A 113139-nucleotide genomic window follows, 5' to 3' on the forward strand; every position below is an offset into this window, starting at 1 on the left:
TTTAATTTCATCGATAGTAACGTCAAAGTATAAGTGCACACCTTTTCAGAAAAAGCATAATAAATTTATTATCGACTGTCCACCTAACACCTAAGCCGTGGGCTGCTATAATTATATATCAACAAAGCCATAGCTCCTGAGCGACCCATTCGCGTCATCCCTACCAGCCAGATTAAAGCGAGTCTGGCTTCAATACTATATCCTCACCTTTTTCCATCCAAAAAAAAATCCAGCTCCGTATGAGCCAAGAAACTTCTTAACCAGAACTGTATTACTTTTCCGATGATAAAAACAAACCCTCCTATGCCAAAAAAACATATCTTTTTATCAAAAAAGTAATAGTTTTCAGATGGATGAGTGGATGTATATATAATCAACGCCACTATATTTTCAGATGACTATCTTTGAAATAAATCCATCACTTACTATTTGATCATTATCAAAAACAAAAATTTTTCAATCTACAATCTTGCGTTGCACTAGATATAAATTGCCTTCCAAAGATAGCCAGAGAGAAAAAAGCCCAGGCAATAAAAGGATGCTGAGCTTCAGGCTACTGGCTCGCATAATCTCTTTCATAGAGTGACCTACGAAAATACAGCTCCCCATTCGGGCTCATCGCCGTGTACTGATTCTGTAACCCAAACGGCAGGTAGCTGTCGCAGTGAACCAACACGCTCTGATAGAAAATGGTGCTGCCAAACACTGAACGCGCCAGATTGACTTCGCCCGGCGTTAACGCCCGCGTGATCCCTTCCTGTTGTGGCTCCATCCTGGAACTCCTTGACCCGAAAGGGTTCAATGAAACGCCATTTTAGCCTTTAAGGTCAATCAGATAGGACTTAGGAAAGCATCAGGAAGATCCGGTTTTTACTGAAATGGGAAATACGTCAATACAAAGTAAAGTGGGTAGGTAATTGCGGCAGGCAGATTCCAGGCACAAAAAAACCACCTCTCGGTGGCTTCTTGTTCGCGCGGTACTTAATGGTGCCGAAGGCCGGACTCGAACCGGCACGTATCTCTACGGTTGATTTTGAATCAACTGCGTCTACCGATTTCGCCACTTCGGCACTGAAGTAGTATGCGGAAAACGGGTGCATTATACCTTCCCGCGATCGTCACGCAACACTTATCCGTTGTTCAATGAGTTAAGTGTCGAAAAAAGCGCCGCAGCGCACGTTTACCTGCCCTTCTTCGCCGCTTTACCGCCCCGCCCGCTTCACAAACCTTGTGGCGCGTCACATTAATTATCACAACATGGTGTTGCACGAAAAAACGCCGAGAAAACCCAATAATAAGCAATTAATCATAAAGTTAAATAACAAAACCGCCCCAATCCCCACGCCGGCATTTGTGATAACTGTCGCTTACTTGTTAATCGCGATGGTTGAAGATGTTCCTTCATAACAAAAAATAACAGCTTCGCGGCGCCCCTGCCGCCGCCGGGGCCACAGGAGCGAACATGATCCCGTCTGAACGCCGCGATTACATCTATCGCTATGTGCATGAATACCAGCTGGCGAGCATCAGCGCGCTGTCGGAGCTGATGAGCGTCTCCCACATGACGGTGCGGCGCGATATCCGCGTGCTGGAAGAGCAAGGCAAGGTGGTCAGCGTCAGCGGCGGCGTGCGCCTGAGCGAGGCGCTGCGCCAGGAGCTGGCCTATTGCGAGAAGGCGCAGCTGCACCATCGCCACAAGCGCGAGATCGGCAAATACGCCGCCGGCTTGGTGGAAGACGGCCAGGTGGTCTATCTGGATGCCGGCACCACCACCTTCGAGATCGCCCGCAGCCTGGCGGAGCGTTTCAATCTGACGGTCGTCACCAACGATTTTTCCATCATCCAGCACCTGATGAATCGCCCGCAGCTCAGCCTGTTCCACACCGGCGGCCAGGTGGATCAGCGCAACTACTCCTGCGTCGGCAACAGCGCCGCCATGCTGTTGCGCACCCTGAATATCGACGTGGCCTTCATCAGCACCAGCTCGTGGGATCTGGAGCACGGCCTCTCCACGCCGCACGAGGAGAAGGTGCTGGTCAAGCAGGCGCTGCTGGAGGTCGCCCGCCGCCGGGTGCTGGTCTCCGACAGCAGCAAGTACGGCAAATACGGCATGTTCCGCGTCTGCCCGCTGGAGGCGCTGAGCGACATCATCTGCGACGCCGCGCTGCCGCCGGAGGCGCAGCAGCTGCTGCGCGAGCGCGGTCTGCAACTGCACAACGTCCAACTCTGATAACAACAACGCTAGGGAAAGGAGCACCATATGAATATCGTCATCACCGGCGGCGCCGGTTTTCTCGGCCAGCGGCTGGCGAAAGCGCTGCTGCACGGCAGTTGCCCGCTGGCCTTCGACACGCTGATCCTGGCGGACATCACCCCGCCGCCCGCCCCGCTGCCGGATGCGCGCCTGCAGTGTCTGGCGCTCGATCTGTCGCAGCCCGGCGCGGCGGAGCGGCTGATCGACGCCGACTGCGGCGTGCTGTTCCACCTGGCGGCCATCGTCAGCAGCCATGCGGAGAGCGATTTCGATCTCGGCATGCAGGTCAATTTCGATGCCACCCGCCAACTGCTGGAAGCGGCGCGCCACCGGGCGCCGGGCATGAAGTTCATCTTCACCAGTTCGCTGGCGGTGTTCGGCGGCGAGTTGCCGCCGGTGATCGACGATCGCTGCGCGGTCACCCCGCAATCCTCCTACGGCGCGCAGAAGGCGATGTGCGAGCTGCTGCTCAACGACTATGCGCGCAAAGGTTTCGTCGATGGCCGCGTGCTGCGCCTGCCCACCATCAGCGTGCGGCCGGGCAAGCCGAACAAGGCGGCCTCGTCGTTCGCCAGCGGCATCATCCGCGAGCCGCTGCACGGCGAGCCGGCGGTGTGCCCGGTAGACGCCGAGCTGGCGCTGTGGCTCTCCAGCCCGGCCGCGGTGGTGAGCAACTTCATCCACGCCGCTACGCTGCCCGCTTCGGCGTTCGGCGCGCTGCGCACGCTCAACCTGCCCGGCATCAGCGTGCGCGTGCGGGAGATGCTCGAAGCGCTGCGCGCGGTGGCCGGTGACGCCGTCGCCGCACGGGTGCGATTCGAGCCGGACACCGCCATCAACCGCATCGTCGCCGGTTGGCCGGGCGAGTTCGACACCCGGCGGGCGCAGCAGTTGGGCTTCACCGCCGATGAAAGCTTCGAGCAGGCTATCCGCGCCTTTATCCGCGACGACATGCCGCAAGGCGGGGGCTGATCATGGCGATGTATACCCCAATCATCGGGCTGGCGGTGGCGGTGTTTGCGCTGATTTTCCTGGTGCTGCGCACCCGCGTGCATGCGCTGATCGCCATGCTGATCGCCGCCTCCATCGCCGGCATTACCGGCGGCATGGGTGCCACGCAAACCGTCGACGCCATCACCAAGGGCTTCGGCTCCACGCTCGGCAGCATCGGCATCGTCATCGGGCTGGGGGTGATGATGGGCCGGGTGCTGGAGGTCTCCGGCGCCGCCGAGCAGATCGCTTACAGCTTTATCAAGTGGCTGGGCAAAAGGCGCGAGGAGTGGGCGCTGGCCATCACCGGCTATATCGTCAGCATCCCGATTTTCGTCGATTCGGCGTTCGTCATCCTTTATCCGCTGGTCAAGGCGCTGGCGAAAAAGGGCAAGCGCAACCTGCTGACGCTCGGCGTCGCGCTGGCCGGCGGGCTGATCCTCACCCACCACGCGGTGCCGCCGACGCCGGGGCCGCTGGGCGTGGCGGGCATCTTCGGCGTGGATATCGGCGCCATGATGCTGGCCGGGCTGGTGCTGGCCATTCCCTGCGTGATCGGCATCGTGCTGTATGCGCGCTGGCTGGGCGCGCGCTACCCGGACTTTATGCCGCAGGAAGAGGAAGCGCCGCAGGATCTGCGCGCCGCGCATCAGCAGTATCTGGCGGAGAAAGAGGGCAAGGCGCTGCCGAGCCTGATGTTGTCGCTGCTACCGATCCTGACGCCGATCGGGCTGATCTTCGTCAACGCGGTCAACAATATGCTGGCCAAGCGCGAGGGCATGGGCTGGCTGGCGGAGAGCCTGTGGGGCCAAAGCTTCGCGTTTCTCGGCTCGCCGATGATCGCGCTGGCGATCAGCGTGCTGCTGGCGGTGTACACCCTGATGCCGCACGCCAACAAGCACGACACGCTGGAGCGGCTGGAGGAAGGCCTGCAGACCGCCGGCATCATCCTGCTGGTTACCGGCGCAGGCGGCGCGTTGGGGGCGGTGCTGCGCGAGAGCGGCGCCGGCACGCAGCTGGCGGAACAGGTCGCCGGGTTGCCGATCTCGCCGGTGCTGATCCCGTTCGTCATCGCCACGCTGGTGCGGGTGATACAGGGCTCCGGCACGGTGGCGATGATCACCGCCGCCTCAATATCGGCGCCGATCGTCAGCCTGCTGCCCGGCGTCAATATGCTGGCGGCGGCGCAGGCGGCCACCCTGGGCGCGCTGTTCTTCAGCTACTTCAACGACAGCATGTTCTGGGTGGTCAACCGCATGATGGGCATCAAGGACGTGCGCCAACAGATGATGGTGTGGTCGGTACCCACCACTATCGCCTGGGCCATCAGCCTGTGCGGCGTGGTGTTGCTGGACTGGCTGCTGTAACGCTTCCCCCAACGTCAACCCCCAGGGCGCGATCTGTTAGATCGCGCCCTTTTTTTCTTCTCCCTTTCACGCCCCTCACCACAAAACCGCAGATCCGATCACAATTTCACCAAACGCTGATTTTAAAGCCATATGAAAGAGAATAAGGTGAACAAATAAAATCAAATGAAAATAAAAGAAGGATAAACGCAATGAATGAAACAACCAGACGCATGGCCAGGTTGATCGACCTGAGCGCGGTGCAGGCCACCAATACCGAGGAAGACGTGCGTCACTGCGCCGCGCTGGCCAGCCGCTATCGCATCATCTCGGTACACGTGCTGCCGTGCTGGACGCGTTTCCTCAGCACCCTGCTGCCGGAGCGCGGCCAGGCGGACGTGATGATTGGCGGGCCGGTCGGCTTTCCCGGCGGCGGGCAGACCACCGATCTCAAGGTGCAGGAGGTGCGCCAGCTGATCGCCGAGGGCGCGCGCGAGGTCGATATGGTGGTGAACATCGGTAAGGTGCTGTCGGGGGATTACGGCTACGTGCGCGAAGATCTGCGCCGGGTAGTCGAGGCCGCCGCGCCGGTGCCGGCCAAAGTCATTCTGGAGACGCACTATCTGAACGAGCAGCAGATCCGTCGGGTGTGCGATATCGCCGTCGAGGTCGGCATGGCCTGGGTGAAAACCTCTACCGGCTGGGCGCCGACCGGCGCCACGGTGGAGAAAGTGGCGATCATCGCCGATCAGTTGCGCGGCCGCATCCAGATCAAAGGGGCCGGCGGCATTCGCGATCTGGACACGGTGCGCGCATTGTATCGGCTGGGCGTACGCCGCTTTGGCATGAGCGCGGCGGCCACCCAGCGCGTGCTGGAGCAGCTCGAACAGGATCCAGGCCTGTTCCCGGAACTGAACGATAACTAAATCCTGCGCGATCCCAGCGCACGCTTCTTCGGGTGGCCCGCGCCATCCGCCACGGGAGTGATAACAATGAAAGATTTACTTCTTACCCTTGATATCGGCACCGGCAGCACCCGCGCCGGGCTGGTCACCAACACCGGGGAAATCCTTGGCTTCGCGCAGCGCGAGTACGAGCAGATCACGCCGCAGGCCGGTTGGTCGGAACAACCGCCTTCACTGTGGTGGCAGAGTGTCTGCCAATGTACGCAGGAGCTGTACGCGCGCTACGCCGAATACTGGCCGCGTATCGCCGCCGTCGGCGCCTGCGGGCAGATGCACGGCACGGTCTTGCTCGATACCGACGGCGAGCTGGTCGTCGATCGCGCCATGCTGTGGAACGACAAACGCGCGCAGCCGCAGGTGGCGCGCTTTAGCCACCAACAGCCGCCGCAGCCCTGGCTTGAACTGTTGAACAATCCCCCCACCGCCGCCTGGCCGGCATTCAAGTTGGCCTGGCTGCGCGAGCATCACCCATCGCAGTGGGAGCGCATCGCTACGGTGTTGATGCCGAAGGATTACGTCAATTTCCGGCTCTGCGGCGTACGCGCCACCGATTACAGCGAAGCCTCCTGCTATTACCTGATGGACAGCGCCACGCTGCAGTGGTCGCCAGAGGCGCTGCGGCAGTTCGGGCTGCGCGCCGATCAGCTGCCCGCCATCCATCTCTCCAGCGAGGTGATTGGCCACATTACGCCCGCAGCGGCACGTGTTACCGGTCTGCCGCCGGGTGTGCCGGTGGTGGCGGGCACGGCGGATATGGCCGCTACCCTGCTCGGCTCCGGCGTCTATCAGGCCGGCATTGCCTCCGACAGCACCGGCACCTCGACGCTGCTCACCGTGGTCTCGGAACACCCGCTGCTCTCCGCCGGCGTCAACAACCTGCACCTGGCCAACTCGGCCTGGGGCGGTTTTACCCTGCTCGATGCCGGTGGCGACGCCATGCGCTGGGCGCGTTCGGCGCTGAGCGCCGGCCAACTCAGCCATCAACAGATGCTTGATATGGCGGCCGAGGTGCCGCCGGGCGCCGAAGGGCTGCTGTTCCTGCCCTACCTGACCGGCGAGCGGCTGGCGGAACACACCAACTCGCGCGCGCAGTTCTTCGGCCTGCAGCGCAAGCATAGGCAGCCGCATCTCTACCGCGCGGTGCTGGAAGGCGTAGCGCTGGCCTCCCTGCGTAATCTGCAGCAGCTCAGGCGCCACGCACAGGAGCCGGAGGCAATGATCGCTTCGGGCGGCGGCGCACGCAGCCCGCTGTGGCTGCAGATCAAGGCCTCGGTCTACAACCTGCCGTTGCTGCAGACGCGCAATCAGGAGAACGGCACCACCGGCTGCGCGATCGTCGCCGGGGTCGGCGTCGGGCTGTTCAGCAGTTTCGCCCAGGGGGTGAGCCGCACCGTCAGCATCGAGCGCGAATTTACCCCCGATCCGCGCCAGCACGAACACTACCTGCGCTGCTTCGAGCTGTTCGAACAGCTCTACCGCCAGGCGCAACCCCTCTACGAACAGCTTGACGTTATTAGCTCGTTCTCTTTTTCTCCGGATGAAGGAACACCGCAATGAGCGACTCTCTGATTAACAAGGGCGACATCGCGCAGCACGCCGCGGCCGAAAGTATCGACCGCAGCGCTTATCTGCCCGCCACGCCCTGGCTGCAGCTGATGCTGGTCTGCTGCCTGTTCGCCCTGTGGGGCATGGCCGGCAACCTGAACGATATTCTGATCGCACAGTTCAAGAAGGGGTTCGATCTGTCGGATACCCAAACCGCGCTGGTGCAGTCGATCTTCTTCCTCGGCTACTTTGTGATGGCGCTGCCCGCCGCAGCGGTGATCAAACGCTACTCGTACAAGGTGGCGATCGTGATCGGCCTGTGCCTGTACGCACTCGGCTGTTTCCTGTTTATTCCTGCGGCGCAGATCATGACCTATGGCGCTTTCCTGGCCTGCCTGGGGGTGATCGCTACCGGGCTGTCGTTCTTGGAAACCTCCGCCAATACCTACTCCAGCCTGCTGGGGCCGCTGGAAACCTCCACCCAGCGCATCAACTTCTCGCAGATCTTCAACTCGCTGGGGATCATTTTTGGCGTCTTGATCGGCCAGCAGCTGGTGTTCGGCAAAAACGATCCCAGCCACGCCGAGCTGCTGCAAATGCCACCGGCTGTGGCCGAAGCGGCGCGCACCCAGATGGTGTCGCAGGTGGTCACGCCTTATCTGATCATCGGCAGCGTGCTGATCGTGTTGGCGCTGATCTTCGTGGCGGTGAAATTCCCCGCCTGCAAAACCCAACGTTCGCACCAGGGAGCGGGCAAGCCGCTGATGCAATCGCTGAAGATCCTGCTGGCGCTGCCGCGCTTCCGATTGGGGGTACTGTCGCAGTTCCTGTATGTCGGCGCGCAGGTAGGGCTGTGGAGTTTCACCATTCGTTTTGTGCAAATGATTGAACAGGGGGCAACCGAGCATTCGGCCACCTACTGGCTGCTGGCCACGCTGGTCTGTTACTCGGCCGGCAAGGTAGTCACCACCGCGCTGATGAAAAAGTTCAGCCCGGCGCGGTTGCTCGGCGTGTTCTGTTCGGTATGCGTGCTGCTGTTGCTGCTGGCCGTCAACATCCAAAGCCTGCTGGCGGTGGTGGCGATCATGGGCGTCAACTTCTGCATGGCGCTGTGCTGGCCAACCAACTTTGGACTGACGATCAAAGGGCTGGGCGAAGAAACTCAGGTGGCCGGTTCGATCGTGGTGATGTCGATCATCGGCGGCGCGGTGGTGCCGTTACTCATGGGCATCATCTCCGATCTCAACGGCGGCGATATGCAGATCGCCTTTGCAGTACCGCTGGTCTGTTTCGCCTACGTCGCCTTCTATGGCTTCTACTGCGCGCGCAAGGGGATTTGATATGGCACACCGGATTAACGGGTTGATGCACGTCGGTTTGCGCTGCGCGAATATCGAACGAGCCGCCGGCTTCTATCGCTCGCTCGGTTTCGAACCCCGACAAACGTTGGCGCTCGACGGCCCCGTCGCCGTACAGTTTTTGCAGTTGGGTGAGCTAACGCTGGAGTTATACCAGCTACCCGACGAAGGGCTGACTCGCCCCACCAACGCCTATGGCATCGACCATATCGCTTTGCGGGTCATCGATCTGGCGGCCACGCAGCGTTGGCTGGCGGAGCTGGGGTATCCGGTGATTGAAGGGCCGACGCTGCAGCCCAGCGGTGCCAACGGCGTGCGTTATCTGATGATCGCCGGGCCGGACGGCGAGCGGGTGGAATTCAGCCAGCCGCTGTAATGTTTCTTCCCACATAGCACAAGGCCCGATGGCTGTGATAAGCCATCGGGCCTCATTCGATTTTTTGTCAGCACACGAGCCTTTACCGCCATAGCCATGCGCCTTATCGGCCATCGCCCACATTCCCTCAAGCGCCCTACCAGGCTGCGCCAAATAATCCCCAACCGCAATGGCAACACTGCAAATAATTGCATATCCATGTGTCAGCCAATAAAGAATGAGTTTGCTTAACATTCCTAGAACACTATTTTTTCATTGGTAAAAATCAGGCGGGAAATAAAAAATCATAATAGCGTTCGCAAAGGCGAAAGAGTAATTCCATTAGATGAGTTTTATCTTAAATCACCATAAAAATAGCATACACACGTAACAAAATGGTGGTTTAACGCGTAAAAACCAGCAGAGAACACTTGCCTCTGCGGAGTTAATAGCTTTAAGATGATGTAAGAAAATTTTCCCTGGTGTTGGCCAATATTGGCAACCTGACCCTACGCGGTCAGGTTTTTTTTGTATTTTTTATTAAAACATTACACTAGGAAGTCTATCGCCTTGAAGGGTGTGAAACCAGTTAGACTAAAGTACAGTCCCTTACTAGACCTTTATCAGTTCATGCAGGTGATTATTTCATATCGCAGAGATAGGGGCAGGTACTCTATATTACGTCCTCAACGTGAACCGACACGCGACCAAATCAATACCGATTGACGCCCATCATTTCTTGAATCGAAAAACGCTGTTCGCCAGCCGATATTTTCTCCCTTCAGACGTATCCCGACTGATGATTTATGCGCAGCCGTGCCTCCGTATTCCACGGGTACGCTAGCCGCGGGCTAGCGAGCCAGTCACTCCACCGGTTTAATCAACCGAAGCTCCATCCCCAGGCGCACGGCATGTCGGGCATTCGTTACCCCCAACTTTTTGACGACGTTGGACATATGAAACTTGATGGTGCCGGTTTTTATGCCCAGGATCATCGCCGTTTCCTGGTAGGTTTTACCCACGCTGGCCCAATAAAGGATCTCGTTTTCCCTGTCGGTAAAGCGGGCATTTCTCTCCAGGGCTACGGCGTTTTTTTCTGAAAGTGGGGATAGTGCCAGATACGACTCATGGATTGAGGCCAGCAATACCGAGATTTCACCTTTACGATCGGTGAGCGCCTGGATGGCTTCCGCTCTCTGCTCAACGTTGAAGGCAAAGGAAAGCGTGACGAGATTGTCGCTGTAATCGTGCAGCACGAAGGTATAGCCGTGCGTTACGCCAAACTCGCGGGCCTGTTCGAACAACTCGGGAAAGTGCAGCCCTGCGTCAGCCATGATTTGCTCGTCCCAGGCGAACGGGGTCAGGCGGTTGCGGGCGGTAAGCACCACCGGATCAATATACTGCAACCCCTGCTCTTGATACTTTTTTACCCATTCACTCGGGTAGTTGGTGACGCCAAAGATGCAGGCAATGTCTTTTTTGGATAACACCACATACGCCCACAGGAGATCGCCCAACTCTCCCAACGCCGCCTCCAGTCGCTTGCCGATGATATTGCTGAGATTGTATTCGTCTTCCATTGGCTGCGTGCTCCCTCTGCCCAACCTACCGCTGAACTGACTATACCAAAAAGGATCGGTGCGCCGTAACCTTCGCATCTCGCGCGGATAATGCCCGCTGGAATATTGCCAGCGGCGGCCGGCAAGCGCTTTGCCTGCCGCCGATGCGCGGGGTATATTAGCCGCACGTCCATTGTGCCTGTCAGGAGTGAATGAGTGAGCATGTTCGCAGAAGAGCGCCAGGAAAAACTCCTCGCCATTCTCAAGGAGAAGCGCAAGCTCTCCGTGGGGGAAATGAGCTCGCGCTTTAACGTCTCCGGCGCCACCATCCGCACCGATCTGCGCATTCTGGAAGACGCCGGCATGCTGACGCGCACCCACGGCGGCGCCATTCTGCGCACCCGCGCCAGCTTCGAGGTCGGTTCCGATCAGCGTGAAGAGGTGAACCTCAGCGCCAAGGAGCAAATCGGTCAACTGGCCGCCGGCCTGGTGGAAGACGGCGACATCATCGTATTGGACACCGGCACCACCACCCTGCAGATCGCCCGCCATCTGCGCCAGCGCCGCAACCTGACCGTAGTCACCAACGATTTCATGATCGCCAAGAGTCTGGAAGACGTCGAATCGATCCAGATCATCCTGCTGGGCGGCATCGTCAAAAAGGGTTATCACTGCGCGGTCGCCATCAACGGCCGTTCGCTGCTGGATACGCTGAACATCGACAAGGCGTTTATGGGCGCCAACGCGCTATCGCTGAAACAGGGCGCCTGCGTGGCCGACATCATGCTGGCCGAAACCAAGCGCGCGATGGTGGAACATGCCAATCAGGTGATCGTGGTGTGCGATCACTCCAAGCTGAGCAACACCTCGCTGGCGCAGTTCGCCTCCCCTGCCCAGATCGACACCTTGGTGCTGGATCGCCTGCCGGAAGACGCGCAGGCCTATCAGGATGCCGGCATTGCGCTGCTGAGCGTCAGCTAATCCCCCCAACAAAAAAGGCGCGGCCCCGCGGCCACGCCTTTCTTCACTACCGATCGCCCCGCTACTTGCGTTTGAGCAGCATATACACGCTGATCAGCAGGAACAGCATGCTCGGCAGCAGCGCGCCCAGCACCGGCGGCATGCTGTACACCAGGCTCAGCGGGCCGAAGATCTGATCCAGCACGTAGAACAGGAAGCCGAAGCTGATGCCGGTCACCACGCGGATGCCCATCGGCACGCTGCGCAGCGGGCCGAAGATGAACGACAGCGCCATCAGCATCATCACCGCCACCGACAGCGGCGAGAAGATTTTGCTCCACATGTTGAGCTGGTAACGGCTGGCCTCCTGGCCGCTCTGCTTCAGGTACTTCACGTAGTTGTGCAGCCCGCTGATGGAGAGCGAATCCGGATCCAGCGCCACCACGCCCAGCTTGTCCGGGGTCAGGTTGGTTTTCCATTCGCCGGTCAGCGTCTGGGTGCCGGTCACCTGTTTCGGGTCGGTCAGATCCGAGGTATCCACCTGCGAAAGCTGCCACACCCCGTTCTCGAAGCTGGCGGTGGCGGCATAGCGCACCGTCTCCAGGCGACGCTGATCGTTGAAGTGGTAGATGTTCACGCCGGAGAGTTCTTTATCGCCGGAGACGCGCTCGATGTAGATGAAGTCGTTGCCGTCCTTCGCCCACAGCCCGCTCTTGGTGGAGAGCAGCGAGCCGCCGTACATCTGCTGGGCGCGGTAGTTACGCGCCATCTGCTCGCCCTGCGGCGCCACCCACTCGCCGATCGCCATGGTCAGCAGCACCAGCGGAATGGCGGTTTTCATCACCGAGCCGGCGATCTGCAGGCGGGTGAAGCCGGAAGCCTGCATCACCACCAGTTCGCTGCGCGTCGCCAGTTGGCCCAGGCCGAGCAGCGCACCGAGCAGCGCCGCCATCGGGAAGAAGATCTCGATGTCTTTCGGCACGCTCAGCAGGGTGTACATGCCGGCGCTCAACGCGGTGTATTCGCCCTGGCCGACCTTGCGCAGCTGATCGACGAACTTGATGATGCCGGACAGCGACACCAGCATGAACAGCGTCATGATGATGGTGTTGAAAATCGTTTTACCGATATACCGGTCTAATACGCCAAACATCAGGCCGCTCCTCTCAGGCGTGCGCGCAGCTTGCGCATCGGCACGGTATCCCACAGGTTCAGCGCCAGCGCGATCGCGAAGTAAACGCCGTTAACCAGCCACAGCCACAGCATCGGATCCAGCTTGCCCTTGCCGGCGTTGGAGCGCAGCGAGGTCTGCAGCAGGAAGAAGATCAGATACAGCAGGATGGCCGGCAGCATGCTCAGCACGCGGCCCTGGCGCGGGTTCACCACGCTGAGCGGCACCACCAGCAGCGCCATCAGAGCCACCGACACCACCAGCGTCAGGCGCCAGTGGAACTCGGCGCGCGCATCCGGATCGTCGGACTCCCACAGCGTCTGCATCGACATCTGTTCGGATTCGGTGTTGTCCGCCGCCACGGTGCGGTGGCCAATCACCGCCTTGTAGTCGTTGAAGTCGGTAATGCGGAAGTCGCGCAGCAGCGCGGTGCCTTCAAAGCGGGTGCCCTTGTCGAGCGTCACCACCTGCGAGCCGTCTTTCTGCTGCACGATATTGCCGTGCTCGGCCACCACCACCGACGGGCGTTGGTTGCCGTTCGGCCGCAGCTGCGCCAGGAACACGTCGTTGAAGGTGCTGCCCTTCACGTTGCCGATAAACAGCACCGCGTTGCCGTCCTGCGAGGGTTTGAACTGCCCTTCCGCCAGCCCGGCGATGCTCGGGTTGGCCTTGGCTTCGTTCACCACCACGTCCTGATAGCGCGAGGCCCAGGGGCCGGCCCAAAACACGTTCACCGCCGCGATCGCAGAGGTGAACAGCGCCAGGATCATGGCGGCGATAATCAGGGTGCGTTTGCCCAGCCCGCAGGCGTGCATAACGGTGATTTCGCTCTCGGTATACAACCGCCCAAGCGTCATCAGCAAGCCGAGAAACAGGCTCAACGGCAGGATGAGCTGCGCCATTTTCGGCACGCCCAGCGCCAGCAGGGAGAGGACTAAGTTTGTCGGGATATTGCCGTCCACCGCATCGCCCAACACCCTGACCAGGTTCTGACAAAAGAAGATCAGAAGCAGGATGAACAGGATGGCGATTTGGCTCTTGAGCGTTTCCCGTACCAGATATCTTATGATGATCACGCTTATTACGCCTGTGAAAACTTGTCTTTTTGCAGGAAAATCGATAATTTCATCGCTAATCCGCCATTTATTCTCATCATATGGCAACCTTCACAGCTAAAATAGTATTACAACATCAAGCCGTTTGGGTGTCCTATAGGAACTTGCTTATAGTCGCCAAAACAGAGCAATTTACGCCGTTCAGGTTAACATAATCCGTTAACTCAAATGGCGGGAGATCGTTACGGAGTCGGTTATTCTAGCCGTAGCGTCCGCCTTTGTCTTTAAGATTCAGGAGAGTGCATGGAGTTCAGTGTAAAAAGCGGTAGCCCGGAAAAACAGCGCAGTGCCTGTATTGTAGTCGGCGTTTTCGAACCGCGCCGCCTGTCCCCTATCGCAGAACAACTCGACAAAATCAGTGATGGTTATATCAGCGCATTGCTGCGCCGTGGCGAACTGGAAGGCAAGGTCGGGCAGACGCTGCTACTGCACCATGTGCCCAACATTCTCTCCGAGCGCATCCTGCTGATCGGCTGCGGCAAAGAGCGCGAGCTCGATGAGCGCCAATACAAGCAGGTGATCCAGAAAACCATCAATACCCTCAACGACACCGGCTCGATGGAAGCGGTCTGCTTCCTGACCGAGCTGCACGTGAAAGGCCGCAATACCTACTGGAAAGTGCGTCAGGCGGTGGAAACCGCCAAAGAGACGCTCTACACCTTCGATCAGCTGAAAAGCAACAAGGTGGAGCCGCGCCGTCCGCTGCGCAAAATGGTGTTCAACGTGCCGACCCGCCGTGAGCTCACCAGCGGCGAACGCGCTATCCAGCACGGCCTGGCGGTGGCTTCCGGCATCAAGGCGGCCAAAGATCTCGGCAACATGCCGCCGAACATCTGTAACGCCGGCTACCTGGCCTCGCAGGCCCGCCAGCTGGCGGACGCCTTCAGCACCCACATCACCACCCGCGTCATCGGCGAACAGCAGATGAAAGAGCTGGGCATGAACGCCTATCTGGCGGTCGGCGCCGGTTCGCAAAACGAGTCGTTGATGTCGGTGATGGAATATAAGGGCAACCCAAATCCGGACGCTAAGCCGATCGTGCTGGTAGGCAAAGGGCTGACCTTCGACTCCGGCGGCATCTCGATCAAACCGGCCGACGGCATGGACGAGATGAAATACGACATGTGCGGCGCGGCGACCGTGTACGGCGTGATGCGCGTGGTGGCGGAGCTGAACCTGCCGCTGAACGTGATCGGCGTGCTGGCCGGCTGTGAAAACATGCCGGGCGGCCGGGCTTACCGTCCGGGCGACGTGCTGACCACCATGTCCGGCCAGACCGTCGAGGTGCTGAACACCGACGCCGAAGGCCGTCTGGTGCTGTGCGACACCCTGACCTACGTCGAGCGCTTCGAACCGGAGCTGGTGATCGACATCGCCACCCTGACCGGCGCCTGCGTGATCGCCTTGGGCCACCACATCACCGGCCTGATGTCGAACCACAACCCGCTGGCGCACGAGCTGCTGGGCGCTTCCGAGCAGGCCGGCGACCGCGCCTGGCGCCTGCCGATGGCCGACGAGTACTACGAGCAGCTGGACTCCAACTTCGCCGACATGGCGAACATCGGTGGCCGCCCTGGCGGCGCCATCACCGCCGCCTGCTTCCTGTCGCGCTTCACCCGCAAGTACACCTGGGCGCACCTGGATATCGCCGGCACCGCCTGGCGTTCCGGTAAAGCCAAGGGCGCCACCGGCCGCCCGGTGGCGCTGCTGTCGCAGTTCTTGCTCAACCGCGCGGGCCTGAACGGCGACGATTAAATCTGAGCGGTAATTCAGGTATAATCCCAAGGGGCACAGCATGCTGTGCCCCTACATTTTTTTATCGGCAGCGGTGGATCCTTAATGAAACAGGCGACGTTTTATTTGCTCGACAACGCGGAACCGTCTGGTGCGCTCAGCGCCCATGAGGCCGTGGCCTGCGCCGTTGCCGCCAACGGCTTCCGTTCCGGCAAGCGGGTGCTGATCGCCTGCGAGAGCCAGGAGCAGGCCCAGCGGCTGGACGAAGCGCTGTGGCAGCGCGAGCCGCATGAATTCGTGCCGCACAACCTGGCCGGCGAAGGGCCGCACTATGGCGCGCCGGTGGAACTGTGCTGGCCCGGCAAGCGCGGCAACGCCCCGCGCGATCTGCTGATCGCCCTGCTGCCGCAGTTTGCCGATTTTGCTACCGCTTTCCATGAAGTGGTAGACTTCGTTCCTTACGAAGACACTCTGAAACAGTTGGCGCGCGACCGTTACAAGGCCTATCGCAGCGTCGGCTTCCATTTGACCACGGCTACGCCGCCAACTCACTGAATACGATAAAGAATGGAAAAGACAAACAGTCAGCTCGACACCGCATACGACCCAAAACAGATCGAACAGAAGCTGTACGATCACTGGGAGAATCAGGGTTACTTCAAGCCGAACGGCGACACCAGCCAGGAAAGCTTCTGCATCATGATCCCGCCGCCGAACGTCACCGGCAGCCTGCACATGGGCCACGCGTTCCAGCAGACCATCATGGACACCATGATTCGCTATCAGCGCATGCAGGGTAAAAACACCCTGTGGCAGGCGGGCACCGACCACGCCGGCATCGCCACCCAGATGGTGGTGGAGCGCAAGATCGCCGCGGAAGAAGGCAAAACCCGCCACGACTACGGCCGTGACGCGTTTATCGACAAGATCTGGCAGTGGAAGGCGGAGTCCGGCGGCACCATCACCCGCCAGATGCGCCGTCTGGGTAACTCCGTGGACTGGGAGCGCGAGCGCTTCACCATGGACGAAGGCCTGTCGAACGCGGTGCGCGAAGTGTTTGTCCGTCTGCACAAAGAAGACCTGATCTACCGCGGCAAGCGCCTGGTGAACTGGGATCCGAAGCTGCGCACCGCCATCTCCGATCTGGAAGTGGAAAACCGCGAATCCAAAGGTTCCATGTGGCACCTGCGCTACCCGCTGGCCGACGGCGCGAAAACCGCCGAGGGCAAAGACTACCTGGTGGTCGCCACCACCCGTCCGGAAACCGTGCTGGGCGATACCGGCGTGGCGGTCAACCCGGAAGATCCGCGCTATAAAGACCTGATCGGCAAAGAGATCATTCTGCCGCTGGTCGGCCGCCGCATCCGCATCGTCGGCGACGAACACGCCGATATGGAAAAAGGCACCGGCTGCGTGAAGATCACCCCGGCGCACGATTTCAACGACTACGAAGTCGGCAAACGCCACGGCCTGCCGATGATCAACATTCTGACCTTCGACGGCGACATCCGCCAGGAAGCGGAAGTGTTCAACACCCTGGGCGAAGTCTGCACCGACTACTGCAACGAGATCCCGGCCGAGTTCCGCGGCCTGGAGCGCTTCGCGGCGCGTAAAGCGGTGGTTGCCGCCTTCGAAAATCTGGGCCTGCTGGACGAGATCAAACCGCACGACCTGACGGTGCCTTACGGCGACCGCGGCGGCGTGGTGATCGAGCCGATGCTGACCGACCAATGGTACGTGCGCACCGCGCCGCTGGCCAAAGTGGCGGTGGAAGCGGTCGAACAGGGCGAAATCCAGTTCGTGCCGAAGCAGTACGAAAACATGTACTTCAGCTGGATGCGCGACATTCAGGACTGGTGCATCTCGCGTCAGCTGTGGTGGGGCCACCGTATCCCGGCCTGGTATGACGTGAACGGCAAAGTCTACGTGGGCCGCAGCGAAGAAGAAGTGCGCAGCGAGAACAACCTGGGCGCCGACGTGGTGCTGACCCAGGACGAAGACGTGCTGGACACCTGGTTCTCGTCCGGCCTGTGGACCTTCTCTACCCTGGGCTGGCCGGAGCAGACCGAGGCGCTGAAAACCTTCCACCCGACCAGCGTGATGGTCAGCGGCTTCGACATCATCTTCTTCTGGATCGCGCGCATGATCATGCTGACCATGCACTTCATCAAGGATGAAAACGGCAAGCCGCAGGTGCCGTTCAAGACCGTCTACATGACCGGTCTTATCCGCGACGACGAAGGCCAGAAGATGTCCAAGTCCAAAGGCAACGTGATCGATCCGCTGGACATGGTCGACGGCATCTCGCTGGAAGATCTGCTGGAAAAACGCACCGGCAACATGATGCAGCCGCAGCTGGCGGAGAAAATCCGCAAGCGCACCGAGAAGCAGTTCCCGAACGGCATCGAGCCGCACGGCACCGACGCCCTGCGCTTCACCCTGGCGGCGCTGGCCTCGACCGGCCGCGACATCAACTGGGACATGAAGCGCCTGGAAGGCTACCGCAACTTCTGTAACAAGCTGTGGAACGCCAGCCGCTTCGTGCTGATGAACACCGAAGCGCACGACTGCGGCTTCAACGGCGGCGAGAAAGTGCTGTCGCTGGCGGATCGCTGGATCCTGGCCGAATTCAACCGCACGGTGAAAGCCTACCGCGAAGCGCTGGACACCTACCGCTTCGATCTGGCGGCCAACATCCTGTACGAATTCACCTGGAACCAGTTCTGCGACTGGTATCTGGAGTTGACCAAGCCGGTGGTGAGCAACGGCAGCGAAGCGGAACAGCGCGGCACCCGCCACACGCTGATCACCGTGCTGGAAGCGCTGCTGCGCCTGGCGCACCCGATCATTCCGTTCATCACCGAAACCATCTGGCAGCGCGTGAAGCCGCTGACCGGCACGACTGCAGACACCATCATGCTGCAGCCGTTCCCGGCCTACGACGCCGCGCTGGAAGACGAGCAGGCGCTGAACGATCTGGAGTGGATCAAGCAAACCATCATCGCCGTGCGCAACATCCGCGCCGAGATGAACATCGCGCCAAGCAAAGCGCTCGACGTGCTGCTGCGCAACTGCAGCGCCGACGCCCAGCGCCGCGTGCAGGAGAACCAAAGCTTTATCGCCCGTCTGGCGCGCCTGGAATCCATCGCGCTGCTGCCGGCCGGTGAGAAAGGCCCGGTCTCCGTCACCAAGCTGGTGGACGGCGCCGAGCTGCTGATCCCGATGGCCGGTTTCATCGACAAGGACGCCGAGATCGCGCGTCTGGCGAAAGAGATGGGCAAACTGGATGCGGAAATCGCCGCGATCGAAGGCAAGCTGGCGAACGAAGGCTTCGTGGCGCGCGCGCCGGAAGCGGTGGTCGCCAAAGAACGCGATCGTCTGGCGGCCTGCAAAGAAGGCAAAGTGAAGCTGCAGGAACAGCAGGCGACCATCGCCGCGCTGTAATCCACCGGCTCACGCCAACGCCTGAAAAACAGCGGGTCTTCCCCGCTGTTTTTTTATCGCCGTTGCATCCGGGCCGGGTTAGGTGTTATTACAAGATATTACTGCTGCAGGGACGCCGCCGGGAAATAATCCCCGGCGCGTTTCGTGCTGCGATAAAAACGAAAAACGAACGTGGTCTCTTTCAATGGCGAGTATAAACATGACAACAGCAACCCCGGCGCGCCTGCTGGTGCGCCCCATCACGGCGGAAGACAATCCCGCCATTGCTCACGTCATTCGCGAAGTCTCCGCCGAGCACGGCCTGACGGCGGATAAAGGCTATACCGTCTCCGATCCCAATCTGGACGCCCTGTATCAGCTCTACAGCCTGCCGCGCAGCGCTTACTGGGTGATCGAGGTAGACGGCCAGGTCGCCGGCGGCGGCGGCATCGCGCCGCTGCAGGGCGGCGCAGACGATATATGCGAATTGCAGAAGATGTATTTCCTGCCGGTGTTGCGCGGCAAGGGATTGGCGAAACGCCTGGCGCTGCAGGCGCTGGATTTCGCCCGCCGGCACGGCTTCCGCTGTTGTTACCTCGAGACCACCGCCAGTCTGACGCAGGCCGTTGCGCTGTACGAACATCTGGGCTTCGAACACATCGACCACGCGATGGGCGCTACCGGCCACGTCGATTGCGAAGTCACCATGCTGAAAACGCTGTAATCGCCCCCGCCTTCCCATCAGGGCGCAGCTTGCTGCGCCTTTTTTATTAATATCGCAATCAATCAGTAAAACTCGCTATAACGCCGTATTTCAAGCAGATAAACTGACGTTAAAAACCACGATGTAAATTTAATGTGAAGTTCGTTAATAAATTAACGATCGCAAATTGACCGATTTTTCCCCCGCGTTACTCTGCCAGTATCCCAATCGCGCACGGAGAGCTGTCATGTCGGAAAATACCTTTGATTACATCATCGTCGGCGCCGGTTCCGCCGGCTGCGTGCTGGCGGCGCAACTGATCCGCCGCACCCAGGCGCGGGTGCTGCTGCTGGAAGCCGGCGGCGACGACAATAACCTGTTCATCAAGATGCCGGCCGGCGTGGCCAAGATCATCGCCAAAAAGAGCTGGCCCTACGAGACGGAGCCGGAACCGCACGCCAACAACCGCCGCATGCAGATCGCGCAGGGCAAGGTGCTGGGCGGCAGCAGTTCGGTCAACGGCATGATCTACCTGCGCGGCCAGCCGCAGGACTACGACGACTGGGCCGAGCGCTATGGCTGCGCCGGCTGGAGCTACCGGGAGGTGCTGCCCTATTTCAAACGCGCCGAGGCCAACGAAAGCCTGTCGGACGACTACCACGGCGCCGACGGGCTACTGCCGGTCAGCGAAAACCGCTACCGCCACCCGCTCAGCATGGCGTTTATCCGCGCCGGCCAGGAGCTGAACCTGCCCTATCGCAACGACTTCAACGGCGGCAGCCAGCACGGCGTCGGTTTCTACCAAACCACCACCCACAACGGCGAACGCGCCAGCACCGCCCGCACCTACCTGAAGGCGGTGCGCGACGAACGGCGGCTGGTGGTGAAACTGAACGCCCTGGCGCATCGGCTGACCTTCGAGGGCAACGTCGCCACCGGCGTGGTCTACAGCCAGAACGGCGGCGCGGAAGTGACCGCGCGCGCCACCAAAGAGGTGATCGTCAGCGCCGGCGCGGTCGGTTCGCCGAAGCTGCTGATGCTGTCCGGCATCGGCCCGCGCGACCACCTGCAGCAGCTGGGCATCGAGGTGCGGGCGGATCTGCCGGTGGGTAAAAACTTCCACGACCATCTGCACATGTCGATCAACGTCAGCACCCGCGAGCCGATCAGCCTGTTCGGCGCCGATCGCGGCCTGCAGGCGCTGAGCCACGGCGCGCAGTGGCTGGCGTTTCGCAGCGGCGTGCTCTCGTCCAACGTGCTGGAAGGCGCCGCCTTCACCGACAGCCAGGGCAACGGCCGGCCGGACGTGCAGATCCACTTCCTGCCGCTGCTGGACAGCTGGGACGACGTGCCCGGCGAGCCGCTGCCGAACATTCACGGCTTCACGCTCAAGGTCGGCTACCTGCAGCCGAAGGCGCGCGGCGAAGTGCTGCTGCGCAGCAGCAACCCGCACGATCCGGTCAAGCTGCACGCCAACTACCTCGGCCACCCGGACGATCTGGCCGGCAGCGTGCGCGCGGTGAAGTTCGGCCTGGGCTTCCTGCAAACCGCGGCGCTGAAGCCGCTGATCAAGGATCTGCTGATGCCGCAGCCGGAGTGGACGCGCGACGAAGCGCAGCTGGAAGAGTTCGTGCGCAACTTCTGCAAGACGGTGTATCACCCGGTGGGCAGCTGCCGCATGGGGCCGTCGCCGCAGGACGCGGTGACCGATCCGCAGCTGCGGGTGCACGGATTTGAGCAGTTGCGGGTGATCGACTGCTCGGTGATGCCGCAGCTCACCAGCGGCAACACCAATGCGCCGACCATCATGCTGGCGGAAAAGGCGGTGGATCTGTTGCTGGGCGCGCCGCAGTAAGGGCGCGCCTCAACGTCAGGCGGCGGCGGGCACGCCGCTGTGAAAGCGCAGCTCGCTGTCCGGCGACAGGATCAGTTCAGCTTCGAGGCGGCCGAAATGCGCCACCCGTTCGCTGATGTCGCCGCCGGCGATCTGTTCCGCCAGCGTCAGGTAGTCCTGATAATGGCGCGCTTCGGAGCGCAGCAGCGAGACGTAAAAGCGGTTCAGCTCGTCGTCCAGATGCGGGGCCAGTTTGGCGAAGCGTTCGCAGGATCGCGCTTCGATGTAAGCGCCGCAGATCAGTTTGTCGATCAGCGTCGCCGGATCGTGAGTGCGGATCTCGCGGATCATCCCCTTGGCGTAGCGGCTGGCGGTGATCTTGCGATACGGGATCCCGCGCGCCTGCATGATCTCCAGCACCTGCGAGAAGTGATGCAACTCTTCCTTGATCAACAGCACCATGCGATCCGCCAGATCCTGGCCGTAGGCCGAGCCGTTTTTCGGCAGGATCTTGCGGGTGAACTGGCCCTGGCGAAACAGCGTGTCCGGCGCGCCCTGCGCTTCGTGCAGAAACGCCTCGTAAGGGCGCAGCAGCGCCAACAGCGCGTCGCCGCTCTCTTTGTCCGCCACGTAGCGGCGGATCAGCCACATGCCGGTCTGCGCGGCTTTCAGCTCGCACACCAGGTGGTCGGTCAGCAACAGCTGCAGGTTTTCCGGACGGCGCGCGGCGTCGATCCAGGCGTCAGGAGTTTCACAGTGCAGGAAGCTTAAAATCGGGGCTAACAGGGATTGGTATGTCATGGCGTCATTGCCCTATGTATTTCAAGTTGCAGCTAGGCGGCCAGCTCACTCATCCCCAGGAGCTTACTCAGGTAAGTGACTGGGGTGAGAGAGTGCAGCCAACAACGCTGCAGCTTGAAAGACGACGGGGATATCAGGGGCCGGCGAAAGCCGGCCCACAGGTATTGATTGGAGAGGAATTAGTGGCGTTTACCGTCGTCGTCTTCGTCGATGTAGTCGCCGTCTTCGTCATCCTCACCGTCTTCACCGTTCGGATCTTCGAAGTAGGTGCCCCAGCCGTCGTAATTGACGCCGCAGCGTTCCGCCAGCGCCACCAGCTGTTCTACCTGAGCGTCGATCAGCTCTGCGTTCAGGCCGACTTCGCTGATCACGTCGCAGCACATCACCATCGAACCGTCTTCCACTTCCAGCTCTTCGGCGTCGGTCACTTCGTAGCCCAGCTTGAAGGCTTCAACGGCGGCCTGCTCCAGAACCTCAAATTTCTCGGCGGACAGATGGTGCTCGATGGTGTAGAGCGCGTCCGGATCGCTGCCGTCTTCCAGCAGTTCTTCGATGATCAGGCGGGTCTCTTCACGTTGTTCTTCCAGCAATTCGCGGTTTGCCATGCCTATATCCTCAAGTCAAATGGCCTTCATTCCTTCTATTTTCACACACCGCCGACATTGCTTCCACGATAAACGTGAAAGATTTCCTCGCCGGGGTTGAATTTGAATATTCATACATATAAAGTGAATTTTAATTCAATTAAGCAATCAGGGAATCGGACTATGAGCACCGGCAATGCGTTCTACCAACGTCACTTTCTGAGGTTAATGGATTTCACCCCCGCCGAGCTGCAGGCGCTGCTGAAACTGGCGGCCGATCTGAAGCAGGCCAAGAAGCAGGGGCAGGAACAGCGCCGGCTGCAGGGCAAAAACATTGCGCTCATCTTCGAAAAAGACTCGACCCGCACGCGATGCTCTTTCGAAGTTGCCGCATTCGATCAGGGCGCGCAGGTCACTTACCTCGGCCCGAGCGGCAGCCAGATCGGCCATAAGGAGTCGATGAAAGACACCGCCCGGGTGCTGGGCCGCCTGTACGACGGTATTCAGTATCGCGGCTACGGCCAGGCGCTGGTGGAAACCCTGGCGCAGCACGCCGGCGTGCCGGTGTGGAACGGCCTGACCGACGAGTTCCACCCCACCCAGCTGCTGGCGGATCTGCTCACCGTGCAGGAGCACCTGCCGGGCAAGGCGCTGAGTGAAGTGAAACTGGCGTACGTCGGCGACGCGCGCAACAACATGGGCAACACGCTGCTGGAAGCCGCCGCGCTGGCGGGCATGGATCTGCGGCTGGTGGCGCCGAAGGCCTGCTGGCCGCAGCCGGAGCTGGTGGCCGAGTGCCAGGCGCTGGCGCAGCAAACCGGCGCGAAACTCACCCTGACCGAAGACATCGCCGAAGGGGTGCAAGACGCCGACTTCCTCTACACCGACGTGTGGGTCTCGATGGGCGAACCAAAAGAGACCTGGCAGGAGCGTATCGCGCTGCTGCGGCCGTATCAGGTCAACATGGCGATGCTGAAGCTGACCGGCAACCCGAACGTGAAGTTCCTGCACTGCCTGCCGGCGTTCCACGACGATCAAACCACGCTCGGCAAGCAGATGGCGCAACAGTACGATCTGCACGGCGGCATGGAAGTGACCGACGAAGTGTTCGAGTCGGCGCACAGCGTGGTGTTCGATCAGGCGGAAAACCGGCTGCACACCATCAAGGCGGTGCTGGTCGCCACCCTGAGCGAAACCCTCTGACAGTCCTCCCCTCCGCCCTGACGCCCCCGGCCAGGGCGGCTAATATATTCCAGGAATATCAAATAGCGGATTGACCTTTGCTCACCGCCGGCAAAGGCTCTACCGTGACAGGCCGACGGCGCCCGCGCCGTAAAAACCAACGATAACAAACCGTTCTCAGCGCCGCCTGGCGGCGCCTTCAGGGGATACACACCGATGAAAGCCAAACTCTTGCCGCTGTTCCTGCTCGCCGCCCTGCCCGCCGCCGCGTTAGCCGCCACGCCGCCGAATACGCTGGTGGTGGTGCAATCGCTGGATGACATCGTCAGCCTCGATCCGGCGGAAGCCAACGAACTCTCCAGCATCCAGACGGTGCCCAGCCTGTATCAGCGGCTGGTGCAGGCGGATCGCGACGATCCGGCCAAGGTGGCGCCGGTGCTGGCGGAAAGCTGGCAGAGCGATGCGGCGGCCAAAACGCTGACGGTGAAACTGCGGCCGCAGGCGACGTTTGCCTCCGGCAACCCGCTGACCGCCGACGACGTGATCTTTTCCTACAGCCGCGCGGTCAAGATGAACAAGTCGCCGGCGTTCATCCTCAACGTGCTCGGCTGGCAGCCGGACAACATCGACGCGCAGCTGAAGAAGATCGACGAACATACCGTACAGTTGCGCTGGACGGCGGACGTCAGCCCGGCGGTGGCGCTGAATATTCTTTCGACGCCGATCGCCTCGATCGTCGACAGCAAGGCGGCGCTGGCCAACGTCAAAGACGGCGACTTCGGCAACGCGTGGCTGAAAATGCACTCCGCCGGCAGCGGCCCGTTCAAGATGCGCGTCTATCAGCCGCATCAGGCGATCGTGCTGGACGCCAACCCCACCACGCCGGGCGACAAGCCGCAGCTGAAAAACATCATCATTAAAAACGTGCCGGATCCGGCCACCCGCCGCCTGCTGATCCAGCAGGGCGACGCCGATATCGCCCGCGAACTGGGCGCCGATCAGACCGACACGCTGAAAAACCAACCGGGCGTCAAGGTGCTGGAGATCCCGTCCGCCGAACAAAACTACCTGGTGTTCAACACCGGCAACGGCGCCAATCCGCTGCTGAACAACCCGGCCTTCTGGGAAGCGGCGCGCTACCTGGTGGATTATCAGGGCATCACGAAGGATCTGCTGAAGGGCCAATACTTCGTGCACCAGAGCTTCCTGCCGGTCGGGCTGCCGGGCGCGCTGGAGACCAACCCGTTCAGCTACGATCCGGCCAAGGCGAAAGCCATCCTGGCCAAGGCGGGCATCACCCACGCCACCTTTACGCTGGACGTAGAGAACAAACCGCCGTTCATCACCATCGCGCAGGCGCTGCAGGGCAGCTTCGCCGCCGCCGGCGTGAAGGTCGAGCTGCTCCCGGCCGCGGGCAGCCAGGTATATTCCCGCGTGCGCGCCAGGCAGCATCAGGCGGCGATCCGCCTGTGGATCCCGGATTACTTCGACGCCCACTCCAACGCCAGCGCCTTCGCCTATAACGACGGCAAAAGCAGCACGGTGGCCGGGCTGAACGGCTGGCAGATCCCGCAGTTGAACCAGCAGACGCTGGCGGCGCTGGCCGAAGCCGATCCGGCCAAGCGCCGCGCGCTGTATACCGCCATGCAGCAGGAACTGCAGCGCAGTTCGCCGTACGTGTTTATCGATCAGGCCAAAACCGAAGTGGTGCTGCGCGACAACGTCAAAGACTACCAGCAGGGGCTGAACGCCGACATGGTCTACTACGATCGCGTCAGCAAATAGCCGGCGGGCGGCCATCGCCGGCCAATCGATTGCGGGGCGGCAAAAAACGGCGTTTTAACGCTTGCAGTGGCGAAAAGCGCGAGTATAATGCGCCACAATTTGCCAGGAGAAAGCATGAAAAACGACGTTTGTTTTGTTAGCCGCAATCGACAAAACCGACTGCCTATCGGCGGCCAGCTGCCGTTGTTTCTCCTGTTGCTAAACCGATCGTTTCAAGCCCCTCGTTGAGGGGCTTTTTTTTGCCTTGAGAATATCCCAAAGTCCCGCGCCACGGGCACGCGTCGAGGAGGAGTGAAAAATGGCCAACCCGCTGTATCACAAACACATCATCTCTATTAACGATCTCAGCCGCGAGGATCTGGAGCTGGTGCTGCGCACCGCCGCCGGTCTGAAAGCCAATCCGCAGCCGGAACTGTTGAAACACAAGGTGATCGCCAGCTGCTTCTTCGAAGCCTCGACCCGTACCCGCCTGTCGTTCGAAACCTCGATGCACCGCCTCGGCGCCTCGGTGGTGGGCTTCGCCGACGGCAGCAACACTTCGCTCGGCAAGAAAGGCGAAACCCTGGCCGACACTATCTCGGTGATCAGCACCTACGTGGACGCCATCGTGATGCGCCACCCGCAGGAAGGCGCGGCGCGCATGGCCGCTGAATTCTCCGGCAATGTGCCGGTGCTCAACGCCGGCGACGGCGCCAACCAGCACCCGACCCAAACCCTGCTGGATCTGTTCACCATCCAGGAAACCCAAGGGCGCCTGAGCAACCTCAGCATCGCCATGGTCGGCGACCTGAAGTACGGCCGCACCGTGCATTCGCTCACCCAGGCGCTGGCCAAGTTCGAAGGCAACCGTTTCTACTTCATCGCCCCGGACGCGCTGGCGATGCCGGCCTATATCCTGAAAATGCTGGAAGAGAAAGGCATCGAGTACAGCCTGCACAGCAGCATTGAAGAAGTGGTGCCGGAGCTGGATATTCTCTACATGACCCGGGTGCAGAAAGAGCGCCTCGATCCGTCCGAGTACGCCAACGTGAAGGCGCAGTTCGTGCTGCGCGCCGCGGATCTGGCCGGCGCGCGCGCCAACCTCAAGGTGCTGCACCCGCTGCCGCGCATCGACGAGATCGCCACCGACGTGGATAAAACGCCGCATGCCTACTACTTCCAGCAGGCGGGCAATGGCATCTTCGCCCGCCAGGCGCTGCTTGCGCTGGTGCTCAACGCAGATTTGGCTCTTTAAGGGGGAACCGCCATGACTCACGACAACAAACTGCAGGTCGAAGCGATCAAATGCGGCACGGTGATCGACCACATTCCGGCGCAGATCGGTTTCAAACTGCTGACGCTGTTCAAGCTGACCGCCACCGACCAGCGCATCACCATCGGCCTGAACCTGCCTTCCAACGCGCTGGGCCGCAAGGATCTGATCAAGATCGAGAACACCTTCCTGACCGAGCAGCAGGCCAACCAGCTGGCGATGTACGCGCCGAAGGCCACGGTAAACCGCATCGATAACTACGAAGTGGTGCGCAAGCTGACCCTCAGCCTGCCTGACCACATCGACGGTGTGCTGACCTGCCCGAACAGCAACTGCATCAGCCGCAGCGAGCCGGTGGCGTCAAGCTTCAGCGTGAAGCCGCGCGACGGCGAAGTGCACCTGAAGTGCCGCTATTGCGAGAAAGAGTTCGAGCATCAGGTGGTGTTGCAGGCCGACTGAATTCTGCCCTTTTAACGGGAGCGGCGCTGTTAATCTGCGCGTCACTCCCTATAATGGGTGCCTGAAAATAACTCTACCCACGTTGCTACCCACCGAATTTCAAGCTGCGGCCGACCGCGCGGCGGCGTGAAAGACAACGGGTCTATCAGGAGAAAACATGTCACGTAACATCAGCACTGAACTCGCCCCGGCAGCCATTGGTCCTTATGTGCAGGGCGTTGATCTGGGCAGCATGATCATCACTTCCGGCCAGATCCCGGTCGATCCGAAAACCGGCGCCGTCGCCGACGACGTGGCCGCTCAGGCACGCCAGTCGCTGGAAAACGTCAAAGCGATCGTCGAAGCCGCCGGCCTGAGCGTTGCCGACATCGTGAAAACCACCGTGTTCGTGAAAGATCTGAACGACTTCGCCACCGTTAACGCCGCGTACGAAACCTTCTTCACCGAGCACAGCGCGCCGTTCCCGGCCCGCTCCTGCGTGGAAGTGGCGCGTCTGCCGAAAGACGTGAAGATCGAAATCGAAGCCATCGCCGTGCGTCGTTAATCGACACGCACGCGAATGACGGTCAGCTTCGGCTGGCCGTTTTCATTGGTAAGAATTTTATTAATCCAATTAATTTATAGCGATAGCGTAATACCGCTCACATTTACAATCCCACAATAAAAACACGCCTATAATTATTTCTCACCCGGCCGGGTCATTGCTGTTTCATTTCGTTCACTCCGTGAATAATGACAGGAGATAACCATGGCACCTAGCGTATTGGATTATTTTATCCAACAAGCTTCCCGTTATCCGGAAAAAACCGCCGTCGTCGGCGATAATAAACATCTGACCTACCGTCAATTGGATGAAGCCAGCAGCGCACTGTGCACGCGCCTGAAACAGGAAGGGGTTCGGCCCGGCGATGCCGTGCCGCTGGTCGCGCAGCGCACGGTGGAATTACCGATCGGCATGATGGCGATCGCCAAGGCCGGAGCCTGCTATATTCCCATTGACGCCCGCTATCCCGAACGGCGCATTCGCAATATTATCGAACAAAGTGGCTCGCCGATAATCCTCTTCAGCAACCATGATGCTCGTGTAAATATCGACAACCTCCCGCGCAAAGTCCTTTCCATTGATAATATTTCCCTGACTAAAGTTTCCATAACTGTATTTTCCCCTCCGCCCTCCGATGCGCTTGCCTATATTATTTTCACCTCCGGCACCACCGGCGCGCCCAAAGGCGTCATGATCGAACACCGTTCGCTGTTAAACCTGCTCCTCTGGCATAACCAACGTTTCGCGATGGATGAACACAGCCGTTCCACGCTGATTGCCGGCGTCGGTTTTGACGTGGCGCAATGGGAAATCTGGGCGCCGCTGATCTGCGGCGGCACCCTGTATCTGCCGCACGAGGAGACCCGCCTGCAGCCGGACGCATTGCTGGCCTTCTTCGCCCGGCATCGCCTCACCCACGCCTTTGTCCCTACGGTATTGGTGCCGGAGGTCATCGGCGCGCCGCAGCCCGCCGGGCTGGCGCTGAAATACCTGTTCACCGCCGGTGAAAAGCTGAATCCGCTCGAGCTGCGCGGCATCGACTATGCAGTGGTGGATTACTACGGCCCGACGGAGGCCACCATCTTCGCCACCTGCAACCGCGTGCGCTGCGCGACGCAAAACCCGCCGTCCACGATTGGCCGGCCCATCGCCGATACGCAGGTATTCATCCTCGACGAGCGCCTGCGGCCGGTAACCGACGGCGAATCTGGCGAGCTCTGCATCAGCGGCCTCTGCCTGGCGCGCGGCTACCTGAACGCCCCGCAGCTGACCGCCGAGCGTTTTGTCACTTCGCCGCACGTCGGCGGCCAGCGCTTGTACCGCAGCGGCGATCGGGCGCGCCGCTTGCCTGACGGCCGCATTCAGTACCTGGGGCGACTCGACGCCCAGGTCAAAATCCGCGGCAATCGCGTGGAACTCGGTGAAATCGGCAGCCTGATGACGCAGGTCTCCGGCGTAAAAACCGCCATCGCCCTCGTCAATCAAACGGACAATCCGAGCGACAAGCGGATCCTGGCGTTTTTGACCGGTGAAGATCCCGGCGGCGATCTCATTGCACGGGTTAAACGGCAGCTTCAGGATCAGCTGCCCGCCTACTCTCTGCCCGCCGAGTACCGGCATCTGGCTCGGTTGCCGATCAACGCCAACGGTAAAATCGACCAGGCGGCGCTGTTGGCCCTGGCGCCCGAGGCTCAGCCGGCCCCTGCTGAACCGCTCGACGGCCACCAGCGGATCGTCGCCGATCTGTGGCGCAGGCTGCTGAAAATCGATCATATCCGCGCCGACGATGATTTCTTCGCGCTGGGCGGGCATTCGCTGCTGGCGGCAAACCTGGCAAACCAACTGGGTAAAGCGTTCGCGGTCAAAACCTATGTGCGTGATATCTATGCATACCCGAACCTGACGACGCTGGCGCAGGCGATGGCGCAACGCCAGGGACAAGAACAAACACCTGAACCTCAAGACGGCGAGCCGGCACGCGCCTTGCAGGATGACGTGTATTTGCCGTCGGATCTCGTCATCGATCCGACGTTCGATGCGCGGCAAATCAGCGCGCCGCGCGCCATTTTGCTGACCGGCGCCACCGGCTTCGTCGGCGCGCACCTGTTGGCCGATCTGCTGCGCACCACCGACGCCGAGCTGTACTGTCTGGTGCGCGACGGCGCCAAACTGCCGCCGAGACAGCGGCTGGAGGCGGTGCTGCAGCGCTACCGGATCGCGTTGAGCGCCGGGCAGCGCGCACGCCTCCATATCCTGCCCGGCGACGTGGCGGAACACCATTTCTCGCTGGCCCCGGCGGCTTACCGGGTATTAAGTCAGGATATCGATCTGATTTACCATTCGGCCAGCGCAGTGAATTTTATCCAGCCTTACGCCTACATGAAGCGCGACAACGTACAGGGCCTGCGGGAAATCATTCGTTTCGCGGCGCATAGCCGCACCAAGCCGCTGATGCTGCTGTCGACCATCTCCGTGTACAGCTGGGGGCATCTGCACACCGGTAAGCGGGTGATGCGGGAAAGCGACGATATCGATCAAAACCTGCCGGCGGTCAGCCGCGATATCGGCTACGTGCGCAGCAAATGGGTGATGGAGAAGATCGCCGATCTGGCGGCGAAGCAAGGCCTGCCGCTGATGACCTTCCGCCTGGGCTACGCCACCTGCCACAGCCGCACCGGCGTCAACGCCGATTACCAATGGTGGGGGCGGCTGGTGAGAACCTGCATCAGCAGCGGCACGGTGCCGGATTTACGGGATCTGCGCGAGGGGTTGACCACGGTGGATTACATGACCCGAGCCATCGCCCACGTCTCTCGCAACCCGCAGGCGCTGGGGCAGAAATTCAACCTGATCCATCAAGGTGACAATAATCTGACGCTGCGTGAGTTTTTCAGCCTGCTGGAGCGCGAGTTCGGTTATCGCTTTCATCCTCTGCCCTTCGCAAAGTGGCGAGCCCAATGGGAAAACGACAGCGACGCGCCGCTGTACCCGCTGCTCAGCCTGTTCAAGGATCCTATGGTGGACGAGCTATCGACGGTGGAGCTCTATCAAGACACCTATCGGTGGGACTGCAGCAACCTGCAACGCTTCCTGCAGGGCAGCGGCATCGATGAGCCGCGCTTCACCCGCCAGCTGCTGCTGAATTACCTGCAGCACGCCATCGGGTATGCGCCGCTGTCGCTTCGGGCGTAACGAGACCGGGGCTCAGCTGGCCGAGCCCCGTCACCCTCACTCCGTTTTAAGCCCCCGCAGCAGCGCCTCCAGCGGGTACACCGCCGCAATCACCACCTCGTCGCGCGTCTGCGCCGCCGCATCCAGCCGGCGCTGCGCTTGTTCGGCCTCGGCCCGGCTCAGCGGTTTGTCCTGCTGATGGCGATCCAGCAGCATTAAGCCCAGCGTGGCCAAGGCATCGACGTCCTGCGCCACCGGCGCCAGCTCTCGCAGCGTGCGGTTGCCCGCGATCGCCGTCTGCAGCGCCGCGCCGTTCGCCTGCCAGCGCTGCAGTCGTTCGCGCAGCGCCTGCGCCGCCGCCTTATCGCGCTTATCCTTCAACAAGGCTGCGACCTGTGCCTGCATGTCGCGCACCGCGCCGCTCTCCGGCGGCAGCGCATCGGCAAAGCGGTTCAGCGGTTCGAACTGGTGATAGTTGCCGGCCTGGAACTTCAGATGCTGGCGGGTGTAATACTGCGCCGGCTCCACCGCCTCGGCCAGGATCTGCAGCGGCACGATCTGCACGCTGTTGCTCAATCGGGTGAATTCGCGCGCCGTTTCCGCGTGCTGCTGCAGGCCGACCGACACCACCGACCAGGCGTCGATCGCCGCCAGCCGCCGGTACATGTTGTTTTCGTCGGTGACGTCCTGCGCCGACCACAGCCGCTCCGCCACCGCGAAGGCGCGCGGCCACAGCTTGAGATCGAGAAGCGGCGCGCGCACGTTTTCCGCCCACAGCGCCGCTTCACCGCCGAGAATGTTGGCCTGCCCCTTCTCGTCCGGCACCACCGGCATCTTGCCCGCCGGCACCGCCGCCAGCTTGTCGCCGCTGGTGGGGTAACGCACGTTGCCGACCAACGTATAGCCGCTGAGCTTGTCCTGCTGCAGCGTGAACACCGGCCGCGTGTCACCCATCCAGGTATCGACGCGGAACGTCACCTGCTGCGGCGTGCGCCAGACAATGTCGTGCACCGCGCGGCGCGATTTGCCGTTGAAATCGATAAAGCCGCGCCAGCCCTGCTTGCCCTCGATCAGCGTGAAGCTGCCCTCCACCGCGCTGCCCTTCAGACGCGGCATGCTGAAACGCCAGCTTTGCGCCTGCTCGCCGGGCTGCACCGCCGTCTCGACCCCCAGCGGCTGCGGCAGAATTTCATTGCGGTAGTGATAGGCGGTGCTTTGCGGCTGATCGAGGTAGAAACCGGTGGAGAGGATGCCCTGATAGCCGTCCTGCGCGCTGGCGCCCAGGGAATCTTGGCCCTGCCAGGACTGAATGACGATCGAGCGCGGCAGCGACGGATGGTAGATCTCGTCCCAGCCAACCATCTGCCGCTGGTGCTTCTCGAGGATCTTTTCCAGCTTCTGGTTGAAGTAGGCCTGCAGCGCATGGGTATCCGCCAGCCCGTTCTTCTGCATAAACGCCTGAATCGACGGCGACGCCCGCCACTGGCTGGCGTCCACCTCGTCGCCGCCGATATGCAGATAAGGATCGGGGAAGATCGCCGCCAGCTCGCCGACGATTGTGTCGACAAACTGATACACCTCGTCGCGGGTCGGATCGAGCGTCGGCTTATGCACGCCCCACTCGCGCTCCATCCGATACGGCCCCGGCGCGCTCATCAGGTCGGGATAGGCCACCGCAATGCTGGAGGCATGCCCCGGCATGTCGATCTCCGGCACCACGCGAATGCCGCGCGCCGTGGCGTAAGCCACCACCTGCCGCATCTGCTCGCGGGTGTAGAACTGGCCGTCGCTGGCCTGCTGTTGCAGCTTGGGATAATGCTCGGAGGCAAAGCGCCAGCCCTGATCGTCGGTCAGGTGCCAGTGGAACACGTTAAGCTTGGCCGCCGCCATGCCGTCGAGCTGGCGCAGAATGTCCGGCAGCGGCAGGAAATGACGCGCCGAATCCAGCAGCACGCCGCGCCACGGAAAGCGCGGCACGTCGCGGATATCCACCAGCGGCAGGAAGGTATTTTGCCCGTCGGTCTGCAGCAGCTGCAGCAGGGTCTCCATGCCGCGCAGCGCGCCGAAGCGGGTGTTGGCGGTCAGCGTGGCGCCCTGCGGCGTGACCGCCAGTCGGTAACTCTCGTCGCTGCCCGGCAGCGGCTGCGCCGCCACCCGGTCTTTAATCATCACCCTGATCGTCGCGCCGCCCTTCGCTTCACTCGCCGGCGCCAGCGTCCAGCCGGTCTGCAGTTCGATGCGCTGGCGCCAGCGCGGCAGCGCGTCGCCCAAGTCGTCACCCTGCAGCGTCAGAGACAAACGGTGATCCAGCACCAGCTTGCCCGCCGGTTGCGTCACTTCCACCTGCTGCGGCCAGGGCATCAGCGGCAGATCGCCCGCCGGCTGCGCCAGCGCGCCGCAGGAAAACCATAACGATGAAGCCAGTAGCGTATAACGGAAAGGTCTGTGCATCGGAAATTCCTCAGAGGAAAAAAACAAAATATCCCCAATGAATTTCAAACCACCGCTAGGCGATAAACAACAACGCGGTGGCTTGAAAGGCGCAGGGGAAAACAGCCAACGCTGTAGATAAAGACTCAGCCCAGAACAGATGTCCAACCGTTGCGGTGAAAAAGCGGACGGGATCACAGTTGCCCCCTCCCGGCCGGAGGGGGCGAGCGGGTTATTGCCAGCCGTAGCGGCGCACGAACCAGCCTTTCACGCACTGGGTCAGCACCATGTAACCGACGAGGATCAGCACCAGCCACGGGAAGTAGCCGAGCGGCAGCGCCTGCAGCTGCAGGAAGCCGGCCAGCGGCGAGAACACCAGGCCGATGCCGGTGGCGATCACCGCCAGCGTCATGATGCACAGCGGCCAGGACGGGCGGCTCTGGATAAACGGAATTTTGCGCGTGCGGATCATGTGGACGATCAGCGTTTGCGACAGCAGCCCTTCCACGAACCAGCCGGACTGGAACAGCGTCTGCATTTCCGGCGTATTGGCCTTGAATACCCACCACATCAGGCTGAAGGTCAGCACGTCGAAGATCGAGCTGATCGGCCCGAAGAACACCATAAACCGCCCCAGATCGGCGGAGTTCCAGCGCTGCGGCTGGGTGATCTGATCGTCGTCGACGTTATCGAACGGGATGGCGATCTGCGAGATGTCGTACATCAGGTTCTGAATCAGCAGGTGCAGCGGCAGCATCGGCAGAAACGGCAGGAAGGCGCTGGCGATCAGCACGCTGAACACGTTACCGAAGTTGGAGCTGGCGGTCATCTTGATGTATTTCAGCATGTTGGCGAAGGTACGGCGCCCTTCGATCACCCCCTGCTCCAGCACCATCAGGCTTTTTTCCAGCAGGATAATGTCCGCCGCCTCCTTGGCGATGTCCACCGCTGAATCGACGGAGATGCCGATATCGGCCGCGCGCAGCGCCGGCGCATCGTTGATGCCGTCGCCCATAAAGCCCACCACGTGCCCCTGGCGGCGCAGCAGTTTGACGATGCGCTCCTTGTGCAGCGGCGTCAGCTTGGCGAACACCGTGGTGCGCGCCGCCGCCTGCGCCAGCTGCTCGTCGTCCATCTGTTCGATCTCGCTGCCGCGCAGCAGACTATCGGCCTCCAGCCCGACGTCCCGGCACACTTTGGCGGCCACCAGCTCGTTGTCGCCGGTGAGGATCTTCACCGTGACGCCGTTCTGTTTCAGCGCCGCCAGCGCCGGCGCGGTGCTCTCCTTCGGCGGATCGAGGAAGGCAACGTAGCCTTCGAGGATCAGATCCGACTCATCCGCCACGCCGTATTCATGGGTTTGCGCCGGCAGGATCTTGTTGGCCACCGCCACCACCCGCAGCCCCTGCTGGTTGAGATCGTCGGTGATGCGGCGAATGCGCGCCAGCAGCGCCTCGCTCAGTGGGATCACCTCGTCTTCGTGGCGCACGTGGCTGCAAATCGCCAGCATCTCTTCCAGCGCGCCCTTGCACACCAGCTCGTGATACTCGTTGTCCTTGGCCACCACCACCGACATGCGGCGGCGTACGAAATCGAACGGGATCTCATCCACCTTGCGGTAGTTTTGCAACGCCGCCGGCTGCCGATTCTGCTCCGCGCAGCTCAGCACCGCCACGTCGAGCAGGTTTTTCAGCCCGGTCTGGTAGAAGCTGTTCAGCCAGGCGTAGCGCAGCACCCGCTCGCTGCCAGCGCCGAACGCATCGGTGTGGCGCTCCAGCACGATCTTGTCCTGAGTCAGGGTGCCGGTCTTGTCGGTACACAGAATGTCCATGGCGCCGAAGTTCTGGATGGCGTCCAGGCGTTTGACGATCACCTTCTGGCGCGACAGCTTCACCGCCCCTTTGGCCAGCGTCGAGGTGACGATCATCGGCAGCATTTCCGGCGTCAGCCCGACCGCCACCGACAGCGCGAACAGCGCCGCTTCCCACCAGTCGCCCTTGGTGTAGCCGTTGATCAGCAGCACGATCGGCGTCATCACCAGCATAAAGCGGATCAGCAGCCAGCTGACCTTGCTGATGCCGCTCTGGAAGGCGTTCGGCTGCTGCTCCTGGCTGGTGACGCGCTGCGCCAGCTGGCCGAAATAGGTGCCGCCGCCGGTGCCGATCACCATCGCCAGCGCGGTGCCGCTGACCACGTTGGTGCCCATGAAGCACAGGTTCTGGCAGTCGAGCGGATCGGCCGCCAGCGCCTGCGGCGCCGCGGATTTTTCCACCGGCAGCGATTCACCGGTCAGCGCCGCCTGACTGATGAACAGATCCTTGGCCGACAGCAGGCGCAGATCCGCCGGGATCATGTCCCCGGCCGCCAGCTTGACGATATCGCCCGGCACCAATTGCGCGATCGGCAGCTCCACGTGTTCGCTCTTGCCGGTGAGCGCATCGCTGCGGATCACCGTGGCGGTGTTGCTCACCATCGCTTTCAGCGCATCGGCCGCCCGGTTGGAGCGCGCCTCCTGGATGAAGTTCAGCAGCGTGGAGATCAGCACCATCAGCGCGATCACCAGCGCGCCGGTGAGATCCTCTGTGGCGTACGAGATCATGCCGAGCGCGGTCAGCAGCAGGTTGAACGGGTTGCGATAGCAGTGCCAGAGGTGTTGCCACCAGGCCTCTTTCTGCTGATCGTCGATGACGTTCTCGCCGCAGCGCCGGCGTACCTGCTCCGCCTCATGGGCGGTGATGCCTTCCGGGTGGCTGTGGAAACGCTCAAACAGCTGCATCGTCTCTGCGGCGGCGCATTCCAGCCGCTGTTGCGCCAGGCCGGCCGGCATATCGTGCGCAGCGCCGCCGACGCCGTCCAGCAGGCTGTCGCGGCGCACCAAACGGCGCGGAAGGCCGCGGGCGAACAGGCCCAGCAGCTGACGGGGGAGTTTTTTCAGTTTCATGGTTCGCACCTCGTCGCCCGGTGCCTCACGGCAGCGGGTAAACGGGGATCGTCATCGGCCGGGCGGATGGCGGGTGCGCCAAAAAGCCTCTGCCAACGCAGATCCTTATTCTTTTTTCAGCAGCAGGAGCGAACGACGAAGCGCGCGCCACCGGTTACCGTGATGTACTTCACCGGTAAAACAGCAGCGCCAGGCGGAAAGGTTTTACCGGTGAACCGAGTGAGTGTCTAAAGCGGTCGGGTCGGGGTCCATATGGGGAATCACCTCCGGTAAAGGGAAAAACAGAGCGGCAGGAGCGGCCGTTCAGCGCAGTGCAACAATCCCGTATTGCCTCAAGATCCGCGTGGGAAAATGAGCTATGCTGACGGGCATTGTTTTACAGGCCATTATGTTACGCCTGTCCACCTCAACGAAAAGTAAACCATGCAAAACCGGCTGACCATCAAGGACATCGCACGCCTGAGCGGCGTAGGCAAATCCACCGTCTCACGGGTGCTGAACAACGAAGGCAGCGTGAGCCCGCAGACCCGCGAACGGGTGGAAGCGGTGATCCGTCAGCAAGGGTTTACCCCCTCCAAGTCGGCGCGCGCCATGCGCGGCCAGAGCGACAAAGTGGTGGGCATCATCGTTTCCCGTCTCGATTCGCCGTCGGAAAACCAGGCGGTGCGCACCATGCTGCCGCTGCTGTATCAGCAGGGTTTCGATCCTATCGTGATGGAGAGCCAGTTCGAAACCCGCCTGGTGCAGGAGCACCTGCACGTGCTGCGCCAGCGCAACGTCGACGGCGTGATCCTGTTCGGCTTTACCGGGCTGACCGCGGCGATGCTCAAACCGTGGCAGGAAAAAATGGTGGTGATGGTGCGCGAATACGACGGCTTTTCATCCGTCTGCTACGACGACGCCGGCGCGGTGAACCTGCTGATGGATCGCCTGTATCGGCAAGGGCACCGGCACATCGGCTATCTGGGGGTGCAGCTCAGCGACGCCACCACCGGCCAGCGCCGCTACCAGGCCTATCTCGACGCCTGCGAGCGCCTCAAGCTCACGCCGCGCGCCACGCTGGGCGAGCTGAGCTACCAGAGCGGTTTCCAACACGCCGCCGAGGTGATCGACCCGCACACCAGCGCGCTGATCTGCGCCTCCGACAGCATCGCCCTGGGGGCAATCAAATACCTGCAGCAGCAGCCGACGCACGCCATCCAGGTGTGCGCCATCGGCAACACCCCGCTGCTCAGCTTTCTGTTCCCCGATACTCTGTCTGTGGAGTTCGGCTACGGCAGCGCCGGCCTGCTGGCGGCGCAACAGCTGCTGGCGCAGCTCAACGGTGAACAGGGGATCCGCCGCCTGGTGGTGCCCAGCAAACTTTCCTGATTAAAAGACGACCATTTTTTGTCATTTTGTGATCCTCGCCCCAAACCGGGAACGTTCCCATTCCATAAAAAAATCCGAGTGACTAAGCTTTGATCATTACTCAGCCAACACCTCTGCAGGTATCCCATAATGAGCAAAGTAAAACAGCAGGATATTGATCGCCTGATTGTTTTGGTCGGCGGCCGCGAAAACATCGCCACCGTCAGCCATTGCATTACCCGGTTGCGTTTCGTCCTCAACGACCCCAGCAAGGCCAGCCCCAAGGAAATCGAAGAGCTGCCGATGGTCAAAGGCTGCTTCACCAACGCCGGGCAGTTCCAGGTGGTGATCGGCACCGACGTCGGCGACTACTATCAGGCGCTGATCGCCAGCACCGGCGTCAACGAGGCCGACAAGGAGCAGGCCAAGGTGGCCGCGCGCCAGAACATGACCTGGACCGAGCGCACCATCTCCCACTTCGCCGAGATCTTCTTCCCGCTGCTGCCGGCGCTGATCAGCGGCGGTCTGATCCTCGGCTTCCGCAACGTGATCGGCGACATCCCGATGTCCGGCGGCCAAACGCTGGCGCAGATGCACCCGGCGTGGAAAACCATTTACGACTTCCTGTGGCTGCTCGGTGAAGCGATCTTCATGTTCCTGCCGGTGGCCATCTGCTGGTCGACGGTGAAAAAGATGGGCGGCACGCCGGTGCTCGGCATCGTGCTGGGCGTCACCCTGGTGTCGCCGCAGCTGATGAACTCCTACCTGCTCGGCCAGCAAACGCCGGAAGTGTGGAACTTCGGCTGGTTCGTGATCCAGAAAGTCGGCTATCAGGCGCAGGTGATCCCGTCGATCCTGGCGGGCATGGCGCTGGGCTGGATCGAAACCCGGCTGAAAAAGATCGTCCCCGACTATCTCTATCTGGTGGTGGTGCCGGTGGTTTCGCTGCTGCTGGCGGTGTTCCTGGCGCACGCGCTGATCGGGCCGTTCGGCCGCATGATCGGCGACGGGGTTGCCTGGGCGGTGAAAGCGGTGATGACCGGCAGCTTCGCCCCAGTGGGCGCCGCGCTGTTCGGCTTCCTGTATGCGCCGCTGGTGATCACCGGCGTGCACCAGACCACGCTGGCCATCGACATGCAGATGATCCAGAGCATGGGCGGCACCCCGGTGTGGCCGCTGATTGCGCTGTCCAACATCGCGCAGGCCTCGGCGGTGCTCGGCATCATCATCATCAGCCGCAAGGCCAACGAGCGTGAAATCTCGGTGCCGGCGGCGATCTCCGCCTACCTCGGCGTGACCGAACCGGCGATGTACGGCATCAACCTCAAATATCGCTTCCCGATGCTATGCGCGATGATCGGCTCCGCGATCGCGGGCCTGATCTGCGGCCTGGACGGCGTGATGGCCAACGGCATCGGCGTCGGCGGCCTGCCGGGCATCCTGTCTATCAAGCCGCAGTTCTGGCTGATTTACTCGCTGGCGATTCTGGTGGCGATCGTCATCCCGCTGGTGCTGACCATCATGGTCTACAAACGCAAGGCCGCCCGCGGCGAGCTGCCGGTTTGATTGACGCAAAATGAATGTAGGGGCCTGCTTACGCAGGCCCGTTGTCACGATTCAAAGGTATTGATCTATGAGCAACCCAACCCCCTGGTGGCAGAACGGCGTCATCTACCAAATTTATCCGAAGAGTTTTCAGGACAGCACCGGCAACGGCTACGGCGATTTGGCCGGCGTGACCCGGCGGCTGGACTATCTGCAGGAGCTGGGCGTCGACGCCATCTGGCTGACGCCGGTCTACGTGTCGCCGCAGGTGGACAACGGCTATGACGTGGCGGACTACTGCGCCATCGATCCGGCTTACGGCACCATGGCGGACTTCGAGCAGTTGGTCGCCGCCGCCCACCGGCGCGGCATCCGCATCGTGATGGACATGGTGTTCAACCACACCTCGACCGAGCACCCGTGGTTCAAGGCCGCGCAGGATCGCCACAGCCCGTATCGCCAGTTTTACGTCTGGCGCGACGGCGAGGGGGATACGCCGCCGAACAACTGGCGATCCAAGTTCGGCGGCAACGCCTGGCAGTGGCACGCCGACAGCGGCCAGTACTATCTGCACCTGTTCGCCACCGAGCAGGCGGATCTCAACTGGGAACACCCGCCGGTGCGCGAAGAGCTGAAGAAAGTGTGTCAGTTCTGGGCAGATAAAGGCGTCGACGGCCTGCGCCTCGACGTGATCAACCTGGTGTCCAAGCAGCAGGACTTCCCGTCCGACAGCCAGGGCGATGGCCGCCGCTTCTACACCGACGGCCCGCGCATTCACGAGTTCCTGCAGGAAATGAGCCGCGACGTGTTCCAGCCACGCGGCCTGATGACGGTGGGCGAGATGTCCTCCACCACGCTTGAGCATTGCCAGCAGTACGCGGCGCAGAGCGGCGAAGAGCTGTCGATGACCTTCAACTTCCACCACCTGAAGGTGGACTACGCCGGCGGTGAAAAATGGACGCGGGCGGCGCCGGATTATGTGGAGTTAAAGCAGATCTTCCGCCACTGGCAGCAAGGGATGCATAACCGCGCCTGGAACGCGCTGTTCTGGTGCAACCACGATCAGCCGCGCATCGTATCGCGCTTCGGCGATGAAGGCGCACTGCGGGTGCCGGCCGCCAAAATGCTGGCGATGGTGCTGCACGGCATGCAGGGCACGCCTTATATCTACCAGGGTGAAGAGATCGGCATGACCAACCCCGGCTTCCGCGCCATCGAGCAGTATCGCGACGTGGAAAGCCTGAACATGTACGCCGAGCTGAGCGCCCAGGGCCGCGGCGACGCCGAACTGCTGGCGATCCTGGCGGACAAATCGCGCGACAACGGCCGCACGCCGATGCAGTGGAGCGCCGCGCCGCACGCCGGTTTCACCACCGGCACGCCGTGGATCGGCTGCGCCGAGAACTACCTGCAGATCAACGCCGACGCGGCGCTGGCCGACCTCGACTCGGTGTTTTACGCCTACCGCCAGCTGATCACCCTGCGCAAGCAGTATCCGCTGCTGACCCACGGCGACTATCAGGATCTGGCGCCGGATCACCCGGCGCTATGGTGCTATCAGCGCAGCTGGAACGGCCAGCGCCTGCTGGTGGTGGCCAACCTGAGCCGCGAACCGCTGGCCTGGGCGGCGGAAGGCGTGGAAGCCTCCGCCCAATGGCGCCCGCTGATGAGCAACTACAGCGACTCGGAGGACCAGCCGCAGGCGCTGACGCTGCGGCCGTTCGAAGCGGTGTGGTGGCTGCTCGAAGACTGACCCCGCAGGGCGCAGCGATGAACTGCGCCCTACAATGTCCCCATCAGCGCCACCACCCCGGCGGCCTCTTGCGCCAACTGCTCATCGCTCATGTCGCTCACGCCCTGCACCAGATGCGGCGGCAGATAATCCATGCCGGTCAGGTTAGCCAGCGCGTGGAACGGCAGCAGCAGATCCTGCACCGGATAACGGTTGTATCCTTCCGCCGTATAAGCCTGCGCGTTACCGCCGGTGCTCACCACCAGCTGCAGCGGCTTGCCGTGCAGTTTGGTGCCCTCGCTGCCGTAGGCGAAACCATAGGTTAATACCGCGTCCTGCCATTCGCGCAGGATCGCCGGCGAGCTGTACCAGAAAAACGGGAACATCATTACCACCGCATCGTGGCTTGCCAGCAGTGCCTGTTCGCGCGCTACGTCGATGCGGTAATCCGGGTAAGCGCGGATCAGCTCGTGCACGGTCACGTTAGGCAGCGGGCGCACGGCCTCGATCAGCGCCTGGTTGATGCGCGACTCGTCGGGGGTGCGGTGGGCGGTTAACACTAAAATGCGTGACATAAATGATTCCTTGAACGTAAAGAAGATGAGGCATTTTTCCATTTCTGCCGCTTCGGGTGTAGGCTGTTCAAGGTCACTTCAATTTCAACCGAAAGTATCAACCACTATGTCGCTGCCCTTTGACGTGCACCGCCTGCTGCCGGCCTTCCTCGCCGCCGCGCAGGCGCAAAATTTCTCCGCCGCCGCCCGCCAGCTGGGCGTCACGCCGGCGGCGGTCAGCAAAAATATCCGCGCGCTGGAAGAGAAGCTGGCGCTGCGGCTGTTTCAGCGCAACACCCACAACGTGCTGCTGACCGACGAGGGCAAAGCGCTGCTGGCGCAGGTGGCGCCGCTGTGGCAGGCGTTGGCGGCGACGCTGGAAAGCGCCGGCGGCGAACGGCAGGCGCCGGCCGGGGTGGTGCGCGTCACGATGATCCCCGGCTTTGGCCGCCAGATGCTGATGCCGTTGATCCCGCAATTTCTGGCGCGCTACCCGCAGATCGATCTCGATCTGTCGCTGGATGCCCGGGTGGTGAATCTGGTGGGCGAAGGTTTCGACGTCGGCATCGGCAGCCGGGTCGATCCCGACAGCCGGCTGGTGGCCCGCCCGCTCTACCCGATGCACATGGTGCTGGCGGCGTCGCCCGACTATCTGGCGCGGCGCGGTGAACCGCAAACGCCGCACGACCTGCTGCGGCACGACTGCCTGCTGCACCGCAACCCCAGCAACGGCCGCCACGTCAAATGGCAGCTGCGCCATCAGGGCGAAACGCTGGCGCTGGATCTGAACGGCCGATTGGTGGTGAGCCGCCCGGAAATGTTGCTGGATGCGTCGCTGGCCGGGCTGGGCATCGTCAACCTGGCGCGCTGGTATCTCGACAAGCACTTCGAACAGGGCACGCTGCGGCCGGTGCTGGCGGAGTGCTGGCCGCGCCCGGTGCAGCTGTGGCTCTATTACGCCTCGGCGGATCTGCCGCCGCGGGTGCGCGTCTGGGTCGACTTTCTGCTGGCGCATTTTCGCGATCGGCCAGTGAGCGATTGACGACTGTTCAGCTTGCGCACGCTCTTCCGTTTTCCTTGTTCTACATCAAAAGAATCTCGCCAATATCTATATATAGTGCATTAAGAATTACGAACACCTATATATAGTAGTTATCCACAAAATCATCCACACGCCGCCACAGCCCTTACGCGCTGCGGCTTTGCCCTGTGGATAAGCGAAATTTGACGGTTGCTCGCCACGCCAGGCGGGTATGAACGCTCCCTCGGGGAACAAGGAGTACAACGTGAAACCAGTAGTGATTAAGCGGGACGGTTGCCAGGTACCTTTTGACGAAGCGCGCATCGCGCAGGCCATCGAGCGCGCCGCGCTGGCGGTGGGCGTGGTCGACGCCGACTACTGCGCCACCGTCGCCCGCGTGGTCGCTCAGCGCATGGAGCAGCAGCCGCGCGTCGATATCCACGAGATCCAGCAGGCGGTGGAAAACCAGCTGATGGCCGGCGAGTACAAACAGCTGGCGCGCGCCTATATCGAATACCGCCACGATCGCGATGTGGCGCGCGAGCTGCGCGGCCGCCTGAACCAGGAAATTCGCGGCCTGGTCGAGCAGAGCAACCGCGCGCTGCTGAACGAAAACGCCAACAAGGACAGCAAGGTGATCCCCACCCAGCGCGACCTGCTGGCGGGCATCGTCGCCAAACACTACGCCAAGCAGCACATCCTGCCGCGCGACGTGGTGCTGGCCCATGAACGCGGCGAAATTCACTACCACGATCTCGACTACTCGCCGTTCTTCCCGATGTTCAACTGCATGCTGATCGATCTGAAAGGCATGCTGACCAACGGCTTCAAGATGGGCAACGCCGAAATCGAGCCGCCGAAGTCGATCTCTACCGCCACCGCCGTGACCGCGCAGATCATTGCCCAGGTCGCCAGCCATATCTATGGCGGCACCACCATCAACCGCATCGATGAAATTCTGGCTCCGTTCGTCGACGAGAGCTTCCGCAAACACCTGCAGGTGGCGGAGGAATGGCAAATCCCGGACGCCAAAGGCTATGCCATGGCGCGCACCGAGAAAGAGTGTTACGACGCCTTCCAGTCGCTGGAGTACGAGGTCAACACCCTGCACACCGCCAACGGCCAGACGCCGTTCGTCACCTTCGGCTTCGGCCTCGGCACCAGCTGGGAATCGCGCCTGATCCAGCGCTCGATCCTGAAAAACCGCATCGCCGGGCTGGGCAAAAACCGCAAGACCGCCGTGTTCCCCAAACTGGTGTTCGCCATCCGCGACGGCCTCAACCACCAGTACGGCGATCCGAACTACGACATCAAGCAGTTGGCGCTGGAGTGCGCCAGCAAGCGCATGTACCCGGACATCCTCAACTACGATCAGGTGGTGAAGGTCACCGGCTCGTTCAAAACGCCGATGGGTTGCCGCAGCTTCCTCGGCACCTACGAGCAGGACGGCGAACTGGTGCACGACGGCCGCAACAACATCGGCGTCATCAGCCTCAACCTGCCGCGCATCGCGCTGGAGGCGATGGGCGATGAGTCGCGCTTCTGGGCGCTGCTGGATCAGCGCCTGCAGCTGGCGAAAAAGGCCCTGATGACGCGCATCGCCCGGCTGGAAGGCATCAAGGCGCGGGTGGCGCCAATCTTGTACATGGAAGGCGCCTGCGGCGTGCGGCTCAAGGCCGACGACAATATCGCCGATATCTTCAAGCACGGCCGCGCCTCGATTTCGCTGGGCTACATCGGCCTGCACGAGACCATCAACGCGCTGTTCGGCGGCAAAAACCACGTGTATGACGACGAGGCGCTGCGCGCCAAAGCGGTGGCGATCGTCGCGCGCCTGCGCGCCGCCGTCGACGCCTGGAAAGACGAGACCGGCTACGGCTTCAGCCTCTACAGCACGCCGAGCGAGAACCTGTGCGATCGCTTCTGCCGGCTGGACACCGCCGATTTCGGCGTGGTGCCGGGCGTCACCGATAAGGGCTATTACACCAACAGCTTCCACCTCGACGTGGAGAAGAAGGTCAATCCGTACGACAAGCTGGACTTCGAAGCGCCCTACCCGCCGTTGGCCAGCGGCGGCTTCATCTGCTACGGCGAATACCCGAACCTGCAGCACAATCTGAAGGCGCTGGAAGACGTGTGGGACTACAGCTACAGCCGGGTGCCTTACTACGGCACCAACACCCCGATCGACGAGTGCTACGAGTGCGGCTTCACCGGTGAATTTTCCTGCACCAGCAAGGGCTTCACCTGCCCGAAATGCGGCAACCACGACTCGGCCAAGGTCTCGGTCACCCGCCGGGTGTGCGGCTACCTCGGCAGCCCCGATGCCCGGCCGTTCAACGCCGGCAAGCAGGAAGAGGTGAAACGCCGGGTGAAACACCTCGGCAACGGGCAGCTCGGCTGAGAAACGCCGCGCAGCCTATGCAGAAGCCTGTTCATCAGGCGTGATTGTCGCAGCCAGTTTGCCTTCGGCCAGCGCGCACCAACCGCAGCGTACACGCAGTACGTAAGGATTGGGAGCACTGCCCGGAGGCAAAATGGCCAGTAAAATAGCCTGATGGGCAGGCCTCACATGAATTATCACCAGTATTACCCGATCGACGTGGTCAACGGCCCCGGCACCCGCTGCACGCTGTTTGTCGCCGGCTGCGTGCACCAGTGCCCCGGCTGCTACAACAAAAGCACCTGGCGGCTCAACTCCGGCCAGCCGTTTACCGCGGCGCTGGAAGACCGCATCATCGCCGATCTGAACGATACGCGCGTGCCGCGCCAGGGGCTGTCGCTCTCCGGCGGCGATCCGCTGCATCCGGCCAACGTGCCAAGCATCTTAAAGCTGGTGAAACGGGTGCGCGCCGAGTGCCCCGGCAAGGATATCTGGCTGTGGACCGGCTACCGGCTGGCGGAGCTGGACGCACAGCAAATGCAGGTGGTGGACAGGATCAACGTGCTGATCGACGGCAAGTTCGTGCAGGATTTGAAAGACCCGGCGCTGATTTGGCGCGGCAGCAGCAACCAGGTGGTGCATAGGTTGCGATGAGCTATCAACACACGTTTCAATAGGTATTCATCCAGATTCGATCTGACACATCTGCAGCATGGAGCCAATCTGACGGGCGTATTTGTGCCAGAAGCATATTTTGCTAATTCCCCGCTGTATCAATCACAGGGAAAAATTATTGGGTACTATTAGTCATTAATCGACAGTACTATGTTTAAAATATGTTTTATAAATCGAGTGATAGGTGTTTTGACATGGATATTAATGAGTTTCCACCGGGAGTTATGGAACATCTTGGTTGGTATGTATACCGATTGATTGATCCAAGGGATGGAAGTACTTTCTATGTGGGGAAGGGAAAAGGTAATCGTGTATTTGCTCATATGCGCGGTGAGGTCGCAATAGCTGATGATAATGAACTGCTTAGTAACAAACTCAAGCAACTTAGAGAGATAAGACTAGCAGGTCTCGAAGTCATCCATGTTATCCATCGGCACGGAATGGCTGATGAAAAGACTGCTTACGAGGTTGAAGCCGCACTTATAGACGCCTATCCTGGTTTAACTAACATCATGAACGGTGCTGGCAGCAATGAATATGGTGCTGCGCACATCAAAGAGTTAATCGCTACATACCAACCTGAAACAGTTGTGTTCCAGCATAAAGTTCTGATGATATCAGTTAATAGAAGTTCAAAGGATGTAGACCTCTATGATGCCGTACGTTTTAGCTGGCGTGTCAGCATTGAGCGTGCCTGTAAAGCTGAGGTCATACTTGCTACAGTGAGGGGGATCGTAAGAGGGGTTTATATCGCTGATGAGTGGCTCAAATCTACTCGTGAGAATTTTCCAGAGATGCCTTCATGGGATGCAGACGATGAGTTTGAATCTACTCAAAAATCCCGCTTTGGGTTCCGAGGAAGAGTCGCCCCCCCAGAGATAACGAAGATTTATCTTGGTAAAAAGATTCCGGATATTCTAAGAAAGAAAGGTGCTATGTCTCCTGTGAAATATTCTCCAGGTTTTTGATTTCGGAATGGTGAATAGCTACTAATTCTGTAATCACCTTTTGGGAAAAGTACCAACTTCCGCTCCTCGCTCAAAGCCGCCTGGCAGTTCTATCCGTAGACACTGCCAGCCCAGCTCTAAACGAATCCCCCTCAACACCCCCGCCGATAGCGCGCCATGATTTTTGCTTTAAATATAGCCATTCGTTTTTCTACCTCCGAATGGCTGAAATAAACCGCGGTGCCGTTTCTTAAGCGATCAAGGGCGGCATCTACCCTTTCACGCAACGCTTGCTCCAGCAACATCGCCTCTACGTCCATTTCAGGTTTATTCCGCTGTTCCATTTCCATCTCCTCCATCGAGATAGCGTCAAATCACGAATCCGTTACACCAACCCCATCCCCACCACGCCGGTCAGCACGCCGCACAGCGCCACCAGCGCCGCCGTCAGGCACAGTGCCCGGGAGGAGAAAGCTTTGTTGAGCATCAGCAGCGAAGGCAGGCTGACCGCCGGCAGGGTCATCAGTAGCGCCAGCGCCGGGCCGGCGCCCATGCCCGCCAGCATCATGGTCTGCACGATCGGGATCTCCGCCGCGGTGGGGATAACGAACAGGCAGCCGACGATCGCCAGCGCGATGATCCACAGCAGGCTATTGTCGACGGCGCCGTCGGCGTGTGGGAACAGCCAGACCCGCGCCGCCCCCAGCGCCAGCACCGCCAGCACGTAGATCGGGATGGTCGACCAAAACAGCGCCCACAGCGCTTTGCCCCAGCGGGCGAGGAACGGCCGCTCGTCGCTCTGCGCCGTCATCACCGGCGGCTGCGGCGCGGCGGGCTGTGGATCGTTGGCGGTCACGCGCTGCACCAGCCAGGCGATGCCCAGCACCATCACCACGCCCGCCACCAGGCGGATGGCGGCGAACGGCCAACCGAGCACAAACCCCATGAACACCAGCGTCGCCGGGTTCAATACCGGGTTGGCGAGCCAAAAGGCCAGCGCGGCGCCGCTGGATACCGACTGGCGGCGCATGCCGGCGGCAACCGGTGCGGCGCAGCAGGTGCACATCATGCCCGGCAGCGCGATCAGCGCCCCCAGCACGGTGCCGGAAAAACGCCGGTGGCCGAGCGTGCGCGCCAGCCAGTCGCGCGGGATCAGCACCTGCACCAGCGAACCTAACAGCACCCCGAGCAGCGCCGCCTTCCACACCGCGGTGAAGTAGACCAGCGCGTACTGCCAGGCCGCCAGCCAGGGGCTCGCGGCGCCGTCGGCCAGGATCGATTTGCCGATCGAGTGGCTGTCCGCCGCCACAAAGGCCTTGCCGTAGTAAGGCTGCCATTTGACGTAGTAGAGGCCGACGGCCACCACCAGCAGAAACAGGATCGGTTTCCACAGCGGCCAGGCGCGTGGGGCGTGTTCAGGGGCATTCAGAGGTTGCGGCATGGTCGCGGCCAGAGTCAGTCAACAGTGGCGCCAGCATAGCGCGCCCCCGCCGCCCGTGCACGCCCGGGCTGTCCTAAATAGTTCATCTGTTCGCCACCGCGGCGTAACGCGATTGTCATCTGCGCCCGGCACCATGATGCCAACTTGAAAACCACAGGGTAGACGCACGATGAAACGCACCGCTTCCGCCTTCATCGCACAGCCATCGGTATGACGAGGTTTTTATTATGATGGAGTTATCTAGACATCCGACCACTTACCCCACCCGCTATCAGCAGATCGCCGCGCAGCTGGAACAGGAGCTGCGCACGCAGTACCGCTGCGGCGACTACCTGCCTTCGGAACAGCAGCTGGCCGAGCGTTATCAGGTCAATCGCCACACCCTGCGCCGCGCGGTGGATCAGCTGGTGGAGCGCGGCTGGCTGCAGCGCCGCCACGGCGTCGGCATTCTGGTGCTGATGCGGCCTTACGACTACCCGCTGCACGCCAATACCCGCTTCAGCCAGAACCTGTTCGAGCAGGGCAGCCACCCCACCAGTGAGCGCTTACTCGCTGTCTTGCGCCCTTGCAATGGGCATGTCGCCAGCGCACTTTCGCGTGAAGAAGGCGAAATGGTGATCCACCTGCGCACCCTGCGCCGGGTCAACGGCGTGCCGATGAGCGTGATCGACCATTATCTGCCCGATCTGGACTGGTGGCCGGCGCTGCAGCAGTTCCACAGCGGTTCGCTGCACCAGTTTATCGAACAACACCTGCAGCAGCCGCTGACCCGCCGCCAGACGCGCATCAGCGCGCGCCGCGCGCAGGCCAAAGAGAGCCGGCTGCTGGAGATCGCCACCCACGCGCCGCTGCTGTGCGTGCGCACCCTTAACGTCCGCAGCGGCGGCGAAGACGTGGCGGAATACTCCGTCAGCCTGGCCCGCGCCGACATGATTGAACTGACGATGGAGCACTGAATGCAAGCCTTAGAGTCGAGACAACGCTGGATGTCGGTGCTGGCGCACAGCCGGCCCGAGCAGCTGCGCAGCCACTGGCAGGCGCTGAACCTCAGCCCGGCTTACCGCAGCATCCGCGCGCCGGAGATCGGCCTGGCCCAGCTGCAGGGGCGCATGGGCGCCACCGGCCGCCGCTTCGTGCTGGGGGACATGACGGTCACCCGCGCGGTGGTGCAGCTGGACAACGGCGGCTACGGCTACAGCTATATCGCCGGGCGCGACAAGGCGCACGCCGAGCTGTGCGCGCTGGCCGATGCGCTGCTGCAACAGCCGGAACACGGCGAACGCCTGCAACAACAGCTGATCGCGCCGCTGGCCGCGCTGCAACACGAACAGCGCCAGCTGCGCGCCCGGGCGATCGCCGCCAGCCGGGTGGATTTCTTTACGCTGGTGCGAGGGGATTAAGCCATGAGTTTATTGACCGGTTTTGAACAACCGATAGACCAATCGCAGCACACTTTCCGTTTGATTCTTAAAGCCTTGAGCGAACCGGGCCACCGGGTGACGCTGCCGAACGGCCCGGCCTGGGCGCCGCTGAACGCCGCCAGCACCGCCGCGCTGCTGACGCTGGCCGATCAGGAAACGCCGCTGCAGCTGTGCGCGGCGCTCAAAAGTGAGCAAGTGCTAACAAACATTCGTTTTCACAGCGGCGCGCCGCTGGCCGCCACGGCGCAGGAGGTCTGTTTTGCCCTGTTCGATGAGCACGTGCAGGCCGCCGATCTGCAGGCGTTGCCGCACGGCACGGAAATCTCGCCGGAGTTCGGCGCCACGGTCATCGTGCAGCTCGGCGAGCTGGAGAACAGCGCCGCGCTGCGCCTGACCGGCCCCGGCATCGAGAGCCAACGCCTGATTGCGCCGCGCCTGCCGCCGGCGCTGCTGGATTACCTGGTCAACCGCCCGCAGCGCTTCCCGCTGGGGCTGGATATTTTGCTGACCTGCGGCGATCGCCTGCTGGCGATCCCGCGGACCACCCGCGTGGAGGTGTGCTGATGTACGTAGCGGTAAAAGGGGGCGAAAAAGCCATTGAGGCCGCCCATCAGCTGCAGGAACAGCTGCGGCGCGGCGACGACGCGCTGCCGGCGATCGGCGCGGAACAAATCGAACAGCAGCTGGGGCTGGCGGTGGATCGGGTGATGACCGAAGGCGGCATCTACGATCGCGAGCTGGCGGCGCTGGCCATCAAACAGGCCAGCGGCGATCTGGTGGAGGCGATCTTCCTGCTGCGCGCCTATCGCACCACCCTGCCGCGCCTCGCGGTCAGCGAGCCGCTGGCCAGCGAAAACATGCGGCTGGAGCGGCGCATCTCGGCGGTTTACAAGGACTTGCCCGGCGGGCAGGTGCTGGGGCCAACCTACGACTACACCCACCGTCTGCTGGACTTCGCGCTGCTGGCGGAAGGCGAGGCGCCGCGTGCGCCGCAGGCCGACGAACCGCTACCGGATAACTGCAGCCACGTGTTCGATCTGTTGTGTCGCCAGCAGCTGGCGCGGGAGGAACAGGACGACGGCAGCACGCCGGACGACATTACCCGCAACCCGCCGGTTTACCCCTGCTCGCGCTCGGCGCGCCTGCAGCAGCTGGTGCGCGGCGATGAAGGTTTTCTGCTGGCGCTCGGTTACGCCACCCAGCGCGGCTACGGCCGCAACCACCCGTTCGCCGGCGAGATCCGCACCGGCCACGTTTCGGTGGAGATCGTGCCTGAAGAGCTCGGTTTCGCCATCGACATCGGCGAAATCCTGCTGACCGAGTGCGAAATGGTCAACGGCTTCGTCGATCCAAAGGACCACCCACCGCACTTCACCCGCGGTTACGGGCTGGTGTTCGGCCGCGCCGAACGCAAGGCGATGGCGATGGCGCTGGTGGACCGCGCATTGCAAAGCCCCGACTACGGCGAAGGCATCGCCGGCCCGGCGCAGGACGAAGAGTTCGTGCTGGCCCACGCCGACAACGTCGAGGCCGCCGGCTTCGTCTCCCATCTCAAGCTGCCGCACTACGTCGACTTCCAGGCCGAACTGGAGCTGCTCAAGCGGCTACGACAGGAATACAGCGAGCGTCAGGAGGCCCGCGATGAGTGAAGTATTGACCGGCTATAACCTCGGCTATCTGGACGAGCAGACCAAGCGCATGATCCGCCGCGCTATCCTCAAAGCGGTGGCGATCCCCGGCTATCAGGTGCCGTTCGGCGGCCGCGAGATGCCGATGCCCTACGGCTGGGGCACCGGCGGTATTCAGCTCACCGCCAGCGTCATCGGCCGCGCCGACGTGCTGAAGGTGATCGACCAGGGCGCCGACGACACCACCAACGCGGTGTCGATCCGCCGCTTCTTCCAGCGCGTCGCCGGGGTGGAAACCACCGAACGCACGCCGGAGGCCACGCTGATCCAAACCCGTCACCGCATTCCAGAAACCGCGCTGCGCGAAGACCAGATCCTGATCTATCAGGTGCCGATCCCCGAGCCGCTGCGCTTTATCGAGCCGCGCGAAACCGAGACCCGCAAGATGCACGCGCTGGAGGAGTACGGCGTGATGCAGGTGAAGCTGTATGAAGACATCGCGCGCTACGGCCATATCGCCACCACCTACGCCTACCCGGTGAAGGTCAACGATCGCTACGTGATGGACCCGTCGCCGATCCCGAAATTCGACAACCCGAAAATGCACATGATGCCGGCGCTGCAGCTGTTCGGCGCCGGGCGCGAGAAACGCATCTACGCCCTGCCGCCGTTCACCAAGGTGGAGAGCCTGGACTTCGACGACCATCCGTTCAGCGTGCAGCAGTGGGACGAACCCTGCGCGCTGTGCGGCTCGCGCCACAGCTACCTGGACGAGGTGGTGCTCGACGATCGGGGCAACCGCATGTTCGTCTGTTCGGACACCGACTACTGCCGGCAGCAGCTGGCGCAATCTTCGCAAGAGGCGCAGCACTGATGACTTCCACCCCTTTGAGCACCACTCCGCTGCTGTCGGTGAACCGGCTCACCCACCTGTACGCCCCCGGCAAGGGCTTCAGCGACGTGTCATTCGACATCTACCCCGGTGAAGTGCTGGGCATCGTCGGCGAATCCGGCTCCGGCAAAACCACGCTGCTGAAGTCGATCTCGGCGCGGCTGGCGCCGCAGCGCGGGCAGATCCTTTACCGCCCGCAGGCGGGCCAGGAACAGGATCTGTACGCCATGGCGGAGAGCGATCGCCGCCGCCTGCTGCGCACCGACTGGGGCGTGGTGCACCAGCACCCGCTCGACGGGCTACGGCCGCAGGTCTCCGCCGGCGGCAACATCGGCGAACGGCTGATGGCCATCGGCCAGCGCCACTATGGCGACATTCGCCGCCAGGCCGGCCAGTGGCTGGAAGACGTCGAAATCCCGCTGTCGCGCCTCGACGATCTGCCGACCACCTTCTCCGGCGGCATGCAGCAGCGGCTGCAGATCGCCCGCAACCTGGTCACCCACCCCAAGCTGGTGTTTATGGATGAGCCGACCGGCGGGCTGGACGTGTCGGTGCAGGCGCGCCTGCTCGATCTGCTGCGCAACCTGGTGGTGGAAATGCAGCTGGCGGCGGTGATCGTTACCCACGATCTCGGCGTGGCGCGGCTGCTGGCCCACCGCCTGCTGGTGATGAAACAGGGCGAAGTGGTGGAGAGCGGCCTGACCGACCGGGTGCTGGACGATCCGCACCATCCTTACACCCAGCTGCTGGTTTCTTCGGTGCTGTCGTAACCCAAGGCGATATACAGATGACTATGCAAATCCGAGTTGAACATCTCAGTAAAACCTTTGTGCTGCACCAGCAGTACGGCACCCGCCTGCCGGTGCTGCACGACGCCAACCTGACGGTCGGCAGCGGCGAATGCGTGGTGCTGCACGGCCACTCCGGCAGCGGCAAATCCACCCTGCTGCGCTCGCTGTACGCCAACTACCTGCCGGACAGCGGCCATATCTGGATCAACCACCAGGGCGACTGGCTGGACATGGTCAGCGCCGATGCGCGCCAGATTCTGGCGGTGCGCCGCCATACGCTGGGCTGGGTCAGCCAGTTCCTGCGGGTGATCCCGCGCATCAGCGCGCTGGAGGTGGTGATGCAGCCGCTGCTGGAACAGGGCGTCGAACGCGCCGAGTGCCGAGAACGCGCCGAAGCGCTGCTCGCTGCGCTCAACGTGCCGCAGCGCCTGTGGCCGCTGGCGCCGTCCACCTTCTCCGGCGGCGAGCAGCAGCGGGTGAACATCGCGCGCGGCTTTATCGTCGATTACCCCATCCTGTTGCTGGACGAACCGACCGCCTCGCTCGACAGCCGCAACAGCGCGGCGGTGGTACAGCTTATCGAACGCGCCAAGGCGCGCGGCGCGGCGATCGTCGGCATTTTTCACGATGAAGGCGTCCGCCAGCAGGTCGCCGACCGGCTTTATGACATGCAGGCGCCGCAGGCGCTGGAGGCCCTCTGATGATCGTCAATAACGTTAAGCTGGTGCTGGATGACCAGGTGGTGCAAGGCTCGCTGGAGATGCAGGACGGCGTGATCCGCAGCTTCACCGACGGCCCGTGCCGGCTGCCGCAGGCGCTGGACGGCGACGGCGGCTGGCTGCTGCCGGGGCTGATCGAACTGCATACCGACAACCTGGACAAGTTCTTCACCCCGCGCCCAAACGTCGACTGGCCGGCCCATTCGGCGATGAGCAGCCACGACGCGCTGATGGTGGCCAACGGCATCACCACGGTATTGGACGCGGTGGCGATCGGCGACGTGCGCGATGGCGGCCACCGGCTGGAAAACCTGCAGAAGATGATCGACGCGGTGATCCACAGCCAGCGCGCCGGGGTGAACCGCGCCGAGCACCGGCTGCACCTGCGCTGCGAGCTGCCGCACGAGAGCACGCTGCCGCTGTTCGAACAGCTGATGGACAAGCCGGGCGTATCGCTGGTGTCGCTGATGGATCACTCGCCGGGCCAGCGCCAGTTCGCCTCGCGCGAAAAATACCGCGAATACTATCAGGGCAAATACCACCTCAACGACCAGCAGATGAGCGAATACGAGGAGCAGCAGGTCGCCCTGTCCGCCCGCTGGGCCGCGCCGAACCGCGATGCGATCGCCGCCCACTGCCGCGCGCGCCGCATCTCGTTGGCCAGCCATGACGATGCCACCGCCGCGCACGTGGCCGAATCCTGCGCGCTGGGCAGCGCCATCGCCGAGTTCCCCACCACCGAAGCGGCCGCCCGCGCCTCACACCAGCAGGGCCTGCAGGTGCTGATGGGCGCGCCGAACATCGTGCGCGGCGGCTCCCACTCCGGCAACGTGGCGGCGCACCACCTGGCGGCGCTGGGGGTGCTGGATATCCTCTCTTCCGATTATTACCCGGCCAGCCTGCTGGACGCGGCGTTTCGCCTCGCGGCGGACGAACGCAACGCCTACGATCTGCCCCAGGCGGTGCGCATGATCACCCGCAACCCGGCGCGGGCGCTGGATCTGCAGGATCGCGGCACCATCGCCGAAGGATTGCGGGCGGATCTGGTGCTGGCGCGGCCGCACGGTGAGCACGTTTACGTGCAGAACGTGTGGCGCCAGGGCAGGCAGGTGTTCTGATGGCGCGGCTCATCTACCTGATGGGGCCTTCCGGCGCAGGCAAGGACAGCCTGCTGGCCGCGCTGCGGGCCGACGCCGACCGCGCGCCGCTGGTGGCGCACCGTTACATCACCCGGCCGGCGGACGCCGGCTGCGAGAATCACATCGCGCTGAGCGAACCGGAATTTCTGCGCCGCCGCGCCAAGGGGCTGTTCGCGCTCGACTGGCAGGCGCACCAGCAGCGCTACGCGTTTGGGATCGAAGTGGATCTTTGGCTGCTGCAGGGGATCGACGTGGCGGTCAACGGTTCGCGCGCCCACCTGCCACAGGCGCAGCAGCGCTATGGCGCGCAGCTGCTGCCGGTGTGCCTGCAGGTCAACGCCGCGATCCTGCGCCGGCGCCTGCAGGATCGCGGGCGAGAAAGCGCCGAACAGATCGAGCAGCGGCTGGCGCGGGCGGCGGAATATCAGCAGAGTCTGCCCGCCGGCTGCCGGGTGCTGCACAACGACGGCCCACTCGACGACACCCTGGCGGCGCTGCTGGCGCTGCTGCCTACCGCTACCCGACAAGCTCAGGACGCGACGCCATGAACGACTTTGCCCAGCCGAAAATCGGCGACAACGTGACCCTTAACCGCACCCGGCTCGGCCAATATGTGCATCTGGCCGACGATGCGATCCTGGAAGAGGTGGAGATGGGGGACTACTCCTACACCGCCGGGCACAACCAGATTTTTTACGCCACCATCGGCAAGTTCGTCTCCATCGCCTCCTATGCGCGCATCAATCCCGGCAACCACCCGACCTACCAGCGTATCGCGCAGCACCACTTTACCTACCGCGCCTCCGAATACGGGCTGGGGGAAGACGACGCGGCGTTCTTCGACTGGCGGCGCGAGCACCACGTCACCGTCGGCCACGACGTGTGGATCGGCCATAACGCCATCCTGATGCCGGGCGTCAGCGTCGGCAACGGCGCGGTGATCGGCAGCGCGGCGGTGGTCACCAAGGACGTGGAGCCTTACAGCATCGTCGCCGGCGTGGCGGCCAAGAAGATCGGCATGCGCTTTGACGACGCGCTGATAGAACGCATCGAACGCAGCCAGTGGTGGCACTGGGATCACGCCACGCTGCAGGCGCGGCTGGCGGATTTTCGCGACATCAACCGCTTCGCGCAGAAGTACCTTTAACGGAGGGGAGCGATGCAACTGACCTTTCTCGGCACCGGCGGCGCGCAGCAGGTGCCGGTGTTCGGCTGCGACTGCCCTATCTGCCAACGGGCGCGGCGCGAGCCGGCATTTCGGCGGCGAGCATGCAGCGCCATGCTTAACTATCAGGGGGAAACGACCTTATTGGATGCGGGATTGCCGGCTTTGGAGCGGCGATTTTCGGCGGGGCAAATTCAACGTTTTTTACTGACACATTACCACATGGATCACGTTCAGGGGTTATTTCCTTTGCGTTGGGGGTGCGGAAATTCCATTCCGGTGTATGGCCCGCCGGATGAACAGGGCTGCGATGACCTGTTCAAACACCCCGGCATTCTGGCGTTTCAGCCGCCGCTGGCGCCCTTCGCCACCGTCGAACTGGGCGGCATGCGCATCACCCCGCTGCCGCTGCAACACTCCAAACTGACCCACGGCTATCTGATCCAGGCGGCAGGCGCTGCGCTGGCCTACCTGACCGACACCGTCGGCCTGCCGCCGGCCACCGCCGACTATCTGCAGAACGTGGCGCTGGATCTGCTGGTGCTCGATTGCAGCCTGCCGCCTCAGCCGCAGGCGCCGCGCAACCACAACGATCTGACCCGCGCGCAGGAGACGCAGCGGTTGCTGCAGCCCAAACGCACGCTGCTGACGCACATCAGCCATCATCTCGATCTGTGGCTGCTGGACAATGAACTGCCCGCCGGGCTGGAGCTGGCGTTCGATCACCTCAGCGTCAGTCTCGGTAGCAGTGCAGCCGATCCGACTCCAGCACCCTGACCCCTTCGCCCGGCGTGAACGCCTGCTGCAGCAGCGTTTGCGCCACGTCTTTGGCGGAGACGGCGCGCCATTTGCCGGGCAGCAGCCTGAACAGCGGTAGCGTGAGGCGCTCCATCAGGCGCGGCGCGGGGCGATCCCCCACCAGCATGGAAGGCCGCACCAGCGTCAGGCGCGGCCAGTGCTGTTCGCGCAGCGCCTGCTCCATCTCGCCTTTGGTGCGGTTATACAGGAAGGTGGAATCCGCGTTGGCGCCCAACGCGCTCACCACCAGACAGTGCTGCGCCCCCAAGCGGCGGCCGGTCAGCGCGCTCTCCACCACCAGTTGATAATCGACGTAGCGGAAGGCATCAGCGCTGCCCGCCGCCCGGCGGGTGGTGCCCAGGCAGCAGAACACCAGATCGACCGGCTGCTGCAGGCTACTCAGCAGCTCGAACAGCGCATCGCCGACCGGGTTGGTCAGCTTGCCGTGCGGCGGCAGCGGCGTGCGCGTCGGCGCCACGATGGCCGTTATCTGCGGATCGCTTTGCAACAGCTGCAACAACTCGCGCCCCACCAGCCCGGTTGCGCCGACTAACAGTGCTCGCGCCATGCAATCTCCCGTTGTAATCAATACGTCGACTTAAAGTATAGACCGCGCCCAATGCAGCTTCTTGCCGAAGCCGAGGGTGTTGTCGGTCATCTTCACTTCGTGCAGATCCAGCCGCCAAACCGAGGCTTTCATCGCCCTGGCGATCGGGAAGCGCTTGCAGTAACGCGCGCGCGCCGCGTCGGCCTCTTCGCCGCTCAGCAGCACCGCCTCGGCGCGGTACTGCACGCCGCGGATCAGCGCGATGCTTTTCGGCTTCGGCGCGATGGTGCCGACCACCCGGCCGTTGTTCAGCATCAGCCCGCCGTGGCGGGTGTGCGGTTCGGTCATCAGCCACAGCGCCATCGCCGCGGTGTCGAACACGTAAAAACAGTTGGCGCACCACATGTCGAGGCCGTCGCCGGCGCACAGCGTCAAGACGTGTTGTTTGCCGATGAAATCTGCAATCTGCTGCCGTTGTTCTGGGGTATTCAAGGTTACTCGCCTCCCTGTTCACTCACTTCATCTTACCCTGCGTTGTTGAGGCGAGTCACAAATAACGATAATCATCAAAAACTCAAATTGAATATAAAAACACAATAAATGCATTTTTATCAACTTAGACCAGAAAAAGATTTATAACATAAAAAATACAAGACGGATTTATTTGATCGTTATGCAACCGGTTATTCGACCGGTTCTTTTATTCCCATCCTGACGACACGCAAATTTAGCGCACCCTCCCGGAGTCGATTAGCAATTCGTTTACAAGCCCTTGGCTCACCTGAACGCTGTTTATGCAATTCATTGCATAACAGGTGAATAGTTATTTATAAACACCGGCATTTATGTGACTTTCATCACGATTTTTAGCCCACCTTGCGTTAAAATAGCGCCATCTTTTCACTCAGCAAGGTGGATTAGAAAATGGAAAACAATAACCGCAAAATGGCGCATATCAGGCGCACAACCCATATTATGATGATGGCTCATCGCAGCTGCTTTAGCTTCGCATTCTTCAACTACAGATAACCCTCTCCCCTCGCTCTTACGCCGTTGATAAGAGTGTCATTGCGTTTTTATTTATTCTCCGCACGCCGGTGATAATATCGCTTTCTCGCTAACCGGGAAGGACACGCAATTCATTCTTAATTTCGGCCAAGCGCATCCAAGCTAAATAAAACAACGAACACAGTTAATGCCTTTCGGCATCGCTGGGTTCTCGCACACCTTTATTTTCGTGAAGGCGTTAGCGGCAAATGGAATTATTTGCCGACGGACTGCCTTTGCCTGAAGAATGAGAAAAATGAAAAAATTAAAAATTGCCGCCAACACCCAAACCCTCGGCTGCTTTGAAACTGAACGCGACATCGTCGATGTGCATCACAGCGATTTCAATGACGTCGCCGCCATCGTGCTGTCGGTAGACGACGTCACGCACGGCATGGTGGCGCGCATTGAAGAGCACGGCCTCAACATTCCGCTGTTCGTCGCCGTCTGCTGCGAAGAAGAGCTGGATAACGCCGTATTGCCGGCGCTGCATGGCGTGTTTGAGCTGTGCGGCAAGAATACCCAGTTCTACGGCAAACAGCTGGAGGCCGCCGCCGCCAAATATGAGAGCGAGCTGCTGCCGCCGTTCTTCAACACGCTGACGCAGTACGTGGAAATGGGCAACGCCACCTTCGCCTGCCCAGGCCACCAGGGCGGCGAGTTCTTCCGTAAACATCCGGCGGGCCGCCAGTTCTTCGACTTCTACGGCGAAACGCTTTTCCGCTCCGATATGTGCAACGCCGACGTCAAACTGGGCGATCTGTTGATCCACGAAGGCGCGCCTTGCGCCGCGCAGCAGCACGCCGCCAAGGTGTTCAACGCCGACAAGACCTACTTCGTGCTCAACGGCACCTCGGCCTCGAACAAGGTGGCGACCAACGCCCTGCTGACGCGCGGCGATCTGGTGCTGTTCGACCGCAACAACCATAAATCCAACCACCACGGCGCGTTGATCCAGGCCGGCGCCACGCCGGTTTATCTGGAAACTGCCCGCAACCCGTTCGGCTTTATCGGCGGCATCGACGCGCACTGCTTTGACGAACGCTACCTGCGCCAACAGATCCGCGAAGTGGCGCCGGAACGCGCCAACGAAGCCCGCCCGTTCCGCCTGGCGATCATCCAGCTCGGCACCTACGACGGCACCATCTACAACGCCCGCCAGGTGGTCGACAAGATTGGCCACCTGTGCGACTACATCCTGTTCGACTCCGCCTGGGTGGGCTATGAGCAGTTCATTCCGATGATGAAAGACTGCTCGCCGCTGCTGCTGGAGCTGAACGAGAACGATCCCGGCATCATCGTCACCCAGTCGGTGCACAAACAGCAGGCAGGCTTCTCGCAAACCTCGCAGATCCACAAAAAAGACAAGCATATCAAGGGCCAGAGCCGCTACTGCAACCACAAGCGCTTCAACAACGCCTTCATGCTGCACGCCTCTACCAGCCCGTTCTACCCGCTGTTCGCCGCGCTGGACGTCAACGCCAAGATGCACGAGGGCAAAAGCGGCCAGCGCCTGTGGCAGGAGTGCGTGCGCGTGGGGATCGAAGCGCGAAAAATGCTGCTGGATACCTGTACGATGATCAAACCGTTCGTGCCGGATCAGATCGACGGCAAGCCGTGGCAGGCCTATGACACCGCGGCGATGGCCAACGATCTGCGCTTCTTCAACTTCGTGCCCGGCGAGAAATGGCACGCCTTTGAGGGCTATGCCGAATCACAGTACTTCGTCGATCCGTGCAAACTGCTGCTCACCACGCCGGGCATCGATACCGCCACCGGCAGCTACAGCGAGTTCGGCATCCCGGCGACCATTCTGGCCAACTACCTGCGTGAAAACGGCATCGTGCCGGAAAAATGCGATCTCAACTCGATCCTGTTCCTGCTGACGCCGGCGGAAGACATCGCCAAGATGCAGCATCTGGTGGCCCTGATCGCCCGCTTCGAGCAGCACATCGAGCAAAACTCCCTGCTCAGCGAGGTGCTGCCTGCGGTCTATAAAAACCACCAGCAGCGCTACAAAAACTACACCATCCGCCAGCTGTGCCAGGAAATGCACGACCTTTACGTCAGCTACGACGTTAAAGAACTGCAAAAAGAGATGTTCCGCAAAAGTTATTTCCCGCGCGTGGTGATGAATCCGCAGGACGCCAATACCGAGTTCGTGCGCGGCAATGTGGAATTGGTCTCGCTGGCTAAAGCCGAGGGCCGCATCGCCGCCGAAGGCGCCCTGCCTTACCCGCCGGGCGTGCTGTGCGTGGTGCCCGGTGAAATTTGGGGCGGCGCCGCGCAGCGTTATTTCCTGGCATTGGAAGAAGGCATCAACTTATTGCCGGGATTCGCGCCAGAATTGCAGGGCGTTTATATCCAACAGGATGAGGATGGCTGGAACCGCGCTTACGGCTACGTCATGAAAAATTAATCACCTTACGGGGCGGCGATGATTCTCGCCGCCCGGATCGCATCCTAAAAGAGAAAATGATCATGAGTAAGTCCAATAATAAAATGGGGGTCGTGCAATTAACGATCCTGACCGCCGTGAATATGATGGGTTCCGGCATAATTATGCTGCCAACCAAGCTGGCCGAAGTGGGCACGATTTCGATCGTTTCCTGGCTGGTGACCGCCGTCGGCTCGATGGCGCTGGCCTACGCCTTCGCCAAATGCGGCATGTTCAGCCGTAAATCCGGCGGCATGGGCGGCTACGCCGAATACGCCTTCGGCAAATCGGGCAACTTTATGGCGAACTACACCTACGGCGTTTCGCTGCTGATCGCCAACATCGCCATCGCCATTTCCGCCGTCGGCTACGGCACCGAGCTGTTCGACACCACCCTCAGCCCGCTCGGGATCTGTATCGCCACCATCGGCGTGCTGTGGCTGGCGACCGTCGCCAACTTCGGCGGCGCGCGCATCACCGGCAAAATCAGCGGCATCACCGTCTGGGGCGTGATCATTCCGGTGGTGGGCATCTCGGTCATCGGCTGGTACTGGTTCAGCGGCAGCGCCTACGTCGCCGCCTGGAACCCGCATCAGGTGCCAACCTTCGAAGCCATCGGCGCCTCCATCTCAATGACCCTGTGGGCGTTCCTGGGGCTGGAATCCGCCTGTGCCAATACCGACGTGGTGGAAAACCCGGAGCGCAACGTGCCGATCGCCGTACTGGGCGGCACCCTCAGCGCGGCGGTGATCTATATCGTTTCAACCAACGTGATCGCCGGCATCGTGCCGAACATGGATCTGGCCAACTCCACCGCACCGTTCGGGCTGGCGTTCTCCCACATGTTCAACCCGACGGTCGGCAAGATCATCATGGCGTTGATGGTGATGTCCTGCGTCGGCTCGCTGCTCGGCTGGCAGTTCACCATCGCTCAGGTGTTCAAATCCTCCGCCGACAGCGGCTTCTTCCCGAAAATCTTCTCCAAGCTGAGCAAGGCCGACGCGCCGGTTAAAGGCATGCTGACCATCGTCGTCATCCAGAGCGGCCTGTCGCTGATGACCATCAGCCCGTCGCTGAACAAGCAGTTCAACGTGCTGGTGAACCTGGCGGTGGTGACCAACATCATCCCTTACATCCTGTCGATGGCGGCGCTGGTCATTATTCAGAAAGTGGCGAAGGTGCCGGACAACAAGGCGCGCATCGCCAATATCATCGCCGGCATCGGCGCGCTGTACAGCTTCTACGCGCTCTACAGCTCCGGTGAGGAAGCGATGATGTGGGGCGCCATCGCCACCTTCCTCGGCTGGACGCTGTACGGCATCGTTTCGCCGCGCTTCGAGCTGGCGGGAAAAAAGGGGTAAAGCGGTAAGGCACCGGCGGCCGGGGATGGGATTGTGATGGCGAACATGCCATCATACGCCGACCCTGGCCACCAAAGCGGCGTACGATGACCGACACTTTCCCCACTCTCTGGCACCTCTACATGCTGCGTTTACCGAGCGGCATGCTGTATACCGGCATCACCACCGACGTGGCGCGCCGCCTGGCGCAGCATCAAGCCGGCAAAGGTGCCAAGGCGCTGCGCGGAAAAGGGGAACTGACGCTGGCATTTCACTGCCAGGTGGGGGATCGCTCAACGGCGCTGAAGCTGGAATACCGCGTCAAACAGCTGAGCAAAATACAAAAAGAGCGGCTGGTGAATCACCCGCCGCTGTCGTTGGAGTATCTATTGCCGGTCGTTAAAAGCGATTAAACGGCGCCGAAAAAGCCACTTCGCCGCTGACGCCGTTCAGGGCGTCTTCCGCCAGCGGATACACCTGGAACGCGCTTTCCGTGTCCGGCCAGCGGCAGTTCAGGCCATAGGCGGCGGCCGGTTTAAAACCGAAGCGGCCGTAGTAGGCCGGATCGCCCAGCACCACCACCGCGGCGTAGCTGAATTCGTTCAGCGAATCCAAACCTTCGTACACCAGCTTTTCAGCCAGCCCCTGGCGGCGCAGGCTTTCGTCAACCGCCAGCGGCGCCAGCGCCACCCATTGGCGATCTTCGCCGGCCACGTCCACCGGGCTGAACGCGGCGTAACCCACCACCCCGCCTTCGTCGTCAGTGGCGACCACGCCCAGCGTCAGCAGGCCGTCTTCGCGCAGCTGCTGCACCAGATCGGCTTCGTCGTCGCGGCCAAAGGCGCGGCGCAGCAAGGCGTCTATGCCCGCCGCGTCTACCGGGATCTCTACGCGGATCAGCATGATACCGCCACACGGGAAGCCGACGCCGTGCCCTCCTGCAACCCTGCTTCGACAAAATCAGCCAACTGCAACAGCCCCATGCGCAGCGGCGCGGGCATGCTTTCCAGCTCGATGGCGTCCATCAAATTTTTCACATACAGGCCCAATTCGGTATCCCCTTCAATCTGCAGCCGACGCTGAAAGAACAGCGTATCCGGATCTTGCTTGCGCGCCGCGATCAGGATCAGATCGTTGGCGTCGCCGCTGAAACTGACGTCCGCTTCGGCGTGCTGGCTGACCACCAGTTTGTCGTTTTCTACCGTCATAAACCATTGTAGCGCCAGATCGCGAACTTCGATCTTCAGCCAGCGCGATTCGAGAAATTCCAGATCGCCATCCGCCAACGCCTGGCGGAACTGCCAGCTCAGCACCTGTTGCAGCAGTTGGCGCTGCAGGGCGAACGGCGTGAATTTCAGCGGGATGCGCAGCAGCGACGGCCCCTGGCGCACAAGGCGTGCTCGTAGTTTTTCCAACACGGTCATCCACTCCTTTCAATACGGACTTCCGCTATTTTGCCACACTGGCGCGCGGCTTCAGCGGTCTACATCAACAAATAGTGCATTTCACCGCCATGTTTATCAATACGCCATAAGCTGCCCCAAATCAAAACCTGTGTACGCCCCTTTGCCTAAAATGGCCTCCCCGATTCGCGTTTGCCGGCGGAACACCGCCGTCGGCAACCTTTAAAGACAGCGTGCGCCCGGCCGGGTGCACGGCTAAGCCAGGATAAATCTATGGAGCTGCTTTGTCCCGCCGGCAACCTGCCGGCCCTGAAGGCCGCGGTGGATAACGGCGCCGACGCCGTTTACATCGGCCTGAAAGACGATACCAACGCGCGCCACTTCGCCGGCCTCAACTTCACCGAGAAAAAGCTGCAGGAAGCGGTCGATTACGTGCATCGCCACGGCCGCAAGCTGCATATCGCCATCAACACCTTCGCCCATCCCGACGGCTACGCCCGCTGGCAGCGCGCGGTGGATATGGCGGCCCAGCTGGGCGCCGACGCGCTGATTCTGGCGGATCTGGCGATGCTGGAATACGCCGCCCAGCGCTACCCGCAGCTGGAGCGCCACGTTTCGGTGCAGGCCTCCGCCACCAACGAGGAGGCGATCCGTTTCTACCAGCGCAACTTCGAGGTAGGCCGGGTGGTGCTACCGCGCGTGCTGTCGATGCATCAGGTGAAACAGCTGGCGCGCACCAGCCCGGTGCCGCTGGAAGTGTTCGCCTTCGGCAGCCTGTGCATCATGGCCGAGGGGCGCTGCTATCTCTCCTCCTACCTGACCGGCGAATCGCCGAACACCGTCGGCGCCTGTTCGCCGGCGCGGTTCGTGCGCTGGCAGCAAACCCCGCAGGGCATGGAGTCGCGCCTGAACGACGTGCTGATCGACCGCTACCAGGACCATGAAAACGCCGGCTACCCGACGCTGTGCAAGGGCCGCTATCTGGTGGACGACGTGCGCTACCACGCGCTGGAAGAGCCCACCAGCCTCAATACGCTGGAGCTGCTGCCGGAGCTGCTGGCCGCCAACATCGCCTCGGTGAAGATCGAAGGCCGCCAGCGCAGCCCGGCTTACGTCAGCCAGGTGGCGCGCGTCTGGCGCCAGGCGATCGACCGCTGCCAGGCCGATCCGGCCGCCTACCGTGCCGACGCCGCCTGGATGGAGACGCTGGGCGCGATGTCTGAGGGCACCCAGACCACGCTGGGCGCCTATCACCGCAAATGGCAGTAGCCGGAGGAAACATGAAATACGCACTGGGGCCGGTGCTCTACTACTGGCCGAAAAACGACATCGCGGCGTTCTATCAGCAGGCGGCAGAGAGCAGCGCCGACATCATTTACCTCGGCGAGAGCGTCTGCACCAAGCGGCGCGAGATGAAAGTCGGCGATTGGCTGGCGCTGGCGCGCGACATCGCCCGCAGCGGCAAACAGGTGGTGATCTCCACGCTGGCGCTGCTGCAGGCGCCGTCCGAGCTGAATGAGCTGAAACGCTATGTGGAGAACGGCGAGTTCCTGTTTGAAGCCAACGATCTGGGCGCAGTGAACATGGCGGCGGAACGCGGTCTGCCGTTCGTCGCCGGCCATGCGCTGAACTGCTACAACGCCTATACTCTGCGCCTGCTGCGCCGCCAGGGCATGATGCGCTGGTGCATGCCGGTCGAGCTGTCGCGCGACTGGCTGGCCAACCTGCTGACGCAGTGCGACGAGCTGGGCTTCCGCCATGATTTCGAGGTGGAGGTGCTGAGCTACGGCCACCTGCCGCTGGCCTATTCGGCGCGCTGCTTCACCGCCCGCTCGGAGAACCGCGGCAAGGACGAGTGCGAAACCTGCTGCATCAAGTATCCGCAGGGCCGCATGATGCGTTCGCAGGAACAGCAGCAGGTGTTCGTGCTCAACGGCATCCAGACCATGAGCGGCTACTGCTACAACCTCGGCAACGAGCTGCCGAGCATGCAGGGGCTGGTGGACATCGTGCGGCTATCGCCGCAGGGCGCAGAGACGCTGGCGCAAATCGATGCCTTCCGCGCCAACGAACGCGGTGAGCAGCCGCTGGCCTTGACCGATCACGCCGACTGCAACGGCTACTGGCGCCGCGTGGCGGGGTTGGAGCTAGTGTCTTAGCGAGGTAAGCGCCGGCGGCGCACTGCCGCCGGCATTGTTTATTTATCAAGATGAATACGGTTATTTCCGCCGTGGAACCAATGGAATAAACTTACACACATCAGGCAGCAGCTTCTGATACCAAAATAAGTAAAAACCGCGATGACCGCATCTACCAAATGTTCTCCGTATGAAATAACACTTAGCGAGGAGAACGAGACAAGTAACATGCTCAACGTTAGCGCCATCATATTACAAAGCGGGTCTAAAATACGTCTATTGGCCATAACCCACCCTCTATTGTTGAAACGGTAAAAGCGATGTTCTCATCACCATCGACACTGCCCATTAACGCTATTGGCGTTTTTATTGCCACCCAAGGCACCACCGTTATTCTTATTATTCCCTGCGGGGCTGTTATCGGCGCAAGAGACCGCCCCCATCAAGCCACCGGCAACCGCCATACCTATCATCCCTGGCGGGCCACCTGAAAAACCGGTAAATGCGCCAATGATGATACCCATTCCAACCTGATTGGCACAGGAGTTTGGTGCACCTCTGCTTGGCCTGTCACGATCGCCGCCGTTATTTCCATCACCACAACCGCCAATCAGTTTCATCTCATCAGAAGTAAGCTCTCTTATTGTTGACATATTTATATTATCCTTTAAATAACACGTTATAGATAAAACTAACGCCAACCATTAATTCCCTAAACCGGTCGACAATGACAATTACCAAAGTCAATATAAGAAATTAAATCAAAATAACAATAGACATCCCGCTAAATAAACAACCTTAAACATATCGATAATACGAAATAATAAAGGCGCCGAATATGGCGCCTTTATTGGTTCCCTACGCCCGCCGCTTCCTGAACATCCCGCGCAGCGCCACGCTGTTGCGCAAGAAGCCGACGCCGAAGCCCAGCAGGGTGTAGACCACGCCGAGCACCAGCATCATCATCACGTCGCCCCACACTTCGTTCAGCGACAGCCCCATCTGATTGACGCCGGCGATCGCCTTGGTGCCCCAGGTGGAGGGAATGCTGTAGGAGATGGCGCGCACCCAGGCCGGCATCGACTGCAGCGGCCAGATTGTGCCGGACAGGTAGAAGATCGGCGTGGTGATGAACGCCAGCGTCAGGTAGATCATCTCGACGCTGCGCAGGCACTCGGTCACCAGCTTGCCCAGCCCCAATACCGCCAGCAGGAACGGGAAGGTCAGCAGCAGCAGTTCGGCGATGTTCGCCGTCTGCCGATAGCCCAATACCCACGGCCACAGCACGAACAGCACGATCGACAGAAACAGCCAGATCGGCAGCAGCGCCGTCAGCCCGCCGAGGTGCGCCGCCAATGGCGCCTTGCCGCCGGGCATGCTCTTCATGGCGATATTGACGCGGATACAGGCGATCAGCAGCGAGTGCTGCAACAGCATCACCAGCAGGCCGGGAAAGATGATCGCCGCGAAGCTGATGCCGGGGTTAAACACGTCCAGCGTTTGCCCCAGTATCGGCGTCAGCAGTATCTGCGCCTGCCGTTCGCTGAAGCCGCTGCGCAGCAGCAGCCCGTTGTTGTACTCCGTCAGCAGCTGCTGGTAGGCCGCCACCACGTCCTGTTGGATCTGGCCGTTGGCCAGGCGGTTGGTGGCGTCGCCGTACACCGGCACCACGATGTTCTGCCCGCTGAGGATCTTCTTCTCCAGATCCACCGGCATGATGATCACCGCAAACAGCTTGCGCCAGCTGAGATCGCGCTGCGCCTGCTCCAGGCTGTCGTAGGTTTCGATCGCTATCTTGGAGGTGGCGTCCAGTTGGCGGATCAGCTGCCGGCTGGCGGTGCTGTGGTCCTGATCGACCACCCCCACCGGCAGATCCCACACCGTGCGGTTGGCGTACACCATGCTCATGATGCACAGCGACAGGATCAGCATCAGCCATACCGGCCGCTCCAGCATGCCGAGCAGCACCTTAACGAAGGTTTGCCAATAGAGCTTCATCCGGCGTTCCCCTCTTTTGCCAGCCGCGCCGGCAGGCGATTGCGCACCAGCAGCGCGGCCACCAGCGGGTAGACCGCCAGCAGCGCACACACGCTGAAAATGGCGCTGGCGTGCACCTGCCGCAGGAACACGTCGAACATCGCGTACAGCGCGTGGGTCAGCGGCTCGATGTTGGAAATGATGCGCGCCGGCAGCGGCATCGACAGCTCAGGCACCGCCATGCCGGAGAAGGTCATCGCGATACTGACCAAAATACCGATCAGGCTGTAGGCGGTGATGGTGCTGCCGGTAAAGGTGTACAGCAGCAGGCCGATGCTCTGCGCTGCCATCACGTAAAACAGGCCGATCATCAGCATAAACAGCGGATTGCCGCTGACGCGGGCGTCAAAGATGCCCACCAGCGCCGCGATCTCCACCATCAGCAGGGTGGTGAAACACAGCGTGTACGGCGCCAGCTTGCCGAGCAACGCCAGGCTGAACGGCTTGGCCTGCAGCAGCGACTTGCTACGCGCCAGCACGTAGATCATGCAGGTCACCGCGAACAGCTGCAGCAGATGGATGGTGGCGGCGAACTGCTGGTAATAGATATAGCTGCCGCTGGCGTTGAACAGGCTGCCGTAAGAGAGCGTCACATCCGCCAAGGGTGGCAGCGATTTGCCCATCTCGGTGGCGATGATGCTGCGGGTGCTGGCGTTGATTTCGTTCATCAGGCCGCCGAAGTCCTGGGTGGAGTACAGCCCGGCGCCGTAGAACAGCGCGTTGTAGTACATCACCACGCTAGGCTGTTTGCCCGACAGCGCGTTGGCCTCGAAGTCCGGCGGGATATACAGCAACGCGTAATCCTGCGCGCTGCGCAGGCGGCTCAGCGACTCCGGCAGCCCGCCGCCGTAGGCCTCGACGTGGGCGTGCGACCCAGCGTCCAGCCGCCGGGTCAGCGATTTGGACAGCGGGCTGTGATCGCTGTCCACCACCGAGACCGGCAGATCGAGCAGCGTGCCTTCGGAGAAGTTGCTGCTGATCAGCCCAAACAGGATCAGCGGAAAGATCCAGCTCAGCCAGTGCACCACCGGGCTGCGAAAGGCGACGCGACACTCTTTGTCGAACGCGTGACTGAAGCAGCGCCAGCCGGCCCTTACTCTTTCCATTGCCATAAGGTGCTCATCCCCGGACGCAGGCCGTCCACCGGCTGTGACGGATACAGGCGCACTTCGAAGGTTTTCAGGTCGAAGTCGCCGGTGGCGCGGGTGGCGCGTTTGGTGGCGTAATCCCCCAGCGGCGCGATGTAACGCACCTCGGTGTCGATCATTTTGTCCTTCAGCGCCGGCACCCGCAGCTTGACCTTGTCGCCTTTGCGCACGTGGGCCAGGATGTCTTCGCGCAGGTTAAACACGAAGTAGGCGTCCGGCACCCGGATCAGCGTCACCAGCGGGCTGCCGGCGTTCAGCAGCTCGCCCACTTCGGCCGGGATCGGCCCCACTTCGCCGTCCACCGGCGCTTTCACCTGCAGATCGTCGCTCTGCGCCTGGATCTGCAGCAGGTTCTCTTCCGCCGCCCGCAGCGCCGCCGCGTATTGTTGCCGCAGCTCGACGCGGTCGCCGTTGATGCCTTCGTCCAGGTTGGCCTTGGCCGCCTGCACCTGCTGGAAGGCGGTGTCGCGCGCCCGGCGCGAAGCGTCCAGCTCGGACTTCGAAATATAGCCCTTGCCGGCCACGCTCAGGTTGCGGTTGTAGTCGTTTTGCGCATTGCGGTACTGCGCTTCGGCCTGCGCCAGATTGGCGCGCAGGTTGCGGATGCTCTCTTCACGGGTGCCGTGCAGCGACTGATCGAGCTGCGCCTTGGCCTCGTCGCGCGTGGCCTGCGCGGAACGCAGCTGCGCCATCAGTTCGGGGCTGTCGAGCTGGATAATCAGCTGGCCGCTTTTCACGTCGTCGCCGCGTTCGATCAGGCGTTCAACCACCCGGCCTTTCGCCTTGGAAGCGACGATCACTTCGGGAGCGTCCACTTCACCCTGCAGTAACAGATCCTGATTATGCGCGCGGAACAGGATCGCCAATGCGATCGCCACCATCATCAGCAACAGGGTAAACAGCGTCTTTTTTTTCATTATGTCGGCTCCCGGAACGGTAAGCGGCGGGCGGGGATCATCATTTCCATATCTCAAATTGCTCCAAAAAACACCATTGCTCTCATGAGGATATCACAAGCACATATCTCCTCTTTTATAACTATAAATTGGATTATGCTTTTAACACTAAAAAGCATCATTTTCGGCTTTTTGGTATGCAGATTCCTGCAATCGCCCTTTAAGCGATCCACTCTCTGATGGACGATGTCATGACTGAAAACACTGCGGTACCGCTGTCGGTACTGGATTTATCGCCAATCCCGCAAGGGGCCAAAGCGCGCGACGCTTTCCACTGTTCGCTGGATTTGGCGCAGCACGCCGAACGCTGGGGCTACCGGCGCTACTGGCTGGCCGAGCACCACAACATGACCGGCATCGGCAGCGCCGCCACCTCGGTGCTGCTGGGCTATCTGGCCGCCGGCACCCAGAGCATTCGCCTCGGCTCCGGCGGCGTGATGCTGCCGAACCATGCGCCGCTGGTGATCGCCGAGCAGTTCGGCACGCTGGAGTCGCTCTATCCCGGCCGCATCGATCTGGGGCTGGGCCGCGCGCCCGGCACCGATCAGCGCACCATGATGGCGCTGCGCCGCCACCTGTCCGGCGATGTGGATACCTTCCCGCGCGACGTGCAGGAGCTGCAAAACTACTTCTGCGACGCGCAGCCCGGCCAGCCGGTGCAGGCGGTGCCGGGCCAGGGGCTGCACGTGCCGCTGTGGCTGCTCGGCTCCAGCCTCTACAGCGCGCAGTTGGCGGCGCAGCTTGGCCTGCCGTTCGCCTTCGCCTCGCACTTCGCCCCGGATATGCTGTTCCAGGCGCTGCAGCTGTACCGCGAAAACTTCAAACCGTCCAAACAGCTGGCGCAACCGCACGCCATGGTGTGCGTCAACGTGATCGCCGCCGACAGCGATAGCGATGCGCGCTTCCTGTTCAGCTCGATGCAGCAGCAATTCATCAACCTGCGCCGCGGGTCGCCCGGCCCGCTGCCGCCGCCGGTGGATAACATCCACGCGCTGTGGACCGCCGGTGAGCAATACGGCGTCGAGCAGGCGCTGCGGATGTCGATCGTCGGCGATGAAAAAACCGTGCGCCACGGGCTGCAAACGCTGCTGCGTGAAACCGATGCCGACGAGATCATGGTCAACGGCCAGATCTTCGATCATCAGGCGCGGCTGCGTTCGTTCGAGATTGTCGCCGGAGTGAAAGGCGACGTAGTGAAGGGATAAAACGCGAAAAGGCGGTGGGGAACCCCACCGCCTCGGTGTTAACGCTGGATCAGATAGCGGATGGTCGGCCCGTCCTGCTGGATATCCAGCACCTTGTAGCCGTGGTTGCGCGCATCGAGCGGAATGTTGTTGATCGACTGCGGGCAATCGCTGATCACCTCCAGGATTTCCCCCGGCTTCAGCTGCGGCATCGCCTCCAGCGTCGCCACCGCCGGGTACGGGCAAGGCTCGCCCAGCATGTCCAGCCGGTAGTCCGGCACTATCGTCGTCTCTTTCATGGCATGCTCCTCAAATTCACCACCTGCGCCTCAGGCCGGGCGCGGAAAAAGCGTTTCTCCCACCACAGCATGGCGGCGAAGGCCAGCGCCAGCAGCAGGTAGGTCACCAGCAGGCCGCCGATCGGGCCGAAGGTGTCGAGCAGGTTGATCTTGTCGTAGTCGGTCGCCAGCGCCGGCGCCAGATCGTCCCAGTAATAGGCCAGCAGCGTGGCGCCGATGATGTTGCCCAGCCCCACCCACCAGTAGTGCACCTGCCCTTCCACCGCACGGTACATCCAGCCGGTCTCGCAACCGCCGGCCAGCACGATGCCGAAGCCGAACAGCAAGCCGCCCAGCACCGCATTCGGGCCGGCCCACATGATTTTCGGCGCCACGCCGAGCTGCACGTAGCTGAAGATGCCGATGGCGCTCACCGCCATGCCGATGATGATGGCTTTCGCCATGTGGGTGCGGCCAGTGATCCACAGATCGCGGAACGCCGAGGTGAAGCAGATCTGCGCGCGTTCGATCAGCAGACCGAAGCCGATACCGAACAGCATGGCGATGCCGAGCTTAGGCGCATCGAACAGCGTCCACAGCGACCAGGCCACCGCCAGGCCGAAGACCGCCATGCCCAGCCGGAAGCGGCGGCGCGCCTGCTCAGGCTTCTGCGTCAGCGGCGCGGCGGCCTTCACCTTTTGCAATTTGACCGGAATGCGGAACATCGGCAGCAGCGTGAATTTGGCGCCGAAGTACGACCCTGCGGCGGTCGCCAGCGCGAAGAACCAGGCGTGCAGCGAAAACTGCGGAATGCCGGTGAAGAATGCCGCCAGGTTGCAACCCATCGCCAGGCGCGCGCCGAAGCCGGCGATAATGCCGCCCAGCAGCGCCTGCACGATGCGAATGCGGTGCTGCGGCTGGCGCAGCTTGATGTTGTTGGCCCACAGCGCGGCGGCGATGCAGCCGGCGAACATGCCGATGATCATGCGCCCGTCGATGCGCTCCAGCGGCGTGCCCTGCAGGCCGATAACCTTGAAATAGCCCCACTGCTCGGGGTGCAGGCCGAACCACTGCAGCACATGGCCGCCCCAGCGGGTGAACTCGCCGGTCACCGCCCAGAAGGTGCCGGTCATGCCGAAGTAGTAGGTAGAAAGGATCCCGGCGGCGATCACCGCCGGCAGCGGCGCCCAAAAGCGCACCAGGTATTGAGATTCGAACTGCTGCCAACTCATGGCATCTCCCGTGCATATCATCCGTAAGAAAAAACCTTATGAATGATACGCCATTCAGGGACGTTTGACGGCAACTTTCAGGCATAAAAAAACCAGCCCGCAGGCTGGTTTTTCAGAGCATTTCACCGCGAGCGATGAATCAGCGATTACGCGTCGCCGAAACGACGACGTGGTGCAGCAGGTGCGCCATCATCACGGCGTGGCGCCGGTTTGCCGTCACGGTTGTAGTTACCGCCACGACGCTCGCCGCCGTTGCCGCCTTCACGACGTTCACCGAAGGAACGACGTGGGCCGCCTTCGCGACGTTCGCCGTTGAACGGACGACCGTTGCCACGACGCTCGCCACCGTTGCCACCGTCACGACGCTCGCGGCGTTCGAACGGCTGTGCATCGCCCAGCAGCTGCATGTTCATCGGCTTGTTCAGGATGCGGGTGCGAGTGAAGTGATTCAGGATCTCGCCCGGCATGCCTTTTGGCAGCTCGATGGTGGAGTGGGACGCGAACAGCTTGATGTTACCGATGTAACGGCTGCTGATGTCGCCTTCGTTAGCGATAGCGCCAACGATGTGACGCACTTCTACGCCATCGTCACGGCCCACTTCGATGCGGTACAGCTGCATTTCGCCAACGTCACGACGTTCGCGACGCGGACGATCGCCGTCACGGCTGTCGCGGCGATCGCCACGGTCACCGCGACGATCGTCACGGTCGTTGAATTCGCGGCGCTGACGCGGCTTGAAGACCGGATCCGGCGGCAGGATCAGCGGACGTTCGCCCTGTGCCATTTTCAGCAGCGCTGCGGCCAGGGTTTCCATATCCAGCTCTTCTTCCGGCTGCAGTTTGGTCAGCAGTGCGCGGTACAGATCCAGATCGCTGCTTTCCAGCTGCTGCTGAACTTTCGCCGCGAACTTGGCCAGACGACGCTCGCCCAGCAGTTCTGCGTTCGGCAGTTCCACTTCCGGGATGGTCAGCTTCATGGTGCGTTCGATGTTGCGCAGCAGGCGGCGTTCGCGGTTTTCCACGAACAGCAGCGCGCGGCCGGCGCGGCCCGCACGACCGGTACGGCCGATACGGTGAACGTAAGACTCGGAGTCCATCGGGATGTCGTAGTTGACAACCAGGCTGATGCGCTCAACGTCCAGGCCGCGGGCCGCAACGTCGGTCGCGATCAGGATATCCAGACGACCGTCTTTCAGGCGCTCCAGGGTCTGCTCACGCAGCGCCTGGTTCATGTCGCCGTTCAGCGCGGCGCTGCTGTAACCGCTGCGCTCCAGCGCTTCGGCCACTTCCAGGGTCGCGTTCTTGGTGCGCACGAAGATGATCGCCGCGTCAAAGTCTTCGGCTTCCAGGAAACGCACCAGCGCTTCGTTTTTACGCATGCCGTACACCGACCAGTAGCTCTGGCTGATGTCCGGACGGGTGGTCACGCTGGACTGGATGCGCACTTCCTGCGGCTCTTTCATAAAGCGGCGGGTGATGCGACGGATCGCTTCCGGCATGGTGGCGGAGAACAGCGCGGTCTGATGTTCAGCCGGGATCTCAGCCATGATGGTTTCTACGTCTTCGATAAAGCCCATGCGCAGCATTTCGTCGGCTTCATCCAGCACCAGACCGCTCAGGTTGGAGAGGTTCAGGGTACCGCGCTTCAGGTGGTCCAGCAGGCGGCCTGGGGTACCCACAACGATTTGCGGGCCCTGGCGCAGAGCGCGCAGCTGCACGTCGTAACGCTGGCCGCCGTACAGGGCTACCACGTTGACGCCGTTCATGTGTTTGGAGAAATCGGTCATCGCTTCGGCAACCTGAACCGCCAGTTCGCGGGTCGGTGCCAGCACCAGGATCTGAGGTGCTTTCAGGTCTGCCTGCAGGTTGTGCAGCAGCGGCAGCGAGAACGCTGCAGTTTTACCACTACCGGTCTGTGCCATGCCCAGCACGTCGCGGCCGTTCAACAGGTGAGGAATACACTCAGCCTGGATCGGAGATGGTTTTTCATAGCCCAGATCGTTCAGGGCGGAAATGATTGGAGCAGACAGCCCCAGATCAGCAAAAGAGGTTTCAAACTCAGTCGTCATGTACACGTGCCTCATTAATAATGGCAGCCAGTCTACATAACTCGTCGAGAAAATTTTCAGTCATTTTCATTGAAAAGTGTGAACCGGCTCAAATTAGATTATAAAACGAACAAAAAAGCCCTCGCCCGTGAAGGCGATAACTTTGGTTAAAAACCAATGTTCATCAGGCTGATAGGTGTTCGTCAGCTATTGCTGGTCCGATTCCGATAGGTCGTCTTGCTCTTGGCCCAAAAGCGCCAATTCCAACAATGCATAGCGGTGCTCAACGAAGTTGTGAACGTTGTTAGCCACCGTCAGTTTGAACAGCGCCGAAGCGGTGTCCTTGTCCCCCAGACTCAGGTAGTGTTTACCCAAATAGAAGTCAGTTTCACTGAGATGCTCAGCGAGCGAAGTGTTATCCGTTGCATCTGCCTTGAGGCGTTCCATCAGCGTTTTTTCGCTGATCTTGCCCAGGTAGAATTCGACAATATTCCATCCCCATTGCCCTCTGTCCGCTTTGTCATAGCGCTGCTGAAGCGCTACCTCGGCCTTCTTGGGATCGATTTCTCGCTCCACCAGATACAGCCATAACGAACGGAAGGGATCGTTTGGGTCGTCTTGATAAAACGCCTGCAGATCATCCTGCGCCAACGGGAAGCGGCCGCCATAATACAGTGCGATGCCCCGGTTTAAACGCGCGTAATTGTAAGTTGGATCAAGCTCTAGTACAGAATCAAACGCTTCATAGGCAGCATCAAAATTGCCTGCCTGCGTTAAGTAAATGCCCAGGTAGTTGAAAACTTCCGGCATGTCGGGACGTATCGCCAGCGCCTGCGAGAAATCATTGCGCGCTAATGCACGTAACCCGAGGCTATCATACAGCACACCGCGCTCATATAAAAGCTGTGCGCGTTCGTCATCCGTCAGTGCCCGGCTGGCAAGAATTTGTTCCATGCGCGCCAGGATCACTTCCTGCTGCAACGTTGGCTGCAACGGGATTGCCAAAACTTCGTCTTTACGCCAATCATGGTTGCTGCATCCTGCCAGCATGAGTGCTGTCGCAACGTAACACCAGCGCAAGAAAGGCTTCATTTCCCACTCCCGAAGACAAACATTGGATGAACGTCCTGTCCTCCGTTTGCTAAAACGCGGGCATCCTACCCGCGCGATACGAACAGCTCCCAACCCCGTGGCGGGGAGCTGTAAAACTATCTATACAGTTATTCTGCTTCAGGCGCAGGTGAACCCGCTTCCGGCGCCATCGCTTCTTTGATGCTCAGACGCACGCGGCCCTGACGGTCAACTTCCAGTACCTTAACCGGCACTTCCTGACCCATCTGCAGATAGTCGGTCACTTTCTCGACGCGCTTGTCGGCGATCTGAGAAATGTGTACCAGACCTTCTTTACCACCGCCGATAGCGACGAATGCGCCGAAATCAACGATACGGGTCACTTTACCCTGGTAGATACGGCCCACTTCGATCTCTGCCGTGATCTCTTCGATACGACGGATAGCGAATTTCGCCTTCTCCCCGTCGGTCGCAGCGATTTTAACTGTACCATCATCTTCGATTTCGATGGTAGTGCCAGTCTCTTCGGTCAGCGCGCGGATAACGGAACCGCCCTTACCGATCACGTCTTTAATCTTATCCGGGTTGATGCGGATAGTATGAATACGCGGTGCGAATTCGGAGATATCGCCGCGTGGGGTGCTGATAGCCTGTTCCATCACGCCCAGGATGTGCAGACGCGCGCCCTTGGCCTGGTTCAGAGCCACCTGCATGATTTCGCGGGTGATACCTTCGATTTTGATGTCCATCTGCAGCGCGGTGATACCGTCGCGGCTACCGGCCACTTTGAAGTCCATGTCGCCCAGGTGATCTTCGTCACCCAGAATGTCGGACAGAACCACAAAGTTATCGGCTTCTTTCACCAGACCCATCGCGATACCCGCAACGGCAGCCTTGATTGGCACACCGGCGTCCATCAGCGCCAGAGACGCGCCGCACACGGAAGCCATGGAAGAAGAACCGTTGGATTCGGTGATTTCAGACACCACGCGAACGGTGTACGGGAAATCTTCCGGTTTAGGCATCATAGCCAATACGCCGCGTTTCGCCAGGCGACCGTGACCGATTTCACGACGCTTAGGAGAACCGACCATGCCGGTTTCGCCCACGGAGTACGGAGGGAAGTTGTAGTGGAACAGGAAGCTGTCGGTCTTCTCGCCCATCAGCTCGTCCAGGTTCTGTGCGTCGCGCGCGGTGCCCAGGGTCGCGGTAACCAGCGCCTGAGTTTCGCCACGGGTGAACAGCGCGGAACCGTGGGTGCGCGGCAATACGCCGGTGCGCACGTCCAGGCCACGGATCATGTCTTTTTCACGGCCGTCGATACGCGGCTCGCCACGCAGTACGCGGCTACGCACCACGTTTTTCTCCAGGTTGCCCAGGATGTCCTGGATTTCGCCGGCGTCCAGCGTTTCGTCCTGCGCCAGCAGGGTTTCAACAACGCTGTCTTTGATCGCGTCAACCTGAGCGTAACGCTCTTGTTTTTCGGTGATGTGGTAAGCATCGCCCAGGCGAGCTTCGGCCAGTTCAGCCACGCGCGCTTGCAGCGCTTCGTTGACCGCAGGCGCCTGCCAATCCCACTTCGGTTTGCCGGCTTCGGCAACCAGCGCGTTGATGTTTTCGATAACCACTTGCTGCTGGTCGTGGCCGAACACCACGGCGCCCAGCATCTGATCTTCGCTCAGCACGTCCGCTTCGGATTCCACCATCAGCACCGCGCCGGCGGTACCGGCAACCACCAGATCCAGACGGCTTTCTTTCAGCTCATCGGTCGTCGGGTTCAGCACGTACTGATCGTTGATGTAACCCACGCGCGCGGCGCCGATTGGGCCGTTGAACGGAATACCGGACAGGCTCAGGGCTGCGGAAGCACCGATCATCGCAACGATGTCCGGGTTCACCTGCGGGTTAACGGAAACCACGGTCGCGATCACCTGAACTTCGTTCAGGAAGTTGTCCGGGAACAGTGGACGGATCGGACGGTCGATCAGACGGGAAGTCAGGGTCTCGCCTTCGCTCGGACGGCCTTCGCGACGGAAGAAGCTGCCCGGGATGCGGCCGGCGGCGTAGGTACGCTCTTGGTAGTTAACGGTCAGCGGGAAGAAGCTCTGGCCCGGCTTGGCTTTTTTCTGGCCAACGACGGTAACGAATACGGCGGTGTCATCCATGCTCACCATAACGGCGGCGGTGGCCTGACGCGCCATCATACCGGTTTCGATGGTGACGGTATGCTGGCCATACTGGAATTTGCGAATGATCGGTGTCAGCAAAATTATATCCTTGATTAGCGGCGCGCAATCGCATTGACGACTCGACACGCCTGTGACTCGATTTGCCTTCTCACTACATCCTCGCGACTAATGACAATCCTTATCTCAGGCGGGAGATAAAGCCTCTCATTAGCCGCGCGAACCTCTGTAACGGAAGAACCTGTTTGGAAACATCAGTAATACATTAACCTGATTTGCTTATGCTTCCTAGAAGAAAGGGGCCAAAATAGGCCCCTTTCCACTGAAACTTGCTAGATTAGCGACGCAGACCCAGACGCTCGATCAGGCTGGTGTAACGTGCTACATCTTTACGCTTCAGGTAGTCCAGCAGCTTGCGACGCTGAGAAACCATACGCAGCAGACCACGACGGCTGTGGTGATCTTTTTTGTGCTCGGAGAAGTGGCCTTGCAGATGGTTGATCTGCGCAGTCAGCAGGGCAACCTGAACTTCGGTAGAACCGCTGTCGTTAGTACCACGACCGAAATCAGCTACGATTTGAGCTTTAGCTTCAACACTTAGAGACATTGTAATACTCCAGATTATAGATAATAAAAACAGGCGCCGATCTCTAATTCAGCAACCCAATGCATAAGCTGCGCCATTCTACTCTTAGCGCAGTGCGATCGCAAGGCGACGCAGAGCCCCGCCGTCAGTCGAAATGCTCGACCACCAGGCGGCGCGGCGCCACGCGACCGTCCTCGGCGATGTCACCAACGCCGATGAATTTTCGCTCTTCACCCTCGGTGATGCGCACCAGGCCAGAAGCCGGCGCGCCGGCCACTTGCACCGGTTGCCCCTGCTTGACGTAGCCCGCTACCACCGGCAGCAAATTCACTTCCGGATAGTTCTCAACCGGGCTGTCCATCGGCATCAGCAGCGGATCGAGCAGGTCGCCGGGAGCGATCGCTTGTTCCTGCGCTTGCTCCAGCAGGGCGTTCAGCTGTTCCAGCGTCACCATGCGCGCGATCGGGTAAGTCGCCACCTGCAGGCGGCGCAGATAGATCACGTGCGCGCCGCAGCCCAGCAGCTCGCCGAGATCGTCGGTGATGGTGCGGATGTAGGTGCCTTTCGAGCAGTGGATCTCCAGCTCCAGCTCATCCCCTTCCCAACGGATAAACTGCAGCTCGTACACCGTGATGCTGCGCGCTTCGCGCGGCACTTCAATGCCCTGGCGCGCATACTCGTAGAGTTTCTTTCCCTGGTATTTCAGCGCCGAATACATCGACGGCACCTGCTGGATATCGCCGCGGAAGGTGTCCAGCGCCGCGTCGAGCTGCGCCTGGGTGAAGTTCACCGGGCGCTCCTGCACGATCTGGCCGTCGGCGTCGGAGGTATCGGTACGCTGCCCCAGCTTGGCGATCACCCGATAGCGCTTGTCGGAATCGAGCAGATATTGCGAAAACTTGGTCGCTTCGCCCAGGCAGATAGGCAGCATGCCGGTCGCCAGCGGATCGAGCGCGCCGGTATGGCCCGCCCGGTTGGCGTTGTACAGGCGTTTTACTTTTTGCAGCGCATCGTTGGACGACAAACCCTGCGGCTTGTCCAGCAACAGCACGCCGTGGATATCACGGCCGCGGCGACGAGGGCGACTCATTAATCCTCCTTGTCATCGCCTGAGGCGGAACGGCGCTCGGCGTCGTTCTTCACCACGTTGGTCACCAGGTTGGACATGCGCATGCCTTCCACCAGGGAGTTGTCGTAAGCGAAGGTCAGCTCCGGCACCACGCGCAGGCGCATCGCTTTGCCCAGCAGGGTGCGGATGTAGCCGGAAGCGTCCTGCAACGCTTTAATGCCGTTGGTGACCAGATCCGGATCGTGGTTCTCGGTCAGTACGTTCAGAAAGGTGACGTAAACCTTGGCATACGCCAGGTCACGGGACACTTCTACGCCGGAAACGGTCGCCATGCCGACGCGCGGATCTTTCACTTCACGCTGCAGAATGATCGCAATCTCTTTCTGCATCTCTTGCGCCACGCGTTGACCGCGGCTGAATTCTTTTGCCATTTTGGATTCTCCAGACAAATCGGGGGGCACAAGGCCCCCCGTAAACAGATATAAGCAGATGTGCAATCGTTAAGCGATGGTGCGTTGAATCTCAATGATTTCGAACACTTCGATCATGTCGCCGACGCGCACGTCGTTATAGTTCTTAACGCCGATACCACATTCCATGCCGTTACGGACTTCGTTAACGTCATCCTTGAAGCGGCGCAGGGATTCCAGCTCGCCTTCATAGATAACCACGTTGTCGCGCAGTACGCGGATTGGGTTGTGACGCTTGATGGTCCCTTCGGTAACCATACAGCCAGCGATAGCGCCGAACTTAGGCGATTTGAACACGTCACGCACTTCGGCCAGGCCGATGATCTGCTGCTTGTATTCCGGCGCCAGCATACCGCTCATCGCCTGCTTCACTTCGTCGATCAGGTTATAGATCACGGAGTAGTAACGCAGATCCAGGCTTTCCGCTTCGATCACGCGGCGCGCAGAAGCGTCGGCACGCACGTTGAAGCCCAGGATGATGGCGTTGGAAGCCGCAGCCAGCGTCGCGTCGGTTTCGGTGATACCACCTACGCCGGAGCCGACAATCTTCACCTTCACTTCGTCGGTGGAGAGTTTCAGCAGCGAGTCGCTGATCGCTTCGCAAGAACCCTGTACGTCGGACTTCAGTACGATGTTCAGCTCGGACACTTCGCCGTCGGTCATGTTGGCGAACATGTTTTCCAGCTTGGACTTCTGCTGACGCGCCAGTTTGACTTCGCGGAATTTGCCCTGACGGTACAGCGCCACTTCACGCGCTTTCTTCTCGTCGCGCACCACGGTCGCTTCGTCACCCGCTGCAGGCACGCTGGACAGACCCAGGATTTCCACAGGGATAGAAGGACCGGCGGAGGTCACGTCACGGCCCAATTCGTCGCGCATCGCACGCACACGGCCGTATTCGAAGCCGCACAGAACGATATCGCCCTTGTTCAGCGTACCTTCCTGAACCAGCACAGTAGCCACAGGGCCACGGCCTTTATCCAGGAAGGACTCGATCACCACGCCGCTCGCCATGCCGCTGCGAACCGCTTTCAGTTCCAGAACTTCGGCCTGCAGCAGGATAGCCTGCAGCAGCTCGTCGATACCGGTACCGGCTTTCGCGGACACGTGGACGAACTGCGCTTCGCCGCCCCACTCTTCCGGCATAACGCCGTACTGAGACAGTTCCTGCTTAACGCGGTCCGGATCGGCTTCCGGCTTGTCGATTTTGTTCACCGCAACCACCAACGGCACCTGCGCCGCTTTCGCGTGCTGGATAGCTTCGATGGTCTGTGGCATCACGCCGTCGTCGGCCGCCACTACCAGCACCACGATGTCAGTCGCCTGAGCACCGCGAGCACGCATCGAGGTAAACGCGGCGTGGCCCGGGGTATCCAGGAAGGTGATCATGCCGTTCTCGGTTTCTACGTGGTAGGCACCGATGTGCTGGGTAATGCCGCCGGCTTCGCCCGCCGCCACTTTGGTGGAGCGGATGTAGTCCAGCAGAGAGGTTTTACCGTGGTCAACGTGGCCCATGATGGTCACGACCGGCGCGCGCGGCTCGGCCGCAGCGCCCGTATCACGGTCGCTCATCAGCGCTTCTTCCAGCTCGTTTTCACGACGCAGGATAACTTTGTGGCCCATCTCTTCGGCAACCAGCTGTGCGGTTTCCTGGTCGATAACCTGGTTGATGGTGGCCATGGCGCCCAGCTTCATCATCACTTTGATGACCTGAGAACCTTTTACCGCCATCTTGTTGGCCAGCTCGGCCACGGTGATGGTTTCGCCAATCACCACGTCACGGTTAACCACCTGCGCCGGCTTGTTGAAGCCCTGCTGCAGAGCGCTAGGCTTGCGTTTGCCTTTACCGCCACGGGTAACGGCACGCGCCTCTTCACGATCCGCTTTGGATTCGGACAGCTTGTTGCCTTTCTTCTGCTTGGTGGCTTTGCCGCCGCGGGTGCGGCTGCGACGATCGCCTTCAACTTTGGCGTCGTTTTCATCTTCCGCGGCGCGGGCGTGCTGAGAGGTGGTCACGTGATAGTCGGCGCTTTCAACCGCAGCGCTTGCCGCGTCTGCCTGAGCCCACTTCTCGCCGTTCTCTTCGGCCATGCGGCGGGCTTCTTCCGCCACGCGCTTGGCTTCCTCTTCAACCTTGCGGCGCACTTCCTCTTCCGCTTTGCGTTTCAGTTCAGCGGCTTCGGCTTCACGGCGTGCTTTTTCCGCCTGAGCTGGCTTGGTCATTTCGTCGGTATGTTGATTGGTCACTTTTTCTTTTTCCGCTGAATTACGCTTAGCAATCTCCGCGGCCTCACGTTTGGCTTGCTCTTCGGCTGCGCGCTTCGCTTCCGCTTCGCGTTTTGCGAGCTCTTCCGCTTCGCGCCGTGCCTGCTCTTCCGCTTCACGCTGTGCCTGCTCTGCCGCTTCAGCCAACTGGGCTTCCTGCGTATCGCGATTTACATAAGTGCGTTTCTTGCGGACCTCAATTTGCACCGATTTACTTTTACCGCCGGTGCTCGGGATATTCAAGGTGCTGCGCGTTTTGCGCTGCAAAGTGAGTTTACCCGGCGCGCTGCCGTGTTCACGGTTCAGGTGCGCCAGCAATGTTTCTTTTTCTTGCTGGGTAACAGAGTCCGACTCGGACTTGTTGATCCCTGCATCAGCAAACTGCTGTACCAGGCGATCAACCGGAGTCTGAATCTCTGCTGCCAGCGATTTTACGGTTACATCTGTCGTCATGCTGTTCCTTCCTGCTACAGTTATTACGCGTTGTCGCCAAACCAACAGATATTGCGTGCAGCCATGATCAGCTCGCCGGCTTGCTCGTCGCTAAGCCCTTCAATATCAGCCAGATCGTCAACACCCTGCTCGGCAAGATCTTCCAGCGTACAAACCCCACGCGCGGCCAGTTTAAAGGCCATGCTGCGCTCAAGACCCGGCAGGTTGAGCAAATCGTCGGCCGGTTTGTTGTCGCCCAGGCTTTCTTCTTGTGCCAGGGCCAGCGTGGTCAATGCAGCTTTGGCGCGTTCGCGCAATGCTTCAACCGTATCTTCATCCAGACCGTCGATTTCCAACAGCTCTTTGATCGGCACGTAGGCCAGCTCTTCCAGCGTGGAGAAGCCTTCTTCAACCAGTACGGTGGCGAAATCTTCGTCGATATCAAGATACTTGGTGAAGGTATCAATAGCGGCATGAGCCTCGGCCTGGTGCTTGGCCTGCAGGTCGTCCGCCGTCATCACGTTCAGTTCCCAACGATCGTCGCCGCGGTGTTGTTTCAGCAGCTGGGAAGCCAAACGCACGTTTTGGCCGTTACGGCCGATCGCCTGCGCCAGGTTGCTGGCTTCAACGGCGATATCCATGGTGCAGTTATCTTCGTCTACCACGATCGACGCGACGTCGGCCGGCGCCATGGCGTTGATGACGAATTGCGCTGGGTTATCATCCCACAGGATGATGTCAATGCGTTCGCCGCCGAGCTCGCTCGACACGGCCTGAACGCGCGCACCGCGCATACCTACGCAGGCGCCGACCGGGTCGATGCGCTTGTCGTTGGTTTTCACTGCAATTTTCGCGCGGGAGCCTGGATCGCGGGCTGCCGCTTTAATTTCAATCACTTCTTCGCCGATTTCCGGCACTTCGATGCGGAACAGTTCTTTCAGCATTTCCGAGCTGGAACGGCTGACGAACAGCTGCGCGCCGCGAGCTTCAGGACGCACGGCGTACAGTACGCCGCGAATGCGGTCGCCCGGACGGAAGTTTTCGCGCGGCAGCATGTCTTCACGGCCAATCACCGCTTCGGCGTTGTTGCCCAGATCCAGCGCGATGCTGTCACGGTTCACTTTCTTCACCACGCCGGTGACGATCTCACCTTCGTGTTCACGGAAAGCGTCAACCACCATCGCACGCTCGGCTTCGCGCACTTTCTGCACGATAACCTGCTTGGCGGTTTGGGTGGTAATGCGGTCGAAGGTCACGGATTCGATCTGATCTTCGACGTAGCCGCCGAGCTCGATGCTCGGATCCTCAAACTGAGCGGCTTCCAGCGTGATTTCACGCGTTGGCTGCGTCACTTCGTCTACGGCGACCCAACGGCGGAAGGTATCGAAATCGCCTGTTCTGCGGTCAATGCTGACGCGCACGTCGATTTCCTGCTCGTATTTTTTCTTGGTTGCGGTGGCTAATGCAGTTTCCAGCGCTTCGAAAATCTTCTCGCGCGGAAGGGATTTTTCATTGGAAACTGCTTCAACAACAGCCAGAATCTCTTTGTTCATCCTAGTTGCCTCTTCCAAACTTTAAAAGTGGGGTACCAGGTTCGCTTTCTGGATGTTGCTCAGCGCGAACACTTCATCTTTCCCTTCCACAGTAACCGTGATCATCTCGCCTTCGACAGACTTGATAATACCCTGCCACTTGCGACGGTTTTGTACCGCCATGCGCAGGACCAGGCTGACTTCTTCACCGAGGAAACGCGTATAGTGCTCAGCGGTGAACATCGGGCGATCAAGGCCAGGAGAGGAGACTTCCAAGTTGTAAGCGACCGTGATTGGATCTTCGACGTCCAATACAGCGCTGACCTGGTGGCTGACATCAGCGCAATCATCAACATTGATGCCGTTATCACTATCAATATAGATGCGGAGCGTCGATTGGCGCGCACGAATGAATTCGATGCCTACAAGCTCAAAGCCCAACGCTTCTACGGGTGCCGAAAGCATCTCTGTTAACTGTTGCTCTAATGTGGACAAGCCCACCCCCAAGACATAAAAAAAGGGCTAAATAGCCCAGTGATTCTGTTGCCAAATAACAAAAAACCCCGAAAAATCGGGGCTTTATGCAACTGGACCCTGTTTGCCGCTAGGCGGCCTCGGTACAACTTTCGAGCAAGTGTCATTTTCAAATGTTGATCGAGAAAAGCGGATTTCAATCGAAAAGTGTATTTGAAAATAAACACTTAAAGGAAAGTGGTTGCGGGGGCCGGATTTGAACCGACGACCTTCGGGTTATGAGCCCGACGAGCTACCAGGCTGCTCCACCCCGCGTCCGAAAACGTGGCAAATACTACGCCGATAATCGCAAAATTGCAAGTTATCTCTGGGATTTGGTACCGAGGATGGGACTCGAACCCACAAGCCCGTTAGGGCACTACCACCTCAAGGTAGCGTGTCTACCAATTCCACCACCTCGGTACTGATTCTTACTGCTAACGGCCGTTGTTCTTTCGAGTTCACAACCACCGTTTACAAACTTTTTCGGCTTACTGCGGGATATCGCTGCTCGGCTTGGCAGGTGCTGCCGGCGCGGTTGTCTGCTCAGTTTTCACTGGCTGACCCAGGTTTTCCCACTCGCTGCCTTTCTTGCTTTGGTTGCTGCTGAGGTTGCCCAGAATCAGGCTGATGACGAAGAACAGCGTCGCCAGCACAGCAGTCATGCGGGTCATAAAGTTACCGGAACCACTCGAACCGAACAATGTGCCTGATGCACCTGCTCCGAAAGAGGCTCCCATATCAGCGCCTTTACCTTGCTGCAACATAATCAGAGCAACCAGCCCGATTGAAATCAGCAGGAAAATTACCAGAAGAGCTTCGTACATAGTAGTACCCGTATCCTTGCGGCCTCACCGCATGCCAAATGCTTCACATTCATCAAGCAGGCGTTTTTATAAACTGCCTACTGAAGCGGGTGTGAATACTAACCAAAGCCGCCAACCCGCGCAAGGGCAATTTGCAGCCGCCGGCGCGTTTGCGGAAAAAAACGCCAACAATCGCCTATTCGGGCTCAGCTGTGCCGAGCCCGATGGCTAACTGTCTGTTTTAACCGGCGGATTTCACCGCATCGGCAATGCGATGCGCCAGCGCGGTCACCTGCTGCTCGTCCTCGCCTTCCACCATTACGCGGATCAGCGGCTCGGTGCCCGATTTGCGCAGCAGCACCCGGCCGCGGCCGGCCAACTCGGCCTCTACCTGCTCGGTGACCTTGCGCACCGCGTCGGACTCCAGCGGATTGTGATCGCCGGCGAAGCGCACGTTGACCAGGATCTGCGGCAGCAGCTTCATGCCGCTGCACAGGTCATGTAGGCTCATGTGGTTGCGCACCATGGCGGTCAGCACCTGCAGCCCGGCCACGATACCGTCGCCGGTGGTGGTTTTGTCCAGCAGGATCACATGGCCGGAGTTTTCCGCACCGATGCGCCAACCCAGCTCCTGCAGCTTCTCCAACACATAGCGGTCGCCCACTTTGGCGCGAGCGAACGGAATACCCAGCTGTTTCAGCGCCAGCTCCAGCCCCATGTTGCTCATCAGGGTGCCGACCGCACCACCGCGCAGTTGCCCCTGACGCAGGCCTTCGCGGGCAATGATGTACAAGATCTGATCGCCGTCCACCTTGTTGCCCAGGTGATCCACCATCATCACGCGGTCGCCGTCGCCGTCGAACGCCAGGCCCACGTGCGCTTTTTCCTGCAGCACGCGCTCCTGCAGCTGACGCACGTCGGTAGCGCCGCACTTCTCGTTGATGTTCATGCCGTCCGGCTCAACGCCGATGGCGATCACCGTGGCGCCCAGCTCGCGCAGCACGCTCGGCGCGATGTGGTAGGTCGCCCCGTTGGCGCAGTCAACCACGATTTTCAGCCCCTTCAGGCTCAGCTCGCTTGGGAAGGTGCCTTTGCAGAATTCGATATAGCGGCCGGCGGCGTCGATGATGCGGCTGGCTTTACCCAGCTCGGCGGACTCCACGCAGGTCAGCGGCTTTTCCATCTCGGCTTCGATAGCTTCTTCGACGTTGTCCGGCAGCTTGGCGCCGTCGATCGAGAAGAACTTGATGCCGTTGTCATAGAACGGGTTATGAGAAGCGGAAATGACGATGCCCGCTTCAGCGCGGAAGGTGCGCGTCAGATAAGCCACCGCCGGGGTCGGCATCGGCCCGGTGAAGGAGGCGGACAGCCCTGCGGCCGCCAGGCCGGCTTCCAGCGCGGACTCCAGCATATAGCCGGAGATGCGCGTATCCTTACCGATGATGATCTTACGCGAACCGTGGCGCGCCAGCACTTTACCGGCCGCCCAGCCGAGCTTCAGCACGAAGTCCGGCGTGATGGGGCTGTCCCCGACCTTGCCACGGATGCCGTCGGTGCCAAAATATTTGCGCTCGCTCATGTCTCTATTGTCCCTTAGCTGAAAGTGTTGCCTCGACGACACGCATCGCCTCGACGGTTTCTTTAACGTCATGCACTCTGACAATCTGCGCGCCCTGCATCGCCGCGATCACCGCGCAGGCAACGCTGCCGATCACCCGTTGATCCGGCGGCACGTTCAGCAGTTGCCCAATCATCGATTTACGCGACATACCGACCAATAGCGGCAAACCGAAACGATGAAACTCCGACAACCGCGCCAGAAGCTGATAGTTGTGCGCCAAATTTTTACCGAAACCGAAGCCTGGGTCGAGCAGCAATTTCTGATTTGTTATCCCCGCCTCGTTACAGCGCCGGATATGGTGCTCGAAAAACGCCTGAACGTCGGCAATCAGGTCATCGTAGTGCGGTGCCTGCTGCATGGTGCGCGGCTGCCCTTGCATATGCATCAGACAGACCGGCAGCCCGCTTTCCGCCGCCGCCGCCAGGGCACCCGGCTCCTGAAGTGAGCGAATGTCGTTGATCAGGTGTGCGCCGGCGTGCGCTGATTCGCGGATCACGCCCGCTTTCGAGGTATCGACAGAGATAAAGACTTCAAAACGCTGCGCCAGCGCTTCCACCACCGGCACGACCCGTTCCAATTCTTCCTCTTCACTCACCTCTGCCGCCCCCGGCCTTGTCGACTCGCCGCCGATATCGATCATCGTGGCGCCGGCCGAAATCAGCGCATGCGCGTGCAGCAATGCCTGGTTCAGGGTGTTGTGGCGGCCGCCGTCGGAAAATGAATCCGGCGTCACGTTGAGGATGCCCATCACCTGCGGATGGGAGAGATTGAGCGTCATGTCGCGCACGGTTAACTGCATGGTTGGTCCACCTTACTGTTGCCTGGTTCACTGCCCGCCGGGCAAAAAAAACCCCGGCGTACCGGGGTTTGATGTTATTACACAGCCGCAGTTACTTGTCGAGCTGTTCGGACATGGTGTTGCCCGGCGTTGGGGTGCGCGGCTCATCTACCGGCGTCGGGGCTTTCGGGGTGCCGCCGTTGTCGGAGCTGTTGCCTTTGTTCGCATCGTCCCAACCTGCAGGCGGACGCACGTCTTTGCGGTTCATCAGATCGTCGATCTGCGGCGCATCGATGGTTTCGTACTTCATCAGCGCATCCTTCATCGAGTGCAGGATGTCCATGTTTTCCATCAGCAGCGAGCGAGCACGCGTGTAGTTACGCTCGATCAGCGACTTCACTTCCTGGTCGATGATGCGCGCGGTTTCATCCGACATGTGCTTCGCCTTGGCCACGGAACGGCCCAGGAACACTTCGCCCTCTTCTTCCGCATACAGCAGCGGCCCCAGCTTCTCGGAGAAGCCCCACTGGGTCACCATGTTGCGGGCGATGGAGGTCGCCACTTTGATGTCGTTCGACGCACCGGTAGAGACTTTCTCCGGCCCGTAGATGATCTCTTCCGCCAGACGGCCGCCATACAGGGTGGAGATTTGGCTCTCCAGCTTCTGACGGCTGGCGCTGATCGCATCCCCTTCCGGCAGGAAGAAGGTCACGCCGAGCGCACGGCCGCGAGGAATGATCGTCACCTTGTGCACCGGATCGTGTTCAGGAACCAGGCGGCCAATGATGGCGTGGCCCGCTTCGTGATACGCGGTCGACTCTTTCTGCGCTTCGGTCATCACCATGGAGCGGCGTTCCGCACCCATCATGATCTTGTCTTTGGCTTTCTCGAACTCCACCATCGACACCACGCGCTTGTTGCCGCGGGCGGCGAACAGCGCCGCTTCGTTGACCAGGTTAGCCAGATCGGCACCGGAGAAGCCCGGCGTACCGCGCGCAATGACGGAGGCGTCGATGTCGGCCGCCAACGGCACGCGGCGCATGTGCACCTTCAGGATCTGCTCACGGCCACGCACATCCGGCAGCCCGACCACGACCTGACGGTCGAAACGGCCCGGGCGCAGCAGCGCAGGGTCAAGCACGTCCGGGCGGTTGGTGGCCGCGATGACGATGATGCCTTCGTTGCCTTCGAAACCGTCCATCTCAACCAGCATCTGGTTCAGGGTCTGTTCGCGCTCATCGTGACCGCCACCCAGGCCGGCGCCACGCTGGCGACCGACGGCGTCGATTTCATCGATGAAAATGATGCACGGCGCGGCTTTCTTCGCTTGCTCGAACATGTCGCGCACGCGGGATGCACCCACACCGACGAACATTTCGACGAAGTCGGAACCGGAAATGGTGAAGAACGGCACCTTCGCTTCGCCGGCGATCGCTTTCGCCAGCAGCGTTTTACCGGTCCCCGGCGGGCCAACCATCAGCACGCCTTTCGGGATCTTGCCGCCCAGCTTCTGGAAACGACTCGGCTCGCGCAGGTATTCCACCAGTTCGCTCACCTCTTCTTTCGCTTCGTCACAACCGGCGACATCGGCGAAAGTGGTCTTGATCTGGTCTTCCGTCAGCATGCGGGCCTTGCTCTTGCCGAAGGACATCGCGCCCTTGCCGCCGCCGCCCTGCATTTGCCGCATAAAGAAGATCCAGACCCCGATCAGCAACAGCATCGGGAACCAGGAGATAAAGATAGAAGCCAGCAGGCTCGGCTCTTCAGGCGGCTCGCCGACAACTTTCACATTCTTCGTTAACAACGTATCCAGCAACTTAGGATCGTTGACAGGGATGTAGGTCGTGTATTTGTTACTGTCTTTCTTGGTAACGTTAATTTCACGTCCGTTGATTCGCGCTTCGCGAACCTGGTCCTGGGTCAGTTCGGACATGAAGGTAGAGTAATCCACCCTACGGCCATTCGACTCGCTGGGCCCAAAGCTCTGGAATACAGACATCAACACTACCGCGATGACTAACCAGAGAATTAGGTTTTTCGCCATGTCACTCAAGGGATTAACCTCATCTTACAACTGTGTTAACAAACAGCGTTAGGGTACTACAGTTTGCGCCCTGTCGCTACAATGTACACTTCGCGCGAACGGGCGCGGGAAGCGTCTGGCTTACGAATCTTAACCTTCGTAAACAGGGAGCGAATTTCCCGTAGGTACTCGTCAAAGCCATCTCCCTGGAACACCTTCACCAGGAAACTTCCGCCTGGTGCGAGGACATCCCGACACATATCCAGCGCCAACTCCACCAGATACATCGACCTTGGAATATCGACCGCCGGGGTGCCACTCATATTCGGGGCCATATCGGACATGACCACCTGAACCTTACTCTCGCCTACTCGTTCCAACAGCGCCTTCAGCACCAGTTCATCACGAAAATCGCCCTGAAGGAAATCGACGCCAACGATAGGATCCATTGGCAAAATATCACAGGCGATGATGCGCCCGGTACCGCCGATTTGGGTGACCACATACTGCGACCAGCCGCCCGGCGCGGCGCCGAGATCCACCACGGTCATGCCCGGTTTGAACAGTTTGTCGCTCTGCTGTATTTCATCAAGTTTAAACCAGGCGCGGGAACGCAGTCCCTTTTTCTGCGCCTGCTGTACATATTTATCGCTAAAGTGTTCTTGTAACCAGCGACTGGAGCTAGCCGAACGCTTTTTATTAGCCATCTCGTTTTCCAACTATCATAAAAAGAGTCTTATGTCAGGGTCGCTGCTCACGTAGACTCACACCGGTGAAGACCGATTTGGTGATATACATGAGATGGCGGTAGAATGTACCGTTTTCAATCCCAACTTAAGCAAAAAAGACAATGAATCTGAATAATAAACAAAAACAGCACCTGAAAGGCCTGGCGCATCCGTTAAAACCGGTGGTGATGCTGGGCAATAACGGTCTTACCGAAGGGGTGCTGGCTGAAATTGAACAGGCTCTGGAGCATCACGAGCTGATCAAGGTAAAAATCGCCGCTGAAGATCGCGAAACCAAAACCCTGATCGCCGATGCTATCGTGCGTGAAACGGGCGCCTGCAATGTGCAAGTTATCGGCAGTACGCTTATTCTTTACCGCCCGTCGAAAGAGCGCAAGATCAGTCTACCGCGTTAATAACCATCAGGTTAACGAAAAGGTGCCATGCGCCTGACCAAGATAAAAGGCCGCTTGCGGCCTTTTTCCTATCTTTACAAAACGTTGGCGCATTAATGACCAACGGCCTCGATCAGAGATACTCAACCTTCAGGATCTCATACTCGACGTCGCCGCCAGGGGTTTTGATCACCACCACATCGTCTTGCTCTTTGCCGATCAGGCCGCGCGCCATCGGCGAGTTTACCGAAATCAGATTTTTCTTGAAATCGGCCTCATCGTCGCCAACGATGCGGTAAGTCACTTCTTCTTCACTGTCCAGATTCATCACCGATACGGTGGCGCCGAAGATCACTCGGCCGGTGTTCGGCATCTTGGTGATATCGATCACCTGAGCATTGGACAGCTTGGCTTCGATTTCCTGAATGCGGCCTTCGCAGAAACCCTGCTGTTCGCGGGCGGCGTGGTACTCGGCATTCTCTTTCAAATCGCCGTGCTCGCGCGCCTCAGCGATGTCCGCAATGATTTTCGGGCGGCGCACGCTTTTCAGATATTCGAGCTCTTCGCGCAGTTTTTCAGCGCCAAACAAGGTCATCGGAATTTGGTTCATCGTATAAATACCTCTAAATCTTTCCTGTTCAAATAACCGTCATCCTGACGTATTCGTATGAAAACACGGTTGGCATACCGCCACCCGCCTCCAGGCGACAAACAAAAGAAACCTGACTCGGAACGGAGCCCAAGCCAAGATCGGTTTTGCATTTTGATACGCATTTTAGCCTAGAGTTCCTTGAGGGTCATCGTTTACTTTTTCCCTGATTGCACCGTAGTATGACGGCACGTTATCCAGCTGTTATCCCGAGATTATGCGTTTTTCACGAATTGTCAGTGCATTGGCTTGCGCATTTGTTCTGAATGCGAATGCGGCCCCGGTTGAAGAGTACACACAATATCTGCCTGATGGGGCCAACCTTGCCCTGGTCGTTCAGAAAATCGGTGCCGGCGCGCCGACGATCGATTATCACTCTCAGCAGATGGCGCTGCCGGCCAGTACCCAAAAAGTGCTGACGGCGCTGGCGGCATTGCTGCAACTCGGGCCCGATTACCGTTTCACCACCACGCTGGAGAGCCAGGGCGATATCCGCGACGGCGTGCTGCGCGGCAACCTGATCGCCCGCTTCAGCGGCGATCCGACCTTCAAACGCCAGAGCCTGCGCAATATGGTGGCCGTCCTGAAGAAACAGGGCGTGCGCCAAATCAGCGGCGACGTGCTGGTCGATACCTCGGTCTTCGCCAGCCATGACAAGGCGCCCGGCTGGCCGTGGAACGATCTGACGCAGTGCTTCAGCGCGCCGCCGGCCGCCGCCATCGTCGATCGCAACTGTTTCTCGGTCTCGCTGTACAGCGCGCCGAATCCGGGCGACATGGCGTTTATCCGCGTCGCCTCCTATTATCCGGTCAATATGTTTAGCCAGGTGCGCACCCTGGCGCGCGGCTCTGCAGACGCGCAGTACTGCGAACTGGACGTGGTGCCGGGCGAGCTGAACCGCTTTACCCTGACCGGCTGCCTGACGCAGCGCAGCGAACCGCTGCCGCTGGCCTTCGCCATCCAGGATGGCGCCAGCTACGCGGGCGCCATCCTGAAAGACGAACTGATCCAGGCCGGCATCCAGATCGACGGGCACTTGAAACGCCAGACGCGTCCCGGCATCACCGGCACGGTGATCGCGCAAACCCAGTCGGCGCCGCTGCACGATCTGTTGAAGATCATGCTGAAAAAATCGGACAACATGATCGCCGATACCGTCTTCCGCACCATCGGCCACGAACGCTTCGGCGTGCCGGGCACCTGGCGAGCGGGTGCCGATGCGGTACGTCAGGTGCTGCGCCAGAAGGCCGGCATCGATCTGGGCAACACCATCATCGCCGACGGCTCCGGCCTGTCGCGCCACAACCTGCTGGCGCCGGCGACCATGATGCAGGCGCTGCAGTACATCGCGCAGCACGACAACGAGCTGAACTTCATCTCGATGCTGCCGCTGTCCGGCTATGACGGCACCCTGCGCTACCGCGGCGGCCTGCACGAAGCCGGCGTCGACGGAAAAGTGTCGGCCAAGACCGGCGCGCTGCAGGGCGTGTACAACCTGGCGGGCTTCATCACCACCGCCAGCGGCCAGCGCATGGCCTTCGTGCAGTATCTCTCCGGCTACGCCGTGCCGCCGGAGGATCAGAAACAGCGCCGCGCGCCGCTGGTGCGTTTCGAAAGCCGCCTGTATCGGGATATTTACCAAAACAACTGAGGATCATCATGAAGCTGCTGGTCGTTGAGGATGATGAACTGTTGCAACAGGGGCTGGCGCTGGCGCTGACCGGCGAAGGTTACGTCTGCGACTGCGCCGCTACGGCGGCGGAGGCCAACAGCCTGCTCATCACCAGCCAATACAGCATGGTGATCCTGGATCTCGGCCTGCCGGACACCGACGGCGCCGCGCTGCTGCGGCAGTGGCGCCGCCAGCAGATCGATCTGCCGGTGCTGATCCTGACCGCCCGCGACGCGCTGGAAGACCGCGTCGACGGGCTGGACGCCGGCGCCGACGACTACCTGGTCAAACCCTTCGCGCTGGTCGAGCTGCAGGCGCGCGTGCGCGCCCTCCTGCGGCGCTACCAGGGGCACAGCGACAATCTGATGCAGGTGGACGATCTGCAGCTGAACCTCTCCAGCCAGCAGGTTTACCTGCAGCAGCAGCCGGTGGAGGTCACGCCGAAAGAGTTCGCCATTCTGGCGCGTCTGATCATGCGTGCCGGGCAGACGGTCAACCGTGAACTCCTGCAGCAGGATCTCTATACCTGGCAAGACGATTTAGGTTCCAACACGTTGGAAGTACACATTCACAACCTGCGCCGCAAACTGGGCAAGGATCGCATCCGCACCGTGCGCGGCATCGGCTACCGCCTGGAACCCTCCTCATGATCAGCATGCGCCGCCGCCTGCTGCTGATGCTGGCGCTGATCCTGCTGGTCACGCAACTCATCAGCGCCTTCTGGCTGTGGCACGAAAGCCAGGAACAGATCGGCTTCCTGGTGGACGAAACCCTGTCCGCCAAAGTGCGTACCGAACGCGTCGATAGCGAGATCGCCGAGGCCATCGCGTCGCTGTTGGCGCCTTCGCTGATCATGATGATCGTCACGCTGCTGGCGTCGTTTTGGGCCATCAGCTGGATCATCCGCCCGCTCAACCAATTGCAGAAACGGCTGGAAAAGCGCTCTGCCGATAACCTGACGCCGCTGCCGATCGCCAGCGACAGCCAGGAAATGGTGGCGGTCACCAATGCACTCAATCAGCTGTTCTCACGATTGGACAACACCATTCAACAGGAACGCCTGTTCACCGCCGACGCCGCCCACGAGCTGCGCACGCCGCTGGCCGGCATCCGCCTGCATCTGGAACTGATGGAGAAACAGGGCGTCAAGGGCAGCCAGGCGCTGATCGCCCGCATCGATCAGCTGATGCACACCGTCGAGCAGTTGCTGATGCTGTCGCGCGCCGGGCAAGACTTCGCCCGCGGCCATTATCAGCATGTCGATTGGGTGGCCGATGTGATCCAGCCGCTGCGTGAAGAGCTCGACGAAATGGCTGCCCAACGCGGGCAGACGCTGGACTGGCACTTGCCGGCTACTGCCACAGTAAACGGCGATCCGGTGCTGCTGCGGCTGCTGCTGCGCAACCTGGTCGAAAACGCCCATCGTTACGGCCCTGAAGGCGGCGCGATACAGGTGCAGTTAACGCCGCAAGACAACGGCTATCTGCTGCAAGTCATCGACGATGGCCCGGGGATCAAGGAAGAGATGGTCGGGGAGCTGACGCAGGCGTTTCGCCGCATGGATCAACGCTACGGCGGCAGTGGGCTGGGCCTGAATATCGTGATCCGCATCGTACAGTTGCACCAGGGGCGTTTGACGCTGGAAAACCGCCGCGATGCGCGCGGCCTGAACGCCCAGTGCTGGCTGCCGGAAAAGGCGCTTAAATAACAAGGGCTCAGCGTTGCTGAGCCCCTTATCACCGAATTACTTCTGGTAAATGATTTCGACGCCTTCGTCGTCGTCTTCGTCCCAGTCGTCATCCCAGTCATCTTCCGCTTCGGCTTCCACTTCCGCGATTTGCTCGCGGTGGTAGTCATCCCACATGAATTCGACTTTTTCCGGTGCGCTTTCTTCGATCGCCATCGCTTTCGGCTGGGTGTTGATGAAGTTCATCACGTCCCAGCACAGCGCGTTGACGCCTTCGCGGTTGGCGGCGGAGATCATGTAGTACTTCCCTTCCCAGCCCATGCCTTCCACAATCGCCTTGGCGCGTTCGGCGGCTTCTTCCTCACCAATCACATCAATTTTGTTGAACACCAGCCAGCGAGGCTTCTGCGCCAGATTTTCGCTGTATTGGTTCAACTCGTTGATGATGACTTTGGCGTTCTCCACCGGATCGGATTCGTCGATCGGCGCGATGTCCACCAGGTGCAGCAGCACGCGGCAACGCTCCAGGTGTTTCAGGAAGCGAATGCCCAGGCCCGCGCCTTCGGAGGCGCCCTCGATCAGCCCCGGAATGTCGGCGACCACAAAGCTCTGCTCGTGGTCCATACGCACCACGCCCAGGCTCGGCACCAGCGTAGTGAACGGATAATCGGCCACCTTCGGCTTGGCGGCGGACACCGCGCGGATGAAGGTCGATTTGCCGGCGTTTGGCAGGCCCAGCATGCCCACATCGGCCAAAAGCAACAGTTCCAGCAACAGGTCACGCGCTTCGCCGGCGGTACCCAGCGTCTTCTGACGCGGCGCGCGGTTGACCGAAGATTTGAAACGGGTGTTGCCCAGGCCGTGCCAGCCGCCTTTGGCGACCATCAGCTTCTGCTCGTGGCGGGTCATGTCGCCGAGGATCTCGCCGGTGCCCTGATCCTTCACGCGCGTGCCGACCGGCACCTTGATGATGACGTCTTTACCGCGTTTACCGGTACAGTCGCGGCTCTGACCATTCTGGCCGCGCTCGGCGCGGAAAGACTTCTCAAAACGGTAGTCGATCAGGGTGTTGAGGTTCTCGTCCGCCAGCAGGTAGACGTCGCCGCCGTCGCCGCCGTCGCCGCCGTCAGGCCCACCGTTGGGAATATATTTTTCGCGGCGGAAGCTGACGCATCCGTTACCACCGTCGCCTGCAACGACCAGAATCGCTGCTTCATCTACAAACTTCATTTACCGTCTCCGTAAATCATTCACCGGATTGCTTCAAAGGAGCAACCAGGGGGGGTTCTGCCCGTCGCGGCCACCACCGGTGACCAATTGCGGAAAACATGGCGCCCGCCACAACCACAAACGCACCGACATAGCCGACGATGTTCAGCGTCGGCGCGGCGAATGCCTGGGGCCAGGCCAGCGCCAATAAATCTGAAAACAGCAGGGTAAACAGCGGGGTCAGCGTAACCAACGCGCTCACCTGCGCCGCCTGCCAGCGCGCCATCGCCTCTGCCAGCGCGCCATAGCCGATCAGCGTGTTGGCGCCGCAAAACAGCAGGCACGCCAATTGCCAGCCGCTCAGCTGGAAAATCACCTCGGGTTTGGCCAGAGGGAACAACGCTATCGCACATAAAGTGTACAACATAACCAGGATCTGCGGCGAAGCCAGTCGGCGCAGCAACACCTTCTGCGCCACGCCGTAGCTCACCCAGACCATCGCCGCGCACACGCCCAGCATGACGCCCAGCGTGTAGTCCGTCAGCCGGGTGAAGATCTCTATCAGACTGACGTTGAAAAACAGCATCAGTCCGCAAATCAGCATCAGGGCGCCGATGACCTGGGTGATACGCATGCGTTCTTTTAAAATCAGCACGCTGGCGAACATCATGCCGACCGGCGACAGCTGGCCAATCACCTGCGACGCCGTCGGGCTCAGGTATTGCAGCGAGGAACTGAAGAACACAAAGTTGCCTAGCAGCCCCGCTGTCGCGATCGCCAACAGCAGCAGCCAACGCGGCTGGCGGAACATCGTCAGCGGCGGCAGCTTGCCGCGCACCGCGAGGATCGCGCCCAAACCGATGGCGGCCATGGTAAAGCGATACCAGACAACGGTAAACGGCTCCATCACCACCAACACTTCTTTCATCGCGATCGGCAACGCGCCCCAGCAAACCGCCGTGGTTAATGCCAGAGAAATGCCAACGCCGACCTGCTGCTTCGTATCCATATCACCTTCGCCAACGCTGACGGGCCTGCCCTCAGGCAACCCATAAATGTAAAAAGCCCCGCAACGAATTGCGGGGCTTACATCTATTTCGTAAGGCTCGAAAAATTATTCAGCTTCGATGCTGATGAATTTACGATTGCTCGGGCCTTTAACTTCGAATTTGACTTTACCGTCTTTCAAAGCAAACAGAGTGTGGTCTTTGCCGCAACCCACGTTGGTACCAGCGTGGAATTTGGTGCCGCGCTGACGAACGATGATGCTGCCTGCCAGTACTGCTTCGCCGCCAAAGCGTTTTACGCCCAGACGTTTAGCTTCTGAATCGCGACCGTTACGAGTCGAGCCGCCAGCCTTTTTGTGTGCCATTAATCCGCTCTCCTAACTTAAGCGCTGATGCCGGTGATTTTAACGTCAGTGAACCACTGACGGTGGCCCTGCTGCTTACGGTGGTGTTTACGACGACGAAACTTAACGATTTTAATTTTCTCGCCACGACCGTGAGCAACAACTTCAGCTTTGATCTTGCCGCCATCGACGAAAGGAACGCCGATTTTGATATCTTCGCCATTAGCGATCATCAGAATCTGGTCAAACTCAACCGCTTCACCAGTTGCGATGTCCAGCTTTTCCAAGCGAACGGTCTGACCTTCGCTTACTCGGTGTTGTTTACCACCACTTTGGAAAACCGCGTACATATAAAACTCCGCTTTCCGCGTGCCCGACTGTGTTAGTTCAGAGCGCGCTATAAATATTCACAATAGGGCGCGAATTCTACGCAAAAAAGCAGCGCATGACAAGAGCAGAATAAGACCAGAACAAGAAAAAAGAAGAAAAAAAGCGCAGTTTCTTTCGTGGCGTTTATCTGAACCGTTTTTCAAGTACAATCATAGGGACAGTTACCGCCATGTACCGATGTGAGCAGCGATCTCAACGCGGTGAAGAGAAACACAGCTGAAAAAAATACAATGAACCTAGAGCAAATTACCGAGTTAACCGCGCAAGATATGGCGGCCGTGAACGCAACAATTCTCGAACAGCTGAATTCCGATGTCACGCTCATCAATCAGCTTGGCTATTACATTATCAGCGGTGGCGGTAAGCGCATCCGGCCGATGATCGCCGTCCTGGCGGCGCGGGCATTGGGCTATGAAGGCAGCAAGCACGTCACCGTGGCCGCCCTGATCGAATTCATCCATACCGCCACGCTGCTGCATGACGACGTCGTTGACGAATCGGACATGCGCCGCGGCAAAGCCACCGCCAACGCGGCGTTCGGCAACGCCGCCAGCGTGCTGGTCGGCGACTTTATCTACACCCGCGCCTTCCAGATGATGACCAGCCTGGAATCCCTGCGCGTGCTGGCGCTGATGTCGGAAGCGGTCAACGTCATCGCCGAAGGTGAAGTGCTGCAGTTGATGAACGTGCACGATCCCGACATCAGCGAAGAAAGCTATATGCGGGTGATCTACAGCAAAACCGCCCGTCTGTTTGAGGCGGCGGCGCAATCGTCGGCGATCCTGTCCGGCGCCAGCGCTGAGCAAGAACGGGCGCTGCAAGACTATGGCCGCTACCTCGGCACCGCTTTCCAGCTGATCGACGATCTGCTCGACTACAGCGCCGACGGCAGCACCCTGGGCAAAAACACCGGCGACGATCTGAACGAAGGGAAACCGACCCTGCCGCTGCTGCACGCGATGCACAACGGCGACGACGCCCAGCGTGACATGATCCGCGGCGCGATTGAGCAAGGCAACGGCCGTCACCTGTTGGAGCCGGTGCTGCAGGCGATGCAGCAATGCGGTTCGCTGGAATACACCCGCAAACGCGCCGAGGAAGAGGCCGACAAGGCGATCGCCGCGCTGCAGGCATTGCCGGCATCGGAGCACCGCACGGCGCTGGAGGGCCTGGCCCATCTGGCGGTGCAACGCGACTTTTAAGAAATTAATGTTTCTTAAAAACCATCAGGCCCGCATACGCGGGCCTGCCTAGGTATTGCTCTCTTCGTCGATACGCGCCAGCAGGCCGCCGATCCCTTCCCGCATCAGGAAAGCCACCATTTTCTCGCGCTCGCTTTCCGTCAAATGGTAGTAATACTCGATCCAGACCGCCAACGGATCCTGACGCTCTACGTCATATGCCGCCCCGTCTTCCTTCAGCACCAGCAGGTTACGCACGTCTGAAGGCAGGCTGTCGATATGGTACTCCAACGCTTTTCCCTGCACGCCTTTACGCCTGCGGCTGATCCAGCCTTCGCGCCGGGCCATCAGATTGATTCCCTGTGGTGAGGAAGGTAATCCTGCGATGCCTGTCAGTTCCTTGGCGGCAAACCACTCTTTTTTCATAGCCATCATCTCTGGGCAATAGTGGGCAACGTCATTTTTTGGAAATTACTTGGGTATTTTTTAGGAAATTTAATGGTATTCTGGTTTCCGAATAAGCGTTTCACGTTGTTCATGCGCTTAACCTTGACCCGTTAGTTATACCACTAACGCAACTTTGGCTAATCAGAAAAGGAATGTAAACATGAATTCAAGGAACCCAGATTGGCATCCGGCAGATATCATCGCAGCGCTACGCAAGCAGGGCACCACGCTGGCGGCAGTGTCGCGCAAGGCCGGATTAAGCTCATCGACGCTGGCCAACGCGCTGTCGCGCCCGTGGCCGAAGGGGGAATGGCTGATCGCCGAAGCGATAGGTGTCCACCCTTCGGAGATCTGGCCAAGCCGCTATTACGATCCGCACAGCGATTGCCTGCTGGATCGCAAGGCGCGCATCAAATCGTGAACGCGGAGCAAAAAAAAACCGCCGGAACAGCGTCCGGCGGCGTTTATCGGCTGACTATCGGCGTCGATCAGTTATTGATGAACTTCTCGCCCAGTTCGATATCTTTGTGCAGCACGTCCAGCATCTCGTTCAGCGCTTTCTGCTCGAAGGCGCTCAGGCTGCCGATATCCTTGCGCTCTTCAACGCCGTTCTTGCCCAGCACCAGCGGCTGAGCGAAGAAGCGAGCGTATTTGCCGTCGCCTTCAACGTAAGCGCATTCCACAACGCCTTTCTCACCCTGCAGCGCACGCACCAGAGACAGACCGAAACGGGCGGCCGCCTGGCCCATGGACAGCGTTGCAGACCCGCCGCCGGCTTTGGCTTCCACCACTTCGGTGCCGGCGTTCTGAATGCGTTTGGTCAGATCCGCCACTTCCTGATCGGTGAAGCTCACGCCTGGGATCTGCGACAGCAGAGGCAGGATGGTCACGCCGGAGTGGCCACCGATGACCGGCACGTTCAGCTCTTCCGGCTGCTTGCCTTTCAGCTCGGCCACGAAGGTGTTGGAACGGATGATATCCAGCGAAGTCACGCCGAACAGTTTGTTCTTGTCGTAAACGCCGGCTTTTTTCAGCACTTCCGCCGCGATGGCGACCGTGGTGTTAACCGGGTTGGTGATGATGCCGATGCAGGCTTTCGGGCAGGTTTTCGCCACTTGTTCAATCAGGTTACGCACGATGCCGGCGTTAACGTTGAACAGGTCAGAGCGATCCATGCCTGGCTTACGGGCCACGCCGGCGGAAATCAGCACCACATCCGCACCTTGCAGAGCCGGGGTCGCGTCTTCGCCGCTGAAGCCTTTGATTTTAACTGCGGTTGGGATGTGGCTTAAGTCGACGGCAACGCCTGGGGTAACGGGGGCAATGTCGTAGAGAGAGAGTTCAGAACCTGAAGGAAGCTGGGTTTTGAGTAGAAGGGCGAGGGCCTGGCCGATACCGCCAGCAGCACCGAGAACTGCAACTTTCATCCTATACTCCTTTATTATCTTAAATATATAAAGCGCCGTGAATGTGTTGGTTACGGACCTTAAGTCATTACACCTTTCAAAACAATAAATTAGCCAATTCTTGCCTGCAGGTGTAATAAAATGGCCGCTGTCGCGCCCATTTTAGATTAAATCGCTTACGCATGAAGGGCATAGCGCACACTAATCAAAAATAGTGCGAGGTTATTCACGAGCAAGTTAACCGGCCGTTACATTACACCCTTACGCAACATCAGAACAACATCATTTTAATAACATTTTATTTACCACTGCGGGCCGATTTTCCGTCGCCAAAAGGGCATATTCATCGCGGCCGGATTTTGTTAAAATGCCGCCCTTTCCTCGCCGCCCGGTCATGTTTATTTTCTTTGGGTCGGCCTTTGTTGCATAAAAATTCATCTATATGCATAATCATGACTTCCACTATCAACATTCCACGGTGCAAAATGCGTAATCCCGCAAAACAGGAAGATCTGATCAAGACGTTCAAAGCGTTATTGAAAGAAGAAAAATTCAGTTCTCAAGGCGAGATCGTTTTGGCGCTGCAAGAAGAAGGCTTCGAAAACATTAACCAATCCAAAGTATCGCGCATGCTGACCAAGTTCGGCGCGGTACGTACGCGCAATGCCAAAATGGAAATGGTGTATTGCCTTCCTGCCGAACTCGGCGTGCCGACCACCACCAGCCCATTGAAGAATCTGGTGCTGGACGTCGACCATAACGACGCCGTCGTGGTGATCCACACCAGCCCGGGCGCCGCGCAGCTGATCGCCCGCCTGCTCGACTCATTGGGGAAATCCCAGGGCATCCTCGGCACGATTGCCGGCGACGACACGATTTTCGTCACCCCGTCCAACGGCTTTACCGCTCAGAAACTGCATGAGGCTATTCTGGGCGTGTTCGAGCAAGAGCTGTGAAACCTGGCGCTAACAAAGTGCGGCTTTAGCCCGCACTTTGTTAGCGCTTCTTTAAACTCTCACGTTACCTTTCCCGTCTTCAACCGCGTTTAACACTGCTTTTTTATCCCTCAGCAACACATTTCCATGACATCTACATGTAACCAGCAGTACCCACTGTGATCTTCCGCACTTTTGGTCAAAAGCACTTACCTTATTGAAATTACATAAATTTAACATCAAAAGATCGTTTTGTGAGCGTTTTTTATTCCTTACAGTTATAAAAAATAAGGATCATAAGGTTAAAGTTTCACTAGCAACTGTTAGCGAACTATTAATTTTTCGCGTTACTAGCTGTATACTCATTTTCGTGAACTGAATCACAGTTCGTTGGAACTGATAAAAGAATACGATGAGGTGAGATGATGAAAATTAAAGCTACCGTTGCAACCCTGAGCGTTCTGTCCATGCTTTCCTTTGGTGCATTCGCAGCACAATCTATTGATGCAACTCAGGCCGCAAAACTGCAGCCGGCCGGTGTAATCACCGTGAGCGGCGTCGCCGCTGCGCCTTCCGACATCCGCCAAGCGCTGTCCGACAAAGCCGACGCCAAAGGGGCGACCGCTTACCGCGTAATCGAAGCCCGCAATGACGGCAGCTTCCACGCAACCGCTGAAATCTACAAATAAGTACCGGCATTACCCGGCAACGGGCAATACATCTCTGGAATCAAACGCCGTCATAACGGCCTTCAAGAATAAAAATCGCTGCCAAGCCCTTCCAGGCTGTTATGACCAAGGATCGCTATCATGAACATGAAAACTACTCTCGCTGCATTCGGCCTGCTGTCTGTCATCTCCTTCGGCGCCTCCGCCGCCCAACTGGTGACTAACGATCAGACCGCCAATCTGCAATCTATCGGCACCATCACCGTCAGCGGCATCGACGGCGCGCCGACCGACATTCGCCAGGCGTTGTCGGAGAAAGCCGACGCGAAAGGCGCGACCGCCTACCGCGTGATCGAAGCGCGTAACGAAGGCAACTACCACGCCACCGCCGAGATTTACAAATAACAACTCTGGGAACGGCTTTGCAGAGCTGATTACCCTCGTCACTGCCACTGCCGAGTTCTGACGCAAACGCCGATTTCCCAGAGACCCTCTCGTCGTCCTATCCGACGAACCCCGTTGCCCTCGCTCGCGAGGGCTTTTTTATGGGCGTAAAAAAGGCCGCGAATGCGGCCCTTGATGTGGCTGATGCGGCTGAGCGCTCAGTAGGTGACTTTCGGTTCCTGCTTTTTCGCCAGCGCGTCCAGCAGACGGTCGTGAATGCCGCCGAAACCGCCGTTGCTCATCACCAGAATGTGATCGCCCGGCTGTGCGGTTTTCACCACCATGTCCACCAGCGTGTCGAGATCCGCGCTCCAGTGCGCCGGCTGCACGCAGGCATCCGCCACTTCCGCCACCTGCCACGGAATGTGGTGCGGCTGGAACAGGAACACCTCGTCGGCGCGGCCGAGCGAAGGCGCCAGATCGTTTTTGCTGATGCCCATTTTCATGGTGTTGGATCGCGGCTCCAGCACCGCCAGAATGCGCGCCGTGCCGCCGACCTTGCCGCGCAGCGCGGCCAGAGTGGCCAGGATCGCCGTCGGGTGGTGCGCGAAGTCGTCGTAGACCGTGACGCCGTTGGCTTCGCCACGCAGCTCCAGGCGGCGGCGGGCGTTGATGAAATCGCCCAACGCGCGGCAGGCGTCCGCCGGCTGCACGCCGACGTGGCGGGTGGCGGCGATGGCCATCAGGCCGTTATGCATGTTGTGCTCGCCCACCAGCGCCCAGTTCACTTCGCCGACCTGTTCGCCGTCGAGGAACACCGCGTAATGGCTGGCGTCCGGCGTCAGCTTCTGTGCGCGCCAGGTGCCCTCTTCCCCCACCAGCTCCTGCTCGCTCCAGCAGCCCATCGCCATCACCTGCTTCAGGTGGCTGTCGTTGTCCGGCAGGATGATCTTGCCTTTGCCCGGCACCAGACGCACCAGGTGGTGGAACTGTTTCTGGATGGCTTTCAGATCGTCGAAGATATCAGCGTGGTCGAACTCCAGGTTATTCATGATCAGCGTGCGCGGGCTGTAATGCACGAACTTGGAGCGCTTGTCGAAGAACGCGCAGTCATATTCGTCGGCCTCGATCACGAAGAACGGGCTGCCGCCGAGACGGGCCGATACGTCGAAGTTGCCCGGCACGCCGCCGATGACGAAGCCAGGCTGGTAGCCGCAGGCCTCGAGGATCCAGGTCGCCATGCCGGCGGTGGTGGTTTTGCCGTGGGTGCCGGCGACCGCCAGTACCCAGCGATCGCGCAACACGGCGTCGTGCAGCCACTGCGGGCCGGAAACGTAAGGGATGCCACGTTCCAGCACCGCCTCCACGCACGGGTTGCCGCGCGTCATGGCGTTGCCGATGATCACCAGATCCGGCGCCGGATCCAGCTGGGCCGGATCATAACCCTGAATAAGATCGATCCCCTGGTTCTCCAGCAGCGTGCTCATCGGCGGATAGACGTTGGCGTCCGAACCGGTGACGTCATGCCCCAGTGAGCGCGCCAGCATCGCCAACCCGCCCATAAAGGTGCCACAGATCCCAAGAATGTGAATGCGCATAGGTTTCTCATGTGAGTGCATCGAATGTCGGCATATTCTAACGCTCAGAATCGTCCAGAAGAAATGGATTTGCCTATGAATAGCGCGCATCTTTGGGCTACACTGCACGCGAAAACGTTGGCGGTTTGTTAACAGGCCGCTATCCATCCGTAGATTCAGGGATTGTGTCATGAAAACGTTAGGCGAATTTATCGTCGAGAAACAGCACGACTTCTCTCACGCCACCGGCGAGCTGACCGCGTTACTTTCTGCAATTAAACTGGGCGCCAAAATCATCCACCGCGACATCAACAAGGCCGGCCTGGTTGATATTCTGGGCACCAGCGGGGTGTCCAACGTACAGGGCGAAGTTCAGATGAAACTGGACCTGTACGCGAACGAAAAACTGAAAGCGGCGTTGAAAGCGCGTGGTGAAGTTGCGGGTATCGCTTCCGAAGAAGAAGATGAAATCGTGATATTCGACGGCGAGCGAGCTGAAAATGCCAAGTATGTCGTTTTGATGGATCCGTTGGACGGTTCGTCCAACATCGATGTCAACGTCTCGGTCGGTACGATTTTCTCTATCTACCGTCGCATCACGCCGGTCGGCACGCCGGTGACCGAAGAAGACTTCCTGCAGCCGGGCAGCGCCCAGGTCGCAGCGGGTTATGTGGTTTACGGTTCGTCCACCATGCTGGTGTACACCACCGGTTACGGCGTCCACGCCTTCACCTACGACCCGTCTCTGGGCGTATTCTGCCTCTCCCACGAGAAAGTGCGCTTCCCGGCGAGCGGCAACATGTATTCCATCAACGAAGGCAACTACATCAAGTTCCCTCTCGGCGTGAAGAAATACATCAAATACTGCCAGGAGCAGGATGAAGCGACGCAGCGCCCTTACACCTCGCGCTACATCGGTTCTCTGGTGGCGGACTTCCACCGCAACCTGCTGAAAGGCGGCATCTACATCTACCCAAGCACCGCCAGCCACCCGCAAGGCAAGCTGCGCCTGCTGTACGAATGCAACCCGATGGCGTTCCTGGCCGAACAGGCCGGCGGTAAGGCCAGCGACGGCAAAAACCGCATTCTGGACATCACGCCGGTGAAACTGCACCAGCGCGCGCCATTCTTCGTCGGCACCAAGTCGATGGTAGAAGATGCGGAACGCTTCATCGCCGAAAACCCGGACGAGTAACGCGTTCTTTGCAAGGGTTCGGCGCCGCGCCGAACCCTTATCGCCTTACAGCTTGAACGCAGCCATGCTCTGCGCCAGCAGCTGAGCCTGATCTTCCAGCGAGCGCGTCGCCGCCGCCGACTCTTCCACCAGTGCCGCATTCTGCTGCGCCACCTGATCCATCTGCGCCACCGCCAGGTTCACCTGTTCGATACCGCTGCTTTGTTCGCGCGTCGCCGCCGAGATCTCACGCATCAACGCCGTCACCCGGCCCACTTCGCCGGTAATGCCGCTCATGGTCTGCGCCGCCGACTCCACCATCTGCTCGCCTTCCTGCACCCGGTTCTGCGACGCTTCGATCAACCCTTTGATCTCTTTCGCCGACTGGGCGCTGCGCTGCGCCAGATTGCGCACTTCACCGGCCACCACCGCAAAACCGCGGCCCTGTTCGCCGGCGCGCGCCGCTTCCACCGCCGCGTTCAGCGCCAGGATATTGGTCTGGAAGGCGATGCCGTCCATCACGCTGATGATGTCGGCGATGCGGCGCGAGCTGTCGGTGATCGCCTGCATCTTGCTCATCACCTGGCTGACCACCTCGCTGCCCTGGTTGGCGATATCGGACACGCTCAGCGCCAGCTGGTTGGCCTGTTCGCAGTTCTCGGCGTTCATTTTCACCGTCGAGGTCAGCTGTTCCATGCTGGCGGCGGTTTCTTCCAGCGAAGCGGCCGATTCTTCGGTGCGCTGCGCCAGATGCAGGTTGCCGGCCGCCAGTTCGCGTGAACCGGTGTCAATCTGGCTGCTGGCGTCGCGCACTTTGCTGACCGAACTGGCCAGCGCCTGCTGCATGCGCTGCATCGCCCGCACCAGGCGGCCCATCTCGGTATCGCCCTCGCCGCGGATCTCATGGGTCAGATCGCCGCCGGCGATGTGTTCCAGCTGCGCGATGGACTCGTCCAGCGGGCGCAGAATGATCACCCGCAGCGCGAACCAGGCCAGCACCGCCAGCAGCACGCTGAGCAGGCCCGCCACCACGATCAGCGAGATCTTGGTGCTGGCGTTGCTTTCCGCGTCATACACCTGCTGCGCGCCGAGCTTCATGGCGAAGCTGCGGAAATCGCTGAGATCCTTTTCGAACGCGATGCTCAACGCGGAGATGCGCGTTTCCTGAATATGATAATACTCATCGATTTTGCCGGCCTTGATGACGGCAGCCATCGGCTTCACGCCCTGCTCCAGATAGGCGCGGTAGCTGTTTTGCAGGCGGTTGGAGAGTTCGCGGCCGCGCTCGGTCACGGTGCCGACGCCGACAAAGCGCGCCATTTCCTTGTTCGACTGCTCGAGGTAACCGTAGATGCGGCCCACGGTGGCGTCGGAGACATCAGTCTGGCCGATCTCCCGTTGGCGCACCGCCAGCGAGGCGGCGGTTCTGGCGCGCAGCGTCAGGTTGGAGCTGTTGGCCAGCGAGCCCAGCTCTTCGCCGAGGATCTGGTTTAAGGTATGGATCGAGCGCGATCCTTCGTTAATCGCGTTGACGCCAATAACGCTGACCATGATCAGCAGCATGGTCATCAGGCTCAGCAGGGCGATCAGCCCAGCCTTCACCGTAATCTTTTTTAGCATGAGTTCTTCCCGGCTTCAGAATAGTGAGATCAGACGTAGTAGGGGTGGCAAAACGCGGAGCCAGCTTTGCTGGCTCATTATTGTTTGTTGAAGTTATCGGCAGGCGGAGGCAAAACTTCATGCCGCGGCGGGATTAATCTGGAAATTCTCCGTGCGCCGGCGCACTGGGTTTTCGACGATGAAAAGGGCAGGAAATCGCAAAAGAGTCCGCTATAATAGCCGCCACTCCATTTCTGGTTTGATGATTAAAGGAAACCGACATGAGCTTGAATCTGGTCCCTGCTGGCAAAGACCTGCCGGAAGACATCTACGTAGTAATCGAAATCCCGGCCAACGCCGATCCAATCAAATACGAAATCGACAAAGAAACCGGCGCGCTGTTCGTTGACCGTTTCATGTCCACCGCGATGTTCTACCCGTGCAACTACGGCTACATCAACCACACCCTGTCTCTGGACGGCGACCCGGTTGACGTGCTGGTCCCAACCCCATACCCGCTGCAGCCGGGCTCCGTGATCCGCTGCCGTCCGGTTGGCGTGCTGAAGATGACCGACGAAGCCGGTGAAGACGCCAAGCTGGTTGCGGTACCGCACAGCAAGCTGACCAAAGAGTACGATCACGTGAAAGACGTGAACGACCTGCCGGAACTGCTGAAAGCCCAGATCGCTCACTTCTTCGAGCACTACAAAGATCTGGAAAAAGGCAAATGGGTGAAAGTGGAAGGCTGGGCAGACGCTGCCGCAGCTAAAGCGGAAATCATCGCCTCCTTCGAACGCGCTGCCAAGAAGTAATGCCAGCCGCCGTCCGATGAAAAAACACCGCTCATTGAGCGGTGTTTTTTTTCTTACTGTTCGTCGAGACGCTTCAGCCAGTCACCGCTGGTAATTCGCGGGTAACCGTCCACGCTGTGTTTGTACAGGTAGATCCACGCACTCCCATAAGGCGTCTGAATCAGCTCGCGCTTATAGTCCTTGGTGTTGCTTTTCAGTTCGTCCAGCTCTGCCAGAATCGATGAGTTAATACGATACACCTCGCAATGTATCGTGCCCTCTCCAGGGATCGCCGCCGGGTAATGGCCCAGATTATAAATCTGATAGCCTTCGAGCTCGTGCTCGCCGAGCCATTGGGCGTTGGTCATCCAATGGCTGTTTCCCTGTTTGCGCCGTAAACTGCCGTAGACAATTATTCGCATCGCTAAAACTCAAACTGATAGAGCAAATCTAATGCCTGGTCGAGACCAGACACCGCTTCAAGATACAACTTAGGCATCAGGCGATAACGCAACGTCAGCGTGGCCAAGGAGTCGAAGATGCCCACCCCATATTTTACTTGTAAGCCTGGGAGAACATAGCCGCTCACGACAACCTGGGAACTGTCGCCAACCCCCTGAGTGTCCAGAGCCAAATTACTTACGCCGAATGCCTCGCCGATTTTACCCACAAGTTGACCACTTTGTGCAACCCCCATGCCGATTAACATCGAGGTCATGGCGTTGCCGTCGGCGCCGGAGCTGCTCAAGCCCTGGCCGCGCAGCAGATAAGACAGGGCTTCCTGTTGCGATTTGGCCGGATCGGAGAACACTTCCAGCTTCGGCGCATCCGCCAGGCCGGTCACGCGCACGCCGGCGGTCACATCGTCCTCGGTGGATTCCGGGTTGCGGATCGCCTCGATATTCAGCAGCGGCTGATCCGGCGGGCCGGAGAACATCAGCTGCCCTTTACGCACGATCAAATCCTGACCATAAGCATGGAAGCGGCCGGAAGGGATGTCAATCTGGCCGTTGAGGCCCAGCCCTTTCTTGTCCTGCACCACCTTCAGGTCGCCCTTCAGACGGGCCTTGAGACCAAAAGCGTCCAACCGCACGTCATTGCCGACGTGGATCATCAGATTGCTGTTGATCGGGATCGAGGCGGTCTTCGGTTGAATCGGCTTCAGCTGGTCGTCCAGCATCACCTCGTCGGAAGAGACGCCCACCGCGCTTTCCGGCAGCTCCTGCACCGTGATGCGCGCCCAGGGAATGTCGACCTTGCCGTTGAGCGAGAACAGCTGCGGCGTGGCTTCGAACACCAGATCCGGCGACACGTCGATGCGGATCATCGGCGGCACCGTCACCCGCAGCTTATCGCCCTTGGCGGCAATGCGCGCACGCCAGGCGTTGATATCGCGCCAGTCGGCGTCGCCCGCCAGATTCAGCTGACCGCGCGTGGTGCTGAGCAGCCCTTCCAGCGTCGAGGTCATGCCGTTGAAATTCACCGCCAGCCGCGCGTCGGTCATATCGAACGGCATCCAGTGCCCCTGCACCTTCGCCCGATCCAACGCCAGGCGCCCGAACACCAGCGGCTTCTGCGCGCTGCCGCCCAAGCGCAGGTTGGCGTTCAGCATGCCCGCCGCGCTTTCGCCCTTCATCAGCGCCGGGTTGATCAGCGCCAGCGAGATATTGGTGATATTGACGTTGCCGCTGATGGTGCGCCGCACCTGCGGATCCGCCACCTGGATATTGCCGTCGAACTGGCCGTTGTTGGTCAGCTTGATCCGCCAGTCGGCCAGCGCGCGACCGTTGTTCAGGCCGGCGTTGAGGGTCAGCGTGTCGAAGGCGATCGGCAGCGCGTTGCCCTGCACCTGCTGCACCACCTTGACGCCGTTGCCGGCCAGCGTGACTTTCGCCTCCGGCAGCGCGCCGCCCGGTTTCCAGCTGACATCGGCCCGGCCGGTGAACACCCCGCTCAGGGCAGTTTCCGGGCCGAGGAACGGCTTGATCATCGCCAGATCGAACCGGTTGAGCACCACGCTGGCCTGGCCGCTCTGGCCGGCTTCAATGGTCTTGGGCACGCACAGCTCGGCGTTCGGGTTCTGCCAACAGTGCGGCCCGACGCTGATTTTCTGCTCGGTGTTCAGGTAGTCCAGCGCGATGGCGCGCGTCAGGCGCCATTCCCCGACCGGCGTATCGAAGCGAGTGTTGTTCAGATTGCCGCGCCAGCGCTGCTGCTGACGATCGAAACTGCCCTGCAGCGCCAGCTGGCCGGAGACCGGTTTGCCGTCGATCTTCAGCTGCAGTTGGTGCTGCTTCTCGCTGCCCTTGGCATCGAGAGTCAACAGGCTGACCTCCAGCGCATCCTGCTTCAGCTGCTCGACGCGTACCGCCAGTTGCCCCTGAATCTGATCCGTGGAGCGCACGTCGCCGTCTATTTTCACGCGGTTGATGCGCAGCGCCTGCCACTGCAGGCCGGATGCGGTCAAATCAGCCAGCAGCTGCGGCGCCTGCAGATTGCCGCGCAGCTTCAGCAGCCCTTTGGCGGTGCCGCCCAGGCCCGGCAGCGCGCCGTCCAGACGCGGCGCGTCGATGTTGGCGTCCAGGTTCCAGCTCTTCTCGTCCAGCTGCCCTTTGACATTCAGTTGGTTACGCCCCAGCGCCAGATCGATGCCGGGGATTTTCCACTGCCCGGCGGCGTTGCCGCTCAGCGTACCGCGCGCCGTGACCTTGTTCTGCTTCACGTTGCCGTCCAACTGCAGCACCGGCACCTGCAGCTGCCAGCTGCCGCCGTGCAGGCTACCGCGCGTGGTGATCTTGCCGTCGAGTTTCGCCGGCCATTCCGGCCACTGCTTGGCGGTATTGATGCCGCTCAGCGTCAATTGCGAGGTCCAGCTGATGGCCTTGCTCCAGTCCACCAGCGCAGTGAGATCGGTATTGCCCTGCAGCGCCGCCAGGCGCAGGCGCTCCAGCTTGAATTGCTCGACGTTGCCTTTGCCGTCCAGCGTCAGCACCGCCGGCGGCAAGTCCTGGCCTTTCAGATTGGCGCGCGTCGACAGCGCGTAGTCGGTCGCCTTGCCGTTAAAGCGCAGGCGGAAATCGTTGACCTGATACTGCGCCTCGCCGCTCAGCGGCCATTTCAGCTGCTTGCTCTGCAACGTCAGCGCCAGCGGCAGGCCGGCTTCGGCCAGCCGGGTTTGCACATCGAGCTGGGCGCCGACCGGGCCGGACAGGTTCAGCGCCACCTTCAGCTCGTCACGCAGCCCGCCGCCGACGTTCAGCTTCACCTTCTCGCCCTTCAGCGGTTCGATGTTCAGCGCGCTGTTGGCGGTCAGGGACACCGGCCAGTCGCCGGTCAGCGTTGCCTGCCCCTGCAGCGACAGCGTGCCCTGCGGCGACTTCACGTCGAAGTTGTCCAGCTGGATATGTTGATCCTGCGTGCTGGCCTGCAGCAACAGGCTCGTGATCAGCACGTCGGTATCGCCGGTCAAGCGCAGTTGCTCGCCACTGATCTCTTTGACGGTGATATCCAGCGGCAGGCGGATGTCCGGCAGATCCGGCAACAGCGGTTTGGCGAACAGTTCCTTCAGCGTTTCGCCCAGCGGCTTCTCTTCCGGCTGAGGTGCCGGCTTCGCCGCGTCGGTAACCTGCTCGCCGACCTTTTTCGCCACCTCGACCGCCGGCTGCACCGCTTCCGGCAACGGGTTTTGCGGGGTTTTCGGCAAGGCGATCAGCAGCGAGCCGATCTTGGTCGGCATCAGCGTCAGCGCGCGCTCTTGCCACTGCGCGCCGGTGCGGAACTCGGCCAGCGAGATGGCGGTGTCGTCGACGGTGACCTTGACGTTGTTCAACGCCAACAGGCGCAGCGTGATCGGGTAAGGCGTGCTGAGATTGGTGGTCGGCTCACTGCTCTCCTCCACCGGCGCGGAAGGCGCCATCTCTTTGGTGTTCACCGCCACGTCCACATCCTGGGCGGTCAAGGCGTTGACACACAGCGAGCTGCGCTTAAAGCAGGAGAGATCGAGCGACAGATGGAACTGCCCGGCGTTGACCGTCACGCCCGGCATCTGATACTTCACGCCCTTCAGCGTCAGATCGCGCCAGCCGCCGCTGACGCCGGCGATCTCCAGCCCCGGCACCCAGCGCGCCGCGCCGTTGATGACCATATGCAAACCGGTGGTGGTGCCTATCAGGAAGGCCAGACCGCCGATCAGCAACAGCAGAACGACCAGAAATCCGAGACAAATCTTTTTAACCAGGCTCATAGTTCAGGCCCCAAACCGATGTAGAACTGCATCCCGTGGGTGTCCTTGTCCCCCACGGGCGCGGCGATATCCAGCTTCACCGGCCCCACCGGCGACTGCCAGCGCACGCCTACGCCGGCGCCGGTCTTGAAGTTGCTCTTCTTGATATCGTTCACCGCTTCACCGGAGTCGACGAACATCGCCCCCCACCATTTGCCGGTCACGTTGTATTGGTACTCCAGCGAGCCGGTCAGCATCTTGGAGGCGCCGGTCAGCTTGCCGTCGTCACCGCGCGGCGAGATGTCTTTGTACTTGTAGCCGCGAATGCTGCGGTCACCGCCGGCGAAGAAGCGCAGATCCGGCGGCACCTTGTCGAAGTCGTTGGTTTCTATCCAGCCCACCTGCCCGCGCGCCACAAAACGATGCTTGTCGGCCAGGGTGCGGATCCAGACGTTCTGCGCCTGCATCAGCGCAAAGTCCACCCCGGAGCCCCAGGAGGTGTCGGACACGTCGATAGAGTAGCGCTGGCTGTCGCCCCAGGTCGGCATCAGACCGCCGCGCGAACGGGTGCGGCTGAAGCTGACGCCGGGATACAGCAGCATGGTGGTGTTGCTGACATTACCCTGGGTAAAGTTATCCCAGCGCCAGGTCAGGTTGATCGCCCGCTGCCAGCCGCTGGAAAGATCCCAGTTGCGCGAGGCCACCACTTTGGAGGTGACGGACTTGGTGTCGTTAAGATCGACGTTCTTGAGGCCGCCCTGCAGCAGGTAATACTGCTCCAGCGGGTTCTTGAGCAACGGGATTTTGTAGGTCAGATCCAGCTGCTGCTCCGGTGCCGACACGCTGGCGCTGGTTTCCAGACTAT

104 protein-coding genes and 3 tRNA genes (1 of these 107 only partly in view) are annotated in these 113139 nt (G+C 60.4%); 56 read left to right on the plus strand and 51 right to left on the minus strand.

Annotated elements, in window-relative coordinates; all coding sequences use genetic code 11:
• Nucleotides 1-553 precede the first annotated feature (553 nt).
• Together ACJ8IN_RS09920 and ACJ8IN_RS09925 are read right to left on the minus strand one after the other, a co-directional pair.
• Nucleotides 554-772 (minus strand): hypothetical protein, encoded by a 219-nt coding sequence (locus ACJ8IN_RS09920; protein ID WP_060426448.1) that lies wholly within the window; start codon nucleotides 770-772, stop codon nucleotides 554-556.
• A gap of 213 nt (nucleotides 773-985) precedes the next feature.
• Nucleotides 986-1070, minus strand: a tRNA-Leu gene (locus tag ACJ8IN_RS09925).
• Nucleotides 1071-1152: 82 nt separating this feature from the next.
• Between ACJ8IN_RS09925 and ACJ8IN_RS09930 the strand changes: the two genes are divergently transcribed.
• From ACJ8IN_RS09930 to ACJ8IN_RS09965, 8 genes are all read left to right on the plus strand, one after another.
• A complete protein-coding gene (locus ACJ8IN_RS09930) occupies nucleotides 1153-1407 on the plus strand; it encodes a hypothetical protein (protein WP_308325384.1) in 255 nt (84 codons plus the stop codon).
• A 55-nt stretch (nucleotides 1408-1462) separates the two neighbouring features.
• Entirely contained in the window at nucleotides 1463-2230 is a 768-nt protein-coding gene (locus ACJ8IN_RS09935) for a DeoR/GlpR family DNA-binding transcription regulator (RefSeq protein WP_060422656.1), read from the plus strand.
• A gap of 30 nt (nucleotides 2231-2260) precedes the next feature.
• Complete coding sequence (denD, locus tag ACJ8IN_RS09940) at nucleotides 2261-3226, plus strand: D-erythronate dehydrogenase (protein ID WP_308325383.1); 966 nt, start codon at nucleotides 2261-2263, stop codon at nucleotides 3224-3226.
• The gene (locus ACJ8IN_RS09945; RefSeq protein ID WP_074027173.1) at nucleotides 3226-4611 is read left to right on the plus strand and encodes a GntP family permease; all 1386 of its coding nucleotides are present in this window, start codon (nucleotides 3226-3228) and stop codon (nucleotides 4609-4611) included. Before denD ends, ACJ8IN_RS09945 begins: the two co-directional genes overlap by 1 nt.
• 191 nt (nucleotides 4612-4802) lie before the next feature.
• Entirely contained in the window at nucleotides 4803-5516 is a 714-nt protein-coding gene (gene deoC, locus ACJ8IN_RS09950) for a deoxyribose-phosphate aldolase (protein WP_202637568.1), read from the plus strand.
• 66 nt (nucleotides 5517-5582) lie between these two features.
• A complete protein-coding gene (locus tag ACJ8IN_RS09955; protein WP_308325382.1) occupies nucleotides 5583-7112 on the plus strand; it encodes an FGGY family carbohydrate kinase in 1530 nt (509 codons plus the stop codon).
• Nucleotides 7109-8440 (plus strand): L-fucose:H+ symporter permease, encoded by a 1332-nt coding sequence (gene fucP / locus ACJ8IN_RS09960; RefSeq protein WP_033648624.1) that lies wholly within the window; start codon nucleotides 7109-7111, stop codon nucleotides 8438-8440. Before ACJ8IN_RS09955 ends, fucP begins: the two co-directional genes overlap by 4 nt.
• A 1-nt stretch (nucleotide 8441) precedes the next feature.
• Complete coding sequence (locus ACJ8IN_RS09965) at nucleotides 8442-8834, plus strand: VOC family protein (RefSeq protein ID WP_060427293.1); 393 nt, start codon at nucleotides 8442-8444, stop codon at nucleotides 8832-8834.
• An 842-nt stretch (nucleotides 8835-9676) separates the two neighbouring features.
• Here ACJ8IN_RS09965 and ACJ8IN_RS09970 read toward each other — a convergent pair.
• Nucleotides 9677-10393 (minus strand): helix-turn-helix transcriptional regulator, encoded by a 717-nt coding sequence (locus ACJ8IN_RS09970; protein WP_060423008.1) that lies wholly within the window; start codon nucleotides 10391-10393, stop codon nucleotides 9677-9679.
• A gap of 201 nt (nucleotides 10394-10594) precedes the next feature.
• On the opposite strand from ACJ8IN_RS09970, the gene ACJ8IN_RS09975 reads away from it, so the two are divergent.
• On the plus strand, nucleotides 10595-11353 hold the full coding sequence (locus tag ACJ8IN_RS09975; protein WP_033636877.1) for a DeoR/GlpR family DNA-binding transcription regulator: 759 nt from the start codon (nucleotides 10595-10597) through the stop codon (nucleotides 11351-11353).
• A gap of 61 nt (nucleotides 11354-11414) precedes the next feature.
• Here the strand turns inward: ACJ8IN_RS09975 and lptG are convergent, their stop codons facing one another.
• Both lptG and lptF read right to left on the minus strand, forming a co-directional pair.
• A complete protein-coding gene (gene lptG / locus ACJ8IN_RS09980) occupies nucleotides 11415-12485 on the minus strand; it encodes an LPS export ABC transporter permease LptG (protein WP_033636876.1) in 1071 nt (356 codons plus the stop codon).
• Entirely contained in the window at nucleotides 12485-13579 is a 1095-nt protein-coding gene (gene lptF, locus ACJ8IN_RS09985; RefSeq protein ID WP_033636875.1) for an LPS export ABC transporter permease LptF, read from the minus strand. Before lptF ends, lptG begins: the two co-directional genes overlap by 1 nt.
• Nucleotides 13580-13861: 282 nt before the next feature.
• Here lptF and pepA point away from each other — a divergent pair, with 282 nt between their 5' ends.
• The 5 genes from pepA to ACJ8IN_RS10010 all read left to right on the plus strand — a co-directional run bounded on the left by pepA (nucleotide 13862) and on the right by ACJ8IN_RS10010 (nucleotide 21333).
• Nucleotides 13862-15373, plus strand: a complete 1512-nt coding sequence (pepA, locus tag ACJ8IN_RS09990; protein ID WP_033636874.1) for a leucyl aminopeptidase — start codon at nucleotides 13862-13864, stop codon at nucleotides 15371-15373.
• Between the two features lie 84 nt (nucleotides 15374-15457).
• Nucleotides 15458-15907, plus strand: a complete 450-nt coding sequence (locus tag ACJ8IN_RS09995; protein WP_033631663.1) for a DNA polymerase III subunit chi — start codon at nucleotides 15458-15460, stop codon at nucleotides 15905-15907.
• 12 nt (nucleotides 15908-15919) lie between these two features.
• Nucleotides 15920-18796, plus strand: a complete 2877-nt coding sequence (locus ACJ8IN_RS10000) for a valine--tRNA ligase (RefSeq protein WP_101427690.1) — start codon at nucleotides 15920-15922, stop codon at nucleotides 18794-18796.
• Between the two features lie 199 nt (nucleotides 18797-18995).
• Nucleotides 18996-19499: a GNAT family N-acetyltransferase gene (locus ACJ8IN_RS10005; protein WP_042783576.1), complete on the plus strand. Its 504-nt coding sequence runs from the start codon at nucleotides 18996-18998 to the stop codon at nucleotides 19497-19499.
• 226 nt (nucleotides 19500-19725) lie between these two features.
• On the plus strand, nucleotides 19726-21333 hold the full coding sequence (locus tag ACJ8IN_RS10010; protein ID WP_197839057.1) for a GMC family oxidoreductase: 1608 nt from the start codon (nucleotides 19726-19728) through the stop codon (nucleotides 21331-21333).
• A 15-nt stretch (nucleotides 21334-21348) separates the two neighbouring features.
• Here the strand turns inward: ACJ8IN_RS10010 and miaE are convergent, their stop codons facing one another.
• Together miaE and rraB are read right to left on the minus strand one after the other, a co-directional pair.
• A complete protein-coding gene (miaE, locus tag ACJ8IN_RS10015; protein ID WP_015376459.1) occupies nucleotides 21349-22113 on the minus strand; it encodes a tRNA isopentenyl-2-thiomethyl-A-37 hydroxylase MiaE in 765 nt (254 codons plus the stop codon).
• Between the two features lie 179 nt (nucleotides 22114-22292).
• A complete protein-coding gene (rraB, locus tag ACJ8IN_RS10020; RefSeq protein WP_025305115.1) occupies nucleotides 22293-22718 on the minus strand; it encodes a ribonuclease E inhibitor RraB in 426 nt (141 codons plus the stop codon).
• A 162-nt stretch (nucleotides 22719-22880) separates the two neighbouring features.
• Between rraB and argF the strand changes: the two genes are divergently transcribed.
• From argF to ACJ8IN_RS10050, 6 genes are all read left to right on the plus strand, one after another.
• A complete protein-coding gene (argF, locus tag ACJ8IN_RS10025) occupies nucleotides 22881-23900 on the plus strand; it encodes an ornithine carbamoyltransferase (protein ID WP_060423000.1) in 1020 nt (339 codons plus the stop codon).
• 195 nt (nucleotides 23901-24095) lie between these two features.
• Entirely contained in the window at nucleotides 24096-25664 is a 1569-nt protein-coding gene (locus ACJ8IN_RS10030) for an ABC transporter substrate-binding protein (protein ID WP_060422997.1), read from the plus strand.
• A 298-nt stretch (nucleotides 25665-25962) separates the two neighbouring features.
• Nucleotides 25963-26898: an aspartate carbamoyltransferase gene (gene pyrB / locus ACJ8IN_RS10035; protein ID WP_033636864.1), complete on the plus strand. Its 936-nt coding sequence runs from the start codon at nucleotides 25963-25965 to the stop codon at nucleotides 26896-26898.
• Between the two features lie 12 nt (nucleotides 26899-26910).
• The gene (pyrI, locus tag ACJ8IN_RS10040) at nucleotides 26911-27375 is read left to right on the plus strand and encodes an aspartate carbamoyltransferase regulatory subunit (RefSeq protein ID WP_033636863.1); all 465 of its coding nucleotides are present in this window, start codon (nucleotides 26911-26913) and stop codon (nucleotides 27373-27375) included.
• A 157-nt stretch (nucleotides 27376-27532) separates the two neighbouring features.
• Nucleotides 27533-27919 (plus strand): 2-iminobutanoate/2-iminopropanoate deaminase, encoded by a 387-nt coding sequence (gene ridA / locus ACJ8IN_RS10045; RefSeq protein ID WP_060422669.1) that lies wholly within the window; start codon nucleotides 27533-27535, stop codon nucleotides 27917-27919.
• Between the two features lie 204 nt (nucleotides 27920-28123).
• A complete protein-coding gene (locus ACJ8IN_RS10050; RefSeq protein WP_308325381.1) occupies nucleotides 28124-31111 on the plus strand; it encodes a non-ribosomal peptide synthetase in 2988 nt (995 codons plus the stop codon).
• Between the two features lie 36 nt (nucleotides 31112-31147).
• Here ACJ8IN_RS10050 and ACJ8IN_RS10055 read toward each other — a convergent pair whose 3' ends face one another.
• Nucleotides 31148-33541, minus strand: coding sequence for a beta-N-acetylhexosaminidase (locus ACJ8IN_RS10055; RefSeq protein ID WP_048321253.1), 2394 nt, complete (start codon nucleotides 33539-33541; stop codon nucleotides 31148-31150).
• Between the two features lie 211 nt (nucleotides 33542-33752).
• On the minus strand, nucleotides 33753-36461 hold the full coding sequence (gene mgtA, locus ACJ8IN_RS10060; RefSeq protein ID WP_047569575.1) for a magnesium-translocating P-type ATPase: 2709 nt from the start codon (nucleotides 36459-36461) through the stop codon (nucleotides 33753-33755).
• 423 nt (nucleotides 36462-36884) lie between these two features.
• Here mgtA and treR point away from each other — a divergent pair, with 423 nt between their 5' ends.
• The 3 genes from treR to treC all read left to right on the plus strand — a co-directional run bounded on the left by treR (nucleotide 36885) and on the right by treC (nucleotide 41109).
• Complete coding sequence (gene treR / locus ACJ8IN_RS10065) at nucleotides 36885-37832, plus strand: trehalose operon repressor TreR (protein WP_033652784.1); 948 nt, start codon at nucleotides 36885-36887, stop codon at nucleotides 37830-37832.
• A 129-nt stretch (nucleotides 37833-37961) separates the two neighbouring features.
• On the plus strand, nucleotides 37962-39377 hold the full coding sequence (gene treB / locus ACJ8IN_RS10070; RefSeq protein WP_033636857.1) for a PTS trehalose transporter subunit IIBC: 1416 nt from the start codon (nucleotides 37962-37964) through the stop codon (nucleotides 39375-39377).
• A 67-nt stretch (nucleotides 39378-39444) separates the two neighbouring features.
• Complete coding sequence (gene treC / locus ACJ8IN_RS10075) at nucleotides 39445-41109, plus strand: alpha,alpha-phosphotrehalase (protein WP_047569577.1); 1665 nt, start codon at nucleotides 39445-39447, stop codon at nucleotides 41107-41109.
• A 29-nt stretch (nucleotides 41110-41138) separates the two neighbouring features.
• Here the strand turns inward: treC and ACJ8IN_RS10080 are convergent, their stop codons facing one another.
• Nucleotides 41139-41663: an NAD(P)H-dependent oxidoreductase gene (locus ACJ8IN_RS10080; protein WP_161764321.1), complete on the minus strand. Its 525-nt coding sequence runs from the start codon at nucleotides 41661-41663 to the stop codon at nucleotides 41139-41141.
• 106 nt (nucleotides 41664-41769) lie between these two features.
• On the opposite strand from ACJ8IN_RS10080, the gene ACJ8IN_RS10085 reads away from it, so the two are divergent.
• The 4 genes from ACJ8IN_RS10085 to ACJ8IN_RS10100 all read left to right on the plus strand — a co-directional run bounded on the left by ACJ8IN_RS10085 (nucleotide 41770) and on the right by ACJ8IN_RS10100 (nucleotide 46689).
• Nucleotides 41770-42684 carry a LysR family transcriptional regulator gene (locus ACJ8IN_RS10085; RefSeq protein ID WP_161764320.1) on the plus strand — a complete coding sequence of 305 codons (915 nt, stop codon included), beginning with the start codon at nucleotides 41770-41772 and terminating at the stop codon, nucleotides 42682-42684.
• A 244-nt stretch (nucleotides 42685-42928) separates the two neighbouring features.
• Nucleotides 42929-45067, plus strand: a complete 2139-nt coding sequence (gene nrdD / locus ACJ8IN_RS10090) for an anaerobic ribonucleoside-triphosphate reductase (RefSeq protein ID WP_060419611.1) — start codon at nucleotides 42929-42931, stop codon at nucleotides 45065-45067.
• A 168-nt stretch (nucleotides 45068-45235) separates the two neighbouring features.
• Nucleotides 45236-45700: an anaerobic ribonucleoside-triphosphate reductase-activating protein gene (gene nrdG / locus ACJ8IN_RS10095; protein ID WP_060422977.1), complete on the plus strand. Its 465-nt coding sequence runs from the start codon at nucleotides 45236-45238 to the stop codon at nucleotides 45698-45700.
• A gap of 215 nt (nucleotides 45701-45915) precedes the next feature.
• A complete protein-coding gene (locus tag ACJ8IN_RS10100; protein WP_033652779.1) occupies nucleotides 45916-46689 on the plus strand; it encodes an LEM-3-like GIY-YIG domain-containing protein in 774 nt (257 codons plus the stop codon).
• A 131-nt stretch (nucleotides 46690-46820) separates the two neighbouring features.
• Here the strand turns inward: ACJ8IN_RS10100 and ACJ8IN_RS10105 are convergent, their stop codons facing one another.
• Nucleotides 46821-47012: a hypothetical protein gene (locus tag ACJ8IN_RS10105; protein WP_094859888.1), complete on the minus strand. Its 192-nt coding sequence runs from the start codon at nucleotides 47010-47012 to the stop codon at nucleotides 46821-46823.
• Nucleotides 47013-47053: 41 nt separating this feature from the next.
• Nucleotides 47054-48109, minus strand: coding sequence for a permease (locus tag ACJ8IN_RS10110; RefSeq protein WP_308325380.1), 1056 nt, complete (start codon nucleotides 48107-48109; stop codon nucleotides 47054-47056).
• A gap of 227 nt (nucleotides 48110-48336) precedes the next feature.
• Between ACJ8IN_RS10110 and phnF the strand changes: the two genes are divergently transcribed.
• Genes phnF through phnP form a run of 11 tightly spaced genes read left to right on the plus strand, consistent with a single transcriptional unit; the run spans nucleotide 48337 to nucleotide 56641 of the window.
• On the plus strand, nucleotides 48337-49065 hold the full coding sequence (gene phnF, locus ACJ8IN_RS10115) for a phosphonate metabolism transcriptional regulator PhnF (protein WP_015376439.1): 729 nt from the start codon (nucleotides 48337-48339) through the stop codon (nucleotides 49063-49065).
• Nucleotides 49066-49509 (plus strand): phosphonate C-P lyase system protein PhnG, encoded by a 444-nt coding sequence (gene phnG, locus ACJ8IN_RS10120; RefSeq protein WP_039567742.1) that lies wholly within the window; start codon nucleotides 49066-49068, stop codon nucleotides 49507-49509. It abuts the gene before it with no gap.
• A gap of 3 nt (nucleotides 49510-49512) precedes the next feature.
• A complete protein-coding gene (gene phnH / locus ACJ8IN_RS10125; protein WP_308325379.1) occupies nucleotides 49513-50094 on the plus strand; it encodes a phosphonate C-P lyase system protein PhnH in 582 nt (193 codons plus the stop codon).
• On the plus strand, nucleotides 50094-51179 hold the full coding sequence (locus ACJ8IN_RS10130) for a carbon-phosphorus lyase complex subunit PhnI (RefSeq protein WP_308325378.1): 1086 nt from the start codon (nucleotides 50094-50096) through the stop codon (nucleotides 51177-51179). Before phnH ends, ACJ8IN_RS10130 begins: the two co-directional genes overlap by 1 nt.
• Nucleotides 51172-52032: an alpha-D-ribose 1-methylphosphonate 5-phosphate C-P-lyase PhnJ gene (locus ACJ8IN_RS10135; protein ID WP_004933420.1), complete on the plus strand. Its 861-nt coding sequence runs from the start codon at nucleotides 51172-51174 to the stop codon at nucleotides 52030-52032. Before ACJ8IN_RS10130 ends, ACJ8IN_RS10135 begins: the two co-directional genes overlap by 8 nt.
• Nucleotides 52032-52820, plus strand: a complete 789-nt coding sequence (phnK, locus tag ACJ8IN_RS10140) for a phosphonate C-P lyase system protein PhnK (protein WP_038879071.1) — start codon at nucleotides 52032-52034, stop codon at nucleotides 52818-52820. Before ACJ8IN_RS10135 ends, phnK begins: the two co-directional genes overlap by 1 nt.
• 17 nt (nucleotides 52821-52837) lie before the next feature.
• Entirely contained in the window at nucleotides 52838-53542 is a 705-nt protein-coding gene (gene phnL, locus ACJ8IN_RS10145; RefSeq protein WP_033636844.1) for a phosphonate C-P lyase system protein PhnL, read from the plus strand.
• Nucleotides 53542-54678, plus strand: a complete 1137-nt coding sequence (gene phnM, locus ACJ8IN_RS10150) for an alpha-D-ribose 1-methylphosphonate 5-triphosphate diphosphatase (protein WP_308325377.1) — start codon at nucleotides 53542-53544, stop codon at nucleotides 54676-54678. The genes phnL and phnM overlap by 1 nt, the downstream gene beginning before the upstream one ends.
• Complete coding sequence (gene phnN / locus ACJ8IN_RS10155) at nucleotides 54678-55247, plus strand: ribose 1,5-bisphosphokinase (RefSeq protein WP_016929305.1); 570 nt, start codon at nucleotides 54678-54680, stop codon at nucleotides 55245-55247. Before phnM ends, phnN begins: the two co-directional genes overlap by 1 nt.
• Entirely contained in the window at nucleotides 55244-55846 is a 603-nt protein-coding gene (locus ACJ8IN_RS10160) for a DapH/DapD/GlmU-related protein (protein ID WP_015376431.1), read from the plus strand. The genes phnN and ACJ8IN_RS10160 overlap by 4 nt, the downstream gene beginning before the upstream one ends.
• A 12-nt stretch (nucleotides 55847-55858) precedes the next feature.
• Entirely contained in the window at nucleotides 55859-56641 is a 783-nt protein-coding gene (gene phnP / locus ACJ8IN_RS10165; RefSeq protein ID WP_039567766.1) for a phosphonate metabolism protein PhnP, read from the plus strand.
• Here the strand turns inward: phnP and ACJ8IN_RS10170 are convergent.
• Both ACJ8IN_RS10170 and ACJ8IN_RS10175 read right to left on the minus strand, forming a co-directional pair.
• Nucleotides 56598-57230 (minus strand): NAD(P)H-binding protein, encoded by a 633-nt coding sequence (locus tag ACJ8IN_RS10170; protein WP_161764316.1) that lies wholly within the window; start codon nucleotides 57228-57230, stop codon nucleotides 56598-56600. The genes phnP and ACJ8IN_RS10170 overlap by 44 nt on opposite strands.
• 30 nt (nucleotides 57231-57260) lie before the next feature.
• Nucleotides 57261-57701, minus strand: a complete 441-nt coding sequence (locus ACJ8IN_RS10175) for a YhbP family protein (protein WP_308325376.1) — start codon at nucleotides 57699-57701, stop codon at nucleotides 57261-57263.
• Nucleotides 57702-58133: 432 nt separating this feature from the next.
• On the opposite strand from ACJ8IN_RS10175, the gene speFL reads away from it, so the two are divergent.
• The 4 genes from speFL to ACJ8IN_RS10195 all read left to right on the plus strand — a co-directional run bounded on the left by speFL (nucleotide 58134) and on the right by ACJ8IN_RS10195 (nucleotide 62446).
• Nucleotides 58134-58238, plus strand: a complete 105-nt coding sequence (gene speFL / locus ACJ8IN_RS10180) for a leader peptide SpeFL (RefSeq protein ID WP_004933443.1) — start codon at nucleotides 58134-58136, stop codon at nucleotides 58236-58238.
• A gap of 274 nt (nucleotides 58239-58512) precedes the next feature.
• On the plus strand, nucleotides 58513-60675 hold the full coding sequence (speF, locus tag ACJ8IN_RS10185; RefSeq protein ID WP_033648654.1) for an ornithine decarboxylase SpeF: 2163 nt from the start codon (nucleotides 58513-58515) through the stop codon (nucleotides 60673-60675).
• 62 nt (nucleotides 60676-60737) lie between these two features.
• The gene (gene potE / locus ACJ8IN_RS10190) at nucleotides 60738-62054 is read left to right on the plus strand and encodes a putrescine-ornithine antiporter (protein ID WP_033648789.1); all 1317 of its coding nucleotides are present in this window, start codon (nucleotides 60738-60740) and stop codon (nucleotides 62052-62054) included.
• Between the two features lie 86 nt (nucleotides 62055-62140).
• A complete protein-coding gene (locus tag ACJ8IN_RS10195) occupies nucleotides 62141-62446 on the plus strand; it encodes a GIY-YIG nuclease family protein (protein ID WP_154610367.1) in 306 nt (101 codons plus the stop codon).
• On the opposite strand, the gene ACJ8IN_RS10200 is transcribed toward ACJ8IN_RS10195, so the two are convergent.
• Both ACJ8IN_RS10200 and ubiT read right to left on the minus strand, forming a co-directional pair.
• A complete protein-coding gene (locus ACJ8IN_RS10200; RefSeq protein WP_033648656.1) occupies nucleotides 62433-62936 on the minus strand; it encodes a GNAT family N-acetyltransferase in 504 nt (167 codons plus the stop codon). The genes ACJ8IN_RS10195 and ACJ8IN_RS10200 overlap by 14 nt on opposite strands.
• Complete coding sequence (gene ubiT, locus ACJ8IN_RS10205; protein WP_060445932.1) at nucleotides 62930-63451, minus strand: ubiquinone anaerobic biosynthesis accessory factor UbiT; 522 nt, start codon at nucleotides 63449-63451, stop codon at nucleotides 62930-62932. Before ubiT ends, ACJ8IN_RS10200 begins: the two co-directional genes overlap by 7 nt.
• Nucleotides 63452-63709: 258 nt before the next feature.
• Here ubiT and ubiU point away from each other — a divergent pair, with 258 nt between their 5' ends.
• Nucleotides 63710-64705, plus strand: a complete 996-nt coding sequence (gene ubiU, locus ACJ8IN_RS10210; protein ID WP_015376422.1) for a ubiquinone anaerobic biosynthesis protein UbiU — start codon at nucleotides 63710-63712, stop codon at nucleotides 64703-64705.
• A gap of 11 nt (nucleotides 64706-64716) precedes the next feature.
• On the plus strand, nucleotides 64717-65595 hold the full coding sequence (locus ACJ8IN_RS10215; RefSeq protein ID WP_308325375.1) for a U32 family peptidase: 879 nt from the start codon (nucleotides 64717-64719) through the stop codon (nucleotides 65593-65595).
• Between the two features lie 308 nt (nucleotides 65596-65903).
• Here ACJ8IN_RS10215 and ACJ8IN_RS10220 read toward each other — a convergent pair whose 3' ends face one another.
• The 4 genes from ACJ8IN_RS10220 to ACJ8IN_RS10235 form a co-directional block, all read right to left on the minus strand.
• Nucleotides 65904-66275, minus strand: a complete 372-nt coding sequence (locus ACJ8IN_RS10220) for a hypothetical protein (protein WP_126171282.1) — start codon at nucleotides 66273-66275, stop codon at nucleotides 65904-65906.
• A 157-nt stretch (nucleotides 66276-66432) separates the two neighbouring features.
• Nucleotides 66433-67572: an ABC transporter permease gene (locus tag ACJ8IN_RS10225; protein ID WP_033648660.1), complete on the minus strand. Its 1140-nt coding sequence runs from the start codon at nucleotides 67570-67572 to the stop codon at nucleotides 66433-66435.
• On the minus strand, nucleotides 67569-68723 hold the full coding sequence (locus ACJ8IN_RS10230) for an ABC transporter permease (protein WP_033636832.1): 1155 nt from the start codon (nucleotides 68721-68723) through the stop codon (nucleotides 67569-67571). Before ACJ8IN_RS10230 ends, ACJ8IN_RS10225 begins: the two co-directional genes overlap by 4 nt.
• Complete coding sequence (locus ACJ8IN_RS10235; RefSeq protein WP_047569616.1) at nucleotides 68705-69676, minus strand: HlyD family secretion protein; 972 nt, start codon at nucleotides 69674-69676, stop codon at nucleotides 68705-68707. The genes ACJ8IN_RS10230 and ACJ8IN_RS10235 overlap by 19 nt, the downstream gene beginning before the upstream one ends.
• A gap of 230 nt (nucleotides 69677-69906) precedes the next feature.
• On the opposite strand from ACJ8IN_RS10235, the gene ACJ8IN_RS10240 reads away from it, so the two are divergent.
• Complete coding sequence (locus tag ACJ8IN_RS10240) at nucleotides 69907-70920, plus strand: luciferase-like monooxygenase (protein ID WP_049288409.1); 1014 nt, start codon at nucleotides 69907-69909, stop codon at nucleotides 70918-70920.
• A 38-nt stretch (nucleotides 70921-70958) separates the two neighbouring features.
• Here the strand turns inward: ACJ8IN_RS10240 and yedF are convergent, their stop codons facing one another.
• From yedF to rlmE, 19 genes are all read right to left on the minus strand, one after another.
• Nucleotides 70959-71198, minus strand: coding sequence for a sulfurtransferase-like selenium metabolism protein YedF (gene yedF, locus ACJ8IN_RS10245; protein ID WP_004933486.1), 240 nt, complete (start codon nucleotides 71196-71198; stop codon nucleotides 70959-70961).
• Nucleotides 71195-72409 (minus strand): selenium metabolism membrane protein YedE/FdhT, encoded by a 1215-nt coding sequence (gene yedE, locus ACJ8IN_RS10250; protein WP_308325374.1) that lies wholly within the window; start codon nucleotides 72407-72409, stop codon nucleotides 71195-71197. Before yedE ends, yedF begins: the two co-directional genes overlap by 4 nt.
• Nucleotides 72410-72555: 146 nt before the next feature.
• Nucleotides 72556-74478, minus strand: a complete 1923-nt coding sequence (locus tag ACJ8IN_RS10255) for a DEAD/DEAH family ATP-dependent RNA helicase (protein ID WP_004933492.1) — start codon at nucleotides 74476-74478, stop codon at nucleotides 72556-72558.
• Nucleotides 74468-74548: a protein YrbN gene (yrbN, locus tag ACJ8IN_RS10260; protein WP_099032700.1), complete on the minus strand. Its 81-nt coding sequence runs from the start codon at nucleotides 74546-74548 to the stop codon at nucleotides 74468-74470. The genes ACJ8IN_RS10255 and yrbN overlap by 11 nt, the downstream gene beginning before the upstream one ends.
• Nucleotides 74549-74664: 116 nt before the next feature.
• On the minus strand, nucleotides 74665-75549 hold the full coding sequence (nlpI, locus tag ACJ8IN_RS10265) for a lipoprotein NlpI (protein ID WP_033636826.1): 885 nt from the start codon (nucleotides 75547-75549) through the stop codon (nucleotides 74665-74667).
• 128 nt (nucleotides 75550-75677) lie between these two features.
• Nucleotides 75678-77795, minus strand: a complete 2118-nt coding sequence (gene pnp / locus ACJ8IN_RS10270) for a polyribonucleotide nucleotidyltransferase (protein ID WP_033636825.1) — start codon at nucleotides 77793-77795, stop codon at nucleotides 75678-75680.
• 256 nt (nucleotides 77796-78051) lie between these two features.
• A complete protein-coding gene (gene rpsO / locus ACJ8IN_RS10275) occupies nucleotides 78052-78321 on the minus strand; it encodes a 30S ribosomal protein S15 (RefSeq protein ID WP_004933502.1) in 270 nt (89 codons plus the stop codon).
• A gap of 124 nt (nucleotides 78322-78445) precedes the next feature.
• Nucleotides 78446-79390, minus strand: a complete 945-nt coding sequence (gene truB / locus ACJ8IN_RS10280) for a tRNA pseudouridine(55) synthase TruB (RefSeq protein WP_033652760.1) — start codon at nucleotides 79388-79390, stop codon at nucleotides 78446-78448.
• Nucleotides 79390-79800 (minus strand): 30S ribosome-binding factor RbfA, encoded by a 411-nt coding sequence (rbfA, locus tag ACJ8IN_RS10285; protein WP_004933508.1) that lies wholly within the window; start codon nucleotides 79798-79800, stop codon nucleotides 79390-79392. Before rbfA ends, truB begins: the two co-directional genes overlap by 1 nt.
• Nucleotides 79801-79869: 69 nt before the next feature.
• Nucleotides 79870-82557 (minus strand): translation initiation factor IF-2, encoded by a 2688-nt coding sequence (gene infB / locus ACJ8IN_RS10290; RefSeq protein WP_033652759.1) that lies wholly within the window; start codon nucleotides 82555-82557, stop codon nucleotides 79870-79872.
• A 23-nt stretch (nucleotides 82558-82580) separates the two neighbouring features.
• Nucleotides 82581-84089 (minus strand): transcription termination factor NusA, encoded by a 1509-nt coding sequence (nusA, locus tag ACJ8IN_RS10295; RefSeq protein WP_019453340.1) that lies wholly within the window; start codon nucleotides 84087-84089, stop codon nucleotides 82581-82583.
• Between the two features lie 21 nt (nucleotides 84090-84110).
• The gene (gene rimP, locus ACJ8IN_RS10300) at nucleotides 84111-84563 is read right to left on the minus strand and encodes a ribosome maturation factor RimP (RefSeq protein WP_028127574.1); all 453 of its coding nucleotides are present in this window, start codon (nucleotides 84561-84563) and stop codon (nucleotides 84111-84113) included.
• A 217-nt stretch (nucleotides 84564-84780) separates the two neighbouring features.
• Nucleotides 84781-84857 (minus strand) — tRNA-Met (locus tag ACJ8IN_RS10305).
• 60 nt (nucleotides 84858-84917) lie between these two features.
• A tRNA-Leu gene (locus ACJ8IN_RS10310) sits at nucleotides 84918-85004 on the minus strand.
• 68 nt (nucleotides 85005-85072) lie between these two features.
• Entirely contained in the window at nucleotides 85073-85408 is a 336-nt protein-coding gene (gene secG / locus ACJ8IN_RS10315; protein ID WP_004933519.1) for a preprotein translocase subunit SecG, read from the minus strand.
• Between the two features lie 220 nt (nucleotides 85409-85628).
• On the minus strand, nucleotides 85629-86966 hold the full coding sequence (gene glmM / locus ACJ8IN_RS10320; protein ID WP_033636821.1) for a phosphoglucosamine mutase: 1338 nt from the start codon (nucleotides 86964-86966) through the stop codon (nucleotides 85629-85631).
• A 4-nt stretch (nucleotides 86967-86970) separates the two neighbouring features.
• A complete protein-coding gene (folP, locus tag ACJ8IN_RS10325; RefSeq protein ID WP_033648673.1) occupies nucleotides 86971-87807 on the minus strand; it encodes a dihydropteroate synthase in 837 nt (278 codons plus the stop codon).
• A gap of 91 nt (nucleotides 87808-87898) precedes the next feature.
• Nucleotides 87899-89830: an ATP-dependent zinc metalloprotease FtsH gene (gene ftsH, locus ACJ8IN_RS10330; RefSeq protein ID WP_004933529.1), complete on the minus strand. Its 1932-nt coding sequence runs from the start codon at nucleotides 89828-89830 to the stop codon at nucleotides 87899-87901.
• A 56-nt stretch (nucleotides 89831-89886) separates the two neighbouring features.
• Nucleotides 89887-90516 (minus strand): 23S rRNA (uridine(2552)-2'-O)-methyltransferase RlmE, encoded by a 630-nt coding sequence (gene rlmE / locus ACJ8IN_RS10335; protein ID WP_004933533.1) that lies wholly within the window; start codon nucleotides 90514-90516, stop codon nucleotides 89887-89889.
• A gap of 143 nt (nucleotides 90517-90659) precedes the next feature.
• Here rlmE and yhbY point away from each other — a divergent pair, with 143 nt between their 5' ends.
• Nucleotides 90660-90953 carry a ribosome assembly RNA-binding protein YhbY gene (yhbY, locus tag ACJ8IN_RS10340; RefSeq protein ID WP_004933536.1) on the plus strand — a complete coding sequence of 98 codons (294 nt, stop codon included), beginning with the start codon at nucleotides 90660-90662 and terminating at the stop codon, nucleotides 90951-90953.
• 112 nt (nucleotides 90954-91065) lie between these two features.
• On the opposite strand, the gene greA is transcribed toward yhbY, so the two are convergent.
• Nucleotides 91066-91542 (minus strand): transcription elongation factor GreA, encoded by a 477-nt coding sequence (gene greA / locus ACJ8IN_RS10345; protein WP_004933539.1) that lies wholly within the window; start codon nucleotides 91540-91542, stop codon nucleotides 91066-91068.
• Between the two features lie 256 nt (nucleotides 91543-91798).
• Here greA and dacB point away from each other — a divergent pair, with 256 nt between their 5' ends.
• The 3 genes from dacB to pmrB are packed head-to-tail and all read left to right on the plus strand — an operon-like array spanning nucleotide 91799 to nucleotide 94961.
• Complete coding sequence (gene dacB, locus ACJ8IN_RS10350) at nucleotides 91799-93232, plus strand: serine-type D-Ala-D-Ala carboxypeptidase (RefSeq protein ID WP_033648675.1); 1434 nt, start codon at nucleotides 91799-91801, stop codon at nucleotides 93230-93232.
• Nucleotides 93233-93240: 8 nt separating this feature from the next.
• Complete coding sequence (gene pmrA / locus ACJ8IN_RS10355) at nucleotides 93241-93903, plus strand: two-component system response regulator PmrA (protein ID WP_033648677.1); 663 nt, start codon at nucleotides 93241-93243, stop codon at nucleotides 93901-93903.
• Entirely contained in the window at nucleotides 93900-94961 is a 1062-nt protein-coding gene (gene pmrB, locus ACJ8IN_RS10360) for a two-component system sensor histidine kinase PmrB (RefSeq protein ID WP_033655295.1), read from the plus strand. The genes pmrA and pmrB overlap by 4 nt, the downstream gene beginning before the upstream one ends.
• A gap of 36 nt (nucleotides 94962-94997) precedes the next feature.
• Here pmrB and cgtA read toward each other — a convergent pair whose 3' ends face one another.
• From cgtA to rplU, 4 genes are all read right to left on the minus strand, one after another.
• A complete protein-coding gene (gene cgtA, locus ACJ8IN_RS10365; RefSeq protein WP_004933553.1) occupies nucleotides 94998-96170 on the minus strand; it encodes an Obg family GTPase CgtA in 1173 nt (390 codons plus the stop codon).
• A gap of 16 nt (nucleotides 96171-96186) precedes the next feature.
• Nucleotides 96187-97158: a DMT family transporter gene (locus ACJ8IN_RS10370; protein WP_308325373.1), complete on the minus strand. Its 972-nt coding sequence runs from the start codon at nucleotides 97156-97158 to the stop codon at nucleotides 96187-96189.
• Between the two features lie 105 nt (nucleotides 97159-97263).
• Nucleotides 97264-97521 (minus strand): 50S ribosomal protein L27, encoded by a 258-nt coding sequence (gene rpmA / locus ACJ8IN_RS10375; protein ID WP_004933559.1) that lies wholly within the window; start codon nucleotides 97519-97521, stop codon nucleotides 97264-97266.
• A gap of 17 nt (nucleotides 97522-97538) precedes the next feature.
• Nucleotides 97539-97850, minus strand: coding sequence for a 50S ribosomal protein L21 (gene rplU / locus ACJ8IN_RS10380; RefSeq protein ID WP_004933561.1), 312 nt, complete (start codon nucleotides 97848-97850; stop codon nucleotides 97539-97541).
• Between the two features lie 270 nt (nucleotides 97851-98120).
• Here rplU and ispB point away from each other — a divergent pair, with 270 nt between their 5' ends.
• Nucleotides 98121-99092, plus strand: a complete 972-nt coding sequence (gene ispB, locus ACJ8IN_RS10385) for an octaprenyl diphosphate synthase (protein ID WP_033636815.1) — start codon at nucleotides 98121-98123, stop codon at nucleotides 99090-99092.
• Between the two features lie 48 nt (nucleotides 99093-99140).
• Here the strand turns inward: ispB and ACJ8IN_RS10390 are convergent, their stop codons facing one another.
• Complete coding sequence (locus ACJ8IN_RS10390; protein WP_033655297.1) at nucleotides 99141-99497, minus strand: DNA-binding protein; 357 nt, start codon at nucleotides 99495-99497, stop codon at nucleotides 99141-99143.
• A gap of 181 nt (nucleotides 99498-99678) precedes the next feature.
• Between ACJ8IN_RS10390 and ACJ8IN_RS10395 the strand changes: the two genes are divergently transcribed.
• Nucleotides 99679-99939 carry a helix-turn-helix domain-containing protein gene (locus ACJ8IN_RS10395; RefSeq protein WP_033636812.1) on the plus strand — a complete coding sequence of 87 codons (261 nt, stop codon included), beginning with the start codon at nucleotides 99679-99681 and terminating at the stop codon, nucleotides 99937-99939.
• Nucleotides 99940-100006: 67 nt separating this feature from the next.
• Here the strand turns inward: ACJ8IN_RS10395 and mdh are convergent, their stop codons facing one another.
• Entirely contained in the window at nucleotides 100007-100945 is a 939-nt protein-coding gene (mdh, locus tag ACJ8IN_RS10400) for a malate dehydrogenase (protein WP_060422922.1), read from the minus strand.
• A gap of 464 nt (nucleotides 100946-101409) precedes the next feature.
• On the opposite strand from mdh, the gene argR reads away from it, so the two are divergent.
• From argR to yhcN (ACJ8IN_RS10415), 3 genes are all read left to right on the plus strand, one after another.
• The gene (gene argR, locus ACJ8IN_RS10405) at nucleotides 101410-101880 is read left to right on the plus strand and encodes a transcriptional regulator ArgR (protein WP_004933572.1); all 471 of its coding nucleotides are present in this window, start codon (nucleotides 101410-101412) and stop codon (nucleotides 101878-101880) included.
• A 404-nt stretch (nucleotides 101881-102284) separates the two neighbouring features.
• Entirely contained in the window at nucleotides 102285-102548 is a 264-nt protein-coding gene (gene yhcN, locus ACJ8IN_RS10410) for a peroxide/acid stress response protein YhcN (RefSeq protein WP_033638655.1), read from the plus strand.
• 120 nt (nucleotides 102549-102668) lie between these two features.
• Nucleotides 102669-102932: a peroxide/acid stress response protein YhcN gene (gene yhcN / locus ACJ8IN_RS10415; protein WP_033638654.1), complete on the plus strand. Its 264-nt coding sequence runs from the start codon at nucleotides 102669-102671 to the stop codon at nucleotides 102930-102932.
• A 197-nt stretch (nucleotides 102933-103129) separates the two neighbouring features.
• Here the strand turns inward: yhcN (ACJ8IN_RS10415) and mpl are convergent, their stop codons facing one another.
• On the minus strand, nucleotides 103130-104509 hold the full coding sequence (mpl, locus tag ACJ8IN_RS10420) for a UDP-N-acetylmuramate:L-alanyl-gamma-D-glutamyl-meso-diaminopimelate ligase (protein WP_033636810.1): 1380 nt from the start codon (nucleotides 104507-104509) through the stop codon (nucleotides 103130-103132).
• A gap of 169 nt (nucleotides 104510-104678) precedes the next feature.
• On the opposite strand from mpl, the gene fbp reads away from it, so the two are divergent.
• Entirely contained in the window at nucleotides 104679-105683 is a 1005-nt protein-coding gene (gene fbp / locus ACJ8IN_RS10425; RefSeq protein ID WP_004933587.1) for a class 1 fructose-bisphosphatase, read from the plus strand.
• 45 nt (nucleotides 105684-105728) lie between these two features.
• Here the strand turns inward: fbp and ACJ8IN_RS10430 are convergent, their stop codons facing one another.
• Nucleotides 105729-107282, minus strand: coding sequence for a methyl-accepting chemotaxis protein (locus ACJ8IN_RS10430; RefSeq protein ID WP_308325372.1), 1554 nt, complete (start codon nucleotides 107280-107282; stop codon nucleotides 105729-105731).
• 260 nt (nucleotides 107283-107542) lie between these two features.
• Between ACJ8IN_RS10430 and ppa the strand changes: the two genes are divergently transcribed.
• The gene (gene ppa, locus ACJ8IN_RS10435) at nucleotides 107543-108073 is read left to right on the plus strand and encodes an inorganic diphosphatase (protein ID WP_004933594.1); all 531 of its coding nucleotides are present in this window, start codon (nucleotides 107543-107545) and stop codon (nucleotides 108071-108073) included.
• A gap of 53 nt (nucleotides 108074-108126) precedes the next feature.
• Here the strand turns inward: ppa and ACJ8IN_RS10440 are convergent, their stop codons facing one another.
• The 3 genes in view from ACJ8IN_RS10440 to tamA are tightly spaced (at most 2 nt apart) and all read right to left on the minus strand, a layout consistent with a single transcriptional unit that may run on beyond the window.
• Nucleotides 108127-108474 (minus strand): gamma-glutamylcyclotransferase family protein, encoded by a 348-nt coding sequence (locus ACJ8IN_RS10440; protein WP_033648686.1) that lies wholly within the window; start codon nucleotides 108472-108474, stop codon nucleotides 108127-108129.
• 2 nt (nucleotides 108475-108476) lie between these two features.
• On the minus strand, nucleotides 108477-112295 hold the full coding sequence (gene tamB, locus ACJ8IN_RS10445) for an autotransporter assembly complex protein TamB (protein WP_049212704.1): 3819 nt from the start codon (nucleotides 112293-112295) through the stop codon (nucleotides 108477-108479).
• On the minus strand, nucleotides 112292-113139 hold the end of the coding sequence (gene tamA / locus ACJ8IN_RS10450; protein ID WP_194243329.1) for an autotransporter assembly complex protein TamA. The gene runs 871 nt beyond the window's last position; only the last 848 of its 1719 coding nucleotides appear in the window; its start codon lies beyond the right edge, outside the window; its stop codon occupies nucleotides 112292-112294. Before tamA ends, tamB begins: the two co-directional genes overlap by 4 nt.

It is taken from the genome of Serratia sp. CY31944 (genome assembly GCF_052169175.1).
Taxonomy (GTDB): domain Bacteria; phylum Pseudomonadota; class Gammaproteobacteria; order Enterobacterales; family Enterobacteriaceae; genus Serratia; species Serratia sarumanii.

What these genes read in the sequence shown, in the direction of transcription:
- ACJ8IN_RS10230 (WP_033636832.1), bottom strand. Translation starts at nt 68,723, where the DNA reads ATGGCAATGGAAAGAGTAAGGGCCGGCTGGCGCTGCTTCAGTCACGCG.
- ACJ8IN_RS10235 (WP_047569616.1), bottom strand. Translation starts at nt 69,676, where the DNA reads ATGAAAAAAAAGACGCTGTTTACCCTGTTGCTGATGATGGTGGCGATC.
- fbp (WP_004933587.1), top strand. Translation starts at nt 104,679, where the DNA reads ATGAAAACGTTAGGCGAATTTATCGTCGAGAAACAGCACGACTTCTCT.
- tamB (WP_049212704.1), bottom strand. Translation starts at nt 112,295, where the DNA reads ATGAGCCTGGTTAAAAAGATTTGTCTCGGATTTCTGGTCGTTCTGCTG.
- folP (WP_033648673.1), bottom strand. Translation starts at nt 87,807, where the DNA reads ATGCAGTTAACCGTGCGCGACATGACGCTCAATCTCTCCCATCCGCAG.
- phnM (WP_308325377.1), top strand. Translation starts at nt 53,542, where the DNA reads ATGATCGTCAATAACGTTAAGCTGGTGCTGGATGACCAGGTGGTGCAA.
- phnL (WP_033636844.1), top strand. Translation starts at nt 52,838, where the DNA reads ATGACTATGCAAATCCGAGTTGAACATCTCAGTAAAACCTTTGTGCTG.
- fucP (WP_033648624.1), top strand. Translation starts at nt 7,109, where the DNA reads ATGAGCGACTCTCTGATTAACAAGGGCGACATCGCGCAGCACGCCGCG.
- dacB (WP_033648675.1), top strand. Translation starts at nt 91,799, where the DNA reads ATGCGTTTTTCACGAATTGTCAGTGCATTGGCTTGCGCATTTGTTCTG.
- ACJ8IN_RS09970 (WP_060423008.1), bottom strand. Translation starts at nt 10,393, where the DNA reads ATGGAAGACGAATACAATCTCAGCAATATCATCGGCAAGCGACTGGAG.
- pyrB (WP_033636864.1), top strand. Translation starts at nt 25,963, where the DNA reads ATGGCCAACCCGCTGTATCACAAACACATCATCTCTATTAACGATCTC.
- yhcN (WP_033638654.1), top strand. Translation starts at nt 102,669, where the DNA reads ATGAACATGAAAACTACTCTCGCTGCATTCGGCCTGCTGTCTGTCATC.
- treC (WP_047569577.1), top strand. Translation starts at nt 39,445, where the DNA reads ATGAGCAACCCAACCCCCTGGTGGCAGAACGGCGTCATCTACCAAATT.
- ftsH (WP_004933529.1), bottom strand. Translation starts at nt 89,830, where the DNA reads ATGGCGAAAAACCTAATTCTCTGGTTAGTCATCGCGGTAGTGTTGATG.
- ispB (WP_033636815.1), top strand. Translation starts at nt 98,121, where the DNA reads ATGAACCTAGAGCAAATTACCGAGTTAACCGCGCAAGATATGGCGGCC.
- phnH (WP_308325379.1), top strand. Translation starts at nt 49,513, where the DNA reads ATGAGTTTATTGACCGGTTTTGAACAACCGATAGACCAATCGCAGCAC.
- ACJ8IN_RS10430 (WP_308325372.1), bottom strand. Translation starts at nt 107,282, where the DNA reads ATGCTAAAAAAGATTACGGTGAAGGCTGGGCTGATCGCCCTGCTGAGC.
- denD (WP_308325383.1), top strand. Translation starts at nt 2,261, where the DNA reads ATGAATATCGTCATCACCGGCGGCGCCGGTTTTCTCGGCCAGCGGCTG.
- ACJ8IN_RS10440 (WP_033648686.1), bottom strand. Translation starts at nt 108,474, where the DNA reads ATGCGAATAATTGTCTACGGCAGTTTACGGCGCAAACAGGGAAACAGC.
- nlpI (WP_033636826.1), bottom strand. Translation starts at nt 75,549, where the DNA reads ATGAAGCCTTTCTTGCGCTGGTGTTACGTTGCGACAGCACTCATGCTG.
- ACJ8IN_RS10170 (WP_161764316.1), bottom strand. Translation starts at nt 57,230, where the DNA reads ATGGCGCGAGCACTGTTAGTCGGCGCAACCGGGCTGGTGGGGCGCGAG.
- nrdG (WP_060422977.1), top strand. Translation starts at nt 45,236, where the DNA reads ATGAATTATCACCAGTATTACCCGATCGACGTGGTCAACGGCCCCGGC.
- ACJ8IN_RS09995 (WP_033631663.1), top strand. Translation starts at nt 15,458, where the DNA reads ATGAAACAGGCGACGTTTTATTTGCTCGACAACGCGGAACCGTCTGGT.
- pepA (WP_033636874.1), top strand. Translation starts at nt 13,862, where the DNA reads ATGGAGTTCAGTGTAAAAAGCGGTAGCCCGGAAAAACAGCGCAGTGCC.
- ACJ8IN_RS10395 (WP_033636812.1), top strand. Translation starts at nt 99,679, where the DNA reads ATGAATTCAAGGAACCCAGATTGGCATCCGGCAGATATCATCGCAGCG.
- ACJ8IN_RS10050 (WP_308325381.1), top strand. Translation starts at nt 28,124, where the DNA reads ATGGCACCTAGCGTATTGGATTATTTTATCCAACAAGCTTCCCGTTAT.
- ACJ8IN_RS10390 (WP_033655297.1), bottom strand. Translation starts at nt 99,497, where the DNA reads ATGAAAAAAGAGTGGTTTGCCGCCAAGGAACTGACAGGCATCGCAGGA.
- rbfA (WP_004933508.1), bottom strand. Translation starts at nt 79,800, where the DNA reads ATGGCAAAAGAATTCAGCCGCGGTCAACGCGTGGCGCAAGAGATGCAG.
- ACJ8IN_RS10030 (WP_060422997.1), top strand. Translation starts at nt 24,096, where the DNA reads ATGAAAGCCAAACTCTTGCCGCTGTTCCTGCTCGCCGCCCTGCCCGCC.
- truB (WP_033652760.1), bottom strand. Translation starts at nt 79,390, where the DNA reads ATGAGTCGCCCTCGTCGCCGCGGCCGTGATATCCACGGCGTGCTGTTG.
- ACJ8IN_RS10000 (WP_101427690.1), top strand. Translation starts at nt 15,920, where the DNA reads ATGGAAAAGACAAACAGTCAGCTCGACACCGCATACGACCCAAAACAG.
- rlmE (WP_004933533.1), bottom strand. Translation starts at nt 90,516, where the DNA reads ATGGCTAATAAAAAGCGTTCGGCTAGCTCCAGTCGCTGGTTACAAGAA.
- secG (WP_004933519.1), bottom strand. Translation starts at nt 85,408, where the DNA reads ATGTACGAAGCTCTTCTGGTAATTTTCCTGCTGATTTCAATCGGGCTG.
- ACJ8IN_RS10215 (WP_308325375.1), top strand. Translation starts at nt 64,717, where the DNA reads ATGAAATACGCACTGGGGCCGGTGCTCTACTACTGGCCGAAAAACGAC.
- rplU (WP_004933561.1), bottom strand. Translation starts at nt 97,850, where the DNA reads ATGTACGCGGTTTTCCAAAGTGGTGGTAAACAACACCGAGTAAGCGAA.
- lptG (WP_033636876.1), bottom strand. Translation starts at nt 12,485, where the DNA reads ATGTTTGGCGTATTAGACCGGTATATCGGTAAAACGATTTTCAACACC.
- mdh (WP_060422922.1), bottom strand. Translation starts at nt 100,945, where the DNA reads ATGAAAGTTGCAGTTCTCGGTGCTGCTGGCGGTATCGGCCAGGCCCTC.
- speF (WP_033648654.1), top strand. Translation starts at nt 58,513, where the DNA reads ATGAAAAAATTAAAAATTGCCGCCAACACCCAAACCCTCGGCTGCTTT.
- ACJ8IN_RS10195 (WP_154610367.1), top strand. Translation starts at nt 62,141, where the DNA reads ATGACCGACACTTTCCCCACTCTCTGGCACCTCTACATGCTGCGTTTA.
- mgtA (WP_047569575.1), bottom strand. Translation starts at nt 36,461, where the DNA reads ATGAAACTGAAAAAACTCCCCCGTCAGCTGCTGGGCCTGTTCGCCCGC.
- yhbY (WP_004933536.1), top strand. Translation starts at nt 90,660, where the DNA reads ATGAATCTGAATAATAAACAAAAACAGCACCTGAAAGGCCTGGCGCAT.
- infB (WP_033652759.1), bottom strand. Translation starts at nt 82,557, where the DNA reads ATGACGACAGATGTAACCGTAAAATCGCTGGCAGCAGAGATTCAGACT.
- ACJ8IN_RS10085 (WP_161764320.1), top strand. Translation starts at nt 41,770, where the DNA reads ATGTCGCTGCCCTTTGACGTGCACCGCCTGCTGCCGGCCTTCCTCGCC.
- pmrA (WP_033648677.1), top strand. Translation starts at nt 93,241, where the DNA reads ATGAAGCTGCTGGTCGTTGAGGATGATGAACTGTTGCAACAGGGGCTG.
- ubiU (WP_015376422.1), top strand. Translation starts at nt 63,710, where the DNA reads ATGGAGCTGCTTTGTCCCGCCGGCAACCTGCCGGCCCTGAAGGCCGCG.
- ACJ8IN_RS10080 (WP_161764321.1), bottom strand. Translation starts at nt 41,663, where the DNA reads ATGTCACGCATTTTAGTGTTAACCGCCCACCGCACCCCCGACGAGTCG.
- phnF (WP_015376439.1), top strand. Translation starts at nt 48,337, where the DNA reads ATGATGGAGTTATCTAGACATCCGACCACTTACCCCACCCGCTATCAG.
- yedF (WP_004933486.1), bottom strand. Translation starts at nt 71,198, where the DNA reads ATGAAAGAGACGACGATAGTGCCGGACTACCGGCTGGACATGCTGGGC.
- yhcN (WP_033638655.1), top strand. Translation starts at nt 102,285, where the DNA reads ATGAAAATTAAAGCTACCGTTGCAACCCTGAGCGTTCTGTCCATGCTT.
- yrbN (WP_099032700.1), bottom strand. Translation starts at nt 74,548, where the DNA reads ATGAAAATGACTGAAAATTTTCTCGACGAGTTATGTAGACTGGCTGCC.
- cgtA (WP_004933553.1), bottom strand. Translation starts at nt 96,170, where the DNA reads ATGAAGTTTGTAGATGAAGCAGCGATTCTGGTCGTTGCAGGCGACGGT.
- ACJ8IN_RS10105 (WP_094859888.1), bottom strand. Translation starts at nt 47,012, where the DNA reads ATGGAACAGCGGAATAAACCTGAAATGGACGTAGAGGCGATGTTGCTG.
- rraB (WP_025305115.1), bottom strand. Translation starts at nt 22,718, where the DNA reads ATGGCAAACCGCGAATTGCTGGAAGAACAACGTGAAGAGACCCGCCTG.
- phnK (WP_038879071.1), top strand. Translation starts at nt 52,032, where the DNA reads ATGACTTCCACCCCTTTGAGCACCACTCCGCTGCTGTCGGTGAACCGG.
- greA (WP_004933539.1), bottom strand. Translation starts at nt 91,542, where the DNA reads ATGAACCAAATTCCGATGACCTTGTTTGGCGCTGAAAAACTGCGCGAA.
- potE (WP_033648789.1), top strand. Translation starts at nt 60,738, where the DNA reads ATGAGTAAGTCCAATAATAAAATGGGGGTCGTGCAATTAACGATCCTG.
- treR (WP_033652784.1), top strand. Translation starts at nt 36,885, where the DNA reads ATGCAAAACCGGCTGACCATCAAGGACATCGCACGCCTGAGCGGCGTA.
- ACJ8IN_RS10100 (WP_033652779.1), top strand. Translation starts at nt 45,916, where the DNA reads ATGGATATTAATGAGTTTCCACCGGGAGTTATGGAACATCTTGGTTGG.
- ridA (WP_060422669.1), top strand. Translation starts at nt 27,533, where the DNA reads ATGTCACGTAACATCAGCACTGAACTCGCCCCGGCAGCCATTGGTCCT.
- argF (WP_060423000.1), top strand. Translation starts at nt 22,881, where the DNA reads ATGAGCACCGGCAATGCGTTCTACCAACGTCACTTTCTGAGGTTAATG.
- ACJ8IN_RS10255 (WP_004933492.1), bottom strand. Translation starts at nt 74,478, where the DNA reads ATGACGACTGAGTTTGAAACCTCTTTTGCTGATCTGGGGCTGTCTGCT.
- phnP (WP_039567766.1), top strand. Translation starts at nt 55,859, where the DNA reads ATGCAACTGACCTTTCTCGGCACCGGCGGCGCGCAGCAGGTGCCGGTG.
- ACJ8IN_RS09955 (WP_308325382.1), top strand. Translation starts at nt 5,583, where the DNA reads ATGAAAGATTTACTTCTTACCCTTGATATCGGCACCGGCAGCACCCGC.
- ACJ8IN_RS10135 (WP_004933420.1), top strand. Translation starts at nt 51,172, where the DNA reads ATGAGTGAAGTATTGACCGGCTATAACCTCGGCTATCTGGACGAGCAG.
- ACJ8IN_RS10055 (WP_048321253.1), bottom strand. Translation starts at nt 33,541, where the DNA reads ATGCACAGACCTTTCCGTTATACGCTACTGGCTTCATCGTTATGGTTT.
- ACJ8IN_RS10005 (WP_042783576.1), top strand. Translation starts at nt 18,996, where the DNA reads ATGACAACAGCAACCCCGGCGCGCCTGCTGGTGCGCCCCATCACGGCG.
- ACJ8IN_RS09935 (WP_060422656.1), top strand. Translation starts at nt 1,463, where the DNA reads ATGATCCCGTCTGAACGCCGCGATTACATCTATCGCTATGTGCATGAA.
- ACJ8IN_RS10110 (WP_308325380.1), bottom strand. Translation starts at nt 48,109, where the DNA reads ATGCCGCAACCTCTGAATGCCCCTGAACACGCCCCACGCGCCTGGCCG.
- phnN (WP_016929305.1), top strand. Translation starts at nt 54,678, where the DNA reads ATGGCGCGGCTCATCTACCTGATGGGGCCTTCCGGCGCAGGCAAGGAC.
- phnG (WP_039567742.1), top strand. Translation starts at nt 49,066, where the DNA reads ATGCAAGCCTTAGAGTCGAGACAACGCTGGATGTCGGTGCTGGCGCAC.
- argR (WP_004933572.1), top strand. Translation starts at nt 101,410, where the DNA reads ATGCGTAATCCCGCAAAACAGGAAGATCTGATCAAGACGTTCAAAGCG.
- deoC (WP_202637568.1), top strand. Translation starts at nt 4,803, where the DNA reads ATGAATGAAACAACCAGACGCATGGCCAGGTTGATCGACCTGAGCGCG.
- ACJ8IN_RS10010 (WP_197839057.1), top strand. Translation starts at nt 19,726, where the DNA reads ATGTCGGAAAATACCTTTGATTACATCATCGTCGGCGCCGGTTCCGCC.
- treB (WP_033636857.1), top strand. Translation starts at nt 37,962, where the DNA reads ATGAGCAAAGTAAAACAGCAGGATATTGATCGCCTGATTGTTTTGGTC.
- ACJ8IN_RS09975 (WP_033636877.1), top strand. Translation starts at nt 10,595, where the DNA reads ATGTTCGCAGAAGAGCGCCAGGAAAAACTCCTCGCCATTCTCAAGGAG.
- ACJ8IN_RS10225 (WP_033648660.1), bottom strand. Translation starts at nt 67,572, where the DNA reads ATGAAGCTCTATTGGCAAACCTTCGTTAAGGTGCTGCTCGGCATGCTG.
- rpmA (WP_004933559.1), bottom strand. Translation starts at nt 97,521, where the DNA reads ATGGCACACAAAAAGGCTGGCGGCTCGACTCGTAACGGTCGCGATTCA.
- speFL (WP_004933443.1), top strand. Translation starts at nt 58,134, where the DNA reads ATGGAAAACAATAACCGCAAAATGGCGCATATCAGGCGCACAACCCAT.
- ACJ8IN_RS09920 (WP_060426448.1), bottom strand. Translation starts at nt 772, where the DNA reads ATGGAGCCACAACAGGAAGGGATCACGCGGGCGTTAACGCCGGGCGAA.
- ppa (WP_004933594.1), top strand. Translation starts at nt 107,543, where the DNA reads ATGAGCTTGAATCTGGTCCCTGCTGGCAAAGACCTGCCGGAAGACATC.
- ACJ8IN_RS10240 (WP_049288409.1), top strand. Translation starts at nt 69,907, where the DNA reads ATGACTGAAAACACTGCGGTACCGCTGTCGGTACTGGATTTATCGCCA.
- miaE (WP_015376459.1), bottom strand. Translation starts at nt 22,113, where the DNA reads ATGACATACCAATCCCTGTTAGCCCCGATTTTAAGCTTCCTGCACTGT.
- yedE (WP_308325374.1), bottom strand. Translation starts at nt 72,409, where the DNA reads ATGAGTTGGCAGCAGTTCGAATCTCAATACCTGGTGCGCTTTTGGGCG.
- nusA (WP_019453340.1), bottom strand. Translation starts at nt 84,089, where the DNA reads ATGAACAAAGAGATTCTGGCTGTTGTTGAAGCAGTTTCCAATGAAAAA.
- glmM (WP_033636821.1), bottom strand. Translation starts at nt 86,966, where the DNA reads ATGAGCGAGCGCAAATATTTTGGCACCGACGGCATCCGTGGCAAGGTC.
- ACJ8IN_RS10370 (WP_308325373.1), bottom strand. Translation starts at nt 97,158, where the DNA reads ATGGATACGAAGCAGCAGGTCGGCGTTGGCATTTCTCTGGCATTAACC.
- rpsO (WP_004933502.1), bottom strand. Translation starts at nt 78,321, where the DNA reads ATGTCTCTAAGTGTTGAAGCTAAAGCTCAAATCGTAGCTGATTTCGGT.
- mpl (WP_033636810.1), bottom strand. Translation starts at nt 104,509, where the DNA reads ATGCGCATTCACATTCTTGGGATCTGTGGCACCTTTATGGGCGGGTTG.
- pmrB (WP_033655295.1), top strand. Translation starts at nt 93,900, where the DNA reads ATGATCAGCATGCGCCGCCGCCTGCTGCTGATGCTGGCGCTGATCCTG.
- ACJ8IN_RS09965 (WP_060427293.1), top strand. Translation starts at nt 8,442, where the DNA reads ATGGCACACCGGATTAACGGGTTGATGCACGTCGGTTTGCGCTGCGCG.
- pyrI (WP_033636863.1), top strand. Translation starts at nt 26,911, where the DNA reads ATGACTCACGACAACAAACTGCAGGTCGAAGCGATCAAATGCGGCACG.
- ACJ8IN_RS10130 (WP_308325378.1), top strand. Translation starts at nt 50,094, where the DNA reads ATGTACGTAGCGGTAAAAGGGGGCGAAAAAGCCATTGAGGCCGCCCAT.
- ACJ8IN_RS10160 (WP_015376431.1), top strand. Translation starts at nt 55,244, where the DNA reads ATGAACGACTTTGCCCAGCCGAAAATCGGCGACAACGTGACCCTTAAC.
- ACJ8IN_RS10200 (WP_033648656.1), bottom strand. Translation starts at nt 62,936, where the DNA reads ATGCTGATCCGCGTAGAGATCCCGGTAGACGCGGCGGGCATAGACGCC.